This window comes from Streptomyces sp. 1222.5, assembly GCF_900105245.1.
GTDB classification, from domain to species: Bacteria; Actinomycetota; Actinomycetes; order Streptomycetales; family Streptomycetaceae; genus Streptomyces; species Streptomyces albidocamelliae.
Window position 1 is genome coordinate 2737016 of record NZ_FNSZ01000001.1, and the last position, 114141, is coordinate 2851156.

General features: G+C 71.5%; 103 protein-coding genes and 5 tRNA genes (1 of these 108 running past the window's edge). 31 read left to right on the top strand and 77 right to left on the bottom strand.

The window, feature by feature from the left end; translation table 11 throughout:
• Positions 1-143: 143 nt before the first annotated feature.
• The 5 genes from BLW57_RS12135 to rpsB form a co-directional block, all read right to left on the bottom strand.
• Positions 144-1277, bottom strand: a complete 1134-nt coding sequence (locus BLW57_RS12135; RefSeq protein ID WP_093474327.1) for a phosphatidate cytidylyltransferase — start codon at positions 1275-1277, stop codon at positions 144-146.
• Positions 1277-1834, bottom strand: a complete 558-nt coding sequence (frr, locus tag BLW57_RS12140; RefSeq protein WP_073890041.1) for a ribosome recycling factor — start codon at positions 1832-1834, stop codon at positions 1277-1279. Before frr ends, BLW57_RS12135 begins: the two co-directional genes overlap by 1 nt.
• 184 nt (positions 1835-2018) lie before the next feature.
• Complete coding sequence (gene pyrH, locus BLW57_RS12145) at positions 2019-2777, bottom strand: UMP kinase (protein ID WP_093474328.1); 759 nt, start codon at positions 2775-2777, stop codon at positions 2019-2021.
• A 203-nt stretch (positions 2778-2980) separates the two neighbouring features.
• Complete coding sequence (gene tsf / locus BLW57_RS12150; protein WP_093480668.1) at positions 2981-3817, bottom strand: translation elongation factor Ts; 837 nt, start codon at positions 3815-3817, stop codon at positions 2981-2983.
• A 151-nt stretch (positions 3818-3968) separates the two neighbouring features.
• Positions 3969-4880: a 30S ribosomal protein S2 gene (gene rpsB / locus BLW57_RS12155; protein WP_093474330.1), complete on the bottom strand. Its 912-nt coding sequence runs from the start codon at positions 4878-4880 to the stop codon at positions 3969-3971.
• Between the two features lie 274 nt (positions 4881-5154).
• Between rpsB and BLW57_RS12160 the strand changes: the two genes are divergently transcribed.
• The gene (locus tag BLW57_RS12160) at positions 5155-5790 is read left to right on the top strand and encodes a M23 family metallopeptidase (protein WP_093474331.1); all 636 of its coding nucleotides are present in this window, start codon (positions 5155-5157) and stop codon (positions 5788-5790) included.
• Positions 5791-5892: 102 nt separating this feature from the next.
• On the opposite strand, the gene BLW57_RS12165 is transcribed toward BLW57_RS12160, so the two are convergent.
• From BLW57_RS12165 to BLW57_RS12245, 17 genes are all read right to left on the bottom strand, one after another.
• Positions 5893-6450, bottom strand: a complete 558-nt coding sequence (locus BLW57_RS12165; RefSeq protein ID WP_093474333.1) for a TetR/AcrR family transcriptional regulator — start codon at positions 6448-6450, stop codon at positions 5893-5895.
• 84 nt (positions 6451-6534) lie between these two features.
• Positions 6535-7377, bottom strand: coding sequence for an RNA polymerase sigma factor WhiG (gene whiG, locus BLW57_RS12170; RefSeq protein WP_093474334.1), 843 nt, complete (start codon positions 7375-7377; stop codon positions 6535-6537).
• Positions 7378-7698: 321 nt separating this feature from the next.
• Positions 7699-8859: a DNA-processing protein DprA gene (gene dprA / locus BLW57_RS12175; RefSeq protein ID WP_093474336.1), complete on the bottom strand. Its 1161-nt coding sequence runs from the start codon at positions 8857-8859 to the stop codon at positions 7699-7701.
• Positions 8856-10481, bottom strand: a complete 1626-nt coding sequence (locus BLW57_RS12180; protein ID WP_093474337.1) for a YifB family Mg chelatase-like AAA ATPase — start codon at positions 10479-10481, stop codon at positions 8856-8858. The genes dprA and BLW57_RS12180 overlap by 4 nt, the downstream gene beginning before the upstream one ends.
• 1 nt (position 10482) lies before the next feature.
• Positions 10483-10848, bottom strand: a complete 366-nt coding sequence (locus BLW57_RS12185; protein WP_176985557.1) for a YraN family protein — start codon at positions 10846-10848, stop codon at positions 10483-10485.
• Positions 10849-10936: 88 nt separating this feature from the next.
• Complete coding sequence (locus tag BLW57_RS12190; RefSeq protein ID WP_003965949.1) at positions 10937-11245, bottom strand: DUF2469 domain-containing protein; 309 nt, start codon at positions 11243-11245, stop codon at positions 10937-10939.
• 56 nt (positions 11246-11301) lie between these two features.
• Positions 11302-11823, bottom strand: a complete 522-nt coding sequence (locus BLW57_RS12195) for an NUDIX hydrolase (RefSeq protein WP_093474340.1) — start codon at positions 11821-11823, stop codon at positions 11302-11304.
• Positions 11813-12595, bottom strand: coding sequence for a signal peptidase I (gene lepB / locus BLW57_RS12200; protein WP_093474342.1), 783 nt, complete (start codon positions 12593-12595; stop codon positions 11813-11815). Before lepB (BLW57_RS12200) ends, BLW57_RS12195 begins: the two co-directional genes overlap by 11 nt.
• Positions 12596-12715: 120 nt before the next feature.
• A complete protein-coding gene (lepB, locus tag BLW57_RS12205) occupies positions 12716-13717 on the bottom strand; it encodes a signal peptidase I (protein ID WP_093474343.1) in 1002 nt (333 codons plus the stop codon).
• Complete coding sequence (lepB, locus tag BLW57_RS12210; protein WP_093474345.1) at positions 13605-14699, bottom strand: signal peptidase I; 1095 nt, start codon at positions 14697-14699, stop codon at positions 13605-13607. Before lepB (BLW57_RS12210) ends, lepB (BLW57_RS12205) begins: the two co-directional genes overlap by 113 nt.
• Positions 14692-15393 (bottom strand): signal peptidase I, encoded by a 702-nt coding sequence (gene lepB / locus BLW57_RS12215; protein ID WP_093474346.1) that lies wholly within the window; start codon positions 15391-15393, stop codon positions 14692-14694. The genes lepB (BLW57_RS12210) and lepB (BLW57_RS12215) overlap by 8 nt, the downstream gene beginning before the upstream one ends.
• A 45-nt stretch (positions 15394-15438) precedes the next feature.
• Entirely contained in the window at positions 15439-15789 is a 351-nt protein-coding gene (rplS, locus tag BLW57_RS12220; RefSeq protein WP_093474348.1) for a 50S ribosomal protein L19, read from the bottom strand.
• A 134-nt stretch (positions 15790-15923) separates the two neighbouring features.
• On the bottom strand, positions 15924-16757 hold the full coding sequence (gene trmD / locus BLW57_RS12225) for a tRNA (guanosine(37)-N1)-methyltransferase TrmD (RefSeq protein ID WP_093474349.1): 834 nt from the start codon (positions 16755-16757) through the stop codon (positions 15924-15926).
• On the bottom strand, positions 16757-17305 hold the full coding sequence (rimM, locus tag BLW57_RS12230) for a ribosome maturation factor RimM (protein WP_093474351.1): 549 nt from the start codon (positions 17303-17305) through the stop codon (positions 16757-16759). The genes trmD and rimM overlap by 1 nt, the downstream gene beginning before the upstream one ends.
• Before the next feature lie 82 nt (positions 17306-17387).
• Positions 17388-17627, bottom strand: coding sequence for an RNA-binding protein (locus tag BLW57_RS12235; RefSeq protein ID WP_003973401.1), 240 nt, complete (start codon positions 17625-17627; stop codon positions 17388-17390).
• Positions 17628-17632: 5 nt separating this feature from the next.
• Entirely contained in the window at positions 17633-18052 is a 420-nt protein-coding gene (rpsP, locus tag BLW57_RS12240) for a 30S ribosomal protein S16 (RefSeq protein ID WP_020942484.1), read from the bottom strand.
• A 330-nt stretch (positions 18053-18382) separates the two neighbouring features.
• Positions 18383-18979: a hypothetical protein gene (locus tag BLW57_RS12245; protein WP_093474352.1), complete on the bottom strand. Its 597-nt coding sequence runs from the start codon at positions 18977-18979 to the stop codon at positions 18383-18385.
• A 522-nt stretch (positions 18980-19501) separates the two neighbouring features.
• Here BLW57_RS12245 and BLW57_RS12250 point away from each other — a divergent pair.
• A complete protein-coding gene (locus BLW57_RS12250; RefSeq protein WP_176985558.1) occupies positions 19502-20389 on the top strand; it encodes an SAM-dependent methyltransferase in 888 nt (295 codons plus the stop codon).
• Positions 20390-21000: 611 nt separating this feature from the next.
• On the opposite strand, the gene ftsH is transcribed toward BLW57_RS12250, so the two are convergent.
• The 6 genes from ftsH to BLW57_RS12285 all read right to left on the bottom strand — a co-directional run bounded on the left by ftsH (position 21001) and on the right by BLW57_RS12285 (position 30655).
• Complete coding sequence (gene ftsH / locus BLW57_RS12260) at positions 21001-22932, bottom strand: ATP-dependent zinc metalloprotease FtsH (RefSeq protein ID WP_093474355.1); 1932 nt, start codon at positions 22930-22932, stop codon at positions 21001-21003.
• 92 nt (positions 22933-23024) lie between these two features.
• On the bottom strand, positions 23025-24572 hold the full coding sequence (ffh, locus tag BLW57_RS12265; protein WP_093474357.1) for a signal recognition particle protein: 1548 nt from the start codon (positions 24570-24572) through the stop codon (positions 23025-23027).
• 84 nt (positions 24573-24656) lie between these two features.
• Positions 24657-27107: a [protein-PII] uridylyltransferase gene (locus BLW57_RS12270; RefSeq protein ID WP_093474358.1), complete on the bottom strand. Its 2451-nt coding sequence runs from the start codon at positions 27105-27107 to the stop codon at positions 24657-24659.
• A 45-nt stretch (positions 27108-27152) separates the two neighbouring features.
• Positions 27153-27491, bottom strand: coding sequence for a P-II family nitrogen regulator (locus tag BLW57_RS12275; protein WP_017947625.1), 339 nt, complete (start codon positions 27489-27491; stop codon positions 27153-27155).
• The gene (locus BLW57_RS12280) at positions 27488-28831 is read right to left on the bottom strand and encodes an ammonium transporter (RefSeq protein WP_093474360.1); all 1344 of its coding nucleotides are present in this window, start codon (positions 28829-28831) and stop codon (positions 27488-27490) included. The genes BLW57_RS12275 and BLW57_RS12280 overlap by 4 nt, the downstream gene beginning before the upstream one ends.
• Before the next feature lie 345 nt (positions 28832-29176).
• Positions 29177-30655: a transcriptional repressor NsdA gene (locus tag BLW57_RS12285; RefSeq protein ID WP_093474361.1), complete on the bottom strand. Its 1479-nt coding sequence runs from the start codon at positions 30653-30655 to the stop codon at positions 29177-29179.
• A 457-nt stretch (positions 30656-31112) separates the two neighbouring features.
• Here BLW57_RS12285 and BLW57_RS12290 point away from each other — a divergent pair, with 457 nt between their 5' ends.
• Entirely contained in the window at positions 31113-31775 is a 663-nt protein-coding gene (locus BLW57_RS12290; RefSeq protein ID WP_093474363.1) for a bifunctional DNA primase/polymerase, read from the top strand.
• Between the two features lie 197 nt (positions 31776-31972).
• Here the strand turns inward: BLW57_RS12290 and ftsY are convergent, their stop codons facing one another.
• Positions 31973-33184 carry a signal recognition particle-docking protein FtsY gene (ftsY, locus tag BLW57_RS12295; protein WP_093474364.1) on the bottom strand — a complete coding sequence of 404 codons (1212 nt, stop codon included), beginning with the start codon at positions 33182-33184 and terminating at the stop codon, positions 31973-31975.
• Positions 33185-33354: 170 nt separating this feature from the next.
• Between ftsY and BLW57_RS12300 the strand changes: the two genes are divergently transcribed.
• Entirely contained in the window at positions 33355-34806 is a 1452-nt protein-coding gene (locus tag BLW57_RS12300; protein ID WP_093474366.1) for a cytosine permease, read from the top strand.
• A gap of 133 nt (positions 34807-34939) precedes the next feature.
• Positions 34940-35911, top strand: coding sequence for an LLM class flavin-dependent oxidoreductase (locus tag BLW57_RS12305; protein WP_093474367.1), 972 nt, complete (start codon positions 34940-34942; stop codon positions 35909-35911).
• Between the two features lie 606 nt (positions 35912-36517).
• On the opposite strand, the gene BLW57_RS12310 is transcribed toward BLW57_RS12305, so the two are convergent.
• The 4 genes from BLW57_RS12310 to BLW57_RS12330 all read right to left on the bottom strand — a co-directional run bounded on the left by BLW57_RS12310 (position 36518) and on the right by BLW57_RS12330 (position 42888).
• Positions 36518-37936 (bottom strand): sugar porter family MFS transporter, encoded by a 1419-nt coding sequence (locus BLW57_RS12310; RefSeq protein ID WP_093474369.1) that lies wholly within the window; start codon positions 37934-37936, stop codon positions 36518-36520.
• 229 nt (positions 37937-38165) lie between these two features.
• The gene (gene smc, locus BLW57_RS12315) at positions 38166-41762 is read right to left on the bottom strand and encodes a chromosome segregation protein SMC (RefSeq protein ID WP_093474370.1); all 3597 of its coding nucleotides are present in this window, start codon (positions 41760-41762) and stop codon (positions 38166-38168) included.
• Positions 41763-42008: 246 nt separating this feature from the next.
• Positions 42009-42212 (bottom strand): hypothetical protein, encoded by a 204-nt coding sequence (locus tag BLW57_RS12325; RefSeq protein ID WP_031167290.1) that lies wholly within the window; start codon positions 42210-42212, stop codon positions 42009-42011.
• 394 nt (positions 42213-42606) lie between these two features.
• Positions 42607-42888 carry an acylphosphatase gene (locus tag BLW57_RS12330; protein WP_093474372.1) on the bottom strand — a complete coding sequence of 94 codons (282 nt, stop codon included), beginning with the start codon at positions 42886-42888 and terminating at the stop codon, positions 42607-42609.
• Between the two features lie 179 nt (positions 42889-43067).
• On the opposite strand from BLW57_RS12330, the gene BLW57_RS12335 reads away from it, so the two are divergent.
• The 3 genes from BLW57_RS12335 to BLW57_RS12345 all read left to right on the top strand — a co-directional run bounded on the left by BLW57_RS12335 (position 43068) and on the right by BLW57_RS12345 (position 45480).
• On the top strand, positions 43068-44219 hold the full coding sequence (locus BLW57_RS12335; protein WP_093474373.1) for a CAP domain-containing protein: 1152 nt from the start codon (positions 43068-43070) through the stop codon (positions 44217-44219).
• Between the two features lie 609 nt (positions 44220-44828).
• Positions 44829-45041 (top strand): hypothetical protein, encoded by a 213-nt coding sequence (locus BLW57_RS12340; RefSeq protein WP_093474375.1) that lies wholly within the window; start codon positions 44829-44831, stop codon positions 45039-45041.
• Positions 45042-45201: 160 nt separating this feature from the next.
• Positions 45202-45480, top strand: a complete 279-nt coding sequence (locus tag BLW57_RS12345) for a hypothetical protein (RefSeq protein ID WP_093474376.1) — start codon at positions 45202-45204, stop codon at positions 45478-45480.
• A gap of 188 nt (positions 45481-45668) precedes the next feature.
• Here the strand turns inward: BLW57_RS12345 and BLW57_RS12350 are convergent, their stop codons facing one another.
• Complete coding sequence (locus BLW57_RS12350) at positions 45669-45950, bottom strand: hypothetical protein (protein ID WP_093474377.1); 282 nt, start codon at positions 45948-45950, stop codon at positions 45669-45671.
• Positions 45951-46123: 173 nt separating this feature from the next.
• Entirely contained in the window at positions 46124-46708 is a 585-nt protein-coding gene (locus BLW57_RS12355) for a flavodoxin family protein (RefSeq protein WP_093474378.1), read from the bottom strand.
• Positions 46709-46814: 106 nt separating this feature from the next.
• On the opposite strand from BLW57_RS12355, the gene BLW57_RS12360 reads away from it, so the two are divergent.
• Positions 46815-47210, top strand: coding sequence for a winged helix-turn-helix transcriptional regulator (locus tag BLW57_RS12360; protein ID WP_093474380.1), 396 nt, complete (start codon positions 46815-46817; stop codon positions 47208-47210).
• Here BLW57_RS12360 and mutM read toward each other — a convergent pair.
• From mutM to recG, 8 genes are all read right to left on the bottom strand, one after another.
• Complete coding sequence (mutM, locus tag BLW57_RS12365) at positions 47183-48043, bottom strand: bifunctional DNA-formamidopyrimidine glycosylase/DNA-(apurinic or apyrimidinic site) lyase (protein ID WP_093474381.1); 861 nt, start codon at positions 48041-48043, stop codon at positions 47183-47185. The genes BLW57_RS12360 and mutM overlap by 28 nt on opposite strands.
• A gap of 86 nt (positions 48044-48129) precedes the next feature.
• The gene (gene rnc / locus BLW57_RS12370; protein ID WP_176985559.1) at positions 48130-48960 is read right to left on the bottom strand and encodes a ribonuclease III; all 831 of its coding nucleotides are present in this window, start codon (positions 48958-48960) and stop codon (positions 48130-48132) included.
• Positions 48961-48968: 8 nt separating this feature from the next.
• The gene (gene rpmF / locus BLW57_RS12375) at positions 48969-49142 is read right to left on the bottom strand and encodes a 50S ribosomal protein L32 (RefSeq protein ID WP_003951102.1); all 174 of its coding nucleotides are present in this window, start codon (positions 49140-49142) and stop codon (positions 48969-48971) included.
• A 2-nt stretch (positions 49143-49144) separates the two neighbouring features.
• Complete coding sequence (locus BLW57_RS12380) at positions 49145-49795, bottom strand: YceD family protein (protein ID WP_093474384.1); 651 nt, start codon at positions 49793-49795, stop codon at positions 49145-49147.
• Between the two features lie 139 nt (positions 49796-49934).
• Positions 49935-51026: an ATP synthase F0 subunit B gene (locus BLW57_RS12385; protein WP_093474385.1), complete on the bottom strand. Its 1092-nt coding sequence runs from the start codon at positions 51024-51026 to the stop codon at positions 49935-49937.
• A 57-nt stretch (positions 51027-51083) separates the two neighbouring features.
• Positions 51084-51563, bottom strand: a complete 480-nt coding sequence (coaD, locus tag BLW57_RS12390; protein WP_180361926.1) for a pantetheine-phosphate adenylyltransferase — start codon at positions 51561-51563, stop codon at positions 51084-51086.
• Between the two features lie 26 nt (positions 51564-51589).
• Positions 51590-52177 carry a 16S rRNA (guanine(966)-N(2))-methyltransferase RsmD gene (gene rsmD / locus BLW57_RS12395; RefSeq protein ID WP_093474388.1) on the bottom strand — a complete coding sequence of 196 codons (588 nt, stop codon included), beginning with the start codon at positions 52175-52177 and terminating at the stop codon, positions 51590-51592.
• Between the two features lie 156 nt (positions 52178-52333).
• The gene (gene recG, locus BLW57_RS12400) at positions 52334-54553 is read right to left on the bottom strand and encodes an ATP-dependent DNA helicase RecG (RefSeq protein WP_093474389.1); all 2220 of its coding nucleotides are present in this window, start codon (positions 54551-54553) and stop codon (positions 52334-52336) included.
• Between the two features lie 210 nt (positions 54554-54763).
• Between recG and BLW57_RS12405 the strand changes: the two genes are divergently transcribed.
• Both BLW57_RS12405 and BLW57_RS12410 read left to right on the top strand, forming a co-directional pair.
• Positions 54764-56599, top strand: a complete 1836-nt coding sequence (locus BLW57_RS12405) for an HSP90 family protein (RefSeq protein ID WP_093474390.1) — start codon at positions 54764-54766, stop codon at positions 56597-56599.
• Positions 56599-59535, top strand: coding sequence for a hypothetical protein (locus BLW57_RS12410; protein ID WP_093474392.1), 2937 nt, complete (start codon positions 56599-56601; stop codon positions 59533-59535). The genes BLW57_RS12405 and BLW57_RS12410 overlap by 1 nt, the downstream gene beginning before the upstream one ends.
• Before the next feature lie 24 nt (positions 59536-59559).
• Here BLW57_RS12410 and BLW57_RS12415 read toward each other — a convergent pair whose 3' ends face one another.
• A complete protein-coding gene (locus BLW57_RS12415; RefSeq protein ID WP_093474393.1) occupies positions 59560-61353 on the bottom strand; it encodes a DAK2 domain-containing protein in 1794 nt (597 codons plus the stop codon).
• Positions 61354-61612: 259 nt separating this feature from the next.
• Here BLW57_RS12415 and rpmB point away from each other — a divergent pair, with 259 nt between their 5' ends.
• Positions 61613-61798 (top strand): 50S ribosomal protein L28, encoded by a 186-nt coding sequence (gene rpmB / locus BLW57_RS12420; protein ID WP_004924906.1) that lies wholly within the window; start codon positions 61613-61615, stop codon positions 61796-61798.
• A gap of 160 nt (positions 61799-61958) precedes the next feature.
• Here the strand turns inward: rpmB and thiD are convergent, their stop codons facing one another.
• Together thiD and BLW57_RS12430 are read right to left on the bottom strand one after the other, a co-directional pair.
• Positions 61959-62747 (bottom strand): bifunctional hydroxymethylpyrimidine kinase/phosphomethylpyrimidine kinase, encoded by a 789-nt coding sequence (gene thiD, locus BLW57_RS12425; RefSeq protein ID WP_093474395.1) that lies wholly within the window; start codon positions 62745-62747, stop codon positions 61959-61961.
• The gene (locus BLW57_RS12430) at positions 62744-63709 is read right to left on the bottom strand and encodes a thiamine-phosphate kinase (RefSeq protein WP_093474396.1); all 966 of its coding nucleotides are present in this window, start codon (positions 63707-63709) and stop codon (positions 62744-62746) included. Before BLW57_RS12430 ends, thiD begins: the two co-directional genes overlap by 4 nt.
• A gap of 249 nt (positions 63710-63958) precedes the next feature.
• Here BLW57_RS12430 and BLW57_RS12435 point away from each other — a divergent pair, with 249 nt between their 5' ends.
• Positions 63959-64192, top strand: coding sequence for an Lrp/AsnC family transcriptional regulator (locus BLW57_RS12435; RefSeq protein WP_030040983.1), 234 nt, complete (start codon positions 63959-63961; stop codon positions 64190-64192).
• Between the two features lie 20 nt (positions 64193-64212).
• Entirely contained in the window at positions 64213-64731 is a 519-nt protein-coding gene (locus BLW57_RS12440) for a DUF3515 domain-containing protein (RefSeq protein ID WP_093474398.1), read from the top strand.
• Between the two features lie 9 nt (positions 64732-64740).
• On the opposite strand, the gene BLW57_RS12445 is transcribed toward BLW57_RS12440, so the two are convergent.
• From BLW57_RS12445 to BLW57_RS12455, 3 genes are all read right to left on the bottom strand, one after another.
• The gene (locus tag BLW57_RS12445; protein ID WP_093474399.1) at positions 64741-65898 is read right to left on the bottom strand and encodes a D-alanine--D-alanine ligase family protein; all 1158 of its coding nucleotides are present in this window, start codon (positions 65896-65898) and stop codon (positions 64741-64743) included.
• Positions 65899-65979: 81 nt separating this feature from the next.
• Positions 65980-66990: an NAD(P)H-dependent glycerol-3-phosphate dehydrogenase gene (locus tag BLW57_RS12450; RefSeq protein ID WP_093474401.1), complete on the bottom strand. Its 1011-nt coding sequence runs from the start codon at positions 66988-66990 to the stop codon at positions 65980-65982.
• Positions 66987-67784 carry a lysophospholipid acyltransferase family protein gene (locus BLW57_RS12455; protein ID WP_093474402.1) on the bottom strand — a complete coding sequence of 266 codons (798 nt, stop codon included), beginning with the start codon at positions 67782-67784 and terminating at the stop codon, positions 66987-66989. The genes BLW57_RS12450 and BLW57_RS12455 overlap by 4 nt, the downstream gene beginning before the upstream one ends.
• A gap of 153 nt (positions 67785-67937) precedes the next feature.
• Between BLW57_RS12455 and cofC the strand changes: the two genes are divergently transcribed.
• Together cofC and BLW57_RS12465 are read left to right on the top strand one after the other, a co-directional pair.
• Complete coding sequence (gene cofC / locus BLW57_RS12460; RefSeq protein ID WP_093474404.1) at positions 67938-68576, top strand: 2-phospho-L-lactate guanylyltransferase; 639 nt, start codon at positions 67938-67940, stop codon at positions 68574-68576.
• Between the two features lie 181 nt (positions 68577-68757).
• Complete coding sequence (locus BLW57_RS12465; RefSeq protein WP_093474405.1) at positions 68758-68961, top strand: hypothetical protein; 204 nt, start codon at positions 68758-68760, stop codon at positions 68959-68961.
• Positions 68962-69032: 71 nt separating this feature from the next.
• Here BLW57_RS12465 and BLW57_RS12470 read toward each other — a convergent pair whose 3' ends face one another.
• The 4 genes from BLW57_RS12470 to leuC form a co-directional block, all read right to left on the bottom strand.
• Complete coding sequence (locus BLW57_RS12470) at positions 69033-69689, bottom strand: HU family DNA-binding protein (RefSeq protein ID WP_073889878.1); 657 nt, start codon at positions 69687-69689, stop codon at positions 69033-69035.
• A gap of 136 nt (positions 69690-69825) precedes the next feature.
• Positions 69826-70056: an SCO5555 family protein gene (locus tag BLW57_RS12475; RefSeq protein WP_093474407.1), complete on the bottom strand. Its 231-nt coding sequence runs from the start codon at positions 70054-70056 to the stop codon at positions 69826-69828.
• Between the two features lie 264 nt (positions 70057-70320).
• Positions 70321-70914 carry a 3-isopropylmalate dehydratase small subunit gene (gene leuD / locus BLW57_RS12480; protein ID WP_093474408.1) on the bottom strand — a complete coding sequence of 198 codons (594 nt, stop codon included), beginning with the start codon at positions 70912-70914 and terminating at the stop codon, positions 70321-70323.
• Positions 70915-70920: 6 nt separating this feature from the next.
• On the bottom strand, positions 70921-72339 hold the full coding sequence (gene leuC / locus BLW57_RS12485; RefSeq protein WP_093474410.1) for a 3-isopropylmalate dehydratase large subunit: 1419 nt from the start codon (positions 72337-72339) through the stop codon (positions 70921-70923).
• Between the two features lie 209 nt (positions 72340-72548).
• On the opposite strand from leuC, the gene ndgR reads away from it, so the two are divergent.
• Positions 72549-73265 carry an IclR family transcriptional regulator NdgR gene (ndgR, locus tag BLW57_RS12490; protein WP_009320373.1) on the top strand — a complete coding sequence of 239 codons (717 nt, stop codon included), beginning with the start codon at positions 72549-72551 and terminating at the stop codon, positions 73263-73265.
• A gap of 371 nt (positions 73266-73636) precedes the next feature.
• Here ndgR and BLW57_RS12495 read toward each other — a convergent pair.
• The 9 genes from BLW57_RS12495 to BLW57_RS12535 form a co-directional block, all read right to left on the bottom strand.
• Positions 73637-73709: transfer RNA gene (locus tag BLW57_RS12495), tRNA-Glu, on the bottom strand.
• Positions 73710-73737: 28 nt separating this feature from the next.
• Positions 73738-73809 (bottom strand) — tRNA-Gln (locus tag BLW57_RS12500).
• Between the two features lie 21 nt (positions 73810-73830).
• Positions 73831-73903 (bottom strand) — tRNA-Glu (locus tag BLW57_RS12505).
• 29 nt (positions 73904-73932) lie between these two features.
• Positions 73933-74005: transfer RNA gene (locus BLW57_RS12510), tRNA-Glu, on the bottom strand.
• 21 nt (positions 74006-74026) lie between these two features.
• Positions 74027-74098 (bottom strand) — tRNA-Gln (locus BLW57_RS12515).
• Positions 74099-74188: 90 nt separating this feature from the next.
• On the bottom strand, positions 74189-74920 hold the full coding sequence (locus tag BLW57_RS12520) for an HAD family hydrolase (protein WP_093474411.1): 732 nt from the start codon (positions 74918-74920) through the stop codon (positions 74189-74191).
• A gap of 156 nt (positions 74921-75076) precedes the next feature.
• Positions 75077-76561, bottom strand: coding sequence for a glutamate--tRNA ligase (gene gltX / locus BLW57_RS12525; protein WP_093474413.1), 1485 nt, complete (start codon positions 76559-76561; stop codon positions 75077-75079).
• Positions 76554-77339: a fumarylacetoacetate hydrolase family protein gene (locus BLW57_RS12530; protein ID WP_093474414.1), complete on the bottom strand. Its 786-nt coding sequence runs from the start codon at positions 77337-77339 to the stop codon at positions 76554-76556. Before BLW57_RS12530 ends, gltX begins: the two co-directional genes overlap by 8 nt.
• Positions 77340-78025: 686 nt before the next feature.
• Positions 78026-78220 (bottom strand): hypothetical protein, encoded by a 195-nt coding sequence (locus tag BLW57_RS12535; protein WP_073889868.1) that lies wholly within the window; start codon positions 78218-78220, stop codon positions 78026-78028.
• Positions 78221-78788: 568 nt separating this feature from the next.
• On the opposite strand from BLW57_RS12535, the gene BLW57_RS12540 reads away from it, so the two are divergent.
• The 8 genes from BLW57_RS12540 to BLW57_RS12575 all read left to right on the top strand — a co-directional run bounded on the left by BLW57_RS12540 (position 78789) and on the right by BLW57_RS12575 (position 89316).
• Positions 78789-82526, top strand: coding sequence for a sensor histidine kinase (locus BLW57_RS12540; RefSeq protein WP_093474416.1), 3738 nt, complete (start codon positions 78789-78791; stop codon positions 82524-82526).
• A gap of 9 nt (positions 82527-82535) precedes the next feature.
• Positions 82536-82949, top strand: coding sequence for a roadblock/LC7 domain-containing protein (locus BLW57_RS12545; RefSeq protein WP_055624380.1), 414 nt, complete (start codon positions 82536-82538; stop codon positions 82947-82949).
• A gap of 112 nt (positions 82950-83061) precedes the next feature.
• Positions 83062-83460: a DUF742 domain-containing protein gene (locus BLW57_RS12550; protein ID WP_073889866.1), complete on the top strand. Its 399-nt coding sequence runs from the start codon at positions 83062-83064 to the stop codon at positions 83458-83460.
• Positions 83441-84016, top strand: coding sequence for a GTP-binding protein (locus tag BLW57_RS12555; protein ID WP_093474419.1), 576 nt, complete (start codon positions 83441-83443; stop codon positions 84014-84016). Before BLW57_RS12550 ends, BLW57_RS12555 begins: the two co-directional genes overlap by 20 nt.
• Before the next feature lie 377 nt (positions 84017-84393).
• A complete protein-coding gene (locus BLW57_RS12560) occupies positions 84394-87666 on the top strand; it encodes a sensor histidine kinase (protein ID WP_176985560.1) in 3273 nt (1090 codons plus the stop codon).
• Positions 87667-87676: 10 nt separating this feature from the next.
• Positions 87677-88090: a roadblock/LC7 domain-containing protein gene (locus BLW57_RS12565; RefSeq protein ID WP_005479603.1), complete on the top strand. Its 414-nt coding sequence runs from the start codon at positions 87677-87679 to the stop codon at positions 88088-88090.
• A gap of 94 nt (positions 88091-88184) precedes the next feature.
• Positions 88185-88754, top strand: coding sequence for a DUF742 domain-containing protein (locus BLW57_RS12570; RefSeq protein ID WP_093474422.1), 570 nt, complete (start codon positions 88185-88187; stop codon positions 88752-88754).
• Positions 88735-89316 (top strand): GTP-binding protein, encoded by a 582-nt coding sequence (locus BLW57_RS12575; RefSeq protein WP_071369867.1) that lies wholly within the window; start codon positions 88735-88737, stop codon positions 89314-89316. The genes BLW57_RS12570 and BLW57_RS12575 overlap by 20 nt, the downstream gene beginning before the upstream one ends.
• Positions 89317-89447: 131 nt before the next feature.
• Here the strand turns inward: BLW57_RS12575 and BLW57_RS12580 are convergent, their stop codons facing one another.
• The 4 genes from BLW57_RS12580 to BLW57_RS12595 all read right to left on the bottom strand — a co-directional run bounded on the left by BLW57_RS12580 (position 89448) and on the right by BLW57_RS12595 (position 94287).
• Positions 89448-89642 (bottom strand): acyl-CoA carboxylase subunit epsilon, encoded by a 195-nt coding sequence (locus tag BLW57_RS12580; protein ID WP_073889858.1) that lies wholly within the window; start codon positions 89640-89642, stop codon positions 89448-89450.
• A 57-nt stretch (positions 89643-89699) separates the two neighbouring features.
• A complete protein-coding gene (locus tag BLW57_RS12585) occupies positions 89700-91295 on the bottom strand; it encodes an acyl-CoA carboxylase subunit beta (protein ID WP_093474423.1) in 1596 nt (531 codons plus the stop codon).
• A gap of 154 nt (positions 91296-91449) precedes the next feature.
• The gene (locus BLW57_RS12590) at positions 91450-93753 is read right to left on the bottom strand and encodes a polysaccharide lyase 8 family protein (RefSeq protein ID WP_093474425.1); all 2304 of its coding nucleotides are present in this window, start codon (positions 93751-93753) and stop codon (positions 91450-91452) included.
• A 27-nt stretch (positions 93754-93780) separates the two neighbouring features.
• Positions 93781-94287, bottom strand: coding sequence for a hypothetical protein (locus tag BLW57_RS12595; protein ID WP_093474426.1), 507 nt, complete (start codon positions 94285-94287; stop codon positions 93781-93783).
• Positions 94288-94511: 224 nt separating this feature from the next.
• On the opposite strand from BLW57_RS12595, the gene BLW57_RS12600 reads away from it, so the two are divergent.
• Positions 94512-95120: a YceI family protein gene (locus BLW57_RS12600; RefSeq protein ID WP_093474428.1), complete on the top strand. Its 609-nt coding sequence runs from the start codon at positions 94512-94514 to the stop codon at positions 95118-95120.
• 85 nt (positions 95121-95205) lie between these two features.
• Here the strand turns inward: BLW57_RS12600 and BLW57_RS41365 are convergent, their stop codons facing one another.
• A complete protein-coding gene (locus tag BLW57_RS41365) occupies positions 95206-96597 on the bottom strand; it encodes a hypothetical protein (RefSeq protein WP_093474429.1) in 1392 nt (463 codons plus the stop codon).
• A 59-nt stretch (positions 96598-96656) separates the two neighbouring features.
• On the bottom strand, positions 96657-99668 hold the full coding sequence (locus tag BLW57_RS12610; RefSeq protein WP_093474431.1) for a glycoside hydrolase family 3 protein: 3012 nt from the start codon (positions 99666-99668) through the stop codon (positions 96657-96659).
• 158 nt (positions 99669-99826) lie between these two features.
• On the opposite strand from BLW57_RS12610, the gene BLW57_RS12615 reads away from it, so the two are divergent.
• From BLW57_RS12615 to BLW57_RS12630, 4 genes are all read left to right on the top strand, one after another.
• Positions 99827-101695 carry a ricin-type beta-trefoil lectin domain protein gene (locus BLW57_RS12615; RefSeq protein WP_093474432.1) on the top strand — a complete coding sequence of 623 codons (1869 nt, stop codon included), beginning with the start codon at positions 99827-99829 and terminating at the stop codon, positions 101693-101695.
• A gap of 34 nt (positions 101696-101729) precedes the next feature.
• Positions 101730-102266, top strand: a complete 537-nt coding sequence (locus BLW57_RS12620) for a hypothetical protein (protein ID WP_256339470.1) — start codon at positions 101730-101732, stop codon at positions 102264-102266.
• Positions 102267-102345: 79 nt separating this feature from the next.
• Positions 102346-102636 carry a muconolactone Delta-isomerase family protein gene (locus BLW57_RS12625; protein ID WP_093474434.1) on the top strand — a complete coding sequence of 97 codons (291 nt, stop codon included), beginning with the start codon at positions 102346-102348 and terminating at the stop codon, positions 102634-102636.
• Between the two features lie 34 nt (positions 102637-102670).
• The gene (locus BLW57_RS12630; RefSeq protein WP_093474435.1) at positions 102671-103273 is read left to right on the top strand and encodes a GOLPH3/VPS74 family protein; all 603 of its coding nucleotides are present in this window, start codon (positions 102671-102673) and stop codon (positions 103271-103273) included.
• Here BLW57_RS12630 and BLW57_RS12635 read toward each other — a convergent pair whose 3' ends face one another.
• The 7 genes from BLW57_RS12635 to ureA all read right to left on the bottom strand — a co-directional run bounded on the left by BLW57_RS12635 (position 103274) and on the right by ureA (position 111160).
• Entirely contained in the window at positions 103274-103702 is a 429-nt protein-coding gene (locus BLW57_RS12635; protein WP_093474437.1) for a VOC family protein, read from the bottom strand.
• 43 nt (positions 103703-103745) lie between these two features.
• Entirely contained in the window at positions 103746-105356 is a 1611-nt protein-coding gene (gene cimA, locus BLW57_RS12640; protein WP_093474438.1) for a citramalate synthase, read from the bottom strand.
• Between the two features lie 286 nt (positions 105357-105642).
• Complete coding sequence (locus tag BLW57_RS12650; protein ID WP_093474441.1) at positions 105643-106953, bottom strand: MFS transporter; 1311 nt, start codon at positions 106951-106953, stop codon at positions 105643-105645.
• Between the two features lie 38 nt (positions 106954-106991).
• Positions 106992-107630 (bottom strand): TetR/AcrR family transcriptional regulator, encoded by a 639-nt coding sequence (locus tag BLW57_RS12655; RefSeq protein WP_093474443.1) that lies wholly within the window; start codon positions 107628-107630, stop codon positions 106992-106994.
• 16 nt (positions 107631-107646) lie between these two features.
• On the bottom strand, positions 107647-108687 hold the full coding sequence (locus tag BLW57_RS12660; RefSeq protein WP_093474444.1) for an agmatine deiminase family protein: 1041 nt from the start codon (positions 108685-108687) through the stop codon (positions 107647-107649).
• Between the two features lie 26 nt (positions 108688-108713).
• Positions 108714-110438: an urease subunit alpha gene (locus BLW57_RS12665; protein ID WP_093474446.1), complete on the bottom strand. Its 1725-nt coding sequence runs from the start codon at positions 110436-110438 to the stop codon at positions 108714-108716.
• Complete coding sequence (gene ureA / locus BLW57_RS12670) at positions 110435-111160, bottom strand: urease subunit gamma (protein WP_093474447.1); 726 nt, start codon at positions 111158-111160, stop codon at positions 110435-110437. Before ureA ends, BLW57_RS12665 begins: the two co-directional genes overlap by 4 nt.
• A gap of 166 nt (positions 111161-111326) precedes the next feature.
• Between ureA and BLW57_RS12675 the strand changes: the two genes are divergently transcribed.
• Positions 111327-112760, top strand: a complete 1434-nt coding sequence (locus BLW57_RS12675) for a cytosine permease (protein WP_093474449.1) — start codon at positions 111327-111329, stop codon at positions 112758-112760.
• 33 nt (positions 112761-112793) lie between these two features.
• On the opposite strand, the gene BLW57_RS12680 is transcribed toward BLW57_RS12675, so the two are convergent.
• Positions 112794-113882 carry a branched-chain amino acid aminotransferase gene (locus BLW57_RS12680; RefSeq protein WP_093474450.1) on the bottom strand — a complete coding sequence of 363 codons (1089 nt, stop codon included), beginning with the start codon at positions 113880-113882 and terminating at the stop codon, positions 112794-112796.
• A gap of 242 nt (positions 113883-114124) precedes the next feature.
• Positions 114125-114141, bottom strand: the 3' portion of a protein-coding gene (locus BLW57_RS12685) for a 3-isopropylmalate dehydrogenase (RefSeq protein ID WP_093474452.1). 1027 nt of this gene lie beyond the right edge of the window; 17 of the gene's 1044 nt are visible here — the last part of the coding sequence; its start codon lies beyond the right edge, outside the window; its stop codon occupies positions 114125-114127.

Consider the following 114141-nt stretch of genomic DNA (forward strand, 5'->3'; position numbering starts at 1 on the left):
GTGGCGGGCGCCCGAAGCCCGGAGTGCGGCAGCGGATCACACGGCGGCCGACCAGCGGGGCCCCGGACACGACAACGGGCCACCGCCCTGTTCTGGACGGGGGCCCGGAAGCCGTACGACGTGCGGGTCGGCTGCCTGCGTGCTCAGGCGGAACCGACGAAGAGGACCAGCAGCAGCCACACCACGGGCGCGGTCGGCAGCAGGGAGTCCAGCCGGTCCATGATGCCGCCGTGGCCGGGGAGCAGGGTGCCCATGTCCTTGATGCCCAGGTAACGCTTGATCATGGACTCGCCCAGGTCACCCAGGGTGGCACTGGCCGCGACCGCGAGCCCCAGCAGCAGGCCCTGCCACCAGGTGCCGTCGTCGATCAGGAACTGCATGCACAGCGCGCCCGCGACCATGGCGAAGGTCACCGCGCCGAGCAGCCCCTCGCGGGTCTTGCCGGGGCTGATGCGCGGGGCGAGCTTGTGCTTGCCGAAACGCCAGCCGACCGCGTACGCGCCCGTGTCGCTGACGACCGTCAGCAGCAAGAAGGTGAGGACCCGCCAGGGGCCGTCGTCGGCGGTGAGCATCATCGCGACGAAGGTGGCCAGGAACGGCACGTAGAACGCGGCGAAGACGCCGGCCGTGACGTCCTTGAGGTAGCCCTCCGGTGGTTCGGTCATGCGCCAGACCAGAACCGCGAGGGCGGTCAGGGCCATGGCGACCCACGCCCCCTCGGCACCGCGCACATAGCCGGCGACCACCATCGCCGCACCACCGACCGCGAGCGGCACGAGCGGCGCCTTGATGCCCTTGCGCTCCTGCAGTCTGCTGGTCAGCTCCCACAGACCGACGACGACGGCGATCGCCACGACACCGACGAACACGGCCTTGACGACGAACAGGGACGCGACGATCACCACACCGAGCCCGACGCCGACGCCTATGGCCGCGCTCAGGTCACGGCCCGCGCTCTTCTTCTGCGGCGCTGGCGCCGGCTGCGGGGCGTCGGGCATGGGCTCCGGATTCTGGGTCTCGGCCGGGACGGGCCGGTCCTGGAAGGTCTCGTCTCGGAACAAGGGACCGCCCAGCCGAGCGGCCCCCCGGTCGTCGTCCTGGGCCCCGCCGAACGCGGGGGCCTCGGGCACGATGGGCATGGGGCGAGTCTGGTGCGCCTCAGGCGCATCGTACGGGGGACCCGCCGGGGCGGCCCCCTGGACAGGTCCACCGTCGGTGGACCCCCAGTACCCGGCCTGCCCCGCGTACGACGGTGCCCCCCAGGAAGAGTCGCTCATCAGACTTCGAGCAGCTCCGATTCCTTGTGCTTGAGGAGCTCGTCCACCTGGGCGACGTACTTCGCCGTCAGGTCGTCGAGTTCCTTCTCCGCACGGCGGCCCTCGTCCTCGCCGACCTCGCCGTCCTTGATCAGCTTGTCGATGGCGTCCTTGGCCTTGCGGCGCACGGAGCGGATGGAGACCTTCGCGTCCTCACCCTTGCCCTTGGCGACCTTGATGTACTCGCGGCGGCGCTCCTCGGTCAGCTCGGGGAACACCACTCGGATGATGTTGCCGTCGTTGCTGGGGTTGACGCCCAGGTCGGAGTCGCGGATCGCCTGCTCGATGTTGCGCAGCGCGCTCTTGTCGAACGGGGTCACGACCGCCATGCGCGGCTCCGGCACGGAGAACGAGGCCAGCTGGTTGATCGGCGTCGGGGCGCCGTAGTAGTCGGCCACGATCTTGTTGAACATCGCCGGGTGCGCACGGCCGGTGCGGATCGCGGCGAAGTCCTCCTTGGCGACCACGACGGCCTTCTCCATCTTCTCCTCGGCCTCGAGGAGGGTCTCTTCGATCACCACTTGCTCCTGCGTGTCTTGAGTAAGGCCCGGCCGCGGTTCCGCGATCGGAGCGGCGGCCGGCTGCGTCGCGTCTTCTTCCTGCACGGTTCCCGACCGGCAGGACATTGTCCATCCCCCGGCCAGGGTGCGTCCCGTCCGTCCCTCGGACAGGTGGCGCTCCCGGGTGGCGGGGTCGTGCCGGTCAGTCCCGGCCGCCCTGCTCACCCACCAGCGTGCCGATCTTCTCACCCTTGACGGCGCGGGCGATATTGCCCTCCGCAAGAAGCTCGAACACGAGGATCGGGAGCTTGTTGTCGCGGCACAGGGTGATGGCCGTGGCGTCGGCGACCTTGAGGTCCCGGGTGATGACCTCGCCGTAGCCGAGGGCGTCGAACTTGACGGCGTCGGGGTTGGTCTTGGGGTCGGAGTCGTAGACCCCGTCCACGCCGTTCTTGCCCATGAGCAGCGCCTCGGCGTCGATCTCCAGGGCGCGCTGGGCGGCGGTGGTGTCGGTGGAGAAGTACGGCATGCCCATGCCGGCGCCGAAGATGACCACGCGGCCCTTCTCCAGGTGGCGCACGGCGCGCAGCGGGATGTACGGCTCGGCGACCTGCCCCATGGTGATGGCGGTCTGCACCCGGCTGTCGATGCCCTCCTTCTCCAGGAAGTCCTGGAGGGCGAGGCAGTTCATCACGGTGCCGAGCATGCCCATGTAGTCGGAGCGCGCACGGTCCATGCCGCGCTGCTGGAGTTCGGCGCCGCGGAAGAAGTTGCCGCCGCCGATGACGACCGCGACCTCCGCTCCGTCGCGGACGACGGCGGCGATCTCGCGGGCGATCTTGTGCACCACGTCGGGGTCGACGCCCAGGCCCCCGCCACCGGAGAAGGCCTCTCCGGACAGCTTCAGCAGAAACCGGCCGCGTACTTTGCCGTCGTCGCTCTTCTGGGCCTTCGTGGTCATGGAGATCCCGCCTCTTTCACGTGTTGCACATACGAAGAAGGCCATTGCCGATGGGTTCGCTTTTCGCTCCCATGCGCGGCAATGGCCTCCTCGTCAGATCTGCTGCCGTCCGCCGCACGCCCGGGTGTGGCGGTGTGCGCGGACGACTGCTGTCGACCCTATCGGGATTTCTCCGTGGGTCGCGCGTCGATCGCGGTACGGACTCAGATGCCGACCTTGATGCGCGAGAAGCGCTTCAGGGTGACACCGGCCTCGTCCAGAACCTTCTGGACCGACTTCTTGTTGTCGAGCGCGTACGGCTGGCCGAGCAGCGTGGCGTCCTTGAAGAAGCCGTTGACACGACCCTCGACGATCTTGGCGATCGCGGCCTCGGGCTTGCCCTCGGCGCGGGTGGTCTCCTCGGCGACGCGGCGCTCGGTCTCGACGACCTCGGCCGGCACGTCCTCCTTGGAGAGGTACTTCGGCGCGAAGGCGGCGATGTGCTGGGCGATGCCCTTGGCGACCTCGGCGTTGGGCTTGTCGAGCTCGACCAGGACACCGATCTGCGGGGGCAGGTCGGGCATGGTGCGGTGCATGTAGGCCAGGACGTAGCCGTCGGAGAACTGCGCGAAGCGGTCCAGGACGATCTTCTCGCCGAGGTTGGCGTTGGCCTCGTCCACGAACGCCTGGACGGTCTTGCCGGCCTCGATCTCGGAGGCGAGGAGCGCCTCGAGGTCGGCCGGGTTCGTCTTGGCGACGTGCTCGGCGATGGCCTGGGCCACGGCCTGGAACTTCTCGCCCTTGGCGACGAAGTCCGTCTCGCACTTCAGCTCGACGAGGACGCCGGAGGAGTTGTCGTCGGCGATGATGGAGACCACGGCGCCGTTCTCGGCGGAGCGGCCCTCGCGCTTGGCGACGCCCTTCTGGCCCTTGATGCGCAGCGCCTCGACGGCCTTGTCGACGTTGCCCTCGGCCTCGTCCAGCGCCTTCTTGCAGTCCATCATGCCGGCGCCCGTGAGCTCACGGAGCTTCTTGACGTCGGCGGCGGTGTAGTTCGCCATGAGTCTGTGAGTCTTTCTCGAAGTCTGGGAGATCTTCAGGTCCGCACGGTCCGGGATCCACAGGGAGCCGCGGATCCCGTACACGGTGCCGTCCTACGGGTGAACAGCGGGGGCGGACTTCATGTCACCGCCCCCGCCGTCAACGCTGACGTCAGGCCTGCTCGCCCTCGGCGGCCTTCTCGCCCTCGGCCGGAGCGGCCTCGGCGGCGGGGGCAGCCTCGGTGGCCTCGGCGGCCGGAGCAGCCTCAGCGGCCGGAGCAGCCTCGGCGGCCGGAGCCTCGTCCTTCTTCTCGCCCTCGAGCAGGTCGCGCTCCCACTCGGCCAGCGGCTCGGCGGCGGCGGCCTTCTCGCCCTTGTCGCCGGTGGCGACGCGGGAGCGGGAGATGAGACCCTCGGCGACGGCGTCGGCGATCACGCGGGTGAGCAGGGTGACGGAGCGGATCGCGTCGTCGTTGCCCGGGATCTTGTAGTCGACCTCGTCGGGGTCGCAGTTGGTGTCGAGGATCGCGACGACCGGGATGTTGAGCTTCCGGGCCTCACCGACCGCGATGTGCTCCTTCTTGGTGTCCACGATCCAGACGGCGCTGGGAACCTTGGACATCTCGCGGATACCGCCGAGGGTCTTCTCCAGCTTGGCCTTCTCGCGCGAGAGCACGAGAAGCTCCTTCTTGGTCAGACCGGAGGCCGCGACGTCCTCGAAGTCGATCTGCTCGAGCTCCTTGAGGCGCTGCAGACGCTTGTAGACGGTCGAGAAGTTGGTGAGCATGCCGCCCAGCCAACGCTGGTTGACGAAGGGCATGCCGACGCGGGTGGCCTGCTCCGCGATGGCCTCCTGCGCCTGCTTCTTCGTGCCGACGAACATGACCGTGCCGCCGTGGGCGACGGTCTCCTTGACGAACTCGTAGGCGCGGTCGATGTACGACAGCGACTGGAGCAGGTCGATGATGTAGATGCCGTTGCGCTCGGTGAAGATGAAGCGCTTCATCTTCGGGTTCCAGCGACGGGTCTGGTGACCGAAGTGGACGCCGCTCTCCAGCAGCTCCCGCATCGTGACGACGGCCATGGCCGTATCTCCTTGAATTTCTCGGTTGTGCCGCGTCCGCCGGACGGCGGCCGCGCCTGACGCCCGCGATGCGCCGTGCCGCGAAGGACCGAGAGGCGCTTGGTACGAACCCTTGCCGGGTGCCGTACCGGGGCGTGCGAAGTCGACCCGGTGACCCGGATCGCCAGAAGAAGTGTACGGGACCGGGAAGGCGCCGGGTGACGCCGCTCTCCACAAGCGGGGGGTTCTCCACAGGCTCCGGACATGATCGGCGCCGTGCGGGACGGTGAGCCGCATGCGACGAGCGATGCGATGGGTCCTGATGGGGGCGGCTGTGCTGCTGAGCCCGGCCGTGGGCGCCCTCACCCCTCCGGCCCGGGCGGACCCCCCGGTGCCGGGGCCGTCTTCCGCCCCCGCGGACCCGGTGCCGGCCGTGGGCCGCGCCTGGCCGGTGGGCGTGCGCCCCTCGGTGCTGCGGGGCTGGGAGCCCCCGGCGACGGTGTACGGCGCCGGCCACCGCGGCGTCGACCTGGCGGCGCCGGCCGGTTCGGCGGTGCGCGCGGTCGCGGCGGGCCGGGTGTCCTTCGCGGGCCGGGTGGCCGGCCGGGGCGTGGTTGCCGTGGAGCTGGCCGGAACGGATCTCCGCACCACGTACGAGCCGGTGACCGCGGCGGTGCGGAAGGGGGACGAGGTGGTGGCGGGCGGCGTGGTGGGGACGGTCCAGGCGGGAGGCTCGCACTGCGGACCGGCGACCTGCGTGCACTGGGGCCTGCTGCGGGGCGAGACCTACCTGGACCCGCTCTCCCTGCTGCCGCCCTGGCTGCTGGCGAGGGGGCCGTCGAGGCTGCTCCCGGTACCGCCGGGGCAGCCACCGCCGGGTCTCCGGCCTGTAGCGCGGCAGTGTCTCCGGTGGCGCGGGGAACCGTGCTGACCGCCGCCCACGGCCCGCCACACGAACCGACTCGGGGCGGCACGGGGGCGCGGCGGCACCAGGTCGGCGCCGGCCGGCGGAATCCGCCGCCGCCCGGCCGCCTCAGCCCCGTACGCCCCGCAGGGCCATGGCCACGGCGGCGTCGGTGATGACGGTGGGGTCCTCGGCCGCGCCGAGTTCGATGCGGCGGACCGCCGCGTCCACGACGCCCTGGAGCAGCATCGCCGCCAGCCGGGGCTGCGCGTGGCCCATCTCCCCGAGCGCCTCGACGATCATCGCGACCAGGCCGCCGTGGGCCGCCCGGATCTTCTCGCGGGCCCCCGCGTCCAGCTCGCTCGCGGAGATCGCGACGACCGCCCGGTGGCGCCGGTCCCCGACCAGCGCCAGCTGCTGCCGTACGTACGCCTCGACCTTGCCCTCGGGTGAGTCCACCCGCTCCATGGCGGAGGCCACCTCCGCCGCCCACAGCGGGAAGTCGGCCTCGCACAGCTCCTCGACCACGGCCGCGCGCGACCGGAAGTACTCGTAGACGGACGACCGCGCCAGCCCCGTCCGCTCGGCCAGCGCGGGAAAGGTCAGCGCCTCCGTCCCGCCCTCGGACAGCAGGGACCGAGCCGCGTCCAGCAGGGCGGCTCGCTGCATCGACCGGTGCTCGGCCACGGAGGCCGCTCGAATCCTTGGCACGGCACCACTTTACGGACGCGCCCGGGACAACGGGAGCCGACGCAGCGTGGCCGGGACGAGTCAGCGCCCGAAGCTCGCGAGCTTCGCCCGCAGCTGCAGCACCGACTTGGTGTGGATCTGGCTGACCCGGCTCTCGGTGACGCCGAGCACATTGCCGATCTCGGCGAGGGTGAGTCCCTCGTAGTAGTACAGCGTGACGACGGTCTTCTCCCGCTCGGGCAGTGTGTTGATCGCCCGCGCGAGGAACCGCCGCAGCTCCCGGTCCTCGGCCACCTCCACCGGGTTGTCGGCGGCGGTGTCCTCGAGGGTGTCCATCAGGCTGAGCCGGTCCCCGCCCTCGCCGCCGACGTGCAGCAGCTCCTCCAGGGCGACCACGTTGGCCAGCGACAACTGGCTGAAAACTGCGTGGAGTTCGTCGACCTCCATGCCCAGCTCGTCGGCGACCTCGATCTCGGACGGGGTGCGGCGCAGCCGGGCCTCCAGGGTGGCGTAGGCACGCTCGACGTTGCGCGCCTTCTGCCGGACCGAACGGGGGATCCAGTCCAGCGCCCGCAGCTCGTCGATCATCGCGCCGCGGATCCGGGTGATCGCGTACGTCTCGAACTTGATCTCCCGGTCGATGTCGAACTTCTCGATCGCGTCGATCAGCCCGAACACGCCGGAGGACACGAAGTCCGCCTGCTCCACGTTGGGCGGCAGCCCCACGCTCACCCGGCCGGCCACGTACTTGACCAGCGGCGAGTAGTGCAGGATCAGCTGCTCACGCAGCCGGTCGTCCCCCGTCGCCTTGTACGACCGCCACAGTTCGTCGAGCGTCGAGGGAGCGGGCGGCCGCACGCTGCCACCGTCGCGGGCGGCTGGGGGGATCGCCGCCCGGTCGGACCCGGAGGTGTGCTGGGGCATTCGTCGCCTTGTGCCGTTCTGCCGTGAAGTGCCGTGAAGTGCCGTTAAGTGGGCCGGTACGGGTTCGTTCGGGTGAAGTGGGCTGCCTGGGTGAGCTGTCGGTCTGGTGTCGCGTTGGCGCAGTCTGTGTCGACCCTTCGTGAGCGTAGCGTGACTGAGGTGTCGCGGTGTGCGAACACCGGGGCACCACTCGTGCGCGGGGCTCCTCGGCCGCCCCCGTGACCCCGCCGCCGGGCTCGCTCTGCGTGACCGGCCGGGGTCGCCAACTCCGCGCATTCGCAAGGGCGTCGGGGATTCCCCCGGACGGCCGAACCTCGTCGGTCAACACGGTCGGTGACCGTCCCGGAGCGAGATCATCGCCTGGCGTGTCAACTTCCAGCCATCGCCGTGTCGTTCGACGTAGCCAAGTGCTCGGAGTTCGTACAGTCTCGCGATCGCCTCGTCCCTGGTGGTCCGCGCGCCGAGCGCGATCTCGTCGGTGGGGGCCGCCCGGTCGCCGGGCAGGGCGGCGAGGACGGCGCGGGCGGCCGGTTCCAGCAGGTCGCGCGGCAGCACCGGGCCGCGCCGCGGCGGTGCCAGCTCTCCCATGTCGCCGACGAGTTCCACCACTTCCGCCGCGTCGGTGACCAGGGCGGCCTCACCTCGCAGCAGTTCGTGCACACCGGCCGAGAGGGCGCTGGTGACCGGGCCGGGCACGCCCATGGTGAAGCGGCCGAGCCGCTGGGCGGCCCGCGCGGTGGCCAGTGACCCGCTGCGGCAGGCGGCCTCGACGACGACGGTTCCCCTGGTCAGCGCGGCGATGACCCGGTTGCGGAGGATGAACCGGCTCGGTGTCGGGTGGTCGCCCGGCGGCAACTCGCCGACGACGAGTCCCTGTTCCGCGATCCTGTCGATCAGCGCGGCGTGGCCGCGGGGGTAGGACCGGTCGACACCGCAGGCGAGGACGGCGACAGTGGCTCCGCGGGCGGCGAGGGCACCGCGGTGGGCGGCACCGTCGATGCCGTAGGCGCCGCCGGACACGACGACCCACCCCCGCTCGGCCAGCCCCGCGGCGAGCGTGGCCGCCGCATGGGTGCCGTACTCGGTGCAGGCCCGGGCCCCCACCACGGCGACGGATCTGAGCGCCCACATCCGCAGGCCGGCGCGGCCGCGCACCCACAGCCCGACGGGCCGCGCGTCCGCGAGGTCGTCGAGCTGCCCGGGCCACTCGGCGTCCCCGGGGCACACGAACCGCGCCCCGGCGGCCCGGGCCGTCGCGAGATCCCGCTCCGGCTCGGCCCGCCTGGCCCGCGCGACAAGCCCGGCCCAGCGTGTCGCACTCATCCCGGGCAGCGGTTCCTCGCCCTTGCGGAGCCGCCGCACCACCGCCCGCACGCCGAACTCGCGCACCCACCGCCCGACGGTCTCGTCCCCCGGCTCGGCCACCCGGCAGAGGAACACCCTGCCGAGCCGGTCGCCGTCGGAGTCCTCTTCCGCGGTCACGTCAGCGCCCCGATGGCCATCGGCACCCCTCGGGGCACGCCGGTGCGCAGTTGCAGGGCGAGCGCCACGTCGGTGGCGTCCGGGCGTTCGTGCCCGACGAGGTCGGCGACCGTCCAGGCGACACGCAGCACCCGGTCGATCCCCCGGGCGGTGAGCACGCCCCGCTCCAGGTTGCGTTCCGCCTCGTCCATGGCGCCGGTGACGGCCTGGTACCGGCCGCGCAGCTCCCGGCCGGGGACCTCGCTGTTGGTGCGCCAGGGGGTTTTGGCGAGGCGGGCGGCGGCCCGCTCACGGGCCTGGCGCACCCGGGCGGCGACGGTCGCGGTGGACTCGCCCCGGGCGCCGGGCACGGTGAGCTGGGCCCGGCTGACGGGATCCACCTCCACCCGCAGGTCCACCCGGTCCAGCAGCGGGCCGGACAGCCTGGACTGGTAGCGGCGGATCGCCGACGGGGGGCACTCGCACAGCGAGTCGCGCTGCGAGAAGCGTCCGCACGGGCACGGGTTGGCGGCCAGGACCATGAGGAAGCGCGCCGGGAAGCGGACCACGCCGGCGCTGCGGGCGATCACCACGTGTCCCGACTCCAGGGGCTGCCGCAGGGCGTCGAGGGTCTGGCCGTGGAACTCGGGTGCCTCGTCCAGGAAGAGCACGCCGCGATGGGCGAGGGACACGGCCCCGGGGCGCGCGATGCCGGGTCCGCCGCCGACGAGGGACTGCATCGTCGCCGAGTGGTGCGGGGCGCAGTAGGGCGCGACGTCGATGAGGGGCTTGCCCGGCGGCAGCAGTCCGGCCACCGAGTGCACGGCGGTGACCTCCAGCGACTCCTCCCTGGTGAGCCGGGGAAGCACGGCGGGCAGGCGCTCGGCGAGCATGGTCTTGCCCGCACCGGGCGGGCCTTCCAGGAACAGGTGGTGTCCGCCGGCGGCGGCGACCTCCACCGCCGTGCGGGCGGAGGTCTGGCCCACGACGTCGGCCAGGTCGTGATCGTGGTCGTGCTGTGCGGCGCCGAGGCTGTGCATACCGGTGGCGGCGCCGGTGCCGGGCACGCGCAGTCCGGCCAGGAGGGGGTCGGGCCGCCCCTGCTCGTCGGGCTGCTCCTCGGGGACGGGCTCGTCGGTCAGCACGGCGATCAGCTGGCGCAGGCTGCGCACCCCCAGCACCGACACACCGGGGACCAGCGAGGCCTCGGCGGCGGCGCACTCCGGCACGACGACCTGCTCGTAGCCCGCGTCGGCCGCGGCTAGGACGGCCGGCAGGATGCCCCGGACCGGTCGCACGCGGCCGTCCAGGCCCAGTTCGCCGATCATGACGATGTCGGCGAGGACCCGGGGGTCGATCCGTTCGGCGGCGCCGAGCACGGCGCAGGCGACGGCCAGGTCGAAGCCGGAACCGGCCTTGGGCACCGACGCCGGGCTGAGTCCGACGGTGAGCTTCTTCTGCGGCCACTCGCCGCCCGAGTTCACCACCGCCGCCCGGACCCGGTCGCGGCTCTCCGTCAGGCTCTTGTCCGGCAGGCCGACCAGGGTGAAGGCGGCGACGCCGGGTTCGAGGTCGGCCTGGACCTCGACGACGACCCCTTCGACTCCGACCAGGGCCACCGAGCACGTACGGGCGAATCCCATCTCAGGCCACCCCCCGAGCGTGCTCGACGAGCGGGGCGCCCCGGCGGGGCAGGAGCACGCCGATCAGGTCGATGCGGACGCCGCCCGGCGGTGCTCCGCCGTGGGCGTGGATCCAGCGTTCGGCCAGGCCCCGGAGCCGTTCGGCCTTCCGCGGGGTGACCGCGGCCATCGGATGCTCGTAGGAACCGCTCCTGCGGGTCTTCACCTCGCAGATGACGAGCGCGTCGCCGTCCCGCGCCACGATGTCGATCTCGCCGGATCTGCCCGAGCGCCAGTTGCGCTCCAGGACCGTCATCCCGGACCGGACCAGCCGCCGCGCGGCCAGGTCCTCGCCGTATTTGCCGAGTGCACTGCGTGCCCTGCTCATGTCGGCACCACCTCCGGCACCAACGGTCACGCAGCGGGCCCACCCGTGTTGATCTTGGTGGACGGCTCAGCGGTTGTGGAAAACCCCGTCACCCGCCCGGAAGCTCCAGGTCGCTCTTGTTCAGCTCCTCGATGTTCACGTCCTTGAACGTGAGGACGCGGACCTGCTTGACGAAGCGTGCCGGCCGGTACATGTCCCAGACCCAGGCGTCGGCCATGGACACCTCGAAGAACACCTCACCCTGGACCGAGTGCACCTGCATCTCGTAGTCGTTGGTGAGGTAGAAGCGCCGCTCGGTCTCGATCACGTATTTGAACAGACCGACGACGTCTCGGTACTCCCGGTAGAGCTTCAGCTCCATCTCGGTCTCGTACTTCTCGAGGTCCTCGGCGCTCATGGCATGTTCCCCTTCAGCCGTGCGATCCCCCCATTGTGCGCCAGTCCCGGGAGCCCTCAGACGATTTCCGTGTCGAGGGTCACGGGCCTGGCCGGGGGACCTTCGTCGAGCAGCCGCTGCAGCAGCCCGGCGAGTCTGGTCGGATACACCGTCTCATGTGCCCGGGTCAGTTCCCGACACGTCCACCAGCGCGCTCCGGCGACACTGCGCCGCTCCAGCTCCGTCAGCCCCGTCGCCACGCCGACCGTCTGGGTCGTACGGGCCAGGTAGTACCACTCGTCCTGGTCCCAGCGGCGTCCCGCGAAGGGGAAGGAGCACCGCCTGCGCCACAGCACGGGACCGAGTTCCACATCGGTGATGCCGGTCTCCTCGGCGAGTTCCCGCAGCGCGGCCTCCTCGCGCGTCTCGGCGCCCTCCAGACCGCCGCCGGGGGTGAACCACCAGTCGTCGGCCGGATCGTCCGGCTCGTGACCGTGCAGCAGCAGGATGCGGTCCGCGGGGTCGAGGAGGACAACCCGGGCGACCTTGCGCAGCCCTCCCTCGCGGGAGTCGTCCGCCGGCGTGGTCTCAGCGGGCACCGACGGGCTCCGGGCCGGTGCGGGCGCGGGAGCGGCCCAGGCGCTTGGCGATCGGGCCGTACGCGCCGCCGCCGAGGACCAGGACGGCTCCGGCGACGATCATCAGCTCGATGGTGCGCAGCGGACCGGGCCGGGAGAGGGCGCCGAGCGACTCGAAGCCGGTGGGGCTCTTGAGCGAACCCTTCCAGGGCCACACGACGGCTTCCACGCGGGCGGAGACGGCGTCGCGGGAGACGGTGCCCTTGGCGGTGTCGGTGAGGTGCGCGCTGGAGTCCAATGAGCCCTGGCGCTCGTCGCCGAGGAGGAAGAGCCGGCCCTTCGGGACGGTGACGGTCGGGATGTTCTTGATCTCGGCCAGGCTGCCCTCGGGCAGGTAGGGCTCGTCTACCTGCTTGCCGTTGACGGTCAGCTTGCCGTCGGTGCAGCAGGAGACGGTGTCACCGCCGACGGCTACGACACGCTTGACCACCTTCGCGTTGGTGACCCAGCTCTTGTCCTCGAAGACGACGACGTCACCGCGCCGCACCTCGTCGCCGTCGACCCGCTGGGCGAGCACCCGGTCACCGGCGTCGATGGTGGGGGTCATGGAGCTGGTCGGCACGGTGTACGGGCGGTAGGTGACCGCCGCCCACGCGAATCCGCCGAGGAACAGCACCAGGCCGAGCGCCACGGCCAGCCCGGACAGTCTCTGCCCGATTCTGCCGCCGCCGGCCCGTGCCGTGCCTGTGCCGCCGCCGTGCGGGGCCGTACGCGTCGTGCTCTCGCCACCCATGGACCCGCACCCTACCCGGCGGTACCGGGCGAGGTCAGCCCCCTGTTTCCCCCGCCCAGGCAGGCCGGGCGTGAGGACGGAGGGAGGACCGGCCGGGCGGGTCCGCCCGGCCGGGTGGGGTCAGCGCCGCCCGGCGGACCTCGTCGGTACGGCCTTGGACTCCGGCCGGTCCGAGCGCCGGCGCCGCCACACCGCCACCGGCAGCACCGCGACGAGGGCCACGCCCTGGGGGGCCACCGTCAGGGAGGCGGAGGCGGAGGACTGCTCGTCGAGCCCGGGCTGGTCGAAGGTGTCCGGGATCGGCAGGGTGCCCCAGCGATTGATCGGCCAGGCCTTGACGATGGCACGGCCGACGACCTCGTCGACGGGGACCATGCCGTGGTGCTTGTCGGACTGGTTGTAGCGGGAGTCGCGGGAGTTCTGGCGGTGGTCGCCCATCACCCAGAGGTAGCCCTTGGGCACCTTCACCTTGAACTGGCCGCCCAGGTCGTCGTCGGTGCACGGCGTGTTGCCGGGGTAGACGTACGGCTCGTTCAGCGCCTTGCCGTTGACCACCAGCGGGCCGGTGCCCTTGCACTGGACCGTGTCGCCGCCGACGCCGATCACGCGCTTGATCAGGTCCTTCTCCTCGGCGGACGGCATCAGGCCGATCCAGCTGAGCACCTTCTGCACGGCGTTCGGGTTGGGCGCCGGCTCGCCGGCCAGCCAGTTGTCCGGGTCGTGGAAGACGACGACCTCGCCGCGCTCGGGCTCGGAACCGAACCAGGGGGTGAGCTTGTCGACCAGGACGCGGTCACCCTGCTGGAGGGTGTTCTGCATCGAGTCGGACGGGATCGAGAACGCCTGCACCAGGAACGTCTTGATCAGCAGTGCCAGCACCAGCGCGATGACCACCAGGATCGGCAGCTCCTTCCAGAAGGAGCGCTGCTTCGCCGGCCGGTGCGTGGTCTCACCCGTGCCCGCGTCCTGGGTGCGGGGCTCGTCCGCCGGCGCGCCGTCGTCGGCCGGGTCATTCCTGGGGGTCATGGTGCCGTCCGGGACGGGACCGTTCGCCTCCACGGGGTGCCCGCGGTGCTCTTCGCCGTCGTGTCCCGAACGTGCGCCAACCGCCACATCCCCCACGCCAACTCCTCACTCTGTGCCGCCGCCCGCGCCGGATACGGTGCAGGCCCACCACTCCCATAACGAGCGGGAGTTCCGCAGGGCTCGGGAGCCGGGTCGATCCGTTCTGGTTCTCTGAGGCAACCCTATGCGACTGCCGGGTACCGGCGGTCGCCCCCGACACGGAGTCGGCGACGCTTGCGAAGGTTTTAGGTTCCTGAAGGCGCGTCCAGTGGCCGATCGGCCAGCCGATGGCCATGGCCCGGCCGACCACCGAGTCCTCGGAGACCGTGCCGCCGTACGGCGTGTCCTGGTGGAAGCGGGAGTCAGCGGAGTTGCCCCGGTGGTCACCCATCACCCACAGCCGGCCCTTGGGCACGGTGATGTCGAAGGGGGTGGCGGAGGGGGCGTCCCCCGGATAGATGTAGTCGCCCTCGGTCAGCGGTACGCCGTTGACGGTGAGGCGGCCCTGGGCGTCGCAGCACTTGACGTGGTCGCCACCGACCCCGATGACCCGCTTGATCAGGTCCTTCTCGTTGTCGGAGGGCAGCAGGCCGATGAAGGTGAGGCCTTCCTTGAACTGCTTGACGACGATGGGGTCGTTCTTCTTGGTGGTCTGTTCGTCCGCGAGCCAGCCGCCCGGGTCGTGGAAGACGACGACGTCCCCACGCTGCGGCTTGGAGCCGAACCAGGGGGTGAACTTGTCGACCAGCACACGGTCGCCGATCCGGATCGTCTGCTCCATGGAGCCGGACGGGATCACGAACGCCTGGACGAGGAAGGTCTTCAGGACGAGCGCGATGAGGACCGCGACACCGACCAGAAGGGGGATCTCCCGAACGGCTGAACGACGGCGCTTGCGTTTGACCTTGCGCTGCAGTTTGCGGCGCTCCGCGCGCGTGCGGCCACCGCCCCCGGACGAGCCGGTGCGGCGGATCCCGGTGGGCAGCAGGTTCTCGGCGGGCGTCGCGGGCACCCCGCGCGGTTTGCCGCGGTTACCCATGGGCCCCCTCCGCCGGGGTCGCGGGCACGCGCGCGTAGGCCGGCGGGCGCCTCAGGTGCGCCCAGTGGCCGTACGGCCAGACGATCCAGTCGGCGCGGCCGATGACGTCGTCCACGGGGATCATGCCGCCGCCGGGCGAGCCCAGGTGGTCGCGGGAGTCGCTGGAGTGGCTGCGGTGGTCGCCGAGGACGAAGAGGCGGCCCGCGGGCACGGCGACGTCGAAGGGAACGCTGGAGGCGCTGTTCCCTGGATAGAGGAACGACGACTCGTCGACCGACCGGCCGTTCACCTCGATCCTGCCCTCCTTGTCGCAGCAGACCACGTGGTCTCCCCCCACCCCGACAACGCGTTTGACGTAGTCCGCGTCTCCGAAATACCCGGTGCCGTCGAACACAATCACGTCGCCGCGGCGCGGCTGGGCACCGAAACGGTACGCCAACTTGTTTACGAGAACGCGGTCCCCGATCCTCAAACCCCGCTCCATGGATCCGCTGGGAATCTCGAACGGCTGCGCCACGAAGGTGTTCAGCAGCAGGACGAACGCCAGGCAGGCGAAGACGGTGACGGTGATCCGTCCCCCCGGCAGCCACACGGTGATCCGCGACGGCAACGCGAAACGCGACCGGCCCTCCGGCCCCGGAGTACCGGGGTGGGAGGAGCGGTCGCGTTCCGTCTGCTGAGCTTCGGTGTCCATCGGAGCCAGATGTTATCCGGCCCCGCTGTGACGCCGGGGAAGCGCTCAGTTCTCGCGCTTCTCCTTGATCTTCGCGGCCTTGCCGCGCAGGTCACGGAGGTAGTACAGCTTGGCGCGGCGCACGTCACCACGGGTGACGAGCTCGATCTTCTCGACGATCGGGGTGTGCACCGGGAAGGTGCGCTCGACGCCGACGGAGAACGAGACCTTGCGGACCGTGAAGGTCTCGCGGACACCGGCGCCCTGGCGGCGGATGACAACGCCCTTGAACTGCTGCACACGGGAGCGGTTGCCCTCGATGACGCGCACGTGGACGTTGACGGTGTCACCCGGACGGAAGGCCGGGATGTCGCTGCGCAGCGACGACGCGTCGACGGAGTCGAGCAGGTGAGACATTTCGTCTGCTTTCTTCGCTGATGCCACAGGTCATCAACGGGAGATAGATGTACAGGAGACTGCCGTGCGGGTCGGGGCGGGCGTCGTGTCCCCCTGTGGCAGGGGCGCACACCGGACGGACGCACAACAGCGGTCTATTCTTCCACGCCCCCGGCCCGGCGCCAAAATCGGCCGTACCGCTCGCCCTCGGGGTCCGGTTCCCAGCCGAGGATGGAGAGCATCTCGCGGTCCTTCTTGTCGAAGGCCTTGGGCTCGCAGTGCTCGATCAGGTCGGGCCGGTTGGCCGTGGTGCGCCGCAGTGCCTCGTCCCTGCGCCAGCGGGCGATCTTCCCGTGGTGGCCGCTGAGCAGCACGTCGGGGATGCCGCGGCCGCGCCAGACGGGCGGCTTGGTGTGGACGGGGCCCTCCAGGAGGTTCGCCATCGCGCCGGGCGCGAAGGAGTCGTCCCGGTGGGACTCGGCGTTGCCGAGGACGCCGGGCAGCAACCGGGCGACGGCCTCGGTGACGACCAGGACGGCCGCCTCACCGCCGGCGAGGACGTAGTCGCCGATGGAGACCTCGTGGACGGGCATGCGGGTCGCGTACTCGTCCATCACGCGCCGGTCGATGCCCTCGTAGCGGGCCGGGGTGAAGATCAGCCAGGGGCGCTCGGAGAGTTCCACGGCCAGTTCCTGGGTGAAGGGACGGCCGCTCGGGGTGGGGACGATCAGCGCGGGGGCCCGGCCGCCGGCCTCGTAGCCGTCGGCGAGGACCGTGTCCAGGGCGTCGCCCCAGGGCTCGGTCTTCATGACCATGCCGGGGCCGCCGCCGTAGGGCGTGTCGTCGACGGTGTTGTGCCGGTCGTACGTCCAGGACCGCAGGTCGTGCACGTGCACGTCGAGCCGGCCGCGCGCGCGGGCCTTGCCGACGAGGGAGACGTTCAGGGGCTCCAGGTACTCGGGGAAGATCGTGACGACGTCGAGGCGCATCAGGACTCGTCCTCGTCCCGGGAGGAGTCGATCTCGGCGCGGTCGTCGATCAGGCCTGGCGGAGGGGTGATGACGGCCCTCTGCGCCTCCAGGTCGATCTCGGCGACGATCTCCTCCACGAACGGGATCATCACCTCGGTGCCGTCCGGGCGCTCCACGATGAACAGGTCCTGGGACGGCAGGTGCGAGATCTCGGTGATCCGGCCGATCTCGGTGCCGTCCTCGGTGACCACGTCGAGATCCATCAGCTGGTGGTCGTAGTACTCGTCCTCGCCCTCGGGGAGTTCCTCGGGGTCGATCTCGGCGATCAGGAGGGTGTTGCGCAGGGCCTCGGCGCCGTTGCGGTCGTGTACGCCCTCGAAGCGCAGGAGCAGCCGGCCGCTGTGCACCCGGCCCGTCTCGATGGTGAGCGGCCCCGTGGATGCGGGGTCGGTGGCGAGTACGGCGCCGGGCGCGAGCCTGAGTTCGGGCTCGTCGGTACGCACCTCGACGGTGACCTCGCCCTTGATGCCATGGGCACGGCCGATCCGTGCGACTACCAGCTGCACTGTGCTTGCTCTCCTGTCATACGACTGCGGGCCGGGGACGGCTCAGTGGCCCTCCCCGGCCCGAGCCGGTTGCGATGAAGCGTCAGCGGACGTGGTCCACGTCGACGAGGTCGACGCGGACACCGCGACCGCCGATGGCGCCCACGACGGTACGCAGAGCACGCGCGGTGCGGCCGTTGCGGCCGATCACCTTGCCGAGGTCGTCGGGGTGCACCCGGACCTCCAGCACGCGCCCGCGGCGCAGGTTGCGCGAGGCGACCTGCACATCGTCAGGGTTGTCGACGATGCCCTTCACGAGGTGCTCAAGCGCCTCTTCGAGCATGCTGCTCAGGCCTCGGTCGACTCGGACTCGGCAGCGGCCTCGTCCTTCTTCTCAGCCTTCTTCTTCTGGGTGATCGCCTCACCCTTGCCCTCGTCGTCACCGCCGAGAGCCTCGAACGACGGACGCGTGGCCTTCGGCTCGGCGACGAGCAGCGGCGCCGGGGCGGGCTCGCCCTTGAACTTCTGCCAGTCGCCGGTCTTCTTCAGGATGGCGAGGACGGGCTCGGTCGGCTGCGCGCCGACACCCAGCCAGTACGCCACACGGTCGGCGTCCACCTCGATGACCGACGGGTTGTAGGTCGGGTGGTACTTGCCGATCTCCTCGATCGCACGACCATCACGGCGGGTGCGGGAGTCGGCGACGACGATGCGGTAGTGAGGCGAACGGATCTTGCCCAGACGCTTCAGCTTGATCTTGACTGCCACGGGAGTGGACTCTCCTGATTTTGACGTGGTTGGGCACGGCAGGTTGCCGCGTGGGGTTGCGGTACCCGAGTGCCCGATGGACGCGTCAGCCGGAGGAGAGAGGGGTCCTGTGCGGCTGTCGAGTACAGCTAGCCATTGTGCCACACCCCGCGGACCGCTCTCGGCCGAGATGGTTCCGGGCGCCCGGGCATGCCGGAGGAGCACCCGGCGCGGAGGTGAGGTACGTCGGGTGCGCCGCTCGGCGCCACGAGGTGCGGCTGTCTGCGCAGCAGCACCCCGATCGCTCGGCCCCACCGGCACCCACGAGATGCCGGTACACGCGGCCGGCGGTTACGCCGCTCCCGCGACCTCCGGGATCCGGAACGGCTTACCACAGCCGCCACAGACGATCGGGGCCTGGGCCAGGACCGACGGGACCACCCGGACGTTGCGCCCGCAGTCGCAGACCGCCTTGACGCGGACGCCGCCCCCGGAGGAGCCGTGCCGGGCGGCCGGACCGCGGAACGTGCGGGAGGTGTCGGAGGAGGTGGCCGCCGTGTGGGCCCTCAGCGCGCGCTGGAGCCGCTCCATCGTCGGGCGGTAGCGCCGCTTCGCCTCGGGGTTGAGCGTGACCAGGGAGAAGCCGCTGCTGGGGTGCGGCTCCTCGGGGTGGTCGAGGCCCAGCTCCTCGGCGATCGCGAGGAAACGGCGGTTGTGGTAGCGGCCGGCCCGGGAGGTGTCGCGGATCCCGCGGGCTGCGGCGATGCCGTGGACTGCCTCGTGGAGCAGTCGCTCGAAGGAGAGCTCGTGACCGCACGCGGACGACGACTCCCCGATCAGGGACTCTGGCGCGGCAAGGTCCGGCAACTCGGGGTGGTACCGCTGAATGTCGGCCCACGCCTGCGCCAGCTCTGCGGCGAGAACAGGTGGTGTCTGTGTCGTGCTCACGTAATGACAACGAGCGGGGGTACCGCTGTGTTCCGATTCCGGGCCATCCCAAATAATTTGCACGTACCCGTCAGTTGCCGCTGATGCGTGCTGACGAGGGCGGGTGCGCTGATCTGCGGAGAAGCCTCACAGCTCGTACCAAGCTGGTGCGTAGTGAGTGATACGACCGGCGTGTAGTACGCGAGTGCGACGCCGGCCGGCGGCTGCGCAAGACGTGTTTCGGCCGCTCTGCCGGCGGTGCCTCGTCCTGTTCAGCGTCTGTGACGGCCGTGACGTTACCGCGCGCGTCCGGACCCCCCGGCACCGGCCCGTACCTCGGGGCGGACACCGTACGGTCACCCGGGTTGCCGGGATGTGAAATCTCGCCACACTCGCCCCCGGACGGCAAGCCGGGCCCCACGACCCCTGGACGGGGCCGCGAGCCGGGAGTTACCTGGCATACGTGGGAAGTGCGCGCGCACGGCACGGGGGCCACGCAACCGGGCACAGCGGCGACTTGTCGGCGGATTGGGGCGCTTACCTATGACACCTACGCTCGTGCGGCAGCACCGGTCACACGCGGATTCCACATCCCGCGTGGACCCGTGGGCACGCGCGCGTGACTGGTCGGAGATCCAGGAACGGATGCTGGTCCCGCTCTACGAGGCGGTCCACGAGCGGCTCGAAGTGGGCCCGGCGACCCGGCTGCTGGGCCTGCGCTGCGGCGCCGGGCTCGCGCTGCTGATGGCGGCCTCCCGAGGGGCGGCGGTGACCGGCGTGGACACCTCGCCGGAGCGGCTCGCCCTCGCCCGCGAACGCCTGCTGCCGGAGGCGGCCCGCGGCGGGGACGCGGGGCACGGCGAGAACGGCGGCACGCGCGCGCGTACGGCTCCGGGACTGCTCGCCGCCGTGGGCGAGGACGCGGCAGGCGCGGAGGCGGCCGGGTTCGACGTGGTGACCGTCTTCGAGCCGATCGGCTGTCTGGCGGGTGACTCCGAGGGGCTCGGCGAGCAGCTGGCGGACGCGCTGCCGGCGGCCCGCCGGGGTGCCGCGGTGGTGCTGGTGGGCTGGGGTCCGCCGGAGCGCTGCGCCACCACCTCCGTGCTGCGGGTGGCGACGAAACTGGCGGATCCGCTGCGCGGCGCGCGCAGCTGGCGGCCGGCCTGCCGGGACGACCTGGAGGAGGTCGCCCAGCGGGCGGGGCTGAAGCCGGACGGCTCGGGGCGGGTCTCCTGCCCGTTCGGGTACGCCGGCCTGGACAGCGCCGTACGCGGGCTGCTGTCGACCGGCCTGTTCGACGCGGCGATCGCGGCGACGGACGCCAAGCAGGTCGACAAGGAGCTGACGGAGACGCTGCATCCGTACCGGCGGCAGGACGGGACCGTGTGGATGCCGAACGTCTTCCGCTACCTCGTGGCCCGGGTGCCCTAGGCCGCGGGCGCGTCCTCGGCCGGGCGGCCCGCCCCCGCCATGAACCGCCAGACCGGGTCCCAGGACGGCGAGGACGATCAGCATGAGGGCCTCGGCCTGGACGGGGGTCAGCCCCAGCGGCCGGGCCAGTTCCGGGAAGGCGCCGACGACGGCGATCAGGGCGTACATCAGGGCGGCACCGGCCTGCTGCCAGGTGACGAAGCGGTTCGCCGCGGTCGCGGGCCAGCAGCCGCAGGGTGCAGCCGACCACGGCGAGGGCGATGAACGCCACCGCCAGACCTGCGGCTGCCGGGCGCCGCCGACCTGGGCGAACAGGCCCATCAGGGCGGGCAGCAGGAACGACAGGTGGATCCCGCCGACGACGCGGCGCAGGGCCGGTTCGCGCATCCAGTGGGTGTGGCTCTGGACGACGTTCCACCAGAGGCCGACCAGGGTGAAGCAGGTGGCGGAGAACAGGGCGCAGAAGGTGCTGACGTCCATGGACGACGAGGATGGCAGCGCTTCCCGCACCGGAGCACCGCCACACGCCCTGCACCCACCCCGCCCCGCCGGTGCGGACTGTCGACCGCCCCCCGTCCCGGAAGGGCGCCGGGTGCCGGGGGGACTGCGTGCTACGTCTCGCCGTTCTTGGTCAGGCGGGTGATTCCGGCGATCCGGTACGCGTCCGCCTCCTCCAGCGTCTCGTTCTCCAGGAGTGCCTGGGCTAGGGCGTCCAACTGGCCGCGGTGGTCGCGGAGCTTGTGCAGCGCCTCCTCGTAGCAGGCGTCCACGATGCGCCGCATCTCCGCGTCGATCACGTCCAGGGTCTGCGGCGCGGCCGACAGTCCGTACGCCTGCTGGGCGTCGCTGGGGAGGGCGGAGAGCCGGCCGACGCGTTCGCTCATGCCCCAGCGGGCCACCATTCCGCGCGCGATGTTGGTGACCTGTTCGAGGTCGTTCTCCGCGCCGGTGGTGACGACTCCGTAGACGACCTCCTCGGCCGCCATGCCGCCCAGGGCGCCGATGATGCGGCCGCGCAGGTACTCCTCCGAGTGCGCGTACCGCTCGACCTCGGGCGTGGACATGGTCACGCCGAGCGCCCGCCCGCGCGGCACGATGGTGATCTTGCGGACGGGGTCCGCGCCGGGCTGGAGCATGCCGAGGAGGGCGTGGCCGCTCTCGTGGTAGGCGGTCCGCCGACGGTCCTCCTCGGGCATGACGAGGGTCCGCTCGGCGCCGAGCTGGACCTTCTCCAGGGCCTCGGACAGGTCCGCCCGGGTCACCCGCTCCTGCTTGCGCTTGACCGCGAGCAGTGCGGCCTCGTTGGCGAGATTGGCCAGATCCGCACCCGTCATGCCGGGGGTCACGCGCGCCAGGTGGGTGAGGTCCACATCGGGGTCGAGCGGCATCTCCCGGGTGTGGATCGCGAGGATCGCCTCGCGCCCCCCGCGGTCCGGCGGGGCCACGCTGACCACCCGGTCGAAGCGGCCGGGCCGGGTCAGCGCCGGGTCCAGGATGTCGGCCCGGTTGGTCGCGGCGATGACGATGACGCCCTCCCACCCCGAGAAGCCGTCCATCTCGGTGAGGATCTGGTTCAGCGTCTGCTCGCGCTCGTCGTGGCCGCTCACCGAGGCACCGCCGCCGCGCACCCGTCCGATGGTGTCGATCTCGTCGATGAAGATGATGGAGGGTGCCACCTTGCGCGCCTCGCCGAACAGTTCGCGGACCCGGGAGGCGCCGACGCCGACGATCATCTCGATGAATTCGGACGCCGAGGCGGAGAAGAACGGCACCCCCGCCTCCCCCGCGACCGCCCGGGCCAGGAGGGTCTTGCCGGTTCCGGGCGAACCCGCGAGCAGGACGCCGCGCGGCAGCTTCGCGCCCATCCGGCGGTAGGTGTCCGGGTACTTGAGGAAGTCGACGACGTCGTCCAGTTCGCCCTTGACCTCGTCGATGCCCGCCACGTCCGCGAACGTCGTACGCCCGCTGCCGGGCCGCAGCTCGACCGGCTTCGGCGGTGGCTTGCGGCCGAACATGCCGCCCGCCCCGCCCATGCCCGCGCGGATCCGCCGGGCGAAGAAGATCCACACCGCGGCCAGGATCACGATGGGGATGAGCGACAGCAGCAGGTTGGACAGGTAGCTGCGTTCCTGCACGACCGGTCGCGCGGTCACCGTGACGCCGTGGCTGCTCAGGCTCTGCCACAGCTTGTCGTCCGCGAAGGCGGGCCGCTGGGTCCGGAACTCCTTGTAGTCGCCGCCACCCTCGGGGTTGGCGCGGGGGCTCCTGAGCCGGCCCTGGATCGCGTCGCCCTTGGAGTAGATCTCGGCGACGTTTCCGGCGCCGACCTCCTTGCTGAACTCCGTGTAGGAGATCGTCGGCTCATTGCCCTGGCCCAGGTAGTTCAGTCCGACGTAGGCCAGTACGAACACCATCACCGCGGTGGCGAAGAGTCCCCACCATCGGCCGCCCCGCCATCCGCCGCGCCGAGGCGGCTCGTCCGGTGTGCCCTCGGCTCGCCACGGCTGGTCAGGGGCTTTGCGGGGTGGCGCCGCATTGCTCATATCTGGACGTTACGACACGCGGCGGGCCTCGGCATGCGCTGAGGGCGCCCCCTTCCGGAAGGGAGCGCCCTCGGCGGACGTACGCGCGGGACTCAGCCCATGAACTTCTTGAACTCGTCCGGCAGCTCGAAGTCCTGGGCGCCCTGCTGCGGCAGGCCGAGGGCTCCGCCCTGCGCGGCGGCCTCGCGGCGCTGGGCCTCCTCCAGCTCCTGCTGCTTACGCTTCATCGGGTTGCCGGAGCGCTGCTTGCCCTTGGCCTTCTTCGGCTGCTTCTTGCTGCGGCCGGGGCCGCCGCCCATGCCCGGCATCCCGGGCATGCCCGGCATGCCGCCGCCCTGGGCCATGCGGGACATCATCTTGCGGGCCTCGAAGAACCGCTCGACGAGGCCCTTGACGGCGCTGACGTCGACGCCGGAACCCTTGGCGATACGGGCGCGGCGCGAACCGTTGATGATCGTCGGGTCCTGGCGCTCGCCCGGGGTCATCGACTTGATGATCGCGCCCACGCGGTCGACTTCCCGCTCGTCCAGGTTGTTGATCTGGTCCTTGATCTGACCCATGCCGGGAAGCATGCCGAGCAGCTTGCTGATGCTGCCCATCTTGCGGACCTGCTCCATCTGGGACAGGAAGTCGTCGAGGGTGAAGTCCTGGCCCTTCTTGGACGCCAGCTTGGAGGCCATCTTCTGGGCCTCTTCCTGGCTGAAGGTCTTCTCCGCCTGCTCGATCAGGGTGAGCAGGTCACCCATGTCGAGGATGCGGGAGGCCATCCGGTCCGGGTGGAACGCGTCGAACTCGTCGAGCTTCTCGCCGTTGGAGGCGAACATGATCGGCTTGCCGGTGATCTGCCGGATGGACAGGGCCGCGCCACCGCGGGCGTCACCGTCGAGCTTGGAGAGGACCACGCCGTCGAAGCCGACGCCGTCGCGGAAGGCCTCGGCGGTGTTGACCGCGTCCTGGCCGATCATCGCGTCGACGACGAAGAGGATCTCGTCCGGGGAGACGGCGTCGCGGATGTCCGCGGCCTGCTGCATCATCTCCTGGTCGATGCCGAGCCGGCCGGCGGTGTCCACGATCACGATGTCGTGGACCTTGGACCGCGCGTGGTCGATGGAGTCCTTGGCGACCTTCACCGGGTCGCCCACGCCGTTGCCCGGCTCCGGGGCGTAGACGGAGACGCCGGCGCGCTCGGCGACGACACTCAGCTGGTTGACGGCGTTCGGACGCTGGAGGTCGGCGGCGACCAGCAGGGGCGAGTGGCCCTGCTCCTTCAGCCAGCGGCCGAGCTTGCCCGCGAGGGTGGTCTTACCGGCACCCTGCAGACCCGCGAGCATGATCACGGTGGGCGGCTGCTTGGCGAACCGCAGCCGGCGGGTCTCCCCGCCGAGGATCGTGACGAGCTCGTCGTTGACGATCTTGAGGACCTGCTGGGCCGGGTTCAGGGCCCGGGAGACCTCGGCGCCGAGCGCGCGCTCCTTGACGTTCTTGATGAACGTGCGGACGACCGGCAGGGCCACGTCCGCCTCGAGGAGCGCGATGCGGATCTCGCGTGCCGTGGCGTCGATGTCCGCCTCGGAAAGCCGTCCCTTGCCGCGCAGGTTCTTGAAAGTCGCTGACAGGCGGTCGGAGAGAGTGTCGAACACGGCGCTCGCGGTCCTCGGGGTCGGTGACGGTCTTCAGGGAATCGCCCTCCAGGGTATCCCGGAGCCGGAGCCACCGGAGCAGGGTCACCCGCGCAGGGCCTCCTCCAGCACTCCGGCCGTGGCCGCGGCGTCCTGCGCGGGCAGCGGAGCACCCGTGCCGGACGTGACGTAGAAGGCGTCGACGGCGTTCGAGCCGAGCGTGCTGACGTGCATGCTGCGCACCCGCACCCCGGCCTTCTCCAGGGCTGAGCCGATCCGGTGCAGCAGTCCGGGGGCGTCCTGGGCGCGGACCTCGATCACGGTGGCGAGGTGGGAGGCCGCCGGGGCCACCGTCACCCTCGGTGGCGGGGCGCTCCAGCCGCGCCGGCGAGGGTAGGCGGCGTCCCGTTCGGCGAGGCGCCCGGCGATGTCCAGGGAGCCGTCCAGCGCACGGACCAGGTCGGCGCGCAGCCGGGCCGCCTGGGGCAGCGAGCCGTACTCGGCCGCCACCCGCCAGTTGAGCAGCAGCACCGAGCCGTCGTCGACGCCGTCCGGCAGGCTCAGGGTGCGCAGCTCCGCCGTGCGGACGGTGAGGCGGTGCACGGCGAGGACGCCGGCGACCCCGGGCAGCACCCCGGGCTGGTCGGGCACGGCGATGAGCAGTTCGACGCCGAGGGGTTCCGGCTCACCGGAGGGCTCCTCGCCGGTGACGGGTTCGGGCTGCGCGCGCAGGGCGAGGACCGGGCCGCCGGTGCGGTGGGCCTCGACGGCGAGGCGTTCCTGCTCGGCCGTGGGCGCGGCGGGCTCGGGTTCCTCCGCGGCGTCCCCGGCGAGGACGGCCGCGACGCGTCCGACCAGGTCGGCGACGAGCGAGCCGCGCCAGGACGACCAGGCGGCCGGTCCGGTCGCGAGCGCGTCGGCCTCCGTCAGGGCGTGCAGCAGTTCCAGGGTGCTCTGGGTACCGACCGCGTCGGCGACCGAGCGGAGGGTGGCCGGGTCGTCCAGGTCGCGCCGGGTGGCGGTCTCGATCAGCAGGAGGTGGTGGCGTACGAGGGTGGCGAGGACGCCCACGTCGGCGCGGTCGAAGCCGATCCGGGCGGCCACGTCCCTGGCGATGATCTCGCCCGCCAGCGAGTGGTCGCCGGGCCAGCCCTTGCCGATGTCGTGCAGCAGGGCGGCGACCAGGAGCAGGTCGGGGCGGCTGACCCGGCGGGTCAGCTCGGAGGCGCGGACCGCCGTCTCGATCAGGTGCCGGTCGACCGTCCAGACGTGGACGGCGTTGCGCTGCGGGCGGCAGCGGACCCGCTCCCAGTCCGGCAGGATGCGCGTGATCAGCCCTTCGGCCTCCAGTGCCTCCCAGACCTCGACCGTCGGACGGCCGGACCCCAGGAGGGTCACCAGCTGCTCGCGGGCCTCGGCGGGCCAGGGCGTGGGCAGGGGTCGTGCGGTGGCGGCCATGCGCCGTACGGCGTGCAGGGACAGCGGGAGCCCGGCCTGGGCCGCCGCGGCCGCGGCGCGCAAGGGCAGCACTGGGTCGCGCTCGGGCCGGGCGGCGCGGGCGAGCACCACCTCGCCGTCCTGCTCGACCACGCCCTCGGCGAGCGGGGAGCGCTCGGCGACCGGCTTGCCGCCGCCGAGCATGGCGCGCAGGCGCGGCCGGACGGCACGCGAGCGCAGGACGCGCCCCACCTCGCGCCAGGTGACGTCGCTGGCGTACGACACGATCCGCGCCGCCTCGTAGACCTGCCGCAGCAGCGTGTCGGCGTCCAGCAGGCTCAGCTCGGCCGCGACCTGGTCCTGCTCCTGGAGGGCGAGCCGGTCGGTGGCGCGGCCGGTGGCCAGGTGGAGGGCGTCGCGCACGTCGAGCAGCCGCCGACGGGCGTCCGCGAGCCCTTCGCGGGGCGCGTCGGCGAGCCAGGAGGCGGCCACGGCGCGCAGCGCGGTGGCGTCGCGGAGTCCGCCGCGGGCCTCCTTGAGGTCGGGCTCCAGCAGGTACTGCAGCTCGCCCTGGCGCTCGGCCCGCTCGGCGCAGAGCGCCTGGAGTTCGGGGAGGCGCTTGGGGGCCTGGTTCCGCCAGTCGGCGAGGACGGCGGTGCGCAGACCCGCGGTGAGCCCGAGGTCGCCCGCGAGATGGCGGGCGTCCAGCAGGCCCAGCTGGACCTTCAGGTCGTCCGCGGCCGTCTTCCGGGCCTCCGCCGGGGTGCGCACGGAGTGGTCCAGGGCGAGGCCGAGGTCCCAGACGGGGTACCAGAGGCGGTCGGCGAGGGCGGCGACCGCGACCGGGTCGGAGCCGTCGTGGAGCAGCAGCAGGTCGAGGTCGCTGCGCGGGGACAGCTCACCGCGCCCGTAGCCGCCCACGGCGACGAGGGAGGCGCCCCGGAAGCCGCCGGCCGCCGCCGTGAACAGGCCGCTGAGCCAGTCGTCGGTCAGTTCCGCGAGGGCGGCACGGCGCGGCGGCCCGGACCGCGCCCCCTCGGTGAGGAGGCGCAGCCGGGCCGCCGCGTAGCCGCCGGGTCCCGAGTCTTCCGCTTCTGTCCGCACATCCGTACCCGTCACCCGGCGACTCCCGTCCTTGTGCTGTGTCAGAGCCCTACCGCCGTGTCAGAGGGCGTCCGGGCCGCGCTCACCCGTGCGGACCCGTACGGCCGTGTCGACCGGCACGGACCAGACCTTGCCGTCACCGATCTTGCCGGTGCGGGCGGCCTTGACGACGACCTCGATCAGCTGGTCGGCGTCGTCGTCCTCGGCCAGCACCTCGATGCGGATCTTGGGGACCAGGTCGACGGTGTACTCGGCACCGCGGTAGACCTCGGTGTGGCCCCGCTGCCGACCGTAGCCGCTGGCCTCGGTGACCGTCAGCCCCTGGACGCCGAACGCCTGGAGGGCCTCCTTGATCTCGTCCAGCCGGTGGGGCTTGACCACGGCGGTGATGAGCTTCATGCGTCCACCTTCTTGTTCTGCGTGGCGGCGAGGGCCGAAACGGCTGCGGCGGAGCCGAGGACACCGCCGCCGGCGCCGCTGAAGTCGTACGCGGTCTCGGCGTGCTCGGCCTGGTCGATGCCGGAGACCTCCTCGTCCTCGGAGACCCGCATCCCGATGGTCCGGTCGAGCAGGAAGGCGAGGACGGCGGAGACGATCAGGGAGTAGGCGAGGACCGCGAAGACACCGGCGCACTGCTTCCACAGCTGGGTGAAGGAGTGGTCGCCGTAGAAGACACCGGTGGCGGCGGACTGACCCTTGCCGGTGGCGAAGAAGCCGATGAGCAGGGAGCCGATGATGCCGCCGACCATGTGGACGCCGACAACGTCGAGGGAGTCGTCGTAGCCGAACCGGAACTTCAGGCCGACGGCGGCGGCGCAGGCGACACCGGCGATGGCGCCGACGGCGATCGCGCCGAGCGGGGAGACCGCGCCGCCGGACGGGGTGATCGCGACCAGGCCGGCGACCGCGCCGGAGGCGGCGCCCAGCGTGGTGAACGCGCCGTGCCGGATCTTCTCGTAGGCGAGCCAGGCCAGCATGGCCGCGGCCGTCGCGACCTGCGTGTTCACGAACATCAGCGCGCCCACGCCGTCGTCGTTGCCGAGCCAGGAGCCCGCATTGAAGCCGAACCAGCCGAACCACAGCAGGCCCGCGCCGAGCATGACCAGCGGAAGGCTGTGCGGGCGCATCGGGTCCTTCTTGAAGCCGACGCGCTTGCCGATCACCAGAATCACTCCGAGCGCCGCGGCGCCCGCGTTGATGTGGACCGCCGTACCACCGGCGAAGTCGATCACACCGAGCTTGTAGGCCCAGCCGTCGGCGCCCCAGACCCAGTGGGCGACCGGGACGTAGACGATCGTGACCCACAGGGCGATGAACAGTGCCCACGCCGAGAACTTCACGCGGTCCGCGAGGGCACCGCTTATCAGGGCCGGCGTGATGATGGCGAACATCAGCTGGAAGACCATGAAAACGAAGATCGGGATGGTGTAGCCGTCCCACAGCTCCGTCAGCCCGATGTTGCTCAGGCCGAGCCAGTCGGAGTTCCACCCGATGAGGCCGTTGCTCGTGCCGAAGGCGAGGGAGAAGCCGTAGAGCACCCAGAGAATGGTGACGATGCCCATGCTGATGAAGCTCATCATCAGCATGTTGAGAGTGCTCTTGACGCGGACCATGCCTCCGTAGAAGAAGGCCAGGCCCGGTGTCATGAGCAGCACCAGGGCGGAACAGATGAGCATGAAGCCTGTGTTCGCGGAGGAAAGCTTGGGTGCCTCCGCGGCAAGCGTGATGGCTGGTGCCATCGGCGTCTCCTCGTCGGTTGGTACGGCCCCGTGCGGGCGGTGCCTGAGCGGTCCGGTCGGGGTGAGGGGTGGGCCGGTTATGCGCCATGAGACTGGCGCAGCGCGGTTTCGGTGGAGGCCCCTCGTTGTTTCGCCGGGGTGACGAAGACGCCGTGCGTGTTACGCGTCGGTGAAGTGCGGGAGACCCGGCCGCGCCATCGTTATCGTGACGCAACCTTCTCCGGCAGGCATGCGGGAGGAGACAGACCGGCCGCGGGCGGCCTCTCGATGACCTGGCATGGGGGAGCCGAGTCGGGCAGTTCGGGAGGACCGGCCGCGGCCGGGGCTCGGGGGATCCGGGGTGGGTCAGACCGCCTCGGCGGTCTCGGGCAGATCCACGGCGAGCTGGTCGCCGAGGTCGACGACGGCGGTGAGGTCGCCGTGGTCGCGCACGGCCGTGTCGACCGTCTTGCGGATGCGTGTGTTCACCCGCTCCGAGCGGACCTTCTTGGCGATCGCCATGGCCCGCGAGGCATAGTCCGTGCTGCGCTCGGGCTCCCGCTGGAGCAGGTGCACGGTCGCCATGCCGATCAGGTTGAGCGCGTACGACCGCTGGTGCTCGCTGTCCTTGGCGAACAGGTCCACCGCGCGCTGCATGAGCGGCTCGGCGAGGGACGCGTAGGTGGGGCTGCGGCCGGCGACATAGGCGAGGTCGCGGAAGGAGTGGGAGTTCTCGCCGTACAGCTCGGCCTCGGAGAAGAAGCGGATCCAGTCGGGGTCCGGCTCGTCCCACTCGTCGGCCTCGGCGAAGGTGTCCTCGGCCATGCGGACGGCGCGCTTGGTCTTGCCGGGCTGGCCCATGTTGGCGTAGGCGCGGGCCTCCATCGCATACAGCATCGACTGGGTGCGCGGACTGGCGCAGTCGCGGCTGCCGTACTGGGCGAGGTGGATGAGCTCCAGGGCGTCGTCGGGCCGGCCGAGGTGGATCATCTGGCGGCTCATGCTGGACAGGACGTACGAGCCGAGCGGCTTGTCGCCGGCCTCCTTGGCCGCGTGCAGGGCGAGGACGAAGTACTTCTGCGCGGTGGGCTGGAGACCCACGTCGTACGACATCCAGCCGGCGAGTTCGGCGAGTTCGGCGGCGACCTTGAAGAGCTTGCGGGTGGTGGCCTCGGGCTGGGGTTCCTGGAGGAGGTCGGTGACCTCGTGCAGCTGACCGACGACCGCCTTGCGGCGCAGGCCGCCACCGCACTGGGCGTCCCACTGGCGGAACATCCGCGTCGTGGACTCCAGCAGGTCCAGCTCGGGCTTGGACAGCCGGCCCGGCCTGCGGGCATCGAGGCCGCTCTCCGGCTCGGGCGGGGTCGCGGAACCCGGGGTGGGCACGAGCCAGCGCTGCATGGGCTCGATGAGCGAGGGGCCCGCGGACAGCGCCAGCGAGGTGCCGAGGAAGCCCCGGCGGGCCAGCATCAGGTCGCTGCGCGAGAACTCGCTGAGCAGGGCGACGGTCTGCGGGCCGGTCCACGGCAGATCGACGCCGGACGCGGAGGGTGACTGGCGGGCGGCACGCAGGCCGAGGTCCTCGATGGAGACCACGCAGCCGAAGCGCTCCGAGAACAGCTCCGAGAGGATCCGCGGGATCGGCTCGCGCGGATTCTCCCCGTCCAGCCAGCGCCGTACGCGCGAGGTGTCGGTGGAGATGTGGTTGGCACCCAACTGGCGTGCCCGGCGGTTCACTTGGCGGGCCAGCTCGCCCTTGGACCAGCCGCTGCGCACGAACCACGAGCCGAGCAGCTCATTGGGGCGCTTGTCAGCGTTCGCGCCGCTACCGCCGTTGCCGCCCACTGGAACGCCCCCATCCCTGAGACCACTTGTCGCCGAGTGCGCCAAGCCCTATCAGAATGCCGGTAAATACGGCTTCCCGTCCGCCGGTTCTCACCCTTCGAACGAGTTGACGACTCGCCTCCGGCATACCCACTGATGCATATGCCTCCTGGACTCGCACACTCACCGTAGTCCTACGATCACCGGCTCAGCCACGTGGATCCCTGAAACGCCACCATTCGCCACCCCTTCGAATGAACTCACGGTCGCCCAGGCGCGATTCACTTGACATAGGACGACTGGAAGTCGGCGGAGTGATGCACCCGGGGGCGCATGGTCACCGGCGCGCCACCCGAAGCGCTCCGATGCGCCGCCTTGGCCTCACGGGACCGAGGGCAGGCGGAGCCGTAGCGTTACGTTCCGCTTCCGTCTCGTTCCGTGTCGTAACCACCGGCGCGCAGGACCCGTTGGAGGGGGCATGGGCTTCACGATCGGCGGCATTCGCGAGATCCGTTCCGGCACACGTCGGCGCGGCCGTTCGTCGGAGTGCACCGCCGTCGCCGAGTTCACCGGGCTGTGGGGCTGGGACGCGGTCCCCGGCGCACGCGCCGCGGCGGGCGTCTGCTCGTGCGGGCGCACCGGCTGCCCGGCGCCCGGCGCGCATCCGCTGGACTTCGCCCCGCAAGTGCCGGCCGGGGCCACGCTGGACGAGGTGATCAAGACATGGTCCGAGTTCCCGGGCGCCGCGGTGATGCTGCCGGTCGGCCAGGCGTTCGACGTCATCGAGGTCTCCGAGGCCGCCGGGCGCCGCGCCCTGGTCCGCCTGGAACGCATGGGCCTACCCCTCGGCCCGGTGACCGCGACCCCCGACGGCCGCGCCCACTTCTTCGTGGCCCCCGGCGCCGCCGCCGGGCTCCCCCGGCTGCTGTACCGCATGGGCTGGGACGATCCTTCAGCGCTGGATTTGCGCGGTCTCGGCCCGGGCTCCCACATCACCGCGCCGCCCTCCGACCGCGGGGGCCTGGGCCCGGTGCGCTGGCTGCGGCCGCCCGCGCTGGACTCGGCGACCCGGCCGCCGGCGGCCCGGCTGCTGCTGGGCACCCTGGCGTACGTGGCGCACCGGTCGCGCACACGGGCGTAGCGCCCCGGACAGAGCGAAGCGCCCGTCCCCGACTGCACCTTGGGGGCGGGCGCTTCTTGCGGTGTCCGGGGCCGCGTCCGGAACCCGCGTCCCGGCCGTGTCCGGCCGGTCGTCCCCGGCGACCCGGAGGTGGCCCGGAGCGAACCGGGGCGCCCCAGAGCGACCCGGAGTGCTCCGCAGGCGATCGGCGGCCGGTGTCAGTCGCCGATCAGGGCGTCCACGAACGCCTCCGGCTCGAACGGCGCGAGGTCGTCCGCGCCCTCGCCGAGCCCGATCAGCTTGACCGGGACGCCCAGCTCGCGCTGGACGGCGACGACGATGCCGCCCTTGGCCGTACCGTCCAGCTTGGTCAGCACGATGCCGGTGATGTCCACGACCTCGGCGAAGACCCGCGCCTGCACCAGGCCGTTCTGGCCGGTGGTGGCGTCGAGGACCAGCAGCACCTCGTCCAGCGGCGCGTGCTTCTCCACGACGCGCTTGACCTTGCCCAGCTCGTCCATGAGACCGGTCTTGGTGTGCAGCCGGCCGGCGGTGTCGATGAGGACCACGTCGACCCCCATCTCCTTGCCCTCCTTCACCGCGTCGAAGGCGACGGAGGCGGGGTCGCCCGCCTCCGGCCCGCGCACGGTGTGGGCGCCGACGCGCTCGCCCCAGGTCTGGAGCTGGTCGGCGGCGGCGGCGCGGAAGGTGTCGGCGGCGCCGAGCACGACCGTGCGGCCGTCGGCCACGAGCACGCGGGCGAGCTTGCCGGTGGTGGTGGTCTTGCCGGTGCCGTTGACACCGACGACCATCACGATGCCCGGCTTGCGGTCCTCGGGCTCGGTCCTCACCGTGCGGTCGACGTCGGTGCCGACCAGCTTGAGCAGCTCCTCGCGGAGCAGGCCGCGCAGCTCCACCGGGGTGCGGGTGCCGAGCACCTTCACCCGCTCGCGCAGGCTGTCGACCAGTTCCTGGGTGGGCTGCACACCGACGTCGGCGGTGAGCAGGGTGTCCTCGATCTCCTCCCAGGTGTCGTCGTCCAGGTGCTCGCGCGAGAGCAGCGTGAGCAGACCCTTGCCGAGGGCGGTCTGGGAACGGGACAGGCGGGCGCGCAGCCGGACCAGCCGACCGGCGGTGGGCTCCGGGATCTCGAGCTGCGGGACCTCGAGTTCGGGGCCGGCGGGAGGCTCCTCTACGACGACCGGTGCGGGGCCGCCGGGGAGATCCACCTCCTCGATCGTCCGGCGCGGTTCGTCGCGCGGCGTCTCGGCCTCGTCGCCGACGTGCGGCTCGGCCGGGGGCGCGGTGATGTCGGGCGTCTTCGGGGGCGGCGGTGGCAGCGGCTTCCGGCGCCGGCTGCCCACGATCAGCCCGCCGAGCGCGCCGAGCACGACCACGGCGATGACTACAGCAAGGATGATGGTTTCCATAACCCGTCCAGTATCAGCCATGGGTAACCGCAGGCCCTCGTTTGTGGCTTCCTCCGAGAGACAAACGCCACGTATGGCGAGGAGTGGGATCAAAGTACGATGGTGGCGGCGCTGTTGACGCGCGTAGAGTCCCCTCGTCCCTGTCCCCCCACGTCTGGGCACCCTCTTTCATGAGCAAAACAGTCGAGACCGAAGGCGCTCTCGAGACCCGAGGCATCGAACAGGTCCCCGACCACGAGCGCACCGCGAAGACCCGTGAGCTGTTCCCCACCTGGGTCGGTGCGAACATCAGCGTGCTGCTGCTGACGATGGGCGCGAGCCTCGTCGTCGCGTACCACCTGAACATCTGGCAGGCCCTCGTCGTCGCGGTGTCCGCGCCGATCGTGTCGTACGGCCTGGTCGGGCTGATCGGCATCGCGGGCAAGCGGGGCGGAGCGCCCGGCATGGCGCTCTCGCGCGCCGTCTTCGGACAGCGCGGCAACCTGCTGCCGGGTTCGCTGATCTGGGTGGCCCGCTGGGGCTGGGAGACGATCAACGCGGTGACCGGCGCCTACGCGATGCTCACCATCCTGGACATCCTGTTCGGCATCCGGGCGAACAGCGTGCTGGACATGGTCACGCTGCTGGTGTTCGTCGTCGCGACCTTCGCGATCTCGGGGCTCGGCATCAACGCCGTGCAGAAGTGCAACAAGTACGCCACCTATCTGTTCGGCGTGTTCTCGGTGCTCGTCCTCGGCTACCTGGTGGCGAACACCGACTGGTCGAAGGTCATGGACCACAGCGCCGGCTCGACGGCCGCGGTGATCACCGGCATCGGCATGATCGCCGCCGGCGGTGTCAGCTGGATCCCGTCCGCGCCGGACTTCACCCGCTACCTGCCGCGCACGGCCTCGTCGAAGGCGATCGTGGGCACGGCGGTGGGCGGCGCGGGTGTCGTCGTCCTGCCGATGGTGCTGATGGGCGCGGTCATGGCGGTGTCCACGCCGGATCTGGCGTCGGCGAGCGACCCGGTGTCCTTCCTCGGCGAGATCCTGCCGACGTGGATCGCGGTGCCGTACCTGTGCATCGCGCTGATCGGCATGCTGCTGATCAACTCGATGTCGATGTACTCGGCCGGGTTCACCGCGCAGACCCTCGGCTTCAAGGTGCCGCGCCACTGGGCGGTCTCGGTCAACGCCGTGATCTCGCTGATCTTCGGCGGGGTGCTGATGCTGGTGGCGACGAGCTTCATGGGCTCGTTCATCGCCTTCCTGTCCCTGCTGGCGGTCGCCTTCTCCGCCTGGGTGGGCGTCTTCGGCGCGGACATGCTGCGCCGCACGGAGTACGACGCCCGCGCGATGGCCGACACCACCCGCACCAGCGCCTACTGGTACCGGGGCGGCTTCTCCCCCGCGGCCGTGGCCGCGTGGGCGATCGGCCTGGTCTCGGGTCTGATGTTCACCACCTCGGACTGGTTCACCGGCCCGCTCGCGAAGAACAACGTCATCGGCGAGTACGGCCTCGGCTGGGTCGCCACGATCGTGATCTCGGGCCTGCTGTACCTCGCCCTGCCGAAGCCGGCCGTGACCACCCCGGCACGGACCGAGGAGCCGGCCGAGGAGCCCGTGACCGCGGGCGTCTGACCGGGGCCGGCCGGAGCGGCCGCCCTGTGCCCGCGCGGGTCGTCCACGAGTCCGCCTTCCTCGTCATAGCAATCTGACGCTTCGTCAGCTACCGTCCCCCTCCACCGCTCTTCGCACCGGAGGGGGACTTCGCATGCCCGTCACGGTCGTACGTTTCAATCTCGTCGAGCCCGGCGCCACGCCCGCCTCCCTCGCCGCCCGGTACCGGACCGCCCTGGAGATGGCCGCGTACGCGGACGAGCACGGGATCACCACCGTGCAGACCGAGGAGCACCACGGCGCGGGCAACAACTGGCTGCCGTCGCCGTTCACCTTCGCTGGCGCGGTGTTCGGGGCCACCCGCCGGATCGCGGTGACGGTGTCGGCGGTGATCGGCCCGCTGCACGACCCGCTGCGGCTGGCCGAGGACATCGCCGTACTGGACCTGCTCAGCGGCGGCCGCCTGGTGACCGTGGCCGGGATCGGCTACCGGCCCGAGGAGTACGAGCTGTTCGGCGTCGACTGGAAACGGCGCGGCCGGCTCCAGGACGAGCTGCTGGAGACGCTGCTGAAGGCGTGGTCGGGCGCGGAGTTCGCGTACCGGGGCCGCCGGGTGCGGGTCACTCCGCGTCCGTTCACCGATCCGCATCCGCTGCTGCTGGTCGGCGGCTCCTCCAGGGCTGCCGCCCGCCGGGCCGCCCGGCTGGGCCTGCCGTTCTTCCCGAGCGCGCACCTGCCGGAGCTGGAGGCGTACTACAAGGAGCAGCTCACCGCGTACGGCACCGAGGGCTGGACGATGATGCCGGCCGCCGAGACCCCTCTCCTCCACCTCGCCGAGGACCCGGACCGGACCTGGGCCGAGTACGGCGAGCACTTCCTGCACGAGGCCCGGACGTACGCCTCCTGGCAGTCGGACCAGATCCGCTCGGCGGTGAGGTCCGCGGCGACCTCGGTCGCGGAACTGCGCGCGGAGGGTGTGTACCGGATCCTCACCCCGCAGGAGTGCGTCGCCCAGCGGCTGGACAGCCTGGTCCTCCATCCGCTTGCGGGCGGCATGCCCCTGGAGGAGGGCTGGCGAAGCCTGCGTCTGCTCGCGGAGCGGGTGATCCCGGCGCTGGAGGGGTGAGGCGTGCGGGGCGGAGGCGGCCGCCGCGTCCCGGGTCCCGGCTCGGCTGCCGGCAGGGGGACCGGGCCGAAGCGGGCGAGAGGTACGGCCGGACGATCCGTGAAGCTCCGTGATCGGTGAAGCTTCGTGATCGGTGAAGCCTGGGTGATCGGTGGAGGAGAGGCTGCGGCCGTTCCGGAACAAGGCGGGTCCGGCGCACGGTGCGGGCGGACGACCGTGTGCGCGGCGCTCGCCGGCGCCCTGAACGGCTTGGGTGCGCTGGCGCCCGACCACGCCACGAAGACCCGGCCGGAGCGTCGCGGCTCCGCGTCCGTGGCGTTGGAGGCGCCGCCACCGGACCGGGCGCGGGCAGGGCAGGTGTCGCGGCCCCTTGCGGGCGGCCCGTGGGCGGCGGCACCGCTCTTCCGTTCGCGAGCAGGGGCTCGGGCGGTCGCGTCCCCGGTGGGAGCGTCGGCACGCGGGAGGCGGTCCGGGCGGCCCCGGCACGCGCCAGTGATGCGACACCGCCGCCCCCGATCCGGGCGGTGGCCGGGATCGGGGGCGGCGGACGGTACGAGGAGAGGGGCAGCGGGGACTTGGCCCTTCTCCCCGAGTACGGGGGGCCGGTCAGCCCATCTCCTCCAGCGCCTTGCCCTTCGTCTCCTTGACGAACTTGAGGACGAACGGGATGGAGAGCGCGGCGAAGATCGTGTAGATCACGTACGTGCCGGAGAGGTTCCAGTCGGCCAGCGACGGGAAGCTCGCGGTGATGGCCCAGTTGGCGATCCACTGCGCGGAGGCGGCGACGCCGAGGGCGGCGGCGCGGATCCGGTTCGGGAACATCTCGCCGAGGAAGACCCAGACCACCACGCCCCAGGACAGGGCGAAGAAGAGGACGAAGATGTGGGCGGCGATCAGGGCGACCCAGCCCTGCGTGGCCGGGAGCTTGCCGTCGACCAGGTTGTAGGAGAACGCCCAGGCCTCGAGGCCGAGACCGATGACCATGCCGACCGAGCCGATGAGGGCGAGCGGCTTGCGGCCGATGCGGTCCACGAAGATCATCGCGATCACGGTGCCGACGATGTTGATGATCGACGTCGTGAAGGAGTAGAAGAACGACTCCGTCGGGTCGACGCCGACCGACTGCCACAGCGTCGAGGAGTAGTAGAACGCGACGTTGATGCCGACGAACTGCTGGAAGACCGACAGGCCGATACCGACCCAGACGATCGGCTTGAAGAAGAAGGAGCCGCCGAGCAGGTCCTTGAAGGTCGACTTGTGCTCGCGCTTCATGGCGCGCTCGATCTCGGTGACGCGGGCGTCCAGGTCGATCTTGTCGCCCTCGACCTCCTTGAGCACCTCACGGGCGCGCTCGTTGCGGCCGACCTCGATCAGGAAGCGCGGCGACTCGGGGATCGCGAAGGAGAGCAGACCGTACAGGACCGCCGGGACCACCATGACGCCGAGCATGACCTGCCAGGCCTCGAGGCCCATCAGCTTGCCGCGCTGGTTGCCGCCCGCCGCGTTCAGGATGGCCCAGTTGACGAGCTGGGAGACGGCGATGCCGACCACGATCGCGGCCTGCTGGAAGGAACCGAGACGGCCGCGGTACGCGGGCGGGGCGACCTCGGCGATGTAGGCGGGGCCGATGACCGAGGCCATGCCGATGGCGAAGCCGCCGATGATGCGCCAGAAGGCGAGGTCCCACAGGGCGAACGGCAGCGCGGAGCCGACGGCGCTGATCGTGAAGAGGACCGCGGCGATCTGCATGCAGCGGATGCGGCCGATGCGGTCGGCTATGCGGCCGGCCGTGGCGGCGCCGATGGCACAGCCGATCAGGGCGATCGCGATGACCTGCGCGAGGGCCGCCGAGCCGACGTCGTAGCGGTCCCGGATGGCCTCGACGGCGCCGTTGATGACGGAGCTGTCGTAGCCGAACAGGAAACCGCCCATGGCGGCAGCCGCCGCGATGAAGATGACGTGCCCGAGATGTTCGGGATGAGCCGTGTTGGCTCCTGGCTGTGGTGCCTGCGCAGTGCTGGTCACGAAAGACTCCTCGGGCCGCGGCAACGCTGCCGGGGTGGGGTGATCCCTCTCTGGTATCCAGTGGGGCACAACTTCACACCACTGACACCTGAAGGTAAAAGCAACGCTGCAGAGACTATGCCTTCAAGTTTCGAAGTCAATAGTCGGGTTGCTGTGAGCTTCGAGACGCGCCCGAGGGTTTCGTGTTCAATTAGTGAACATAGGGTGAGTGGATCTTGAAAAGGGCGGCTCAGCGCAGCCGCTGGGAGATCACCTTGGACACGCCGTCGCCCTGCATCGAGACGCCGTAGAGCGCGTCGGCGACCTCCATCGTGCGTTTCTGGTGCGTGATCACGATGAGCTGCGAGGCCTCCTGCAGCTCCTGCATGATCCGGATCAGCCGCTGCAGGTTGGTGTCGTCGAGCGCGGCCTCGACCTCGTCCATGACGTAGAAGGGGCTGGGCCGGGCCTTGAAGATCGACACCAGCAGCGCCACGGCCGTCAGCGAGCGTTCACCACCCGAAAGCAGGGAGAGCCGCTTGACCTTCTTGCCCGGCGGGCGCGCCTCGACGTCCACGCCCGTGGTGAGCATGTTGTCGGGGTCGGTCAGGACGAGCCGTCCCTCGCCGCCCGGGAACAGCCGGCCGAAGACGCCCTCGAACTCGCGGGCCGTGTCCCGGTAGGCCTCCGTGAACACCTGCTCGACGCGCTCGTCGACCTCCTTCACCACCTGGAGCAGGTCGGCGCGGGTCTTCTTCAGGTCCTCCAGCTGCTCGCTGAGGAACTTGTGCCGCTCCTCCAGCGCCGCGAACTCCTCCAGCGCCAGCGGATTGACCTTGCCCAGCTGCTGGTACGCGCGCTCCGCGGCCTTCAGCCGCTTCTCCTGCTCGGCGCGTACGAAGGGCCGGGGCTGGTTGCGGGGGTGCTCGGGATCGTCGGGCAGCTGCTCGCCGTCGGCGGGGGGTGAGGGCGGCACGGGCTGGTCCGGCCCGTACTCCGACACCAGGCCGGCCGGTTCGACACCCAGTTCCTCCAGCGCCTTGGTCTCCAGCTGCTCCATGCGCAGCCGCTTCTCGGCGCCGAGGACCTCCCCGCGGTGCACCGAGTCCGTCAGTTTGTCGAGCTCGGACTTCAGTTCGCGGCCGGTCGTGCGGGCGACGGCCAGCTCCTGCTCCCGCCGCGCCTTGGCGGCCTCGGCCACGGCGCGTTCCCGCTCGGCACGGGCGAGCGACACCTCGACGTGCGCCAGCAGCTGCCGGGCGCCGGAGGCGACGGCCTCCGCCACGGCCGCCTCGTGCCGCAGCCGGGCCCGGCGCTGCTCGGCACGCGCGCGTGCCTCGCGTTCGGCGCGGGCGGCCCGGTCGAGCGAGTCGGCCCGGCCCGAGAGCCCCTTGACCCGCTCCTCGTGGGTACGGACCTGGAGACGGGCCTCCATCTCGGTCTGCCGGGCGTTGGCACCGTCGGCGGCGAGCCGGTCCCGCGCCGAGGTGTCCGGCTCGTCGTCGACCGGCATCTCCTCGGCCACGGCCAGCCGCTCGGCCAGTTCCTCGGCGTCCCGCACGGCCTTGTCCAGCGCCTCCTGCGCCCGCGCGGCCGCAGCCGCGGACCGCTCGGCCTCACCGGCCGCGCCACGCGCCTGTCCGGCGAGCCTGCCGAGCTGCTGGGCCACGGCCGACTTCTCCCGGTCGGCGGCCCGGCGCCGCTCCCCCACCTCGTCGACGAGGGCCGCCGCCCGCGTCCGCCGCTCGGCCGCCGCCTCCTGCTCCTCGGCCAGCGCCTCGCACCGCACCGCCAGCTCCGCGAGCTCGGCGGCGGCCTCGTCCACGGAGGCCTGCACCTCCAGCAGGCTGGGCGCGCCGGCCGAGCCGCCGTGCGCGAAGTGGGCGCCGAGCAGATCGCCCTCGGCGGTCACCGCGGTCAGCTCCGGGTGGGCGTAGACCAGCTCCTCGGCGTCCTCCAGAGTGGCGACGACGACGATGCCGCGCAGCAGACGGCGGACGGCGGGCAGCAGTTCGGCGGGGCCCCGCACGAGCTGCGCGGCGGGGGTCGCCGAGCCGGGCGGCCGGCCGGCCGCTCCGTCGTCGTGGCCGGCCGCGCCGTTCCCCGCGTCCCCGTGGGGCATCTCCGGGTCGCCCGCCAGCAGCAGGGCCGCCCGGCCGCCGTCCTGTTTGCGGAGCAGACGGATCGCGTCCGCCGCCGAGGCCGGGGTCGTCACGGCGACGGCGTCGGCCGCGGCGCCGAAGGCGGCGGCGAGGGCCACCTCGTGGCCGGGGGTCACGGTCAGCAGTTCGGCGGCCGGACCGAGGACGCCGGTGAGGCGATCGCGTGCGCCGAGCAGTATGCCGGTGCCGTCCTTGCGGCGCAGGCCCAGCGCCAGCGCCTCGTGGCGGGCCCGGGTCGCGGCGCGTTCTCGTTCCGCCGCGGTGGCCGCCTCCCGTGCCGCGCCGAGCGCCGCCTCGGCCTCGGCGAGCTGCCTCCTGGCCGCCTCGTGCCGCTCGGCGAGGTCCGCGTCGTCGGCGTCCAGGCCGTCGACCTCGGTCTGCAGGGCCTCGTACTCCTCCTGGGCCCGTACGGCCCGCTCCTGGGCCTCGTCCCGGGCCGTGGCCAGCCGGTCGATCTCGGCCTGGGCGGAGGCGGCGCGCGAGCGGGCCGCGTTGACCTGCCCGGACAGCCGGGCCAGTCCCTCACGGCGGTCGGCGATGGCGCGGGCCGCGTCCTTGAGCCGGCGCTCCTCGACGGCCAGCTCCCGTTCCAGTTCGGCGCGGTGGGCGACCGTGTCGTCCAGGGCGTGCTGGGCCGCCTCAAGGGCGGCTTCCAGTTCCGCCTCCTGCTCGCGGACGCGGGCGGCCTCGCGCTCCAGGTCCTCGGGGTCGCGGCCGCGCCGCTCCTCGGGGGGCGCGGAGGTGGCGCTCTTCACCCGGGCGTCGGCCAGGGAGACGGTGCCGCGGACCCGTTCGGCCAGCTGGGACAGCTCGTACCAGGTCTGCTGGCCGCGCTGGAGCCGGGGCGTGAGCTGCCGTACCTCGTCCTCGAGCAGGGACTCGCGGTGCACAGCCTTCCTCAGCTCGTGTTCGGCGCTCTCCTTGCGCTCCTTCAGGGCGGCCTCGTCGGCGATCTCGGCCTTGAGCGCTCGGCGCAGCCGTACGAGGTCGTCGGCGAGCAGGCGCAGCCGGGCGTCGCGGAGGTCCGCCTGGATGACGGCGGCCCTTCTCGCCACCGCCGCCTGACGTCCGAGGGGTTTGAGCTGACGGCGCAGTTCGTCCGTGAGGTCCTGCACGCGCGCGAGGTTGGCCTGCATCGCGTCGAGCTTCCGGAGCGCCTTCTCCTTGCGCTTGCGGTGCTTGAGGACGCCGGCGGCCTCCTCGATGAAGGCGCGGCGGCCCATGGGGTCGGCGTGCAGCACGGAGTCGAGCTGGCCCTGGCCGACGATGACGTGCATCTCGCGGCCGATGCCGGAGTCGGAGAGGAGTTCCTGGATGTCGAGCAGCCGGCAGGTGTCACCGTTGATCTGGTACTCGCTGCCGCCGTTGCGGAACATGATCCGCGTGATGGTGACCTCGGCGTACTCGATGGGCAGCGCCCCGTCGGAGTTGTCGATGGTCAGGGACACCTCGGCGCGACCCAGCGGCGGGCGGCCGGTGGTGCCGGCGAAGATGACGTCCTCCATCTTGCCGCCGCGCAGGGACTTGGCGCCCTGTTCGCCCATGACCCAGCTGAGCGCGTCCACGACGTTGGACTTGCCCGAGCCGTTCGGGCCGACGACACACGTGATCCCCGGCTCGAACCGGAGGGTGGTCGCCGAGGCGAACGACTTGAACCCGCGGAGGGTCAGGGCCTTGAGGTGCACGCCGCCGGACTCTACCGGGCGCCGCTATCTCACTCCATGAACCCTCGCAACCGCGCGGTTTCGCCCATGAACATGCAGGGCAGACCGTACGTTAAAGAAGGTGAAAGGATGCGCGGGGGAAAGAAAGAAGGGACGCCGAAGCGTCCCTTGCAACTCTGACGGCCGGGTTGCGGTCGTCGGATCAACTGAGCGGTTGATACGGGCAGCCCGATCTTCTGCGACTGCTGTCGTGGAGCGATGCAGTGATCAGGTGAGCGCAGGCTCCGCCTGGTGTGCGTCGATGCTCTCCATGATCCTGTCCTGAGAGGCGGCAGCCGACAGCGCTTCGTTCTCCGCCTGGATCCGTACGAGCTCGGACTCCAGGTCCTGAACGCGCTGCTGCAGCCGTCGCATCTCGGCGAGGAGTCGAGGGTCGGAGCCGCCGACGTAACCGAGAAGCGCCTTTGCCATGATGGATGGTCCTCCACACTGAGTGACCGACCGATGCGGTGTGGGTCGTGAGGGAATCGCACCCGCGGTGCTTGGCACATCGTGGTGTTGCTCTGCTGTTGCTTCATGCCAAACAGCTAAGGTGCGCGGGGCTTTCAGCGTCTCACCAAAAAGTTTGACGGTCAACACGATCACACCCTGTATTGGCGGGCTGACCGGGGCGCGCGGCCGGGAAAACGGCGGCGCTGCGTCTCTTCCGGTGCCCTCAGGGCGTGGTGACCAGCCGACGATCAGCTGTACCAGCGGAGCCTGCCACGCCACGTCGCATCTGGCAACCACCAGGTCGTTTCTGCTCCGCGCATGTGCCGTTGGCAGCTCACCCCGCCTCGGCCTGCGGGTCTGTACAGAAATCGGCTCAGCGGATGGCGAAGCCGTCGTAGCCGCCGCGGGGTGTGTCCCAGATCTCGGTGACTCCTTCTACGCGTCCGGGCGTGTCGTCACCCTGGAGCCAGGCGAGCAGACCCTCGCAGCCGTTCCTCGATCCCTCGGCGACCACCTGGACCCGGCCGTCGGCCAAATTGAGAGCAAAACCACTCAGGCCGCCGATCTCCAGTGCCTTGGCGCGCGTGAACCAGCGGAAACCCACACCCTGCACGCGTCCGCGAACCCAGGCGACCAGTCGTACATCCTCGCTCATGGGTGCAACCTAACCGGCCGATGTCGCTCGGCACACGTCGCGCCCCAACGGCATGCGGTAGCGTCCGCACCCACTACATCTCATATGAAACTCACTCGATCGAGTGGGTTTGGTCGGCCAGGGGGTCACTCGGCACGCCGGCACCGGTCGACCGCGGGCACGAGGAAGAGGGCAAGGACATGGGACGCCACCGACGCTCAGCCGCCGGCCGCGCATCCGAGGGCCGCGCCCCGGGAGCCGCGTACACGCACTCCGCCCCGGGGGGCGACGATCCCCGGCACGCGTCCGCGGGCGGACGGGTGCCGATGGGCATTGCTCCCTATCTCAACCCGGAGGCCTACGCCGAGACGAACGCCCGGGCTCACGCCTACCTGTTCTCGGCCGACGGCAACGGCCACGGCCCGGCCGGATCCGCCCCCGCGGGCGGCGGGTTCACCCCCGCCGGTGTCCCCGCGCCGGGTCACCGGCACCGGAAGAAGGCCGCGCGGCCGGTGCGCACCGGGCTGCTCGGGGTGTCCGCGGCCGTCGCCCTCGGCACGGTCGCCGTGGCCACCGGAGTGGTGCCGGGTCTGCAGGACTACCGGCTCGGCGGCGGTACGCACACCACGGGCGGTGACCGAATACAGGCGGCCGACTCCCCCAGCAACACCGCCAGCGAGCAGGGGGGCACCTCGGGCAGCGCCGACAGCCCCGACGGCCCGGCCGCGGGCGGGAACAACGGGCGATCGCAGCCCGGCACCCCCGCCGCCCCCGCTTCCTCGTCCCCCTCTTCCTCCCCTTCCTCCCCTTCGTCTCCTTCTCCGTCGTCGCCCTCCGCCTCGAAGCCGGCGCGCGAGACCTCCCCGTCGCGCACGACTCCCGGAAAGCCCGCACCGTCGAGGCCGAAGACCACCCCGTCGCGTACGGCGACCAAGGCGCCCAGTGCCTCCACCGCCCCGGGCCCGGTGTCGACGGAGGCCGCCGCCGAGGCGGAGGTGCTGAAGCTGGTCAACGAGGAGCGGGCGAAGGTCGGGTGCAGCGCCCTGGCGGCGAACTCCTCGCTGGCGCGACTGGCCGGCGCCTTCAGTGACGACATGGCCGCGCGGGACTTCTTCGACCACACCGACCCGGACGGCGCCACCCCGTGGGACCGGGCCGCGAAGGCGGGCATCACCGACCTCGGCGGCGAGAACATAGCCCGCGGCCAGGCGTCGGCGGCGGCCGTGATGGAGGCCTGGATGAACAGCCCGGGCCACCGCGCCAACATCCTGAACTGCGACTACAAGACCCTCGGCGTCGGCGTCCACGTGGGCCAGGGCGGCCCCTGGTGGACGCAGGACTTCGGCTACTGAGATTCTCGCAGGTCAGCGCTCTATGAGGTCTCCTGGGCCGTCTCAGGACCGTCAGCGGTAGCCGAGTCAGCCCCGAAGACCGCATCGACGGCGGCCCGGGTCCGGGGCGCGCTGGGTGGCCCTGTCCGGAGTACGTCCAGTGGGCGAGCACCAGCGTGGAGCCCTCACCGCGGTAGTGCCCCGTCGATCGAACTCACAAGTCGCTGATCGAGAAGGCAACCGAGGTCGCGCAACTTGTGGGGGGATCCTGGCCTTGCTCGTCCTCCTGTGCACCCCGTTGGCACCTCGCGCCTTCTCATAGGCGTGCCCCACGCGTTCCCTGAGAGGCGGTGGCCGAGGGGGAACAACGGGGACGACGGGCCGGCAGGTCAGCAGAAGGCCAGCTCAGCAGCGCTCACGTACGTGATCCCTCCAGCTAGACGGGGGCTCACCGGGACTGCTGGTTCACGACGTCTGCTGCACATCCAGGGCCTGTCCGACGGGGCGCATCACCGCCCCCGCACCCGCCGGCACTGTCACCCGATTGGCTCAACACGACGTGCCACCCACATGGGTGAAGATCAAGCTGAATAGTGTTCCAACAGAGGCAATCCGTGAAAGGCGAACCAAATGCGCATTCGACGAAGCCTCGCCGCCGTCATCACCACGGCAGCCCTCGCCGGACTCGGCCTGACAGGCGCCGCCACCGCCACCGCCGCCACCCACGCCGCCCCCACCGGCGCCGCCCCGACCGTGGGTGAGTGCGAGAAGGGCGGCGGAACAGTTGATTGGGCGACCTGGACCTGCAAGGGCGGAACGTACGACGGGCAAAAGATCGACTGACCCTCGCAAAGCGCCCCGCAGCCACGCGCCGCGGGGCGCTCCCACGCGAGCGTAGCCGGGAGAGTCGCAGGGACTGTGCCGACCCGTCGGGCACGCTCAAAGAGGCGCGAGAGGTCGCGGCCGGCACGCGGCCGGCACGTCGGACTCCGAGTGCGCACACATGGCGGACTCGTACTTCGAGGCCTTCCTGAGCGACACGGATGGTGTGCCGGCAGGGTCCGAGCGGGACGTCAGCGCACTCACGGAGTCGCCCTCGGACGAACGGGTGCTCCACATCGTGGAGCGGGTCGTTCTGGCCCTCAACGAGGTCTACGAACGGCACGAAAGCAGCGGCTGGCGCTCGTCGCTGCCGCGCTCCGCGCTCGCGAGCGGAGCGATCCGTGCGGACAGGAACCGCTCGATCGCCCGCACATCGCCGAGATCGACGTCCGCCGCGTAGACCAGAGCGGGTCGCCGCCGCGCACGCCCTTGCGAGGGTTCCACGTCCGGAGCGTAGCCACCGGCCGGCACCACCGATGTCGCCCGGGCCGCCTCACGGCTCGCCCCCGGCCGGCGAGAAAGGGCCGCCGCATGGGGTGCGGCGGCCCTTTCTCCGGGTCCGGCCCGGTGGTTCGCCGGCGCGCCGCGTCAGCGGATGATGATCACCACGGGGACGGAGCTGTAGGGATAGCCGGCGAACGGATAGAACCCCGTGGCTCCGAGTGTGCCGAAGCCGCAGTTGTTGAAGCCGCGGTTGAAGCCCGCACCGAAGCGGCATCCGCCGTGCGTCTGGACGCTTGGTGACAGCGACCGGACGCTGTCCGTGGTCACCGCGGCTGACGCCGGGTTCGCGACCGCGACCGTTCCGGCGACGGCACCGCCCGCGAGGACGGCGGCGGCCAGGGTTCGCATGACCGGGTTGCTGCGCATATGTCGGCCTCCTTCACCCCGAGATATCCACACCCCTCCGGTATCTCCGCTCACACCAGGTAACACCCGTTCGACGGAACGTACCACCCAGGCGATCCCGAGCCCCGGGATTCCGGGCCCGGGGCCGGGGTGCCGGATCCGTCGCCGGGCCCGTCACCGCGCCCGGAGCCGCCCTACGCGGCGGCGCGCCCGCGCGCGAACAGCAGCGCGGTCTCCGCCACGCGGCGGCCGAGGTGCTCGGCCGTGGCGATGTCGGCCTTGTGGACGCCCTCGGGACCCTGGTCGTTGTTGCTCTGCGCGGCGGCGCCGGCGAAGAAGCCGAGGCGGTTGAGGTCGTTCTCCGAGGCGGTGCTGCTGTTCCAGCCGGGCAGCAGGCCGAGGTTGACCCAGTGCATACCGTGCTGGGCGGCGAGCGTCTGGAAGAACTGCAGGGTGTGCAGCTTGTCGCCGCTCTTCGAGGCCGAGTTCGTGAAGCCGGCCGCCAGCTTGTCCTTCCAGTCCTGGCCGAACCAGCGCCGCGAGCTCGCCTCGGCGAAGACGTGGAAGGCACCGGAGGCGGTGCCCATGTAGGTGGGCGAACCGAAGACGATCGCGTCCGAGCGGTCCAGCGTCTCCCACTGCTCGTCGGTGATGTCGTCGACCTTGATCAGGTGCACCTCGGCACCCGCGTCCGCCGCGCCCGCACGGACGGCCTCGGCGAGGACGGCGGTGTGGCCGTAACCGGAGTGGTAGGCGATGGAAACGACAGGGTAGGACATGACACTCCTTGGAAGGGGCAGCTCAAAAGCAATAACCAAAGGAAAGCACTAGCTAGAAGTTAGTGCAACCTGGCAGGTGGCGCTGCGCGCGCGTACCCTTTCCGATATGACCGCCATCGCCCCGGACCACGACGACCTCGCCTACAACGTCTTCGCCAAGGCCTGCCCGTCACGCGGCACGCTGGAGCACGTCACGGGCCGCTGGGGCGGACTGACGCTCGGCGCGCTGCACGAGGGCTCGCTGCGCTTCAACGAGCTGCGCCGCCGGGTCGACGGTGTGAGCGAGAAGATGCTGTCCCAGACACTGCACGCGCTGGAGCGCGACGGACTGGTGCACCGCGAGGCGCAGCCGACGAACCCGCCCCGCGTGGACTACGAACTCACCCCCCTGGGCCGCCAGGTCGCCGAGCGCCTGCTGGCGCTCATCCACTGCGTGGAGGGTGCGATGGACGACGTGCTCGCGTCCCGTGCGCGTTACGACGAGACGCGCGGCGGCCTCTGACACTTCGGGCAGAAGTAGCTGGAGCGGTTCATCCAGGGCCGGCGGCGGATGGGGGTGCCGCACCGCTTGCAGGGCAGGCCCTCACGGCCGTACGCGTCCAGGGAGCGATCGAAGTAGCCCGACTCGCCGTTGACGTTGACGTACAGGCTGTCGAAGCTGGTGCCGCCGACGGCGAGGGCCGCGTTCATCACGTCCCGTACGTGGCCCAGGAGTTCGGTGACGACCGGGCCGGTGAGGTTCGCCGTCGGCCGCTCGTAGTGGAGGCGGGCGCGCCAGAGGGCCTCGTCCGCGTAGATGTTGCCGACCCCGCTGATCAACGACTGGTCAAGCAGGGCCCGTTTGACGGTCGTGCGCTTGCGGCGCAGGGCCTGCCGGAACGCTTCCTCGTCGAACAGCTCGTCGAGGGGGTCGCGGGCGATGTGCGCGATGACGTCGGGCAGCCCGTCGGGGGTGTTCTCGTGCAACGACAGTCCGCCGAAAGTGCGTTGGTCGACGAAGCGCAGTTCCGTGCCGAGGGAGTCGGCGAACCGGATCCGGATGCGCAGGTGCTTCTCGTCGGGCACCTCGTGCGGCTGCACCAGCAGCTGGCCGCTCATGCCGAGGTGCGCGAGGACGGACTCGTTCGTCTCCTCCAGCGGCAGCCACAGGTACTTGCCGCGACGGCTGGGGGTGCCGATGTGCTTGCCCTTGAGCCGGTGCGCGAAGTCGTCGGCGCCCGCCACGTGCCGGCGGACGGCGCGCGGGTGCAGCACCTCGACCTCGGCGACGGTGCGATGGGCGGCCCATCGCTCCAGACCGCGCCGGACCACCTCGACCTCGGGCAACTCGGGCATCGGGACCCCCGTACACAGCGGTGGATGAGCCGAACGCCCGCCCCGTCGGGAACGGTGGGGCGGGCGTCCGGATACTGCTCTCTTCGTCAGGCGGAGGCGGACGACGGGTTGCCGTCCTTCGCAGCGGCCTCTTCGACCGCCTTGGCGCGCTCGTCCGCGGCTGCCCGGATGGACCGCCAGGCGGACTCGGCGGCCTGCTGCTCCGCCTCCTTCTTGCTGCGGCCGGTGCCGGTGCCGTACGAGACGCCTCCGACGCGGGCAGCAGCAGTAAAGGTCTTCTCGTGATCGGGACCGGTCTCCGAGACCAGGTACTCGGGCACGCCGAGCCCCTCGATCGCGGTGAGCTCCTGGAGACTGGTCTTCCAGTCCAGGCCGGCTCCGAGGTTCGAGGACTTCTCGATCAGCGGGTCGAAGAGCCGGTGCACCAGCTCCGAGGCCGCGTCGAGGCCCTGGTCGAGATAGACCGCGCCGATCACCGCTTCCAGGGTGTCGGCGAGAATGGACGCCTTGTCCCGGCCGCCCGTGCCCTCTTCACCACGGCCGAGCCGGATGAAGGAGCCCAGGTCGAGGCCACGACTGACCTCCGCCAGCGCACGCGAGTTGACCACCGCGGCCCGCAGCTTGGCCAGCTGGCCCTCGGGCAGGTCGGGGTGGGTGCGGTACAGCGTGTCCGTGACGACGAGGCCGAGCACGGAGTCCCCGAGGAACTCCAGTCGCTCGTTCGTCGGCAGACCGCCGTTCTCGTACGCGTACGAACGGTGGGTCAGCGCACGCACCAGAAGGGCGGACTCGAGCTGATAGCCGAGCCGCCCTTCCAGAAGCGTGTGGGACGAGGCCTGGTTGTCCACCTTCTTCTTGGCGGGTACGTCCGCCTTGGCGTCTTCCGCCCTCTTGGGACTGGACACAGTGCCTCTCACCAGCCCGCTCAGACTTCGAGGACCTGGCGCTTGTTGTAGGTGCCGCAAGACGGGCACGCGATGTGCTGCTGCTTGGGCTCGTGGCAGCGCTCGCACGCAACCAGGGTGGGGACCGCAGCCTTCCACTGCGACCGGCGGTGGCGCGTGTTGCTGCGCGACATCTTCCGCTTCGGAACAGCCACGGCTACTTCTCCTGCTTCTCGTCGACGCCCGCTTCCGCGTCAGCGCCGCTCATCTCGTCCTTCTCGCCGTCTTCAGGTGAACCGGCGAGTCCCTGCAAAGCCGCCCAACGGATGTCGACGGCGTCGTGGTGGTGGTCCGGGTCGTCCGCGAGCCGCACTCCGCACTCGGAGCACAGGCCCGGGCAGTCTTCCTGGCACACCGGCTGCATCGGCAGTGCGAGCACCACCGCATCGCGCAGCAGAGGTTCGAGGTCGAACAAGCCGTCCTCGAGGTAGAACCTGTCCTCGTCGTCCTCGGCGTCGTCGCCCGGTTCCGCGATCACGCGGCCCCGGTCGTCGGCGTCAGGGTACGAGAACAGCTCCTGGAAGTCCGTTTCGAGCTCCAGCCCGACCGGCTCCAGACACCTTACGCACTCCCCCTCGGCCTGTGCACGGGCGGTGCCTGTGACGAGCACACCTTCCATGACCGACTCGAGTCGGAGTTCGAGCTCCACCGGGGCGCCCTGCGGCACTCCGATGACACCCGGGATGCCGAGATCGGCCGGGGCGTCGATCGTGCGGGTCAGGCGCTGCAGCGCGCCAGGACGCCGACCCAGCTCGTGCGTGTCGAACACGAAGGGGTTGCGGTGGTCGAGGCGGGCGTTGGAGGCCATTCCTGCTTTCGATCTTCTGAACTCGAGGGGACGCCACCCGACGGTGTTCCGGGCAGCGGTGATCGCGGACATACGCGCGACCGAAGAGCCAGGATACTGGACCTTTCGCTCAGGGCCCAATCCGGTACGGCTCCGGCTGCTACTGCAGGCCCCGGCCCTGCTCGTACGCCCTCAGCTGCTCCGCGCTGATCATGCTCGTGTCGAAGAGGCTGGCCTCGTCGAGGTCGTAGCCCTGCTGGGAGTGCTGATGGGCCTGCTGCTGCGCCTGGTGGGGGTCGTAGGCGGGCTGCTGGGCGTCGTACCCCTGGTAGGCGTAGGGGTCGGCCTGCTGGTAGCCGTACGGGTCCTGCTGCTGGGCATAGTCCGGCTGCTGCGGGAAGCCCGCGTACGGGTCCGGCTGCTGCGGGACGGGATCGCCTCCCGCCGGACCGTAGCCGGGGGCGGGGGCGTAGGCCGGCTGCGGCTCGTACGACGGCTCCGGCTGCCGCGGCGCGGGGCGCTCGGCCGGGGTGTCGGCGAAGTCCGCGAGGTCGGCGAGGTAGTCGGCGTCACTGGAGTGCTGGAAGGTCGTGGTGTCGTCGGCGAGGGCGCCGAGGTCGTCCGTGGCGATCCGGCCGTGCAGCTTCTGCCGGCCCCGCCCGACGGCCTCCAGGGTCTTGGCGAGGACCGCCTCGAAGGCGCCGAGCTTGACGTCGACGTACGCGTCGGCGTTGTGCCGCAGGGTCTCGGGGTCCTGGCTGCGCTCGGGGGCGTCCTCGTCCTCGTAGCCGTTCTCGTCCAGGCCGGGGCCGGTGCCGAGCAGCTTCTCGCGGCCGCGGCCGACCGAGCCGAGCGTCTTGGTGAGGACGACCTCGAAGTTGGCGAGCTTGGAGTCGACGTAGTCGTCGGCCTCGGCGCGGACCTCGTCGGCCTCCTTGCGGGCTTCCTCGAGGATCCGGTCGCCCTCGGCCTTGGAGCGGCGGGCGATCTCCGTGTCGGAGATCAGCGAGCCGCGGTGGGCGTGCGCGTCGGAGATGATCCGGTCGGCCTCGGCGCGGGCCTGCTCGACCATCTGCTCACGGTCGCCGATCAGTTCCTGCGCCTGTGCGAGGGAGCCGGGCAGGGCCTGGCGCACCTCGTCCAGCATCGCGAGCAGCTCGGCACGGTTGATCACGCAGGACGCCGACATGGGCATGCCCCGGGCGCCTTCCACCGCGGAGACGATCTCGTCGAGCTTCTTCTGCACGTCCACCTGTGCTCGCCACTCTCTACAGCCGGGTTGGAGACGGACGGGACGACTGTAGCCCCATCAGTCCTTGCGCAGGCGCGTGTTCAGGGCGTCCAGGATCTGGGCGGGCACCAGGTGGGAGACGTCCCCGCCCCAGGCCGCGACCTCCTTGACCAGGGAGGAGGAGAGGAAGCTGTAGGTGGGGTTGGTGGGCACGAACAGCGTTTCGACGCCCGTGAGGCCGTTGTTCATCTGGGCCATCTGCAGCTCGTAGTCGAAGTCGCTGACCGCGCGCAGGCCCTTGACGATGGCCGGGATGTCGCGCTGCTTGCAGAAGTCGACGAGGAGGCCGTGGAAGGCCTCGACCCGGACGTTGCCGTACTCGGCGGTGACCTCGCGGATCAGCTCGATCCGCTCCTCGATCGCGAACAGGCCCTTCTTGGACTGGTTGATCATCACCGCCACGTAGACCTCGTCGTACAGACGGGAGGCTCGGGCAATGATGTCGAGGTGTCCGTTGGTGATCGGGTCGAACGACCCGGGACAGACGGCGCGGCGCACTTGTGATCCCTCGCTCTCCGGTCCGGTCATCGTGCGTCTTCGCACGTAGAGGCGGCGCGACCGTACCAAAACGTTCCCTCGCCGTAGCGACGGGACCGGATCGCCTCGAAGCCGTCCGGCCAGTGGAATTCGCCGCCTCTGGTGCTGCGCTCCACGGTGACGAGGGCTTCCCCGGCGAGCCAGCCTTCCGTGCGGAGTGTGAGCAGAATCTCCCGAAGATCGTCGTCGGTGACGGCGTACGGAGGATCGAGGAAGACGAGGTCGTACGGATCGGCCGGGGGTGCGGTTCTGATGATCTGTTCCGCTTTGCCCGCCCGTACCTCCGCGCCCGGCAGACCGAGGGCGCGGACGTTCTCCCGGACGATGCGGGCCGCGCGTGCGTCCGCCTCCACCAGGAGGGTGTGGCCGGCGCCCCGGGACAGGGCCTCCAGGCCCACGGCTCCGGAACCGGCGTAGAGGTCCAGGACCCGCTCGCCGTCCAAGGGACCGCCCAGCAGGGACTGCCAGGTGGAGAAGAGGCCCTCGCGCGCTCGGTCCGAGGTCGGCCGGGTGCCGGTGCCTGGCGGAACGGCCAGCCGGCGTCCACCGGCTGCGCCGGCGATCACGCGGGTCATTTCGGGTCCTTCGTCATGGGCGGCTTCAGCGGCTGTACGGGGTAAGTCTGGCAGGCGGACGTACGGCACGCGTCTCGCCGGGCTCCGTACGCGAGGGCGGCACCCTCGTGGTCCGGCTCGCGTGCCACTGCCCGGGTGCCGCCGCCGGCTGCGGCGTCAGCCCTTCTCCAGGTACTGCTCCCGCTCCTCGTCCAGGAGGGCGGCCAGGGCCGTGCGCAGGCCGGGGAGGCGCTCCAGTTCGGGGTCCGCCGCCACGAGGGACGCCGCCTCCTCCCGCGCCTGGGCGATGACCTCCTCGTCCTCGATGACCGCGAGGACCCGGAGGCTGGAGCGGGCGCCGGACTGGGCCTGGCCGAGGACGTCGCCCTCGCGGCGCTGTTCCAGGTCGATGCGGGAGAGCTCGAAGCCGTCGAGGGTGGAGGCGACGGCGTTCAGGCGCTGGCGGGCCGCGCTCGCCTCGGGCATCTCGCTGACCAGGAGGCACAGGCCGGGCGCCGCGCCACGGCCGACCCGGCCGCGCAGCTGGTGGAGCTGGGAGACGCCGAAACGGTCGGCGTCCATGATCACCATGGCGGTGGCGTTGGGGACGTTGACGCCCACCTCGATGACGGTCGTGGCGACCAGGACGTCGGTCTCGCCCGCGGCGAAGCGGCGCATCACCGCGTCCTTGTCGTCGGGGTGCATACGGCCGTGCAGCACCTCGACCCGCAGGCCCTGGAGGGGGCCGCTGTTCAGCTGGCCGGCGACGTCCAGGACGGCGAGCGGGGGCCGCTTCTCCGCCTCGTCCTCGGCGGACTTCTTCCGCCCGGCCTTCTTGGGGTCGTCCTCCTCGTCCCCGATGCGGGGGCAGACGACGTACGCCTGGTGGCCGTTCGTGACCTCCTCGCGGACCCGCTCCCAGGCGCGGGCAAGGAAGTGCGGCTTGTCGGCGGCGGGCACGACGTGGCTGGCGATCGGGGACCGGCCGGCCGGGAGCTGGTCGAGGACGGAGGTCTCCAGGTCCCCGAAGACCGTCATGGCGACCGTGCGCGGGATGGGCGTGGCCGTCATGACGAGCAGGTGCGGGGGCTGCTTGCCTTTGCCCCGGAGGGCGTCGCGCTGTTCGACGCCGAAGCGGTGCTGTTCGTCGACGACGACCAGGCCGAGGTCGTGGAACTGGATCTTGTCCTCGATGAGGGCGTGTGTGCCGATGACCAGGCCGGCCTCGCCGGTGGCCAGGTCGAGCAGGGCGCGGCGGCGGGCGGCGGCGCCCATGGAGCCGGTGAGCAGGACCACCTTGGTGGCGTGCTCGGCGCCGCCCAGCATGCCTCCCTCGGCGAGCTCGCCCATCATCTCGGTGATCGAGCGGTGGTGCTGCTGGGCGAGCACCTCGGTGGGCGCGAGCATGGCCGCCTGGCCACCGGCGTCGACCACGGCGAGCATGGCCCGCAGGGCGACCATCGTTTTCCCGCTTCCCACCTCCCCCTGGAGCAGCCGGTGCATCGGGTGGTCGGTGGCCAGGTCGTCGAAGATCTCCTTGGAGACCTTCCGCTGGCCCTCGGTGAGAGTGAAGGGGAGGCGGTCGTCGAAGGCCGCGAGGATGCCGTCCGGCCGGGGGGTGCGGGGTACGGCGGGGAGCTGGGTGTCGGCGTGGCGGCGGCGGGCCAGGGCGACCTGGAGGACGAAGGCCTCGTCCCACTTGAGGCGGTCGCGGGCACCGGCGATGTCCGCCTTGGTGTGCGGCCGGTGGATCTTGAGCAGGGCTTCGGGCAGCGGGAGCAGGCCACGGCCCTCGCGGAGGGTGTCCGGGAGCGGGTCCAGGGCCTCCTGGGCGCTGGGCAGCACGGTCTGGACCGCCTTGCCGATCTTCCAGGACTCCAGCTTGGCGGTGGCCGGGTAGATCGGGATGAGGGCGCCGGCCCAGGTCTCGACCGTCTCCTCGCTGTCGCCGTGCAGCAACTCGTAAGCGGGATGGGCGAGTTGGAGACGGCGGTTGAAGACGGAGACCTTGCCGGCGAACATCGCGCGGGTGCCCGGCAGCAGCTCCTTGTGGGGCTTGTGCACGCCGTGGCCGAAGAACACCAACTGGAGCCGGCCGCTGCCGTCGGTGATCGTGACCTCCAGGCGCTGGCCCTTGCCCCGGGGGGCCTTGGCGGAGGCGAAGGTGTGCAGACGGGCGTCGGCGACCTGGGCGACCACCGTGACGTGCTCGTCCATCGGGAGGTCGGCGAGGTGGGTGAGCTGCCCCCGCTCCTCGTATCTGCGCGGGTAGTGGTGCAGGAGGTCGCCGACGCTGTGCAGGCCGAGGTGCTCGGCCATCACCTTCGCGGTGGCGGGGCCGAGCACTGACTTCAGGGGTTGTTTCAGTGGTTCTTCCAGTGCGGGCACGAGATCCATTGCACACCACCGCACTGACAATGCCGTAGACGCTGCCCTGCGATTTCGTCCCGCGGGGCCTCCACTTCGTCGGAGAGATCCGGGAAAGCCCTGGTCAGGGGGGCTGTTGCGGGCCTAGGATGACGTGCTCCGGCCATCCTTCGCGGTCACCGCCCACCCGGGACCGCCCGACCCCGCGCCGAACGCGCTCCCCCCTCCGGCGCAGTGACGATGGACTCCCAGACCTCACAGTCATCCCAGGCATCCCAGTCACCCCACCAACCTCATACGTTTCAGGTCGACCTGCGCGGCCTGGTGGACCTGCTCTCGCACCACCTCTACTCCAGCCCCAAGGTCTACCTGCGGGAGCTGCTGCAGAACGCCGTGGACGCCGTCACCGCCCGGCGGGCCGAGGAGCCGGACGCCCCGGCGCTGGTCCGGCTGCACGCGGCGGACGGCGGCCTGCGCGTGGAGGACAGCGGCGTCGGGCTCAGCGAGTCGGACGTGCACGCCCTCCTGGCGACCATCGGCCGCAGCTCCAAACGGGCCGAGGGACTGCAGGCGGCCCGGTCCGACTTCCTCGGCCAGTTCGGCATCGGGCTGCTCGCCTGCTTCGTGGTCGCCGAGCGGATCCGCGTGGTCAGCCGCAGCGCCAGGGCGCCCGAGGCGCCGCCGGTGGAGTGGACGGCCCGCGACGACGGGTCGTACACCGTGCGCACGCTGCCGCACACGGAACGGCCCGAGCCCGGCACGACCGTGTACCTGACCCCGCGCGCGGGGGCCGCCGAGTGGCTGTCGCCCGAGCGGGTCCTCACCCTGGCCCGGGACTTCGGCGCGCTGCTGCCGTACGACGTCCGGGTGGGCGGGGAGCGGATCACCGATCTGCCCGCGCCCTGGGACCGCCCGTACCCGAGCCCCGCCGCGAGACGGGTGGCGCTGGCCCGGCACTGCCACGAGCTGTTCGGGTTCACCCCGCTGGACTCGATCGGCCTGGACGTGCCGCTGGCCGGTGTCCGCGGGGTGGCGTACGTGCTGCCGTCGGCGGTCAGCCCGGCCCAGCGGGCGACGCACCGGGTGCACCTGAAGGGCATGCTGCTCACCGAGCGGGCCGAACAGCTGCTGCCGGACTGGGCGTTCTTCGTGCGCTGCGTGCTGGACACCGACAGCCTGCGGCCGACCGCCTCGCGCGAGTCGCTGTACGAGGACGAGACCCTCGCCGCCGTGCGGGACGCGCTCGGCGAGCGGATCCGGTCCTGGCTGACCGGGCTCGCCGCGGGTGATCCGGAGCGGCTCGCGGCCTTCCTCGCCGTGCACCACCTGGGGGTGAAGTCCCTCGCGAGGCACGACGCCGACATGCTGCGCACGATGCTGCCGTGGCTGCCGTTCGAGACGACCGACGGACAGCTGTCCCTGGAGGAGTTCGCGCAGCGGCACCCGGTGGTGCACTTCACGCGGACCGTCGAGGAGTACCGGCAGGTCGCGCCGATCGCCTCCGCGCAGGGCGTCGGGGTCGTCAACGGCGGCTACACCTACGACAGCGAGCTGGTCGAGGCGCTGCCGCGGGTGCGGCCGGGGACGGTCGTCGCCGAGCTGGACGCGGACACCGTGACCGCGCACCTGGACGCCGTGGACCCGGCCGGGGAACTGGCCCTGTCGGGCTTCCTGGCGGCCGCGCGCGCGAAGCTCGATCCGCTCGGCTGCGACGTGGTCCTGCGCGCCTTCCACCCGCTGTCCGTGCCCGCCCTGCACCTGGACGACCGGGCGGCACGGCACGAGCAGGCGCGGGCGGAGGCCGAGGAGCGGGCCGACGACCTGTGGGCAGGCATCCTGGGCTCGCTGCGCGGCGGCGCCCCGCGCGCGCGTCTGGTGCTGAACCATCTCAACCCGCTGGTCCGGCGGATCAGTTCGATCAAGGACCCGGAGCTGATCGGCACCGCCACCGAGTCGCTGTACGGGCAGGCGCTGCTGATGGCGCAGCGTCCGCTGCGGCCGGCCGACTCGGCGCTGCTCAACCGGGCGTTCATCGGCCTGCTGGAGTGGGCCACGCACGGGGAGAGCGACCGCTGATGGATGAGATCGCGGACTTCGACGCACTGCGCCGGGCACTGGCGGAGAACTCCGAGCAGCCGGAGGGTCCGGCCCGCAACGCGCGCGCGGAGCTGCTGCTGGCCGAGGCGGAGCGGCTGGAGGTGCCGCTCGCCGTGATCGAGGCGCTCGGGCACCAGCTGAAGGTCTACAACTACAGCTCCGAGAAGGACAAGATGTTCGTCCCGTTCGCGCGGCTGCTGCGGATGTGGGACGAACGGCCGGAGGACTTCGACGCGTACGAGGCGCACTCGCTGCACTGGGTGTTCAAGTGGATGTCGGCGGGCATGCTGGACCAGCCGCACGTCCCGCTCACGTCGGTCGAGAAGTGGCTCGGCGAGATGGAGCACCGCTACCGGCTCGCCGGGCACTCCGAACGGGCCGTGCGCAGCGCCGAGTTCAGCGTGGCCGCGCACGTCGGGGACCTGGCGCGGGCGGAGCGGGCGTACACCGCGTGGCTGGCCGCGGACCGCGACGCGATGGCCGACTGCCACGCGTGCGAGCTGCACGGGCAGGGTGTCTGGCAGGCGGAGTCCGGCCGGGACGCGGAGGCCCTCGGCCTGTGGCGGCCGGTGCTGGAGGGCGAGTACAGCTGCGCGCACGAGCCGCACACGGTCCTGGCCTCGTCGCTGAAGCCGTTGCTGCGGCTCGGCCGGGTGGAGGAGGCCCGGGCGAACCATCTGCGGGGCTTCCGGCTGGTGCGCCCCATGGAGAGCATGCGCGGCGCCTACGCGGACCACGTGGAGTTCTGCGCGCTGACCGGCAACGAGGCACGCGGTCTCGAACTGCTCGCCGAGCGGCCGGCGTACTTCACGGACACCGGTCATCCGCGCAGCCGGCTCGACTTCATGGCCGTGGTGGCGCTGCTCGCGGACCGGCTGGCCGAGCTGGGGCTGGGCGGGCAGCGGGTGCCGGGGCCCGCCGGGCGGACGTGGACCGCGCGGGAGCTGGCCGTGCACGCGCGCGCGGAGGCGACGGAGCTGGCCGAGCGGTTCGATCGCAGGAACGGCACCTCGTACGTCGGCGAGCGGACACGCGCGCGCATGGCGCAGCGCCCGCTGGTGGAGCGGCTCCCGCTGGGTGTGCGTACGGTGCGCCCGGCGCCGGCGTCGGCAGCGGCGGCCCCGGTGCCCGGGAACGCCGACGGGCCGGCCGACCTGACCGTGCTGCTCGCCGAGGCGCGGCGGATGTCGGACACCCTGCGGCCGCACGCGCTGAGGGCCTGGGCGGCGGTGGCGGAAGCGGCGCGGGACGCGGAGCTGGAGCCGCGCGACCGCGCGGAGATCGCCGACCACGAGGCGATGGCGGGCGGGCCCGAGGGCGTCGAGTTGTTCGAGCGGGCGGCCTCGCTTTACGCGGAGGCGGGCGATCCCGGCGAGGCGCTGGCGGCACGCGCGCGCGGGGCCTACGTCCGGGCGCTGCACGGCGAGGTCGACGCGGCCCTGGCCGTCGTGGCGGGCCTGTACGACGAGGTGCTCGCGCTCTACGCCGACGGGGCCACCGGGGTGCGGCAGACGGCCGCGGTGGTGATGAGCCGGGCCCGGATCCTGATGCGGCGTATGCGCGAGGAGCCCGCCGGACCGGCCGCCGGGACGGCGCTCACGGCCGCCGAGCGGGCGGTGCGCGAGGTGCTGGCGCTCGTCGACGGGCGGGAGGGGGACGAGGTGCGGCTGGCGGCGCGGGCCGCCGAGGCCCGGGCGATGCTCGCCGAACTGGCCGGGCACGCCGGGGACGCCGGCCGGGCGGCCGAGCTGTTCCGGCGGGCCGTCGACGAGTACGTGGCCGCGGGGCTGCCCTGGTTCGCGGTCGAGTACGAGGTACAGGTCGCCGCCCTGGCCCACCAGGCCGGTGACCTGGCCGGGGCCGAGCGGGCCCTGCGCGGGGCCCTGGAGCACGGCGGGCCGTACGTGGAGGCGGTCGGGCGGGCGCAGCTGCACCTGCAGCTCGCGGAGGTGATCGGCGGCCGGGGTGAGGCCGTGGAGGCCGCGGAGCACGCCCTGGAGGCCGCGCACTGGGCCGACGAGGCGGGCGAGAGCGGAACGCTCGGCGCCTGGGCGCGGCAGCAGCTGGGCGGCTTCCTGCTGCGCCAGGGGCGGTACGCGGAGGCCGCCGAGGTGCTGGAGTCCGCGCTGGCCGACCTGGACCCGGGGACGCACGGTGACGGGGTGGTCGTGCAGGCGCGCTGGTGGCTCGGCGACTGCCTGGGCGAGCTGGGCGAGCACCGGGAGGCCGCCGAGCACCGGCTGCGGGCCGCCGACATCGCCCGGCACTGGCCCGAGCAGCAGGACCACGCCACCCTCGCGCATCTGGCCGCCGAATCCCTGGGCAGCGCCGGTCTGCTGGACGAGGCGGACGAGGCCTACACGCGCGCGGGAGAGCTGTGGCGCGCCCTGGACAACCCGTACTTCCTGGTGCGGTCGCTGCGCGCCCGCGGCTGGCTGGCGCTGCGCGGTGCGTCCGGGGTGGAGGGCGCGCGGGATCTGATGGCGGAGGCGGTAAGGGAGTGCGAGGAGGCGCTGGCGGCCGCCGCCGACCCGGTGGCCCGGGAACAGCTGACGGACGAACTGGGCCACACCCACCGCCAGTTCGGTGACCTGCTGGCCCGCTGGGCGGCCGAGCAGGCCGAGGAGGAGGCGGCGGACGGCGTGGTCCGGGCCGCGCTGGAGGCGGCGCTGGCACGGACGGAGGAGGCGGTCGCGGTGTTCGGCACGCTCGGCGCGGGCGGGCTGCACGGCCGTACCGGGGCGGAGCTCGCCGCGGGGCGGCTGGAGGCCGACCTGGGCCGGCCCGCCGGGGCGGCGGCACGCGCGCGTGGTGTGCTCGCGGCCTACGAGGGCGCCGGTGACGAGGACGAGACGGTCCTGGCCCGGCGGGCGGAGGCGGACCGGATACTCCGGGCGGCGCGGGCCGGGGCGTGAGCGGGGCGCGGGCGGCCGGGCCGCTCACTCCACGCCGATGAGCAGCAGCGCGCCCTGCCGGCCGCCCGGGTACACGACGGTGTCCACGGCGAGGTAGGACTCGCGCACCCGGGTCTGGAGGCGGCCCGCGACGGTTGGCGGGGCCTCGTCGCCGACGACGAGGGTGACGAGTTCACCGCCGGCCTGGAGCATGCGGTCCAGGAGGGTCTCGGCGGTGGCGGTGACGTCCGGTCCGATCACCGCCACGTCGCCGTCGATCAGGCCGAGGACGTCTCCGGCCTGGCAGATCCCGGCCGTCGTCCAGGACTGGCGTTCGGCGACGACGACCTCGGCGTACCGGGTGGCGCCCGCCGCCGAGGTCATCTGGACGACGTCCTCGTCGAACCGACGCTCCGGCTCGTGCACGGCGAGCGCGGCGATGCCCTGGACCGCGGACCTGGTGGGGATCAGGGCCACCCGGATGCCCTCGGTGCGGGCCTGCTCGGCCGCGGCGGCGGCCGTGTGGCGCAGTTCGGCGTCGTTGGGCAGCAGGACCACCTCGCGCGCGTGGGCGCGCCGCAGGGCCTGCACCAGCTCCCCGCTGGCGGGCGGTTCCCCGGGGCGGGCGAGGACGGTGGTCGCGCCGGCCTCGGCGTACAGCCCGGCCAGGCCCTCGCCCGGTACGACGGCGACGACGGCCCGCTGGACGCGCTCGCGCGGCGGCCGTTCCCCGCCGGTGTGGACATCGCCGAGCCCGAAGTGCGTGATCCGGATCCGGTACGGCCGCCCTGCCTCGACGCCCGCCTCCACGGCGGCGCCCGCGTCGTCGACGTGCACATGGACGTTCCACAGTCCGTCGCCGCCGACGACGACCAGGGAGTCGCCGAGGGCGTCGAGCCGCGCGCGCAGCCGGGCCACGGCCGCGTCGTCGGCCTCCAGCAGGTAGATCACCTCGAAGGCGGGACCGCCCGGCTCGGCGCCGTCGGCGCAGCCAGCGGGTCCGGAGACGGCCGCGCAGGCCCGCGTGCCCTCCCCGGGGACGGCGGAGGCGGCGTCCGCGGTTTCGGAGGCGGCCCCTTCCGCACGGGTCCACGGTCCGGCCGCGGTGCCCCCGGGCACACCCGTCACGCGCGCGTGCGCGTCCGAGGCGGCCTGGGCGGCGTGCAGGGACTCGCGCACCGCCTCCCCGGTGAACGCCTCCACGAGCGCCCCCAGCACGGTCACCAGTCCGCGTCCGCCCGCGTCGACCACTCCGGCCCGGCGCAGCACGGCCAGCTGGCCGGGAGTGGCGGCCAGGGCCGCCCGCGCACCCTCGTACGCCGCCCGCGCGACGGTTCCGCAGTCGCCCTCGGCGCCCTCGGCGGCGTCGGCCGCGGCCGAGGCGACCGTCAGCACGGTGCCCTCGACCGGATGGGCCACGGCCTCCCGGGCGGAGTCGGCGGCCCGCCGCAGGGCCAGCCTGAGCCCCGTACCGTCGGGGTCGGCGGATCCGGGCCGGGAGTCGTCGGCGAGCACCTGGGCCATGCCCCGCAGCAGCTGCGCGAGGATCGTCCCGGAGTTGCCGCGGGCCCCGATGAGCGCCCCGTGGGCCATCGCGCGCACCGCGTCCGCGAGGGACGGCTCCTCGGCACCCGTCCCGTGGCCGGCGAAGACGGCCTCCACGGCGGTCGTCGCGGACTCCAGGGTCAGATAGAGGTTGGTCCCGGTGTCGCCGTCCGCCACGGGATAGACGTTGATCGCGTCGATCTCCTCACGGGCCCGCCCGAGTGCCCGGAGCGCCAGACCGCACCAGGTGCGCACCGCGAGAGCATCGAAGAATGTCTGCGGCACCTGCGGCACCTGCGCCTCCCTGAGCCGGCCGTACGTGGGACGCAGCGTAGACCCCGGGCCGGTCCTCACCGGAAGAGGGCCGGGGGCGGGGCCCTGAGCTGCCATGGTAGTTTCGTTGTACGGACGCAGTCGTTGTATGCTGCTCCGGTTGCCCGATCCGATCGGGCCATTCCCCCTGGCAACGCCATTCAAGGTCTCAAGTCTGATGATCTCGATCCCGGCATGCCGGGATCAACCGTAAGTGCATCTGAAGTCTTTGGAGTGACCCGTGGCTGCCAACTGCGACGTCTGCGGCAAGGGGCCGGGCTTCGGCAACAACATCTCGCACTCGCACCGCCGTACGCCCCGCCGCTGGAACCCGAACATCCAGCGTGTGCGTACCGTGGTCGGCGGGACGCCGAAGCGCGTGAACGCTTGCACCTCGTGCATCAAGGCCGGCAAGGTCTCGCGCTGACGCTACAGCTGAGCGCGCGGCCACTGCTTGGTTCGCTGCACGAAGCCGGTCCACCTGCGGGTGGGCCGGCTTTTTGCCGTTCCCGGTGATGTCACCGGGCCCCTTCCCTTCCTCCTCGACGAACCGAGTCCCGACCCCTGCCGGGGGCCGGGAACCGTCGTCACGCGCGGAACCGCCAGCCGTGGTCAACCGGTCCGATGCCCGCCCCGAGGGCGAATCCGGCGGCGATCGCTCCGGTGACGTACTCCTTGGCGGCGTGGGCGGCCTCCGGGACCGGCAGTCCCTTCGCCAGTCCGGACGCGATCGCGGAGGCCAGCGTGCAGCCCGTGCCGTGCGTGTGCCGGTTGTCGTGGCGCGGGGACCGCAGCCAGTGCTCCGCCGAGCCGTCCGTCAGGAGATCCACGGCGTCCCCGGGCAGGTGCCCGCCCTTGATCAGTACCCAGCGCGGGCCGTACTCCAGGACGGCCGCCGCGGCCCGGCGCAGACCGTCCTCCGACTCGACGCGGACTCCGGTGAGTTGGATCACCTCGTCCAGGTTCGGGGTCGCCACGGTCGCCACCGGCAGCAGCTTGGTGCGCACCGAGTCCAGCGCGGAGGCGGCCAGCAGCGAATCGCCGTGCTTGGAGACGCCCACCGGGTCGACCACGGCCGGCGCGTCCGTGCCGGAGATCAACTCGGCGACCGCCTCGACCAGTTCCGCGGAGGCCAGCATGCCGGTCTTCACGGCCTGGACGCCGATGTCGTCGACGACGCTGCGGTACTGGGCCCGTACGGCGGCGACGGGCAGTTCCCAGGCGCCCTGCACGCCGACGGAGTTCTGCGCGGTCACCGCGGTGATCACGCTCATCCCGTGCACGCCGAGCGCCAGCATGGTCTTCAGGTCGGCCTGGATCCCGGCGCCGCCGCCGGAGTCCGAGCCGGCCACCGTGAGAACCCTGGGGATGCTCATGACTCCATGTCTCCGAAGTGGTCCCAGCCGCCCTTGCTGGTCCAGGGCGCCCCGTCGACCGTCACCTGGGGCAGCGCCGAGGGGTTGAGGACCTCGCCGATGACCTTCCAGCGCGCGGGCAGCTTCGCGTCCGACGGGAAGGTCGCCACGATCGCGTGGTCCTCTCCCCCGGTCAGCACCCACTGCAGCGGGTCCACGCCGACGGCCTGCCCGATGTCGTTCATCTGCGTCGGGATGTCGATCGCGCCGGACCGGATGTCGATACGGACCTTGCTGGCCTCGGCGATGTGTCCGAGGTCGGCGATGAGACCGTCGCTCACGTCGCACATCGCGGTCGCGCCGAGCGCGGCGGCGGCCGGGCCCGCGTGGTACGGCGGTTCGGGGCGCCGGTGGGCCTCCACGAAGGCGCGCGGCGAGCGGAAGCCGCGGGAGAGCACCGCGTAGCCCGCCGCGGACCAGCCCAGCCAGCCCGTGACGGCCACGAGGTCGCCGGGCTGGGCACCGGCGCGGGTCACCGGCTCCTGGTTGCGCAGATCACCGAGCGCGGTGATCGACACCGTGATCGTGTCGCCGCGTACGACGTCCCCGCCCACCACGGAGGCGCCCGCGACCTGGCACTCGTCGCGCAGCCCGTCCATCAGCTCGCTCGGCCAGGTGACCGGGAGTTCGGCCGGGACGACCAGGCCGAGCAGCAGCGCGGTCGGCACGGCGCCCATCGCGGCGATGTCCGCGAGGTTCTGCGCCGCCGCCTTGCGGCCGACGTCGTAGGCCGTGGACCAGTCGCGGCGGAAGTGCCGCCCCTCCAGCAGGATGTCGGTGCTCGCCACGACCCGGCGGTCGGGCGCGGCGACCACCGCGGCGTCGTCGCCGGGGCCGACCCGGACCGCCGGGGTGGTGGTGAGACGGGAGGTGAGCTCCCTGATGAGCCCGAACTCCCCGAGCTCACCAACAGTGCCCTTCATTTCCCTTGGCTCCCCTTCTCTGCCGTGCCGTGCCCGGTCGCGCGTCACCAGTGTCCCCGATACCGTCGAGGTGACCGTCGGCGCGGTCGGAAATGGCCGTCGCCGCGGTCGAGGTGACCGTCAACTTCCGTCGTGCCTGCACCCTGGCGCGCAAGCCCGGTTCCCGCAGGTCTCCCCGCGGGGAGCGGCAACGCGATACCGTGGCGTTCCTTTTCCCCACATGATCCTCGTGGCCGCCCTGGAGGTTCCGTGGTACAGGCGTACATCCTGATCCAGACGGAGGTCGGCAAGGCGTCGACCGTCGCTGAGACCATCAACAAGATCCCTGGAGTGATCCAGGCCGAGGACGTCACCGGGCCCTACGACGTCATCGTGCGCGCGCAGGCCGACACAGTCGACGACCTGGGTCGCATGGTGGTCGCGAAGGTCCAGCAAGTGGACGGCATCACCCGCACCCTGACCTGTCCGGTCGTGCATCTGTAGCCCCCGTCTACCCTTGGCCGGTGAACTTCTTCCGTCACCGGCCCCTCGGCCTGCTCGCGCCGGCTCTGCTGATCGCGGCAGCGGGCTGCTCCACAACGGACGACAGCGCCGCGGTGGCGGTTCCCCGTCCCGACGCGAAGACGGCCGGGGTGTGCCGGGAGCTGCACCGTGTGCTGCCGCAGAAGCTCGACGGACGGAGCCGCAACGACCCCGAGCCCCGGTCCGCCTACACAGCGGGCTGGGGAAACCCGGCGATCATACTGCGCTGCGGGGTGGTGCGGCCGCCGAAGATGATCGATCCCAAGGTGGCCGAGGGGGGCGACCCGGACGCGGTCGCCGGCGGTGTGAACGGCGTCGACTGGCTGATGGAGAAGCAGGACGACGGCACCTGGCGGTTCACCACGGCAGGCCGGGAGGCGTATGTGCAGGTGAGCCTGGTCGACGGGATGTCCGCGCAGGACGAGGGGACGTCGGTCCTCACGGAGCTCGCCGCTCCCGTCAGGAAGGCGATCCCCGAGGGGATCGCCTCCATGCGGTGAGGACGCGGGTCAGCGCAGTCCGGTCGGGCGGTTCAGCGCCGCCTGCACCAGCCGGTCGATCAGCTCGGGGTAGCTCACGCCGGTGGCCTGCCACATCTGCGGGTACATCGAGATCGGCGTGAAGCCGGGCATGGTGTTGATCTCGTTGATGACGAACTCGCCGTCCTCGGTGAGGAAGAAGTCCGCGCGGACCAGGCCCTCGCAGGAGGCCGCGTCGAACGCCTCGACCGCGAGCCTGCGCACCTCGGCGGTCTCCTCGTCGGTGAGCGGCGCCGGGACGATGCCGGGCGTGGAGTCGATGTACTTCGCCTCGAAGTCGTAGTACGCGTGCGCGTCCGGTGCCGGGATCTCGGCGGGCACGGAGGCACGGGGGCCGTCCTCGAACTCCAGGACGCCGCACTCGATCTCGCGGCCGCGGACGGCCGCCTCGATCAGGATCTTCGGGTCGTGCGACTGGGCCTCGGCGATCGCCTCGTCCAGGCCGGACAGGTCGTCGACCTTGGTGATGCCGATCGAGGAACCCGCGCGGGCGGGCTTCACGAACAGCGGCCAGCCGTGCTCCCCGGCGAAGTCGACGATCTTCTTGCGGGCGGCGGACTCGTCCTGGGCCCACTCGCGGGGGCGGATCACCACGTACGGGCCGACCTTGAGCCCGAAGGAGGTGAACACCCGCTTCATGTACTCCTTGTCCTGGCCGACGGCCGAGGCGAGCACACCGGCGCCCACGTAGGGCACCCCGGACAGCTCCAGGAGGCCCTGCAGGGTGCCGTCCTCGCCGTAGGGGCCGTGCAGCACCGGGAAGACCACGTCGACCTCGCCGAGCGCCTTGGGCACGGAGCCGGGCTCGCTGTAGACGACCTCGCGGTTGCCGGGGTCGACGGGCAGCACCACGCCGCCCTCGTGCGACTCCGCCAGGTCCGCGACCTCGGGGGTGCGGCGGTCGGAGATGGCCATGCGTTCCGGCTCGTCGGCCGTCAGCACCCAGCGGCCCTCCCGGGTGATGCCGATCGGCAGGACGTCGTACTTCGACCGGTCGATGGCGCTCAGGACGGCGCCCGCGGTGACCGCGGAGATCCCGTGTTCGGAGCTGCGACCGCCGAACACGACGGCCACGCGCGGCTTGCGCGACGGCTGCTCAGGGCTCTGGGGGAGGTTCTCGGTGCTCATATCGCGTTGAGAGTACCCGTTGGTATCCCCCGAGTCAGCGCCCGCCGTGCCCCCGTGGCCCCGCGTCGCCCGGGCGGTCGCTCAGCGTCGCTCGGGCTTCGCGCTGCGCGACATCAGCTCCTTGAGGGCGACCACCGGAGGCTTGCCCTCGTGCACGATGTCCACGACCGTCTCCGTGATGGGCATCTCCACCCCGTGCCGGCGGGCCAGATCCGCCACCGACTCGCAGGACTTGACGCCCTCGGCGGTCTGCCTGGTGACCGCGATGGTCTCCTGCAGGGTCATGCCCTTGCCGAGGTTGGTGCCGAAGGTGTGGTTGCGGGACAGCGGCGAGGAGCAGGTGGCCACCAGGTCGCCGAGGCCCGCGAGCCCGGAGAAGGTCAGCGGGTCGGCGCCGAGGGCCATGCCGAGCCGGGTGGTTTCGGCGAGCCCGCGGGTGATGAGCGAGCCCTTGGCGTTGTCGCCAAGGCCCATGCCGTCGGCGATGCCGACCGCGAGGCCGATGACGTTCTTCACCGCGCCGCCGAGTTCGCAGCCCACCACGTCGGTGTTGGTGTAGGGCCGGAAGTACGGCGTGTGGCAGGCGGCCTGGAGGCGCTGGGCGACCGTCTCGTCGGTGCAGGCGACCACGGCGGCGGCCGGCATGCGGGCGGCGATCTCCCGGGCCAGGTTGGGGCCGGTGACCACCGCGATGCGGTCGGCGCCGACCTTGGCGACGTCGTCGATCACCTCGCTCATCCGCATGGTGGAACCGAGTTCGACGCCCTTCATTAGGGACACGAGGACGGTGCCGGGCGCGAGCAGCGGGACCCACTCGGCGAGGTTGGCGCGCAGGGTCTGGGACGGCACGGCGAGGACGGTGAAGTCCGCGCCGCCGAGGGCCTCGGCGGCGTCCGCGGTGGCGCGCAGGTTCCGCGGGAGTTCGACACCGGGCAGGTAGTCGGGGTTGGTCCGCGTGGAGTTGACCGCCTCGGCCAGCTCGGGGCGGCGGGCCCACAGGGTGACCTCGCAGCCCGCGTCGGCGAGGACCATGCCGAAGGCGGTGCCCCATGAGCCGGTGCCCATGACGGCCGCCCGGACAGGCTTGCTCACGAACTGGTCTCCTGTTCCTCGCCGCTCTGCACCTCGGTGCGTTCCCTGCCCCTGCCGGCCTGTACCTGGGTCCGGCGCCGCTGCTCGATCCGTTCCCGGCGCGGGTCGTAGGGCGTCTCGGGGGCCTGCTCGCCGCGGATCTCCTCCAGCAGGCGGGTGACGGCCGCCATGAGGACCTCGGTCGCCTCCTTCAGCAGCTCCGGGGTCATCTCCCGGTCGTAGAAGCGCGACAGGTCGACCGGCGGGCCCGCCAGCACGCGATGGGTCTTGCGCGGGAAGAGGTGCGGCTTCTTGGCATACGGCGGCAGCAGTTCGTTGGCGCCCCACTGGGCGACGGGAACGACCGGGCACTTGGTCTGCAGCGCCACCCGGGCCGCGCCGGTCTTGCCCGTCATGGGCCAGCCGTTCGGGTCGCGGGTGAGGGTGCCCTCGGGGTAGAAGGCGACGCACTCACCGCGCTCCACGGCGTCGATGGCGGCGCGGAACGCGCTCAGCGCGTCCGTGCTCTCGCGGTAGACGGGGATCTGCCCGGTGCCCCGCATGGCGGCACCGACGAATCCCTTCTTGAAAAGACCGCTCTTCGCGAGGAATCGCGGAACCCGTCCGGTGTTGTACTGATAGTGCGCGTACGCGAAGGGGTCCACGTGGGAATTGTGGTTCACCACGGTGATAAATCCGCCCTCGGCCGGAATGTGCTCCATTCCGCGCCAGTCCCGCTTGATCAGAACCACCAGCGGCGGTTTGCAGAGCACCGCTGCGAAGCGGTACCAGAAGCCGATTCTGCGGCGGGGCACAAGGACACCTTCCTCTAGGGCTGCCACCCCGGCTGGGGGCCGCACAAGTGTGGCCCCGGGGCGCCGGTCTGTCGAGAACACCGTACGCCCGACACGCTGGGCGTCCGCCGCCGCGGGTGACAATGAGCGCGACAAGAGAGGGACGGTACGCCGGTGCAGTGGACCTTGGTCATTCCCCTGAAGCCCCTGACGCGGGCCAAGAGCAGGCTCGCGGACACCGCGGCGGACGGGGTGCGCCCGGGACTGGCCCTCGCGTTCGCCCAGGACACCGTGGCCGCGGCGCTGGCCTGCGGGGCTGTGGCGGATGTGGCGGTCGTCACGGACGACGAACTGGCCGGGCGCGCGCTGGCGGCGCTGGGCGCGCGGATCGTCCCGGATGCCCCCGCGGACGGCCTGAACGCCGCTCTGGCGTACGGCGCGGCCGTCGTACGGGACATGCGCCCCCGCACACCGGTCGCGACCCTCAACGCCGATCTGCCGGCGCTGCGGCCGCCGGAACTGGCGCGGGTGCTCCGGGCCGCTGGGGAATTCCCGCGCGCTTTTCTCGCGGATGCAGCGGCACTCGGCACGACTTTGCTCACCGCGGCACCGGGTCTCGAATTGCGGCCGGCGTTCGGCACGGATTCCCGTACCCGGCACCGGGCCTCGGGAGCGGCGGAACTCGACCTCGCGGACGTCGACTCGGTACGGCAGGACGTGGACACCGGGGACGATCTGCGGGCGGCACTGGCACTGGGAGTGGGCCCGCACACGGCGGCGGTCTCGGCGGGGCTTCTCATTCCGGAAGCGTGACGATCATCCACGGGTGCGCCCCGAAGGGGCGCGGGGAGCTGCGCGACCAGCCACCGCACACCCGCACCCGACCACCCACGGCCGGGACGAACAGACCACCGGCGCCGGCGGGCAACTCACGGCGAACCGGCGACGGACACGGTCCCGGGCGGCGAACCGCCGGAGGCACTACGCTGCTGCCATGCAGGCCACCGCGTACACGTACGACGTCGAGACCCGCAGCGGACAGGTGCTGCTCGACGACGGGACCCCCGTACCCTTCGACGCCCCGGCGTTCGACGCGGGCGGTCTGCGGCTGTTGCGGCCCGGCCAGCGCGTGCGGATCGAGACCGAGGGCGCCGGGGACGCCCTGCGGATCACCCTCGTGACCCTGCAGACCCTGTAACTGCCCTTGCACACGCCGCGGGCCGGGCTCCCGAGGGGAGCCCGGCCCGGCGCGTGAATGCCCAGTCGGCCTTACGACGTCGCCTTGCGGGCGGAGGCCTTCTTCGCAGTGGTCTTGCGGGCCGTCGACTTCTTGGCCGGGGCCTTCTTCGCGGTGACCTTCTTCGCCGGAGCCTTCTTCGCCGCGGTCTTCTTGGCGGTGGTCTTCGACGCGGTGGTCTTGGCGGTCGCCGTGGTCTTCTTGGCGGGCGCCTTCTTCGCCGTGGTCTTCTTCGCGGTGGCCGTCGTCTTCTTGGCCGTCGTCTTCTTCGCCGTCGCCTTCTTCGCCGCGGCGGCCGTGGTCTTCTTGGCGGCGGCCTTCTTGCCGGCGGCCTTGGCGATGGTGGGAGGCGGGCCGGACAGGCTGCCCTTGGGCGCCTTCTTCACCGAGACCTCGCCACCGCGCGGCAGCTTCTTCGAGCCGCTGACCAGGTCCTTGAAGCCCTGACCGGCGCGGAAGCGCGGCACGGACGTCTTCTTGACCCGAACACGCTCGCCGGTCTGGGGGTTACGGGCGTAGCGGGCGGGACGGTCCACCTTCTCGAAGGACCCGAAGCCGGTGACCGAGACCCGCTCGCCCGCGACGACCGCGCGGACGATGGCGTCCAGGACATGATCGACAGCCTCGGCGGCCTGCTGGCGGCCACCCACCTTGTCGGCAATCGCTTCTACGAGCTGCGCCTTGTTCACGTCTTCCCCTTCGGAGACATCGCCAGAACGAAAGTGTTCAAGCTTTTTCGCACGTTAGGCAGATATATACCGCAAATCAAACACGAAACGGGCTTATCACCCTTGTGCCGCAACGGATTCGGTTGTCTCGAACCGCTCAGCAGTCCTCGTCGGGGATCCGTCCCGCGTCGAGGTCCGCGGTGAACCGCTCGAGTCGCCTTGCCGCACCGGCGAGATCGTGCTTGGCCGCGGCCGTAATGACCAGCAGCTTCCGGGTCAGCGCCATCCGTACGCCCTCCGGGACTTGCAGTGCGCGCACTCTTGCGTGCGCTTCCTTGAGTTGGTTCGCGACCGCCGTGTAGAGCTGGAGTTGGCCGTCGTGTTCCATGCACAGATTGTGCCATCTGGGGCGAGTTGTCGCCTGCGCAGGGGGCAACTGCCGCCTCAAATGGCCTTCCAGGCACTTGCGGAGGACGCGAACACAGCACTCACCTACCCGGGCAACAGCCTTCGTAACGTGGGAAGTTGGGCTGACCGGCGCGGACGCGCAGGGCCGTTCGGGTGCAGACATGGCTGTACCCCCAATCGTGGCGATCGGGGGTACAGACGGGGTGTTGCGGTGGCCGAAACCGGCCCGTCGGGGCCGTGTGGATCAGGCCTGCAGCGTCCGCGGCTTGTAGGCGGGCCGCTCGCTCTCGAAGGAGGCGATGTCGCCCTCGTTCCGGAGCGTGATGGAGATGTCGTCCAGGCCGTTCAGCAGCCGCCAGCGGGAGTTCTCGTCCAGCTCGAAGGAGGCGGTGATGCCCTCGGCGCGCACCTCACGCGCCTCCAGGTCCACCGTGACCTCGGCGGTGGGGTCCTGCTCGGTCAGCTCCCACAGCGCGTCCACGACCTTCTGGTCCAGGACCACCGTGAGCAGGCCGTTCTTCAGCGAGTTGCCGCGGAAGATGTCGGCGAAGCGGGAGGAGATCACGGCCTTGAAGCCGTAGTTCTGCAGCGCCCAGACGGCGTGCTCGCGGGAGGAGCCGGTGCCGAAGTCGGGGCCGGCGACCAGGACCGTGCCGCCCTGCCGCTCGGGGCGGTTGAGGACGAACTCCGGGTCCTTGCGCCAGGCCTCGAACAGCCCGTCCTCGAAGCCGTCCCGGGTCACCTTCTTGAGCCAGTGAGCAGGGATGATCTGGTCGGTGTCGACGTTGCTGCGGCGCAGCGGGACGGCCCGGCCGGTGTGGGTGGTGAAGGCTTCCATGGCTGATCAGACTCCAGCGGGGACGTCGGACAGGTCGGCGGGCGAGGCGAGGTGGCCCAGGACGGCGGTGGCCGCCGCGACCTGCGGCGACACCAGGTGGGTGCGGCCGCCCTTGCCCTGCCGGCCCTCGAAGTTGCGGTTGGAGGTGGAGGCGGAGCGCTCGCCCGGGGCCAGCTGGTCGGGGTTCATGCCGAGGCACATCGAGCAACCCGCGTGCCGCCATTCGGCGCCGGCCTCCTTGAAGACCACGTCCAGGCCCTCGGAGACGGCCTGGAGACCGACCCGCGCGGAGCCCGGGACGACCAGCATCCGTACGCCGTCGGCGACTTTGCGGCCCCGCAGCAGATCCGCGGCCGCCCGCAGGTCCTCGATGCGGCCGTTGGTGCACGAGCCTACGAAGACGGTGTCCACGTCGATGGAGCGCAGCGGCTGCCCGGCCTCCAACCCCATGTACTCCAGGGCCTTTTCGGCGGCCAGGCGCTCCGAAGCGTCTTCGTACGAAGCGGGATCGGGGACGGAGGCCGAAAGCGGCGCGCCCTGGCCGGGGTTGGTACCCCAGGTGACGAACGGCGACAGCTCGTCGGCGGCGATGACGACCTCGGCGTCGAAGACCGCGTCCTCGTCCGTGCGCAGGGTCTTCCAGTACTCGACGGCCGCGTCCCAGTCGGCGCCCTCGGGGGCGTGCGGGCGCCCCTTCAGGTAGGCGAAGGTCGTCTCGTCCGGGGCGATCATGCCCGCGCGGGCGCCGGCCTCGATCGACATGTTGCAGATGGTCATCCGGGCCTCCATCGAGAGCTTCTCGATGGCGGAACCGCGGTACTCCAGGATGTAGCCCTGGCCGCCACCCGTACCGATCCTGGCGATGATCGCCAGGATCAGGTCCTTGGCGGTGACGCCGTCGGGCAGATCGCCCTCGACGGTGATGGCCATGGTCCTGGGGCGGGCCAGCGGCAGCGTCTGGGTGGCCAGCACGTGCTCGACCTGGGAGGTGCCGATGCCGAACGCCAGCGCGCCGAAGGCGCCGTGCGTGGAGGTGTGCGAGTCGCCGCAGACGACGGTGGTGCCGGGCTGGGTCAGGCCCAGCTGGGGGCCGACGACGTGCACGACGCCCTGCTCGACGTCGCCCAGCGGGTGCAGGCGCACCCCGAACTCGGCGCAGTTCTTGCGCAGCGTCTCCAGCTGGGCGCGGGAGACCGGGTCGGCGATGGGCTTGTCGATGTCGAGGGTCGGGGTGTTGTGGTCCTCGGTCGCGATGGTGAGGTCGAGGCGACGCACCTGGCGGCCGTTCTTGCGCAGTCCGTCGAAGGCCTGCGGGCTGGTCACCTCGTGCAGCAGGTGCAGATCGATGTAGAGGAGGTCGGGCTCGCCCTCGGCGCGCCGGACGACATGGTCGTCCCAGACCTTCTCCGCGAGTGTCCTACCCATCGCTTTCCCTCCGGCCGGCGAACGTCCACCGGCCCAACTAGAGATCTTGAGGATGCGACGGCTGCCCCTCCGGGGCCCCTGAAAGTCGTGATTCCGGGCGTCCGCCGCACGGCCCTTGTGGTTCTCGGGCCGGGTGTGTGATTCCAGGGTGGCGCGTTCCACGGAAAATTGAACTTGCGTTTCACAGAGTGAGACGCGAGTATCGTTGCATGGACAACAGTAGCGGCGTCGGCGTTCTGGACAAGGCGGCCCTCGTCCTGAGCGCTCTGGAGTCCGGTCCGGCGACCCTCGCGGGTCTGGTCGGAGCCACCGGACTGGCACGACCCACGGCCCACCGCCTGGCCGTGGCCCTGGAACACCACCGCATGGTGGCACGCGACATGCAGGGGCGGTTCATCCTCGGACCGCGCCTCGCCGAGCTCGCGGCGGCGGCCGGTGAGGACCGCCTGCTGGCGACGGCCGGCCCCGTGCTCACGCATCTCCGCGATGTCACCGGCGAGAGCGCGCAGCTCTACCGTCGCCAGGGTGACATGCGTATCTGCGTGGCCGCGGCGGAACGGCTGTCCGGTCTGCGGGACACGGTCCCGGTCGGCTCGACGCTGACCATGAAGGCCGGCTCCTCGGCGCAGATCCTCATGGCCTGGGAGGAGCCGGAGCGGCTGCACCGCGGCCTCCAGGGCGCCCGCTTCACGGCGACGGCGCTGTCGGGTGTACGCCGGCGCGGCTGGGCCCAGTCCATCGGCGAGCGCGAGCCGGGGGTCGCCTCGGTCTCGGCGCCCGTGCGCGGCCCGTCGAACCGCGTGGTGGCGGCCGTGTCCGTCTCCGGCCCCATCGAGCGCCTGACCCGCCACCCGGGCCGTATGCACGCCCAGGCGGTCATCGACGCCGCGGCCCGTCTCTCCGAGGCCCTGCGCCGCTCGGGCTGAGAGCCGGCCGACGGGAACAGAGAGGGAGGGCCTGCCTCAACGCCGCGGCAGGCCCTTCTCGCTCCCCCCACCCCGCGCCCGAGCCCGTTCGGCCCGCCTCTTCCGCTCACCGGGTCCTGCTGCGAGCGTCGCGCAGGCGTGCGACGTCCCCTCGCCCCCAGTACTGCACGAGGTAGTACATCAGCGGCGCGGCGGTCGGCAGAACCCGGCCTCGCAGCACCCGCGCGGGCCTGCGCAGCGGCTGGTGCGACGCTTCCCACGGGGCGGAACTGCTCGCGCCGTACGCCGAGTTGATCGCGACGGTACGGCCTCGCACAGCCGCCGCCGAGCACGACGAAGGCCCTCCGCCGAAGCGAAGGGCCTTCTTCCTGTACCCCCGACCGGATTCGAACCGGCGCTACCGCCTTGAGAGGGCGGCGTGCTAGGCCGCTACACAACGGGGGCCTGGACTCTGCGTTTCCGCAGGTCCGAGCTGGTCTACCTGGACTCGAACCAAGACTAACTGAACCAGAATCAGTCGTGCTGCCAATTACACCATAGACCAATGATGGTTTAGACCAGTCAGTACCCCCGACCGGATTCGAACCGGCGCTACCGCCTTGAGAGGGCGGCGTGCTAGGCCGCTACACAACGGGGGCCCTAGCGATCCCGACAAGATCAGGATCAGTACCCCCGACCGGATTCGAACCGGCGCTACTGCCTTGAGAGGGCAGCGTGCTAGGCCGCTACACAACGGGGGCTTTGCAGATGAGCTCTGCGAGCTGGCCTACCTGGACTCGAACCAAGACTAACTGAACCAGAATCAGTCGTGCTGCCAATTACACCATAGGCCACTGGAACTCAAGCCCCTGCGGGGGTCTCGTTCTAGTTTGCTCCTCGGGGCTCCGGCCTTTCGGCCCGCTCCCCTCGGCGCAGGAAGAACATTACCCGAAGGTGGACGGGGCTCCAAAACGAGTATCCGAGCGGACCAGCGCGGGGAGTTCGGAGAGGGTCGAGATCCGGTGCGCCACGACCTCCCCGGCGGCCTGCGCGTACGCCGCCCCCCGGTCGATCCACACGGAGAGCAACCCGGCCTGGGCCGCCCCGCGTCCGTCGATCTCCGGGTGGTCACCGACGTACGCCACCTCGTGCGGCGGCAGGTCCAGCGCCTCGCACGCCGCCAGGAAGGCGCCGGCCTCCGGCTTGGAGACGCCCAGCTCCGCGGCGCACAGCACGGTTTCGAAGCGGTCCAGGACACCGAGGGTGCGCAGCTTGTGCTCCTGGACGGTGAGGCTCGAGTTGGACAGCACCGCCTGGCGGTGGCTGCGGGCGAGGGCCTCCAGAACGGGCAGGACGTCCGGGAAGAGACTCCAGGCGGACTCGTAGTGCCCGAGGTAGCGCTGGAACCAGGCATCGGCCTCGGCGTCGGTCAGAGTCGTGTCGAGGAACGCACGGACCCGGTCCCTGCGCTGCCCCTCGAAGGTGTTCTCCCCGGCCGCGTAGAGGGCCCACTGCTGGGCGGTGACCCGCCGCCACCGGGCCACGGCCTCCTCCGCACCGCCGTACCGGGCGAGGAGCCCTTCGGCCGCGAGGTGCGCCCGCATGCCGCGCCGGTCCGCGGCCGTGTAGTCGAACAGGGTGTCGTCCACGTCCCAGACCACGGCTCTGATGCTCATGACCCGACGGTAGCCCTGGCGCCCGGGGGCCGTCCGGGGAACCGGGACGACGGTGCCCGTCGCGGTGCGTGAGGGTCGTCACACGGACCGTGGCCGCACAGGGGTGACAAAGGGGCGGCACCCGGTCGCCCGGATGCCGCCCCGGCCGTGCTCGGATCAGGCGGCGAGCTTCGCCAGCGCCGCGTCGATCCTGGCCAGCGTCGTCTCCTTGCCCAGGACCTCGAGGGACTCGAAGAGGGGCAGGCCGACCGTGCGGCCGGTCACGGCGACCCGGACCGGGGCCTGGGCCTTGCCGAGCTTGAGACCGTGGGCCTCGCCGGCGGCCAGGACGGCCTCCTTGAGCGACTCGGCGGAGGTCCAGTCGGCGGCGTCGAGCTTCTCGCGGGCCGTGCGCAGGAGGGCGTCGCTGCCCTCCTTCATGGCCTTGGTCCAGGAGGCCTCGTCGAAGACCGGCTCCGCCAGGAACAGGAAGTCGACGTTCTCCGTGATCTCGGAGAGGACCTTCAGACGGGTCTGGGCGTGCGGGGCGATCGCCTGCCACTTGGCCTCGTCGAAGTCCTCCGGCGCCCAGGGGGCGAAGGGGGCCTTCAGCCACGTCCGGCAGCGCTCGGTGAACTCCTTCACCTCCAGCATGCGGATGTGGTCGGCGTTGATCGCCTCGCACTTCTTCAGGTCGAAGCGCGCCGGGTTGGGGTTCACGTCGGCGATGTCGAAGGCGGCGACCATCTCGTCGATCGAGAAGACGTCCTGGTCGGCGGAGAGCGACCAGCCGAGCAGTGAGAGGTAGTTGAGCAGGCCCTCGGGCAGGAAGCCCTTCTCGCGGTAGAGGTTGAGGGAGGCCTGCGGGTCGCGCTTGGACAGCTTCTTGTTGCCCTCGCCCATCACGTACGGCAGGTGGCCGAAGGCCGGGGTCTGCTTGGCGATGCCCAGCTCGGTGAGCGCCTTGTAGAGGGCGACCTGGCGCGGGGTGGAGGAGAGCAGGTCCTCGCCGCGCAGGACGTGGGTGATGTCCATCAGGGCGTCGTCGACCGGGTTGACCAGCGTGTACAGCGGGGCGCCGTTGGCTCGGACGATGCCGTAGTCCGGCACGTTCTCCGGCGTGAAGGTCAGCTCGCCGCGGACCAGGTCGTCGAACGTGATCGCCTCGTCCGGCATGCGGAAGCGGACGATCGGGGCGCGGCCCTGGGCCTTGTACTCCTCGACCTGCTCGGCGGTCAGGTCGCGGCAGTGACCGTCGTAGCCGGAGGGCTTGCCGGCGGCGCGGGCGGCCTCGCGGCGGCTGTCCAGCTCCTCCTGGGAGCAGTAGCAGTGGTACGCGTACCCGCCGTCGAGCAGCTTCCGGGCGACGTCGGCGTAGATGTCCATGCGCTGCGACTGGCGGTACGGCGCGTGCGGGCCGCCGACCTCGGGGCCCTCGTCCCAGTCGAAACCGAGCCAGCGCATCGCGTCGAGCAGCTGGTTGTACGACTCCTCGGAGTCGCGGGCCGCGTCGGTGTCCTCGATGCGGAAGACCAGGGTGCCCTGGTGGTGCCGGGCGAACGCCCAGTTGAACAGGGCGGTGCGCACCAGGCCCACGTGGGGGTTACCGGTGGGCGAGGGGCAGAAACGGACGCGTACGGGTGAGCCGGGTGCGCTAGCCACGCTTGACAACCTTGTTGGTGAGAGTGCCGATGCCTTCGATGGTGACGGCGACCTCGTCGCCGACGTTGAGGGGGCCGACCCCCGCGGGGGTGCCGGTGAGGATGACGTCGCCCGGGAGCAGGGTCATGGCCTCGGAGATGTTGACGACCAGGTCCTCGATGGGGTGGGTCATCTGGCTCGTGCGGCCCAGCTGGCGTTGTTCGCCGTTGACCGTGAGCTGGACGGTGAGGTCGTTCGCGCGGTCGAGGTCCAGGTCCGTCTCCACCCAGGGGCCGAGCGGGCACGAGGTGTCGAAGCCCTTCGCCCGGGCCCACTGCTTCTCGCGCTTCTGCACGTCGCGGGCGGTGACGTCGTTGGCGCAGGTGTAGCCGAGGATCACGTCCTTGACCCGCTCGCGCGGGACCTCGCGGCACATGCGGCCGATGACGACGGCCAGCTCGGCCTCGTGGTGCAGTTCCTCGGAGAACGGCGGGTACTGGATGTCGTCGCCGGGGCCGATCACCGAGGTGGAGGGCTTGAAGAAGGCGAACGGCGCCTCGGGCACCTCGTTGCCCAGCTCGCGCGCGTGCTCGGCGTAGTTCCGGCCGAACGCCACGACCTTGTTGGGGAGGACCGGCGGAAGCAGCCTGACCTTGCTCAGCGGCACCTTCGTGCCGGACAGCTCGTAGTCCGCGAACGGGATGCCCTTGACGATGTCGAGGACGAGTTCGTCCTCCTTGCCGCCCTCGACCGCGCCGAAGGCAACGTTCCCGTCGATGGAGAACCTGGCGATGCGCACGGGATCCTTGCGCCCCTCAACTAGACCGGCGTACTGACGCCCCAGGTTAACCGGTCGGGCGACCCGGTGTTCGGTCGGTACGGCCGCCGGTCAGGTGTTTTACGGGGTCCGTGAGCAGTGCGACGGAATTCCGAATTCCAGGGCTTTGCGGATGACCTCCGGCAGGAATGCCTGTCTACACGGCCGCGATCCGGCTTTGCGATCATCCCGGGAAGAGCTCCCGCTCCCCTCTCACTCCTCCGGCTTCCCCGTCGCGGCGTACGGCGCGACGGCGCCGCTCACGCGGTCGTCACGTGCGTGCGGCGGAATCCGGCCCGGGCAGCGCATGAGGGGTTTCGGCGCCTCTTGCCGCCCGATGCGGCCGGCCCGGGATTTCCCGTGCGGCCGGTGCGAAACGCCATGGAATTCATCCGCTGCCGGAGCCGTCCGGGGCGCAACCGTAAGCCGGCCCGGACGAGCGCGCGGTCTTCGGAAAGCCCCCCGGAAGCGACGCGGAAAAGCACGGAAAGCCGGAGTCGCGGGACGGGGCGGCGCCCGGTGGGAGTGCCTCGCACCTGGGGGCGGTGCGGCGGCTCAGGGCACGGCGTACGGAAAAACCGAGCGCGGCCCGGAGGATCGTCGCGGATGCGTGATCCTCCGGGCCGCGCTCGGCGGGCCGGTGCCCGAATGGCGTAGCGTCCGGTCGGCTACTCGCCGGCCGCGACTCCCGCGCCGACCGGCACGTCCATCAGGACGGTGCGCCGGGGGTTGGCCGTCTGCGTGGGCAGGTCGACGGAGTGTTCCGGCAGCTCGGGCGTCTGCATGGCACCGGCGTCGTCGAGGTGCGCCAGGGTCGTGCGTCGCGGGTTGGCTATGTTGCGGAACATCGTCGTCGTCCTCACCGTTGTGGTCCTGTGCCCTCTGATCGAGTCGGTTGTCAGAGTCGTCCCTCTTGTAAAGCGTCAGGCTAAACATCGAATTCCCCGCCCGGACGGGCAACTGCCCATGATCGGCATGTGAGTTTGCTCACGACCTCACGGGCAAATCGGTCAATTCCGACCGACAACTCGGGCCTGCGAAACGGACATTGCGCCCCTGAAGCCATCATTCCGCTCCTGATCATGTCGACTGGGACACGTGACACCGAGCGACGACTCGCAGGTGTACGTCCGGTTCGTACCGAATCACCCTCCACGCCTCGTAGTGCGTCACTCACACGCCGTCACGGAGGTCACAGCTCGGGACACGGCTCTTGTTGGAGATCCTGCACTGTGCTGGAATTCCACGGACCGCCGCGGGATCGAGCCGGCGCACGGGGCGCGACGCAGCGCCGGGTGGCGGTGGGACAGGGGGGAACCAGCGCCGGTCACTCAAGACCACCGGAGTGCGTATTCAGGGCGCTCTCCAAACGCCGACACCGTGTCCCTCCGTTCGCGCGGAGGGGTGCCTGGTCCAGAGGTTGCGACGCTAGTGCAGGGACGTTTCAAGAGGGATGGCAGCGCTTCGGCGGAGCCGGAGCCGCGCGACGGGACTGGCCCCATGAAGGGCAGCGCCTCGCCCCAGCACGCCCAGAACCCGGGTCCGGGTCCGTCCGGCGACGGCGGTGAGCGCTCCGGGCGTCCCGGCGCGTCGACCGCGTCGGCCTCGGCCAAGCCGGCGGGTCCCGGGAACAACACGCCGAAGGCGAAGCCCGCTCAGGGCCCGACCGGCCCCGGCACGCGGGTGGCGCTGCGCAACTGGCGCATCTCGACGCGTCTGGTGTCGCTGCTCGCGCTGCCCGTGGTCGCGGCGACCTCGCTGGGCGCGCTGCGCATCAACCAGTCCATGGACGACATCCAGCAGCTCGACAACATGAAGCTGCTGACGGAGATGACCAAGCAGGCCACCGAGCTGGCCATGCAGCTCCAGGACGAGCGCGACCAGTCGGCCGGCCCCCTGGCCCACGGCGGCGCGAACGACTTCACGGTCAAGGGCCTCCAGGAGAAGACCGACCGGGCCCGCGAGAACTTCCTCAACGCTTCTGAGGAGATCGACGCGGCGAGCAAGGACGGCAACCTCCAGGGCGTCCGCGACACGCTGGTCGGTCTCGCCAACCAGCTGGACGACCTCTCCAAGATCCGCCAGCACGCCTACCAGTCGAAGGACAACGCGACCCAGACGGTCGAGTCCTACCACCGGCTCATCACCCAGCTGATCGGCCTGTCCCAGGACATGGCCGAGGCGTCCAGCAACCCCGAGATGATCTCGCGCACCCGCGCCCTGGCGGCCTTCTCGACCGCCAAGGAGTACGCCTCGATCCAGCGCGCCACGATCGCCGCGGCACTGCCCGCGACGACCGACAGCAAGGGCCACCTCTCCGAGAACGACCGCCTCTACGGCCAGTCGGCCTACGAGAGCGAGGGCTCCGAGCTCCAGATCTTCCGCAAGATCTACTCGGACGAAAACGCCGAGGAGCTCCTCAAGCCGATCGACGAGGGCAACCCGACGATCAAGACGGCCGACACCTACGCCAAGCGCTCCTTCGAGTCGCGCGACGGCCTGGAGTCGCTGCCCGCCCGTTCGTACCGCGACTGGGTGGACACCAGCTCGACCAAGATCGAGCAGATGAAGAAGATCGAGCACACGCTGCTCGAGGACATGGAGCAGAAGGCCCGCGAGCTGCGCAACGCCTCCGAGCGCGAGGCGATCATCTCCGGTGCGCTGATCCTCATCGTCCTCGGCGTGTCACTCGTCGGCGCGTTCGTCGTGGCCCGCTCCATGATCCGCTCGCTGCGCCGCCTGCAGGAGACCGCCACCAAGGTCGCCCAGGACCGTCTGCCCGAGCTGGTCAAGCAGCTCTCCGAGTCCGACCCGCAGGACGTCGACACGTCCGTGGAGTCGGTCGGTGTGCACTCCCGGGACGAGATCGGCCAGGTGGCCGCGGCCTTCGACGACGTGCACCGCGAGGCGGTCCGACTCGCCGCCGAGCAGGCCCTGCTGCGGGGCAACGTCAACGCGATGTTCACCAACCTCTCGCGCCGCTCCCAGGGCCTCATCCAGCGCCAGCTGTCGCTGATCTCCGAACTCGAGTCCCGCGAGGCCGACCCGGACCAGCTGTCCTCGCTGTTCAAGCTCGACCACCTCGCGACCCGCATGCGCCGTAACGGTGAGAACCTCCTCGTCCTCGCGGGTGAGGAGCCCGGCCGGCGCTGGACCCGCCCGGTCCCGCTGGTCGACGTGCTCCGCGCCGCCGCGTCCGAGGTGGAGCAGTACGAGCGCATCGAACTGGCCGCCGTGCCGACGACCGAGGTCGCCGGCCGCGTGGTCAACGACCTCGTGCACCTGCTCGCCGAGCTGCTGGAGAACGCCACCTCGTTCTCCTCCCCGCAGACCAAGGTCAAGGTCACCGGTCACGCGCTGCCCGACGGCCGCGTGCTGATCGAGATCCACGACACCGGTATCGGCCTCTCCCCCGAGGACCTCGCGGCGATCAACGAGCGGCTCGCCTCGCCGCCCACCGTGGACGTCTCCGTCTCCCGCCGCATGGGCCTCTTCGTGGTCGGTCGTCTGTCCCAGCGCCACGGCATCCGCATCCAGCTGCGCCCGTCCGACTCGGGTGGTACGACCGCGCTGGTCATGCTCCCCGTCGACGTCGCCCAGGGCGGCAAGAAGCCCGCGGGCGGCAAGCCCGGCGCTCCCATCGGCTCCGGTGGCCCCGCCGCCGCGCAGGCCGCCGCCGGTGTGGCCGCGGCCCGACGGCAGAACGGCGGCAACGGCGGCGGCCCGGCCGGTGGCGGTCTGCTCGGTGCCGGTTCCGGCCCGCGCGGCCAGGTCGGCGCGGGCCAGGGTCCCCGGGCCGCGCTGCCCGGCACGGGCCAGGGCGGCCGTCCCGGTGCGCCGGGCGGAGCCCGTGGTCCGCAGGGTGGCCCCGGTGGCCCGCAGCAGGGCGGCCGACCGATGCCCGCGGGTTCCGGTGCGGGCGCCTTCGGCGGCCAGGCACCCGGTGTCCCGCAGGGTCTGCAGTCCCCGAACCAGGGCGGATCGCAGCAGGACCTCTTCGGCGGCCGTGGCCAGCAGCGTCCCACCGCCTCGGACCAGGGCCGTCAGCCCCAGCTGCCGCCGCGTGGCGGCCCGCGGGCCGAACTGCCCGGCGGCGAACCGCAGTCGCGCACCCCGGACTGGGGCGGCACCCACGCCCCGCCGTCCCGCGCCTCGCTGGACGCCCCGCGCGGCCACGACGAGCAGGACTCGGCGCAGACCTCGCGCATGCCGCGCGTGGACGACCGGCAGGGCCCCGGCTCGACCTCGGAGATGCCGCGCATCGACGCGGGGCCGGCCGCCACGGGCGAGTTCCCGCGCGCCGAGCTGAACGGCATGAACGGCATGAACGGCCCGCAGAACACGGGGCAGTTCGCCCGTCCGGACAACCCGCAGAACACGGGCCGGTACGCGCGTCCCGACGCCGGTGGCCAGGACCCGTTCGCACCGCGGCCCGCCGACGGTCAGGGCTCCGGTTCGTTCGTCCGCCCCGACGTGTTCGGCACATCGGCGCCCGGGCAGCAGAACAACGGCGCTCAGAACACGGGGCAGTTCGCGGCCCCGCAGGCTTACAACGGCGGTTACGACAACGGCTCCACCGGGCAGCACGCCCTGCCGGGCCGTCAGAACCCGCAGAACACGGGTCAGTTCGAGCGTCCGCAGCCGACCGGCCGGGACGACTACGCCGCCCCGCGTCCGCCGGCCCAGCAGCGTCCGGTCCGCCACGAGCCGGAGGCCCTGCCCCCGGCCAGCGGTCCGGGTGACGGCCGTACCCCGCTGTACGACACGCTGGAGACCAACTGGTTCCACGGTCAGCAGCAGGGTGGCGCGCCGGCGCCGGCACCGCAGCAGTCGCAGGCACCCGCCCCGGCTCCGCAGCGCCCGGCTCCCAGCACCGGCTCCTGGCGCACCTCGCCGAACGACGAACTCGTCCGGCAGGCAGAGCGCGTCCGGCAGCCCGCCGCGGGCGGGATCACCACCTCCGGTCTGCCGCGCAGGGTCCCCCGGGCGAACCTGGTCCCGGGTACGGCCCAGCAGCAGCAGAACCAAACCGGTCCGCAGGTCTCGCGTGCGCCTGACGACGTGCGCGGACGGCTGACCAATCTTCGTCGGGGCATCGCTCAGGGCCGTCAGGCCGGCAGCGGCCAGACCGGCAGCTTCCCGAGCCCCACTCACCAGCAGGAGCGTTAGTTGAGTCCGATGAGCCAGGCGGCACAGAACCTGAACTGGTTGATCACCAACTTCGTGGACAACACCCCTGGGGTGTCCCACACGGTGGTGGTCTCCGCCGACGGCCTTCTGCTGGCGATGTCCGAAGGTTTCCCGCGGGACCGCGCCGACCAGCTGGCGGCCGTCGCGTCCGGGTTGACCTCCCTGACGGCCGGGGCGTCCCGGATCTTCGAGGGCGGCGACGTGGCACAGACGGTCGTCGAGATGGAACGCGGCTTCCTCTTCCTGATGTCCATCTCGGACGGGTCGTCCCTCGCGGTCCTGGCCCATCCCGAGGCGGACATCGGCCTCGTCGGCTACGAGATGGCACTGCTCGTCGACCGCGCGGGTGCGGTACTCACTCCGGATCTGCGCGCCGAACTTCAGGGAAGTCTGCTTCACTGACCTCCCGCGGCACCACCCACCTCACAAAAACACCGTCCGGCCGCCACAATCCCCCCACCGGCCCCGCTCAGACGGCTTGACTGACCGACTTGCTGTCCCGCCCGGAGGATTCATGACCCCGCCCACCGCCCATCATGATCCGTACGCGGAGTCGTACGGGGACGAGGGCGACCAGCCGCTGGTGCGGCCGTACGCGATGACGGGCGGCCGGACCCGGCCGCGCTACCAGCTCGCCATCGAGGCACTGATCAGCACCACGGCCGACCCGGCCGCGCTCATGGGCCTGCTCCCGGAGCACCAGCGCATCTGCCACCTGTGCCGGGAGGTCAAGTCGGTCGCGGAGGTCTCCGCGCTGCTGGCCATGCCGCTCGGCGTGGCCCGGATCCTGGTGGCCGACCTCGCCGAGGCCGGCCTGGTCGCCATCCACCAGCCGGGTGGCGACGAGAACAACGGCGGCGCTCCGGATGTGACGCTGCTCGAAAGGGTGCTCAGTGGACTTCGCAAGCTCTGACACGGGCCGGGCCACCACCTCGGCGAAGATCGTGGTGGCGGGCGGCTTCGGCGTGGGCAAGACCACGTTCGTCGGCGCCGTCTCGGAGATCAACCCGCTGCGCACAGAGGCCGTCATGACGTCCGCGTCCGCCGGCATCGACGATCTCACCCACACCGGGGACAAGACCACCACGACGGTGGCCATGGACTTCGGCCGTATCACCCTCGACCAGGACCTGATCCTGTACCTCTTCGGTACCCCGGGCCAGGACCGCTTCTGGTTCATGTGGGACGACCTGGTCCGCGGCGCCATCGGCGCGGTGGTGCTCGTGGACACCCGGCGCCTGGCCGACTGCTTCCCCGCGGTCGACTACTTCGAGAACTCGGGTCTGCCGTTCGTCGTCGCCCTCAACGGCTTCGACGGCCAGCAGCCCTACCAGCCGGAGGAGGTGCGCGAGGCGCTGCAGATCGGGCCGGACACCCCGATCATCTCGACCGACGCCCGTCACCGCTCCGACGCGAAGAGCGCGCTGATCACGCTGGTGGAGCACGCCCTGATGGCGCGCCTGCGCTAGCACTCAAGTACGACGCGCGCTACGGCAGTTGCCGTAAGGAAACCGGAGCCGGCTGTGGCCTTTGACACGGCCGGCTCCGGTGTTCATAACAGTTCGGCAGAGGAATCGCCCGGTATCGCCACGCGACGCGTTCGGGCGGTGCCGCTGCGCTCACAAACGCCCCGTCTTTTGGCGGGGCTCGTTCTTTATGACCGTTTTATCTGGGACTTACAAGAGCGTGCTCCACGGGTTTCCACTGTTTGGAAGTGCACTGGTCCACGTGCTGGAATGCCTGAACTGCCCAATGGTCAACGACGTACTGCGTGGTCGATGACGAAACGGGCTCTGAGAGACTGCGGCACGACGAAGGTGCCGACCGCCGAGAGGTTGTTGGTCGAGTGAGGCGAAGCAAGAACGGTCCCGAGCCGTCGGCGCGGGGCAACTTCACCCCGCCGCCGCGCGCTGCGGCGCCCACCCCTGTGCAGGGTGCGGAGCCGGCGGCCACTCCCGCGTCGAGCGGCGGCCGCTTCTCACCGCGCAACTGGCGGGTGCCTACCCGTCTGAACGCGATTCTGCTCATACCCGTGGCGGTCGGTCTCGTCATGGGCGGCTTCCAGGTGAAGGCCTCGATCGACACCTGGCAGCAGGCCCGCGACGCCGAGAGCACCGCCCGCCTGGTGCGCGCCTCGCTCGCCTACGCCGACGCCCTCGAGAACGAGCGTGACGTCACCGCGGCTCCCCTGCTGAAGGCCAAGAAGACCGGCACCGACAAGGCGACCATCGACGCGGCCCGCAAGGCCACGGACCAGGCCGCCGACGGTTTCGACCAGGCCGCGCAGAGCATGCCCGACGACTCGGGTCTGCAGCGCCGGCTGAAGCTGTTCCGCGAGGTCGAGCCGAAACTGGCGCAGCTGCGGGCCGCCGCGTACACCTCCAAGATGATCGGTGTCGACACCGAAGAGGGTTACGTCGGGATCAGCCACCCCCTGATGGAGTTCGCCAACGAGCTCGGTCTGGGCACCGGCAACATCACCTCCTACGGCCGTACCGTCTACGCCATCTCGCTGACCAAGGCCGCCCTGTCGCTGGAGCGGTCGATCGGTACGCACCTGCTGGTCAAGCCGGGCCCGGACGCCGGCAACCTGGCCACGCAGCGGACCTCCCTGTCCTCGTACGCCTACCTGGAGCGCATCGCCCGGGAGGAGTACCTCGGCGGTGGTACCGAGGCCGACGCGCAGAAGCTGAGCGACGCCGAGAACAAGGTCAAGTCCGACGCCGCCGAACTGGCCAAGAAGGCCGCTACGGGCAACGACAGCTACGTTCCGCCGCCGTCCGGCGCGACCGACATGGTCGTCCGCCTCGCCTCCATGAGGGACACCACCACGCTCACCCGTGAGGCGCTGGCGACCAAGGGCATCACCCTGGACAACTGGTGGGCGGTCAACACGCTGAAGTACAAGGCCTACCGCCAGATCGAGTCGGACATGGCCGACACCGCGGTGAACGAGGCCTCGTCCATCGCCGACGACGCCAAGACCTCGGCGTTCATCACCGGTGCCGTCGTCGTGATCGCTCTGCTGTTGGCCTTCATCCTGGCCGGTCTGGTGGCCCGCCAGATGAGCCGCTCGATGCGCCAGCTGCGCAACGCCGCCTTCGGCATCGCCGAGCAGCGTCTGCCGATGCTCGTCGACCAGCTCTCCCGTACCGACCCCGGCCGGGTCGACACCCGGGTCGCCCCGATCCCGATCCACACCAAGGACGAGATCGGCGAGGTCGCCCGCGCCTTCGACCAGGTCCACCGCGAGGCGGTCCGGCTCGCCTCCGAGCAGGCCCTGCTGCGGGGCAACATCAACGCGATCTTCACCAACCTGTCGCGCCGCAACCAGTCGCTGATCGAGGGCCAGCTGACCCTGATCACCGACCTGGAGAACAACGAGGCCGACCCGGACCAGCTGGAGAACCTCTTCAAGCTGGACCACCTGGCCACCCGTATGCGCCGCAACGGCGAGAACCTCCTGGTCCTCGCCGGCGAGGAGCCCGGCCGCCGCTGGGACCAGCCGGTCCCGCTGGTCGACGTCCTGCGTGCCGCCTCCTCCGAGGTGGAGCAGTACGAGCGCATCGAGCTGTCGGGCGTGCCGGAGGCCGAGATCCACGGCCGCGCGGTCACCGACCTCGTGCACCTGCTCGCCGAGCTGCTGGAGAACGCCACCACGTTCTCCTCCCCGCAGACCAAGGTCCGCGTGACGGCGACCCGACTCCCCGACGGCCGCGTCATGATCGAGATCCACGACAAGGGCATCGGTCTGACGGCCGAGGACTTCGCGGACATCAACCACAAGCTGGCCAACCCGCCGACCGTGGACGCCGCGATCTCCCAGCGCATGGGCCTGTTCGTGGTCGGCCGGCTGTCCGACCGGCACGGCATCCGGGTCCAGCTGCGCCCCTCGGGCGAGCAGGCCGGTACGACCTCCCTGGTCATGCTGCCGGACGCGATCACGCACGGCGGTGGCGGCGAGACCCTGGAGCGCGAGGAGTTCACGGTCTCGCAGATCATCCCGGAGCAGCAGTTCCAGGCCGAGAACTTCAGCCAGGTGCAGCCGATGCGCACCGCCGCCGAACTCGGCTTCGACGACACCCAGTACACGGACGTCCCCGACGACATCCGCGATCTGAACCCCGTCGGCCGCTCGCTGATGCGTGAGGAGCGCCGCGCGGCGCTGGAGGCGCAGACGCACGGCATGCCGGGCCAGCCGCAGCAGGAGAGCGGGGAGTCCCCCGCCGAGTACCGCGACGGGTTCCAGGCGCAGCAGCCCTACGACGGCAGCAGCACCGGCTACCCGGAGCAGTCGTACCAGGAGCAGCAGCAGGCTTCGTACGAGGAGCAGCAGCACACCGCGTACCAGGAGTCCTACGAGCAGCCGTACGACGAGCAGTACTACGCGCCGAACGGCGGTCTGCCGCAGGACAACGGCTACTCCGCGAACGGCGGTTACCCGGACCCGGCGTACGCCGAGCCCCCTCAGGAGGAGCAGCGGTCCGCGCGCGGCCAGGAGGCCGACGGGTTCGGCTCCTACGAGGCCCCGTCCTACCAGGACGACTGGCCGCAGCAGGACGCTTACCGCAACGGCCGGCCGGCCCAGTACGCTCCGGAGCCGGAGTCCCCGCAGGCCGGTGACGCGAGTGAGCGGAACCGCGTAGGCTTCGACCGTCCGGGAACGGCCTCTCCCGCCTCCCACGAGCTGACCGACGCCGGGCTGCCCCGCCGCGGTTCCGCGGCGAGCGGCTCCAACGGTGCGGCCGGTGCGAACGGCCAGGCGCAAGTGCGGCAGGAGACGCCGTCTCCCGCGCCGGGCAACGTCCCGGCGACCAACGGCGACAACGGCTGGCGTTCGGCGAACGACACGCGGTGGCAGCAGGCCTCGCAGCTCCGCAAGCCGAAGGCGGGCGGGGTCACCGCCTCCGGTCTGCCGCGGCGGGTGCCCAAGGCCAATCTGGTCGAGGGCGCCGCTGAGACCACCCCCCAGGGAGGCCCTCAGGTCTCCCGCGCCCCGGAGGACGTCCGGGGCAGGCTGAGCAACCTGCGCAGGGGCGTCCAGCGCGGACGCAGCGCAGGCAGTGATACGAACGGCCAGGGCTTCGGTCCTGACAGCACCTACAACCAGGAGCGTTAGTGTGAGCCCGATGAGCCAGGCGGCACAGAACCTGAACTGGTTGATCACCAACTTCGTGGACAACACCCCGGGGGTGTCCCACACGGTGGTGGTCTCCGCCGACGGACTCCTTCTGGCGATGTCCGAAGGCTTCCCCCGCGACCGCGCCGACCAGCTCGCCGCCGTCGCCTCCGGTCTGACCTCGCTGACCGCCGGTGCCTCGCGCATCTTCGAGGGCGGCAGCGTGAACCAGACGGTTGTGGAGATGGAGCGGGGATTCCTCTTCATCATGTCCGTTTCCGACGGGTCGTCCCTCGCGGTTCTGGCCCATCCAGAGGCGGACATCGGTCTCATCGGGTACGAGATGGCACTTCTGGTGGACCGGGCGGGCACGGTTCTCACCCCGGATCTCCGCGCGGAGCTCCAGGGAAGCCTTCTCAACTAGTAATCGGACGGTGCGTATTCGCGTCCCGGGGCCGTAAGGTTTCGGGACGCGGCTCCACAGGTTTGGGCGCCCGGCGCAGTCGGAGGAGGAGAAAGTGGCAACACCCCCAGGCGGTTCGTCTTCGGGCAATTGGTCGTACGGCCCTGCCCAGGGCCAGGGCGACGGTTCGGCGAACCGGTACAACTTCCCCTCCGCACCCAGCCACCGGCAGCCGTACGCCCCGCAGGGCCCAGGTCCGTCGCCGTACGACCAGCCGCCTACGCCGCGGATCCAGCCGGTGCAGCCGCAGCGCCGCCCCGAGCCGGCGCCGGCCTCGGCGTCCCACAATCCCCTGGTGCGTCCGTACGCCATGACCGGCGGCCGGACCCGCCCGCGCTACCAGCTCGCCATCGAGGCACTGGTGCACACCACCGCCGCTCCGCACCAGATGCAGGGCCAGCTGCCCGAGCATCAGCGGATCTGCAACCTGTGCCGGGAGATCAAGTCGGTGGCCGAGGTCTCGGCCCTCCTCACGATTCCCCTCGGCGTGGCCAGGATCCTCGTCGCCGACTTGGCGGAGGCGGGCCTGGTCGCCATCCATCAGCCCGGCGGCGACGAGAACGCCGGTGGCCAGCCAGACGTGACACTGCTCGAAAGGGTGCTCAGTGGACTTCGCAAGCTCTAGCGGCGGTCCTTCCCGCTCCACCACCTCCGCGAAGATCGTGGTTGCGGGCGGCTTCGGCGTGGGCAAGACCACGTTCGTCGGCGCCGTCTCGGAGATCAACCCGCTGCGCACAGAGGCCGTCATGACGTCCGCGTCCGCCGGCATCGACGACCTCACCCACACCGGGGACAAGACCACCACGACGGTGGCCATGGACTTCGGCCGTATCACCCTCGACCAGGACCTGATCCTGTACCTCTTCGGTACCCCGGGCCAGGACCGCTTCTGGTTCATGTGGGACGACCTGGTCCGCGGCGCCATCGGCGCGATCGTCCTGGTCGACACCCGGCGCCTGGCCGACTGCTTCCCCGCGGTCGACTACTTCGAGAACTCGGGCCTGCCCTTCGTCATCGCCCTCAACGGCTTCGACGGCAACCAGCCCTACCAGCCGGACGAGGTGCGCGAGGCGCTGCAGATCGGCCCCGACACCCCGATCATCACGACCGACGCCCGTCACCGCGCGGACGCCAAGTCGGCGCTGATCACGCTGGTCGAGCACGCCCTGATGGCCCGCCTGCGCTAGGCCGCCGCGCTGTCGAAGGGGCCCTTCCCGATGGGAAGGGCCCCTTTGTCGTACGCCGTTGGCCCATTCGGTGGACACGGCGCGGCCCCGCCCTCCCGAAGGAGTGGCGGGGCCGGGTCACGCGGGAGGGGTCAGCGCCAGCTGTGCGGGGCGCGGAAGCCGGGCTCGCGCTCCAGGCGGCGCCAGCCGGCCTTGGGCCGGCCGCGGTGGGTCTGGGCCGAGGGCTCGGTGCGGGCGGCGGCGCGGGCCAGGAGGACGGCCGTGATGGCGGCGACTTCCTCGGGCTCGGCGTGGCCCTTCTCGACGCGGATGTCAGCAGTGCTCATGGGTGTCAGTCTCCGTGAGAGAGAGGTCCGCGGGGTTGCCGCGGCGGGTCCGCTCGGTTACTGCGGGGGGTTGCCGTGCTTGCGGGAGGGCAGGTCGGCGTGCTTGGTCTGGAGCATGGCCAGGGACTTGGCCAGGACCTCACGCGTCTCGGCGGGGTCGATGACGTCGTCGACCAGGCCGCGTTCGGCCGCGTAGTAGGGGTGCATCAGCTCGGCCTTGTACTCCTTGACCATCTTCTGACGCATGGCCTCGGGGTCCTCGGCATCGGCGATCTGCCGCCGGAAGATGACGTTGGCGGCGCCTTCCGCGCCCATCACGGCGATCTCGTTCGTCGGCCAGGCGTAGGTCAGGTCGGCGCCGATCGACTGGGAGTCCATGACGATGTAGGCACCTCCGTACGCCTTCCGCAGGATCAGCGAAATCCTCGGCACGGTCGCGTTGCAGTAGGCGTACAGCAGCTTCGCACCGTGGCGGATGATTCCGCCGTGCTCCTGGTCGACGCCGGGGAGGAACCCCGGCACGTCCAGGAAGGTGACGATCGGGATATTGAAAGCGTCACACATCTGGACAAAGCGCGCAGCTTTTTCACTCGCCTCGATGTCCAGGACACCGGCGAGGACCTGCGGCTGGTTGGCGATGATGCCCACCACCTGGCCGTCCAGCCGGGCGAGGGCGCAGATGATGTTGCGCGCCCAGCGCTCGTGGACCTCCAGGTACTCGCCGTCGTCGACGATCTCCTCGATGACCTTGGCCATGTCGTACGGCCGGTTGCCGTCGGCCGGGACCAGGTCGAGCAGCACGTCGCCGCGGCGGTCGACGGCGTCGGACGTCTCCACCCGCGGCGGGTTCTCGCGGTTGTTCTGCGGGAGCAGCGAGAGGAGGTAGCGCACCTCGGCGATGCAGGTCTCCTCGTCGTCGTACGCGAAGTGGCAGACGCCGGAGGTCTCCGCGTGGACGTCGGCGCCGCCCAGGCCGTTCTGGGTGATCTCCTCGCCCGTGACCGCCTTGACGACGTCCGGGCCGGTGATGAACATCTGGGACGTCTCACGGACCATGAAGACGAAGTCCGTCAGGGCGGGGCTGTAGGCCGCGCCGCCCGCGCACGGACCGAGCATCACGGAGATCTGCGGGATGACACCCGAGGCCTTGGTGTTGCGCTGGAAGATGCCGCCGTAGCCGGCGAGCGCGCTGACGCCCTCCTGGATGCGGGCGCCCGCACCGTCGTTGAGGGAGACCAGGGGCGCGCCGGCCGCGATGGCCATGTCCATGATCTTGTGGATCTTGGTGGCGTGGGCCTCGCCCAGCGCGCCGCCGAAGATCCGGAAGTCGTGGGCGTAGACGAAGACCGTGCGGCCCTCGACCGTGCCCCAGCCGGTGATGACACCGTCGCTGTAGGGCTTCTTCGCCTCCAGGCCGAATCCGGTCGCCCGGTGCCGGCGCAGCTGCTCGACCTCCTGGAAGGACCCCGCGTCGAGGAGCAGCTCGATCCGCTCCCGCGCCGTCAGCTTGCCCTTGGCGTGCTGCGCCTCGGTCGCCTTCTCGCTGGGGCCCGCCACTGCGTGGGCACGAATCTCGTGCAGCTCGGCGACCCGTCCGCGCGCGTCCGTCGGCTCGCCGGTCGGCTCACCCGTCGTCTCTTCCAAAACGGTCATGTAGCGACCTTACGAAGGACACCAAGGAAAGCGAGCCGTCGACTCCGTACAGTCTCCAGCCCGTTTTCCTGGTACCAGTGAACAGAACCACAGCGCCGTGCAGCCGTTCCGACTGCTCAGAGGGCACCGGCGTTGTAGATGTGCCACAAAGTCGTCACCTGAGAGCCACCTCACATTCGTGGGTGGAACATGCCATCCCCGGAGTGACACGGACCCTCAGACGGCGGTCCGCCGACAGAACCACCACGCTGTCGTCGGCGCGGACGACGGCACGCACCGGACGGTCCCAGACGAGCTCCAGCGGTTCGCCCGTCCGGGGCGGTTCGCTCACGTGCAGGGTGGCCGTCCGGCCCCGGCGCACGACGAGCACGCCCGCTCCCGCCGAGACGGTCAGCCGCCCCACCGTACCCGCCCGCCAGAAGGTGGCCGCGGTCAGGCCCTGGCGGGGTACGGCGACGGCCTGGCAGGTGTCGTCGTCGGCAAGGACGTACAGCCAGTGCGGATCGGCGGCCCGGGCGGCGGTCCCGGCCCGGGAGGCGCCGGGCAGCAGGACGTAGAGGTAGCCGGCGGCGGCCGGGGCGGTGCCGTGGTCGAGCCAGAGGGTCTGCCAGCGCCGGGTCCGCCGTTCGTCCGTGGCGGCGGCGTTGATGTCGCCCCAGGCGCCGGTGCGGTCCTCGCGCAGGGTGCGCAGCTCTCCCCCGCGCGGCAGGATCCAGCCGCCGTGCTCCTCCAGATGGGCCCAGTTCCGGCCGCGTACGAACGCCTGGGTGCCGTTCTCGCCGAGGTTGCGGTTGTCCACCACCGTCTCCACCGGGACACCGTCGGCGCAGCTGATCCCGGCGCCGAGGCAGACCACCGCGTCGGGGAGGAAGAACCAGGACTTGCGGGCCTCCAGGGTGGAGCCGAGCCCCTTCAGGTGCTGCCCCACGGCCGCGTACCGGCCGTCCGTGGTCCCGCCGACCCAGCGGACGTCCGGCCGGGGCGCGCCCCACTCGCCGCCGGCGCGGTCGGCGAGCCGCTTGGTGGACACCGTGGTGCCGGGCAGCCGGTACCAGTCGACGGTCGGCCAGTACCAGTCGGTGTACTGGTCGCTGCGTCCCCGCGGCCACCAGGAGAGCATGCCGGAGCCGGTGTGCCAGCCGCGCGGGTTCTCACCGTTGCCGCACTCGTAGTGGGCGATGCGGTCGCTGGCCATGGAGAGGGCGGCGGTGAACCGGTGTCCGCGGTGGACGGCGCGGTCCATCGCCGGGAAGAGCCGGTGCCCGACGGGCTCCCGGGCCGCCGGGACGGCGGTGCGGGCGACGGCGTCCAGACGGGCGAGGTCGGCGACCCCGAGCTGCCGGGCGGCGGCGATCGGGGTCACCGTGTCCCGCTCCGTCCATCCCTTGATCAGGCCGTGCCACCTGGTGCGTTCCGGCTCGTCCGCGACGCCCGCGAGCAGGGCGACGGAGGCGATGAGGTTCTGCCCGTGGAAGTGGTCGCCGCGCATGACCCGCAGGTCGTCGTCGCGCAGGCAACCCCGGCTGATGGCACGGCCGTTGACGCAGTCCATGACCAGCCCGTCGTGGATCAGGGGCGCGTAGGCGTGCTCGACGCTGTCCAGGACGTTCCGCCGCAGCGGGTCGATGACCTGCCAGGGCGATCCGGCGAGCAGCGCCAACAGCCGGGCCAGGCCGTCGAGCAGGACCTGGCCGTACGTGCCCGAGTAGGCGACCCGGGTGTGCTGGACGAAGGAGCCGTCGGCGTACAGGCCGTCGCCGCCGGTGACATGTCGGAAGACCGGCGAAAGCGCGTCCCGCGACAGAAAGACGCGGCCGGCGTCCCGCCCGAGGACGCCGTGCAGGGCGGCGCAGCGGCACAGGTCGACGCGGTTGGCACCGGTGGAGACGCCGGAGTAGTCGGTGAGCAGCGCGTCCGGGACGAAGTGGCCGACGGCCGCGCAGGCCGCCGCGACCCGCGCCGCGCCGAGCTGTTCGTACAGGGCGGCCGTGATGTCCATGAGCAGGCGGGGGCTGCCGATCCGCCACTCCCACCAGTTGCCGTAGGGGACGGTCCCGGGGTGGTAGACGGTGGCCAGGAGGTGGTCGAGGCCGCGCAGTACGGCGGCGAGGAGGCCGGGGTCGCCGGTGCTGCCGGTGCCGGGCTGGACGTGGGCCTGGGCCATGGTCCACAGCCGGCCGAGGGCGAAGGTGATGCCGGCCGGCGGGTCGAAGGGGTGACCGGGCCAGAGCGAGGCGGGCGCCGGGGCCATGGTGGCGCCGAAGTCCCGTGCCAGGGAGCCGAGTCGGGCCAGCTGAGAGGCGTACGGCTCGGCGGCCGGGTCGTATCCCGTCCCCAGGGTGAGAGCCAGCCAGCGGCGGCGCAGCAGGTCGTGGGGATCGTCGGCCGCGCGGGCGCCGGGTGCGGTGACCGGGAGCAGGGCGGCGGCCAGCAGCAGCGCACGACGGGTCATGCCCATGGACCGGCCACCGCCCTCTCGTACGGCTCAGCAGCCGCCGCAGTTGTAGTAGAGGACGTCCCAGTGGTTGCCCTCGTCGGCGTAGATGTTGCCGGAACCGGACTGGTACTGCGGGGCGCCGTCGCCGCGCAGGCCGATGTAGGTGAAGTTGTTCTTGATGTACGAGGTCACGCAGGTGTTCTTGCCGTAGTCGAGCTTGTAGCCGTTCCAGTGGGAGTACGTGCCGGAGGCGTGGCCGGTCTCCGTGCCGCCGGTGATGTTCAGGGCGCAGCCGCTCGCCCGCTTGAGGGTCTGGGCGCCCTGCGCGGTGGCGAGATTGAGCTGGTCGAAGGACGTGCAGGTGGAGTTGTTCCGGTTGGTGCAGTTGCCGGAGGACGACCAGGTGATGCCGACCTGCCGGAACATCGACTCGGCGGTGGCCTGGCTGATCTTCGTGACGGCGAAGGCGTCGGTGGCGGTGCCGACGACGGCGACGCCCGGGGCGACGACCAGGGCTAGCGTGGTCAGGAGAGAGCGGACCTTCAAGAGCTTCATGGAGACCTTCCTGCGGTGGGCCGTGCTTCCGGTGGGGTCGGCTGTGCAGGTGGTGCATGCAGATGGTGCCCGAGTTCTACGCGCGTCCGAAAGAGGGCGGACATCATCACTCCGTGCGACCATGAAGACACACTCCGAATGATGTTGAAAACTGAACAGGATGGGTCTATCGTCGGAGACGCAAGTTAGTTGAACGTTAAACAGGACTAGCGAGGAGCACCGTCATGGGCATCTTCAGCCGCAAGGACAGCACCCCGGAGACGACCGTGGCCCCGGCCGCCGCGGGCCCCGACCTCACCGCGCTCACCGGCGACTACACGATCGACCCGGCGCACACCACGATCGGTTTCGTGGCGCGCCACGCCATGGTCACCAACGTCAAGGGCGCGTTCCACGACTTCACCGGCACGCTGCACCTGGACGGCGCCGACCCCACCCGGTCCACCGCCACGCTGGACATCAAGATGGACAGCATCGACACCGGCAACGCCGACCGTGACGGTCACCTGAAGTCGTCCGACTTCTTCAAGATCGACGAGTACCCGGCGATGACCTTCCGCTCCACCAAGGCCGAGTCCCTGGGCGGGGACGACTACCGCATCACCGGCGACCTCTCCCTCCTCGGCGTGACCAAGTCGATCAGCATCGACCTGGAGTTCAACGGCGCCGCGACCGACCCCTTCGGCAACGAGCGCGTCGGCTTCGAGGGCAAGACCGAGATCCTGCGCTCCGAGTGGGGTCTGACCTGGAACGCGGCCCTGGAGACCGGCGGTGTCCTCGTCTCCGACAAGATCAAGCTGAACTTCGACATCTCCGCGATCAAGAACGCGTGACCCCTCCGGCGCCCCGCCGGACGCACCACGAGCGCGCCCGCCCCCCGGAACCGGGGAGGCGGGCGCTCGGCTTCCGGCCCTCCGGTCAGAAGCCGCCGCCGAAGTCGCCGCCGCCTCCGCCGCCCCCGAAGTCGCCGCCTCCCCCGCCGTCGCCGAAGCCGCCGCCGAAGTCACCGGGGTCGAAATCGGTGCCGGACACGTCACCGCCCTCGTAGCCGCCGCCGAAGTCCCCGCCGTAGTCGCCGCCGCCGAAGTCCCCGTACCCGGTGCCGTAGCCGGCCCCGTAGGACGGCGCGGCCATGACGCTGCCGAGCAGGGTGCCGACGAGGAGGCCGGGAAGGATGCCGCCGCCGAAGTAGCCGCCCGCCCAGGGGCCGTAGGCCGGTCCGGCGTCCCAGTAGGGCCGGCGGCCGTAGTCCGTGTCGACCTCGCGGATCACCGGGTCACGGCCGTCGGCCAGCCGGGTCGCGTCGGCCGCGCAGACCGGGACCCGCCGTTCGGCCCCGCCGGGCGGGGTCCAGGTGGCGTCGGCGACCGAGGGCCCGTGCCGGGGGTCGAAGAAGCAGGGCGGCCGGCGCTCCGGAAGCTCGCGGCCCTCGCGGCGGGCGGCCAGCCGGGCCAACGAGAAGCGGCCGTCCTCCAGCGCCTCGGTGACCGTGCGCACGTCCTCCGGCTTGTGCGCCTCGGCCATGCGCTGCTTCGCCGTCTCGTAGGCGTCCAGGGCCCGCGCGTAGTCGTCGCGCATCGCGTCGTCGGCGCCCGGCTCCGAGGGGCTGAAGTCCAGCCGGTCGAGCTCCTCGCCGAAGGCGGTGATGTCCTCGTCCACGACGACCCGCAGACGGTCGAGGGCGGCCTGCTGCTCCTCCTCGCGCCGCCGGCGGTTGCGGCGGACCAGCGCGTACGCGCCCACACCGCCCGCCACCAGCACCGCGCCCGCCGTGATCAGCGCAGCACCGGACGCACCGCCGCCGTCCGAGCCGGACGAGGTGCCCCAGCTCTTCGGAGCGTGGCCGCCCATGTTGGCCAGGGCGCGACCGGTGAAGTCGGCGAGCTGGGCCTTGGCGTCCTCGCCCCGGACACTGGCCACCAGGTTCCGCCGGGCCGTCGCCGACATCACGGAGGAGTCGGCGCGGGCGTCGAAGCGGTCGCCGAGGCGAACGCCGTAGAGGCCGGTGACGCCGGTCGCGGCCCGCAGGTCGGTGAAGAGGTCCGCCGTGGGGTAGCCGGCCGGCAGGACCGCGAGGAACAGGGGTTTGTCCGCGCCCTTGATCTGCTTCGCCAGCGCGTCGGCGTCCGCCTTCGGCAACTGGGCCGACGCCGCCGGGTCCACGTAGACCGGACTCTGGCGCAGCGCCCGGGCGATCGCCGAGACGCTGGTATCCGCGCTCGCGCGGGGCGCGAACGTGCTCGCCAGCAGCAGGACGAGGGCGGCGAGGAGCAGGGCCGGGAGGCTTCGGGTCCGCGGGACGGCCTTCATGCTTCGAACTTACCCGAAGCCTCCCAGAACTGGTCATACAAGCGGAACGGCCGAGCGGGCTATGCGGCCCGGTAGGCCTCCGCCAGCTTCTCCACCGCCTTTCCGTACCGGCCGGTCAGCAGCAGGTGGTCGGCGTCGGCGAACGGCTTCGCCACCGCCTCGGTCAGCTGGCCGTCCGCCTTCTCCTGGACGAGCAGCCGTGCCCTGGTCACCAGCTCGCGTCCGGTCCGGCCGGCGTGCGCCCGCTCGGCCGTCGCCGCCGCGGCGGCGAGCACCCGGAGCGTCGCCGCACCGCCCTTCGGGACCGAAGTGCGGGTGGTCAGACCCCAGCCGTAGGGGAACTGCGGGTCGTACGAGGCGTCGCCGACGTTGATCGGGAGCTGCGCCCCGGACCGGGGCCAGGTGACGGGGAGCTGTCCGGTGAAGGGGCGCGCGCCGTAGAGGACGTCGGCGACGCCGTCGCCCTCGGTACCGGGCAGCCAGGAGGCCACCAGTGCGTCGACGCCGGCCAGCCGGTCGCCGACGAGCTGCGGGCGGCCGGAGACGATGAGCACCGCGCACTTCATGGCCGCGCACACCGTGTCCACGGCGGCCTTGTCGGCCGCGGACAGCTCCAGGTCGTGGCCGTTGCCGACGTCTCCGACGCCCTCGGCGTACGGGGTCTCGCCGACGACGACCACACCGACGTCGTAGCCGCCGGTCGGGGCCGAGGCGTCCCTGGAGTAGGTGACGTCGCCGCCGGCCCGGCGCAGGCCCTGGAGGATGGTGGTGCCGGAGGTGCCGTTCCCGGAGGAGCCCTGCCAGGTGAGCGTCCAGCCGCCGGTCTGGTTGCCGAGGTCGTCGGCGTTGGAGCCGGCGACGTAGACCTTCTGGCTCTTCCTCAACGGCAGGACGTTCCCGTCGTTCTTCAGCAGCACCTGCGACTCGGCGGCGGCCTTGCGGGCGACCGCCCGGTGGGCCGGGGAGCCGATGGCGGCGGCACCGGAGGTGTCGGCGTAGGGGTGCTCGAAGAGGCCCAGCGCGAACTTCTCGGTGAGGATGCGGGAGACGGCGTCGTCGATCCGCCGCTCGCTCACCCGGCCCGCCTCCACCTCGTCGACGAGCGCGCCGGCGAAGTCCTTGTAGCCGTAGGGCACCATCATCATGTCGACGCCCGCGTTCACGGCCGTGCGCACGTGGGCGGCGTAGTCGCCGGGGAGCTGGTCGATGGCGTTCCAGTCGCTGATGACGAAGCCGTCGAAGCCCATCCGGCCCTTCAGCTCGCCGTTGATCATGTCGCCGCGGGCGTGCATCTTCACCGCGCCTCTGCCGTCGCCGGTGATGTCGAGGGAGGAGTACGACGGCATGACCGTGCCGATCCCGCGCCGGACGGCGGTCCGGTACGGCGCCAGGTGGATGTCCGCCAGCTGCTGCCGGGTGACCGTGGTGACGCCCTGGTCGATGGTGTAGGTGCCGGTGGTGGAGGAGCCGTAGGCGGTGCCGCCGTCGCCGACGAAGTGCTTGGCGGTGGCGAGCACCTTGTCGTCGCGATTCAGGTCCCGGCCGTCGGCCCGGCCCTGGAGGCCCTGGATCATGGTCTCCATGGACTCCACGAGGGCGGGATCCTCGCCGAAGGACTCGTAGGAACGGCCCCAGCGTTCGTCGCGGGTGACGCACAGACAGGGTGCGAAGTCCCAGGGGATACCGGTGGCGCGGACCTCGGCCGCCGTCACCGACCCGGTGTCCTCGGCGAGTTGTGGGTCGCGGCTCGCACCGATGCCGATGTTGTGCGGCATGATCGTGGCGCCGGCCAGGTTGTTGTGGCCGTGGACCGCGTCGACGCCGTAGACCAGCGGGATCTGGAAGCGGGTCGCCTGCGCGCGGAGCTGGAAGCCGTCGATCATCTTCGCCCAGGCCGCCGGGGTGTTGGGCGTGGGGGTGGAGCCGCCGCCGGAGAGCAGCGAGCCCAGGCCGTAGACGGCGATGTCACTCCCGGCGCCCACCGCGCCCCGCTCGGCCTGGGTCATCTGCCCGGCCTTCTCCGCCAGGTTCATGCGTGAGAGCAGGTCCGCGACGCGCTTGCGCACCGGCAACTTCGTGTCCAGGTACGGCAGTCCGTGCGCGTCGATGACGACCTGCGGGGTCTCGGCGGGGGCCTTGGCGCCGGTCACCGTCAGCTTCAGCGGTACCGTCTCGGCGGGTTCGGCGGCCTTGTCCCGGCGGGTGGGAACCGCGACGGTCCGCGCGGTACCGGAGGCCGAGCCGGCCGGGAAGGTCAGGGTGCCGGAGACGGGCGTGTAGTCCGTACCGGGCTCGGCGGTGCCGTCGCCCGTCTCGTAGTGCACGGTCACCGGCTCCTCGACGGGTGCGGAGCCGGTGGTGGCCAGGACGACCTTCACCTGTGCCGTGGCGCCCTCCCGGACCGGGTGGACGGCCGCGTCGGTGGTGACGGAGGCGCGCAGCGACTGGTCGGCCCGGCCGTACAGCTCCACGCCGTCCATGGCGAAGTCGCCCTTGACCCCGACCGGGAGCGTGACGGCGTAACCCCACATCTCCTTGAGGCCGAGGACGTGGTCGATGCCGCCGACGGGCTGGTAGTCGGTGCGGTAGGCGAAGTCGGCGAACGGGATCCGGATCTGCTTCCAGCCGGTGAAGTCGTCGGTGAAGGCGGCCGTCCAGAGTTCGGAGGCCTCGCCGTTCGCGCCGCCGTCCTTGATCTCGAAGGCGATCTTCCTGCCGCTGTCGTGGCCGTCCCACCAGAAGCGGACGCCCTCGTGGACCGACCAGTCGTGGGCGGGTTCGCCGGCGGCGAAGTCGTGGGTGAAGCCGCCGTAGCCGCTGATGTCGTAGGTGCCGCCGAGGACCTTGCCGCCCTCGGGGGCGTCGGCGCGGGCGGCGAACCGCAGGGCCGGCGGGTCGTCGGCGTCGCTCCCCCAGGTGAAGATGCCCTCGGCGGGCTGGGAGGCGAAGGGGACCTCTCCCTCGAAGCGGTCGACGGGCGTGGGTGGGGGGTCGTCCGCGGCTCGCGCGGTCGCCCAGGGGAGCAGACCGGTGAGGAGTGCGGCGGAGGCGAGCAGGGCGGTTCTTCGCATGGACCTTCCCTCGGCTCTCGTGGTTCACTCATGACTTAGCTCACGTCATGAGTTAACTGGGGGCCCACAGGCCCGTCAAGACGGCACGTCAGGACGCCTGGGGCACGAACTCTCTGCCACACCAGGCACGTTGGCTCTCCCCAGAAGGGCGACGCACCATGAGAAGACGCTTGCGCACGGCCCGGCTGCTCCTCGCCGGCCTGCTGACCACCGCCGGGCTCACGACCCTCGGCACCGGCTCCGCGCACGCCGCCGACGAGCAGGTCACGGCCTGGCTCACCACGACCGACGACTCCGCGGGCCGGCACGTGGTCCGCGGGCTCCAGGCGCAGACGCCGTTCGCCTTCCAGTCCGGGACGGGTGGCGGCGGCGAGAACATCACCGTCGACGAGAACACCCGCTACCAGACCTTCACCGGCGGCGGCGCCTCCTTCACGGACACCGCGGCCTGGCTGATGAACGGCAGCGGGGCGCTGTCCCCGGCGACGCGGGACGCGACCATGCGCAAGCTGTTCTCGCCGACCGACGGGATCGGGCTGTCGTTCCTGCGCAACCCCATGGGTGCCTCGGACCTGGCCCGGTACGGCTACACGTACGACGACGTGCCGGCCGGACAGACGGATCCGGGCCTGGCGAAGTTCTCGATCACCCACGACCTGGCGGACGTCGTGCCGCTGACCCGGCAGGCGCTCCAGCTGAATCCGTCCCTCACCGTGATGGCCTCGCCGTGGACGGCACCGGCCTGGATGAAGGACAGCGGCTCGCTCAACGGCGGCTGGCTGAAGGCGGAGGACTACGGGGCGTACGCCGCCTACTTCGTGAAGTACCTCCAGGCCTACAAGGCCCAGGGGATCGGCGTCTCCTACGTGACCGCGCAGAACGAGCCGACCTGCTGTTCCGGGTACCCGTCCATGAGCTGGAACGCGAGCGGCCTCGCGTACTTCACCAAGAGCGAGCTGCTGCCCAGGCTCCAGGCGGCCGGCCTGACGACGAAGGTGCTGGCGCACGACTGGAACTGGGACGTCTACGACTCCTACGCCGCCCCGACCGTGGACGACGCGGCCGTGCGCGACCACCCGAACTTCGGCGGGATCGCCTGGCACGGGTACGGCGGCGACATCGGCAAGCAGACCTCGGTGCACAACCAGTACCCCACACTGGACGCCTTCGGCACCGAGCACTCCGGCGGCACCTGGATCGCCAACCAGCAGCGCGAGGACATGGCCGACATCATCGACTACACCCGCAACTGGGCGAAGTCGGTGACCAAGTGGTCGCTCGCGGTGGACCAGAACATGGGCCCGCACAACGGAGGCTGCGGCACCTGCACCGGCCTGATCACCGTGCACAACGGGGACGGGGCGAGCGGGACGGTCGACTACACGGTCGAGTACTACACCATGGGCCACCTGACGAAGTTCGTCCGGCCGGGCGCCCAGCGGATCGCCTCGACGGCGTCCACGGCGGTGCCGAACGTGGCGTGGCGCAACCCGGACGGCAGCAAGGCGCTGATCGCCTACAACGACGCCTCGACGGCGCGGACGGTCACCGTCAACTGGGGCGGCCGGCACGCCACCTACTCCCTGCCGGGCAGGACCTCGGCCACGTTCACCTGGTCCGGGACGCAGTCCGGCGGGGGCGGCCGCAGCGGCTCGTTCACCGGACTCGCGGGCAAGTGCCTGGACGTGGCGGGCGGTTCGGACGCCAACGGCACGGCCGTGCAGCTCTACGACTGCAACGGGAGCGCGGCCCAGAAGTGGACGGTGCAGGCCGACGGTTCGGTCCAGGCGCTCGGCAAGTGCCTGGACGTGGCGTCCGGTTCGACTGCGAACGGGGCCAGGACACAGTTGTACGACTGCAACGGAACCGGTGCGCAACGGTGGTCGTACGACTCCGCCACGGGTGATGTGGTGAACACGGCGGCCGGCAAGTGCCTCGACGTCACGGACAACTCGTCGGCGAACGGTGCCCGGGCACAGATCTGGTCCTGCACCGGGGCGGCCAACCAGAAGTGGCATCTGCAGTAGGGCGGGCACGTCCCGCCCTCCAGGGGGGCGGGACGTGATCGGTCGTACGAGCGCGGGGGCGGGTGGACCGCGCCGCGCCGCCGCGCGACGGCGGGCGGCGGGGCTGCTCGGTGGCGTTTGCGGGCTGTTGCTGCTCAGCGGCTGCGCGGCCGTCGATCTGCCGCTCGCCGGGGTCGGGCTCGGGTCGGACGGGGTGCCGTACGCCCTGGTCCGGCCCTGCGGCGACGACGGGTACCAGGGGCCGCACCTCGACGGGCGAGCGCGCGGGGCCGGTGACGGCCCCGCCACCACCGGCTGGGACGCGCGGGCGGAGGGACTGCACGGGGACGCCCGCTTCCCGCTCTTCACCCCGCCCGGCAGCTGGCACGCCCGGCACCGGGGGAAGCAGGAGCTGCTGCCCCGGCACACGTACGTCCTCGGGTTCGGGCACTACGTCACCGGCGACTCCTACAACGGCATCGTGGAGTTCACCGCCGAACGGATCGGGCGGCTGCGGCCGGGCCAGGTCTGGGCGGACGGCCGGCCGATGAGCCGCGACGCGTTCGAGAGGCTCGCCGAGGACTCCTGCTGAGCGGCGTCCGCCCGATCACTGGGGGACGATTGGGGGAGACCGGCGGCCCCGCCGGACGTCTCACCGAGGGAGCGGGACCATGCGCGAGTTCCTGGTCGAGATCACCACGTCGGTACCCGAGGGCACCAGTGAGGAAGAGGTCGCCCAGCGGCGCGCCGCCGAAGCCGTCCGGGCCCGGGAACTGGCCGCCGCCGGTCATCTGGCGCGGCTGTGGCGCCCGGTCGGCGAGGCACGCAGCATCGGCATCTGGCGCGCCGAGGACGGCGAGGAACTCGAGTCGAAGGTCCTGGGCACCCTTCCGCTGCGCCCCTGGATGACGTTCCGGGTCACCCCGCTGGAACCCCACCCGAACGACCCCGGCCCGTCCTGACCCGTCCGTGTGCCCGTCCGTCCTGGAGTCCCGTATGACCACACCGCAGGATCTGTTCCTCGTCAGCCTGGACGTCCCGGGCGAGCGTCCCGTCGAGCAGGGCGACCTGTCGCTGGCGCTCGCGGGCGCCGAGCTGATCGACCTGCTCGGCACCCGCGCGCTGACCCTGGACGGCGAGCGCATCGTGCCCGGCGCGCCGCTGGCCACCGGCGAGCGGCTGCTGGACGAGGCGCAGTCGGCGCTCGTCCGGCAGGAGCCGTACGAAAAGGTCGAGGACTGGCTGTGGCGGCGCGGCGAGGGACTGGCCGTGGCCTACGGCGACGCTCTGGAGTCCGCGGGGCAGCTGTCCGGGAAGCGCCGGCACTGGCTGTCGTTGCGGAGCGCGGACGAGCTGCACGCCGACACCCCGGCGCGGCGGCATGCGGCCGACCGCTGGTGGTCCCACGAACCCGTCCTGACCGGCCTCGCCGCCACCCTGCGCATCCAGACCGACCGGCCCGCCGAGGAGGAGCCGGACGACGAGTCGGTCGTCACCGTGCTGCTGGCGGTCGGCGACGCGGTGACCGAGCTGGAGGCCGTGCGCGAGCGGCGGCGCATCGAGAACGTGGCCTTCGACAACATCTGGCGGGCGCCCTGATCACCGCGTGGGCCGGCCGATGCCCAGCAGATTGCCCTCGCTGTCGCGGAACCAGGCCGCCCGCTCCCCGCGCGCGCCCTTGCTCGGGTAGTTGCCCTCGATCTCGGCGATGCCGTCCCGGGTGCTGAACCCGGGCACGTCCACGTCCTCGAACACCACGCCGCGCCGCCGGAGTTCCGCGACGGCCGACTCGATGTCCTCGTCGATCTCGAACCCCATCTGGGTGAACGTGCCGGGCGAGGCCCCGGTGGAGCGGAACACCACGAAGTCCGTCCCGCCGCAGCGGTACAGCAGCCCGCCGGGGCGCTCGTCCACGGGGTGCAGGCCCAGTTTCTCGGCGTAGAAGCGCCGGGCCCGCTCCAGGTCCCCGGCCGGGAGCCGGGTCGCCACGCGGGCCCGGGACAGCACGCCATCGTCGTCTGTGGTCATGCCTCCACTGTGCGGCGGGAGGGGGGTACGGCGCCTCGTCCGGTTACTCCGCCGGCTCCACGCCGGCCCGCAGCAGGCCGTAGGTGTACGCGTCCTCCAGCGCCTGCCAGGAGGCGGCGATGACGTTCTCCGCCACGCCGACCGTGGACCACTCGCCCGTGCCGTCGGAGGTGGAGATCAGGACCCGGGTGGTGGAGGAGGTGCCGTGCACGCCCTCCAGGATGCGGACCTTGTAGTCCACCAGGTCGAGCTTGGCGAGCTGCGGGTAGATCTTCTCCAGCGCCACGCGCAGGGCCCGGTCCAGGGCGTTGACCGGGCCGTTGCCTTCGGCGGTGGCGACGATGCGCTCGCTCTTGGCCCACAGCTTGACCGTGGCCTCGTTGGCGTGGCTGCCGTCGGGGCGGTCCTCGACGATGGCCCGCCAGGACTCGACCTCGAAGTACTTCAGGGGCCTGCCCTCGACCTCGGCGCGCAGCAGCAGCTCGAAGGAGGCGTCGGCGGCCTCGTAGGTGTAGCCCTTGAGCTCCCGCTCCTTCACCCGCTCGACGACCCGGCCGACCAGCTCGCGGTCGCCGCCGAGGTCGACGCCGAGTTCCTTGCCCTTGAGCTCGATCGAGGCGCGGCCGGCCATGTCGGAGACCAGCATGCGCATGGTGTTGCCGACCAGCTCGGGGTCGATGTGCTGGTACAGGTCCGGGTCGACCTTGATCGCGGAGGCGTGCAGGCCGGCCTTGTGCGCGAAGGCGGAGACCCCGACATAGGGCTGGTGGGTGGAGGGGGTGAGGTTCACGACCTCGGCGACGGCGTGCGAGATGCGGGTCGTCTCCCGCAGCCGGCCCTCGGGCAGGACCTGCTTGCCGTACTTCAGTTCCAGGGCGGCGACGACCGGGAAGAGGTTGGCGTTGCCGACGCGCTCGCCGTAGCCGTTGGCCGTGCACTGGACGTGGGTGGCTCCCGCGTCGACGGCCGCGAGGCTGTTGGCGACGGCGCAGCCGGTGTCGTCCTGCGCGTGGATGCCGAGCCGGGCTCCGGTGTCGGCGAGGACGGTGGAGACGACCGCGTGGACCTGGGCGGGCAGCATGCCGCCGTTGGTGTCGCAGAGGATGACGACGTCCGCTCCCGCCTCCGAGGCCGTGCGCACGACGTTCTTCGCGTACTCGGGATTCGCCCGGTAGCCGTCGAAGAAGTGCTCGCAGTCGACGAACACCCGGCGGCCCTGCTCGCGCAGGTAGGAGACGGTGTCGCGGACCATCTCCAGGTTCTCGTCGAGGGTGGTGCGCAGCGCGAGTTCCACGTGCCGGTCGTGCGACTTGGCGACCAGGGTGATCACCGGGGCGCCGGACGCCAGCAGGGCCTTGACCTGCGGGTCGTCGGCGGCCCTGGCGCCCGCGCGGCGGGTGGCGCCGAAGGCGACCAGCTGCGCGTGCTTGAACGCGATCTCCTGCTGGGCGCGGGCGAAGAACTCGGTGTCCCGCGGGTTCGCGCCGGGCCAGCCGCCCTCGATGAAGCCGACGCCGAAGTCGTCCAGGTGCCGGGCGATGGCGAGCTTGTCCGCGACGGTGAGGTTGATGCCCTCGCGCTGCGCGCCGTCGCGGAGCGTGGTGTCGAAGACGTGGAACGAGTCGTCGAGCTCGCTGGTTGCCGTCTCGGTCATGGTCTCAAGGCTCCTGATTGTGAATCTTCGGTCGTACCGGAATGACCGGCTCCACCGTCCCCGCAATACTCCCTCGCGCTCCGCTCCCGGCCGTGGGTGGGCCGGAAAACGAAAAAACCCCTCGCGGGTGCGAGAGGTCTGCGCGCGGGTCGAGAACGACGGTGGCCACCCGCACCTGGTCGTACGAGGTGGTCACTGCGGACCGGCGCGCCTGCTGCCAATAATCATGGCGAACGAGAGCACGGGGGAAGTCTGGCACAGCACCGCCCCCGGCTCACCGGTCGTCTCAGGATGCGGGCGTCAAACTGGACTCCCCCGACCCCTCGGCGGCCCGCACCCTGGCCAGATCCAGATCCTTGGTCTCCCGCATGGTGACGTACACCACGAGGGATACGGCGGCACAGCCCGCCACGTACCAGGAGAAGCCGGACTCGATGCCGGCGTTCTTGAACCACAGGGCGACGTATTCCGCCGTGCCGCCGAACAGGGCGTTGGCCACGGCGTACGGCAGGGCCACGCCCAGCGCGCGGACGCCGGTCGGGAACAGTTCGGCCTTCACGCAGGCGTTGATCGAGGTGTAGCCGGTGACCACGGTCAGCGCGAGCAGGGCGAGGCCGAGGGCGGGCCAGTAGCCGTCCGCGTGCCGGAGCAGCGTCATGATCGGGACCGTGAGGACGGTGGAGCCGACGGCGAAGGTGATCAGCAGCGGACGCCGGCCGACGCGGTCGGAGAGGCGCCCGGCGAGCGGCTGGAGACACGCGAAGACGATCAGCGCGGTGAAGGAGACGAGGGTCGCGGTCTCCTTGGACAGGCCCGCCGAGTTGGACAGGTACTTCGTCAGGTAGGTGGTGTACGTGTAGTAGGCCACCGTGCCGCCCATGGTGAGGGCGACGACCAGCAGCGCCTCCCGCTTGTGCCGCCACAGGGCGCGCAGGGTGCCGCGCTCTGCGGTGCGCGAGGTGTCCTCCGCGTAGACCTCGGTCTCCAGCATGCTGCGGCGCAGGTAGAAGACGACGGCCGCGCCCGCCGCGCCGACCACGAAGGGGATGCGCCAGCCGTAGCTGTGCAGGGCGGCGTCGGACAGGGTGCGCTGCAGGACGATCTGGAGTCCGAGGCCGGCGATCTGGCCGGCGGTCATGGACACGTACTGGAAGCTGGAGGCGAAACCGCGGCTGCCGGGGTCGGACGCCTCCGTCAGATAGGTGGCGCTGGCCGCGTACTCGCCGCCGACCGACAGGCCCTGCAGCAGGCGGGCGACGAGCAGCACGAGCGCGCCGCCGTAGCCGGCGGCCGTGTAGGTCGGCGCGACCGCGATCAGGACCGCCGACGCCGACATGAGGCTGACGGTGAGGGTCAGTGCCGCCTTGCGGCCTCTGCGGTCGGCGACCCGGCCCAGCAGCCAGCCGCCGACGGGGCGCATGAAGAAGCCGACGGCGAAGATGCCGGCGGTGTTCATCAGCTGGGCCGTCGGGTTGCCGCTCGGGAAGAACGCGCCCGCGAAGTAGGTGGCGAAGCTGGCGTACACGAACCAGTCGAACCACTCGACCATGTTGCCCGCCGAGCCGACCCAGATGCGCTTCCAGTGTTGTCGTCCCATGCGCCGTTACCTGCCCGGCGGCGGAGCGAAGGATTCCTCTACCGCGGCAGGGGGTCCCGGCCGCGCGCCTCGGGATCCGCCAGGAGCGCGTCGGCGATGAACTCCCGCACGTGCGCCAGCACTTGCGCCCGGTCGGTGCCGCGCAGCCCGATGGCGACGTGGATGGAGAACCCGTCGAGCAGCGCGCGCAGCCGCGCCGCGAAGCGGTCCGCGTCCACCGGCCGGAACTCCCCGCGCGAGATGCCTTCGGCGAGCAGTGCCACCAGGTCGCGGTGCCAGGCGCCCTCGATGGCCGCCTGCCGGACGCGGGCCTCGTCGTCGGCGTTCTGCGACCGGTTCCAGACCTCCAGCCAGAGCGTCCAGTGCGGGTCGCGGTGGCCGTCGGGCACGTACAGGTCGACGTAGGCGGCCAGCCGCTCGCGGGCGGTTCCGCCGCCGGTGAGCAGCCGGCCCCGCTCCGCGCCGAGGCGGCCCTCGCTCCACTCCAGGGCCTGCAGCAGCAGTTCGTCCTTGGAGCGGAAGTAGTAGAGCAGATGGCCGCTGCTCATCCCGACCTCGCGGCCGAGCCCCGCCATGGTCAGCTTCTCCAGACCGCGCTCGGCGATCATGTCCATGGCCGCGGCGAGGACGGTCTCGCGGGGGGGCGCGTTCCTCCGCGCCCGGGGCTCACCGGCCATCCCGACTCCTACCCGCTCATGCCTTCGGCTGCTGCTGGGTGATGCAGTGGATGCCGCCCCCACCCGCGAAGATCGTACGTGCATCCACCAGGGTCACCGTCCGCTCCGGGAAGAGCCTGCGGAAGATGCCCGCCGCGATCTCGTCGCGGGGGTCGTCGAAGCCGCACAGCACGACGCCGCCGTTGCAGAGGTAGTGGTTGATGTAGGAGTAGTCGGCCCAGTGGCCGTCGGCCTCCAGCACGGTCGGGGCGGGCACCTCGACGACCTCCAGGGGCCGGCCGCGCGCGTCGGTCGCCGACCGGAGGATGCCGATGACCTCCTTGCTGACCTCGTGGTCGGGGTGGGCGGGGTCCGGCTGGTGGTGCGCGACCACGACGCCGGGACGGGCGAAGGCGGCGACGATGTCGACGTGGCCGAGGGTGCCGAAGCCGTAGGGCGGGTAGTCGCCGGTCAGGCCGCGCGGCAGCCAGATCGCCTTGCTGGTGCCGAGGTGGGCGTGGATCTCCGCCTCGACCTCCTCCCGGGACCAGTGCGGGTTGCGCTCGGGGCCGAGCTGCACGGTCTCGGTGAGCAGGACCGTGCCCTCGCCGTCGACGTGGATCGCGCCGCCCTCGTTGACCAGCTTCGAGGCGTACGTCTTCGCGCCCGCGAGGTCGGAGACGTGCGCGGCGACCTTGGAATCGTGCTCCCAGCGGGCCCAGTCCTGGGCGCCCCAGCCGTTGAACGTCCAGTCCACGGCGGCGAGGGAGCCCTTGCCGTCGGTGAGGAAGGTGGGGCCTATGTCGCGCATCCAGGCGTCGTCGAGGTCCCGCTCGACGGTGTCGATGCCCGGGCCGAGCAGCGTCCGGGCGTGCGCCGACTGGCCGGGTCCGCACACGACCGTCACCGGCTCGAAGCGCAGGACGGCACGGGCCACCGACGCCCAGGCCGTACGGGAGAGGCGCAGGTCGTCCGGATCGTCGAAGGTGGGGTTGGGGCCCGGCCACGCCATCCAGGTGCGCTCGTGCGGGGTCCACTCGGCGGGCATGCGGAAGCCGTCGGCGGCGGGAGTGGTCATGTGTCGGGTTCCTTGCGTCCGGTGCATCAGAGGAAGTAGAGGCGGTTGAGGGAGACGGAGTCGGCGGGCGCGGAGCGCAGCGGGTCGCCGTCGAGGCTGACGAGGCCGGTGCGCCGGTCGACGTCGACCGCTCCGATGCGGGCGTTCAGCCGCAGGTCGGCGGGCCCGATGCCACGGGTGCCCCGCACGGCGACCCGGCGGCGCCGGGTCGGCATCGTGTCGTTGCCCTGGTCGACGGCGGCCCGGGCGACGAAGGCGACGGAGATGTCCGCGGCCGTGGCGCCGTAGGAGCCGAACTGCGGCCCGAGCACCAGGGGTTCACAGGTGTCGGTGGCCGCGTTGGGGTCGCCGACCACGCCGTACGCCGGGAAGCCGGCCTTGAGGACGAGCTGCGGTTTGGCGCCGAAGTACTCCGGGCGCCACAGCACGATGTCGGCGAGCTTGCCGGTCTCGATCGAGCCGATCTCGTGGGAGAGGCCGTGCGCGATGGCCGGGTTGATGGTCAGCTTGGCCATGTAGCGCAGGACGCGGGCGTTGTCGTCGCCCTCGCCGTCGCCCTCCATCGGGCCCAGCTCGGCCTTCATCTTGCCGGCCATGGCGAAGGTGCGGCGGACGGTCTCCCCGGCTCGGCCCATGCCCTGGGCGTCGGAGGAGGTGATGCCGATCGCGCCCAGGTCGTGCAGTACGTCCTCGGCGCCCATCGTCCCGGCGCGGATCCGGTCGCGGGCCATGGCGGCGTCGCCGGGCAGGTCGGGCTTGAGGTCGTGGACGGAGACGATCATGCCGTAGTGCTCGGCGACCGCGTCCCGGCCGAAGGGCAGGGTGGGGTTGGTGGAGGAACCGATGACGTTCGGCACGCCGGCCATCTTCAGCACGTTGGGCACGTGCCCGCCGCCGCAGCCCTCGATGTGGAAGGCGTGGATCGTCCGCCCCTCCAGCACCTTCAGGGTGTCCTCCACCGACAGGCACTCGTTCAGCCCGTCGCTGTGCAGGGCGACCTGGACGTCGTGTTCCTCGGCCACTCGCAGTGCCGTGTCCAGCGCACGGGTGTGCGCGCCCATGTCCTCGTGCACCTTGAAGCCGGACGCACCACCCTCGGCCAGCGCCTCGATCAACGGCGCGTCGTGCGAGGACGAGCCCCGGCCCAGAAAGCCGATGTTGACCGGCCAGGCGTCGAACGCGTTGAAGGCGTGCCGCAGCGCCCACGGCGAGTTGACGCCGACGCCCCACACCGGGCCGAACTCCTGCCCGATGATCGTGGTCACGCCGGAGGCGAGGGAGGCCTCCATGATGCGCGGCGACAGCAGGTGGACGTGGGTGTCGACGGCACCGGCGGTGGCGATGAGCCCCTCGCCGGAGACGATCGAGGTGCCCGTGCCGACCACGACGTCGACACCGTCGAGGGTGTCGGGGTTGCCGGCCCGCCCGACGGCGCAGATGCGGCCTTCCCGGATGCCGATGGAGACCTTCCGGATGCCCTGCACCGCGTCGATCACGAGGACGTTGCTGATGACGACGTCGCAGGTGTCGCGGACGGCGGCGGCCTTCAGGTGCAGTCCGTCGCGGGCGGTCTTGCCGAAGCCGGCGAGGAACTCGTCGCCGTACCGCTGGGAGTCGGACTCGACGCGGACGGTGAGTCCCGAGTCGCCGAGGCGGACGCGGTCGCCGGCGCGTGGGCCGTGGGTGGCGGCGTAGGCCCGCGGGTCGACATGGATCGCCCGGCTGACCTCGCGTCCCTTGGAGCGGCTCATCGCGTCTCGCCTCCTTCGCCCGTGGCTTCCGTGCCGTCCGTGGCCTCGGTGATTCCCAGGTATCCGCAGGCGGCAGCCCTGCGGAGGGCCTCCTGCCGCGCTCCGGGCGCGTCCAGCGGCCCGTCGACCAGCCCGGCGAAGCCGATCGCGATCCGCTCTCCGCCGATCGGGACGAGCCCGACCTCCTCGCTCTCCCCCGGGCCGAAGCGGACCGAGGACCCGGCGGGTACGGCGAGCCGCATGCCGTAGGCGGCGGCGCGCTCGAAGTCGAGGCGCGGGTTGGCCTCGAAGAAGTGGAAGTGGGAGGTGACGGAGACCGGCACGGTCGCGGTGTTGGTGACGCCGAGCCGGATCACCGGCTCGGGGTCGGCGTGCTGGGGGCCGGGCAGCAGGGCACCCGGCGCGTCCTCGCCGAGGCCGCCGCCGATGGGGTCCGAGACCACCGCGAGGCGGGAGCCGTCGTCGAAGACGGCCTCGACCATCACCTCGGTGACGACGTCGGCGACACCCGGCAGCACGTCCTCGGGGCCGAGCACGGACCGGGCCGCATCGATCGCCTCCGCGAGCCGCCGGCCGTCCCGGGCCGCCTCGCAGACGGTGTCCGCGATCAGCGCGGTCGCCTCCGGCACGTTCAGCCTCAGGCCGCGTGCGCGGCGGGCCCGGGCCAGCTCGGCGGCTCCGAAGAGCAGCAGCCGGTCACGTTCCGTCGGGGTCAGTCTCACGACGCGGCACCTCCTTGCCTTCCGTAGGTTAGAACATCACTCTAAACACAGAATTCATGAAACAGAAGCATTGACCGGCGACCGCAGTTCACGCCACATTGAACGTCGCTCAAACCACCGCCCAGCGAGCCCGGACCATCAGGCGGCCGTCGAAGGAGATGCAGCCATGCCGATCGAACAGCGCGGAGTCGACACCATCCCGGACGAGGAGCGGACCAGCGGTCCGCGCGACCTCGTCTCGATCCTGCTCGGCTCCAACCTCTGCCTCGGGGTGATCATCTTCGGCTGGCTGCCCCCGTCCTTCGGGCTGGGCTGGTGGGCGTCGGTCGGGGCCATCGTCGCGGGCACGGTGGTCGGCACGCTGTTCACCGCACCGCTGGCGCTCGTCTCGCTGCGCACCGCGACCAACCTCTCCACCTCCTCCGGCGCCCAGTTCGGTGTGCGGGGCCGGCTGGTCGGCTCGGTGGTCGGTCTGCTGCTGGCCCTCGGCTACACCGCCCTGACGGTGTGGATCGGCGGCGACGTGATGCTCGGCGTGCTCGGCCGGCTGTTCGGAGTACCGGCGGACGGGCTGTCCTACGCCCTGGTGTACGCGGTGCTCGCGGGGGCCACCGTCGCGGGTGCCGTCTACGGCTACCGGGTGCTGCTGGCCATGTCCCGGGTGCTGGCCGTCGGCATGACCGCCCTGCTGGTCCTCGGAGTCCTCGCCTACGCCCCGCACTTCACGACGTCGGCGCTGCCGGACGCCGGCGGCTATCTGCTGGGCTCGTTCTGGCCGACCTGGCTCCTGGCCACGGTGGCGGCGGGCCTGTCCGGACCGATCGCCTTCATCACGCTGCTCGGCGACTACACCCGCTACATCTCCCCCGCCCGCCACTCCGGCCGCACGGTGCTGCGCTCCACCTGGCTCGGCCTGATCCTCGGGCTGCTGGTGCCGCAGCTGTTCGGCACCTTCACGGCGTACGCGGCGCACGCGGCCACCGACTACGCGGGCCCGCTGGTCGCCGCCTCCCCCGCCTGGTACCTGGTGCCGCTGCTGCTGTCCGCCTCGGCGGGCTCGGTCGGCAACGCGGGCCTGATGCTGTACTCCATGGGCCTGGACCTGGACGCCATCCTGCCGCGCGCCTCCCGGGCCCGCGCCACCTGCACGGTCGCCGTCGTCGCCACGGCATGCGTCTTCGCCGGCCACTACGCCTGGGACGCGCAGTCGGCGATGACCTCCTTCGTGCTCCTGCTCACCGCCGTCGGCACGCCCTGGGCGGTCATCACCCTCATCGGCTTCGTCCGCTGCCGCGGCGTGTACGACGCCGACGCCCTCCAGGTCTTCAACCGCCGCGCCCGGGGCGGGATCTACTGGTACCGGGCGGGCTGGAACGTCCGGGCCACCGTCTCCTGGGCGGCCGGCGCGCTGGTCGGCCTGCTGGCGGTCTCCCTGCCGTCGTACGAGGGCCCGCTGCTGGCGCTGACCGGCGGGGTGGACTGCAGTTTCCTGCTGTCGGGGGCGGTCGGCGGGCTGGCGTACCTGCTGCTGGGATCCGGCCCGGAGCGGCCGAGGGCCGCCGCGGACGTCGAGGAGTCCGAGGCGGCCCTGAGCCGCTAGGCCCTGGCGCCCACGAGGGGGCGCGGGGAGCGGTCAGCCGATGCGGTGCATCCAGCCGTGCTTGTCCTCCGTCATGCCGCGCTGGACGCCGAGCAGCGCCTCGCGAAGACGGAGGGTGACCGGGCCGGGGTTGCCGTCGCCGTGGGTCCAGGCGTCCGTCCGGGTCTTGACGTGGCCGATCGGGGTGACCACGGCCGCGGTGCCGCAGGCGAAGACCTCGGTGAGGGCGCCGGACGCGGCGTCCGCCCGCCACTGCTCCAGGGTGACGACGCCCTCCTCGGCGGTGTAGCCGAGGTCGCGGGCGACCTGGAGCAGCGAGTCGCGGGTGATGCCCTCCAGGATCGAGCCGGTCAGGGACGGGGTGACGATCCGGTCGCCGTAGACGAAGGCGACGTTCATGCTGCCGCTCTCCTCGACCTTGGTGCGGGTGACCGCGTCGAGGTAGACGACCTGGTCGCAGCCGTTCGCCGCGGCCTCGGCCTGCGGGAGGAGGGAGGCCGCGTAGTTGCCGCCCGTCTTCGCGTCGCCGGTGCCGCCCGGGACCGCGCGGACGTGGTCCTCGGAGACCCAGATGGTGACCGGCTTGACGCCACCGGCGAAGTAGGCGCCGGACGGGGAGGCGATCAGCATGAACAGGTACTCGTTGGCCGGGTGCACGCCGAGCGCGGCCTCGGTGGCGAACATGAACGGACGCAGGTACAGCGACGCCTCGCCGCCGTGCGCCGGGACCCAGTCCGCGTCCTGGCCGAGCAGCGCGTCGAGCGCCGCGATGAACAGCTCCTCGGGCAGCTCCGCCATGGCCATGCGGCGGGCGGAGTTGCGGAAGCGGCGGGCGTTGGCCTCGGGACGGAACAGCGCGATCGAGCCGTCGGGCTGCCGGTACGCCTTCAGCCCCTCGAAGATCTCCTGGCCGTAGTGCAGGACGTGGGTCGAGGGGTCGATCGAGATGGGGCCGTACGGAACGAGCTGGGCGTCGTGCCAGCCGCGGCCCTCGGTCCACTTGATCGTCACCATGTGGTCGGTGAAGTGGCGGCCGAATCCCGGGCTGGCCAGGATCGCCTCGCGCTCCGCGGCGGCCAGGGGGTGGGCGGACGGCTTGAGCTCGATCGTGGGCGTCGTCATGAGTGGTTGTCCTTCACCGGTCGTAGTGACGGGCCGCGCTCACGCCCATACTGCCAGTCGTCAGTGCTAGGACGTCCGAGCTTTCCCTCATACCGCGGCTCCGCGTTCGATTATCGCGCGGGGCACCACGGCCGACGGAGTCGGGGTGAGAGCGGCCCAGGGGTCGATGGTGGCACCCGGCGGGGACACGTGGAAGCCGCCGGGTGTGGTGACCCGGCGGCTTCTGATGGTCGAGCGCCGGGTCAGCCGGCTACTCGGG

Bases quoted from the DNA above. Each gene is read 5' to 3' on its own strand.
- leuD (WP_093474408.1), bottom strand. From the start codon at position 70,914: ATGGAAGCCTTCACCACCCACACCGGCCGGGCCGTCCCGCTGCGCCGC.
- ndgR (WP_009320373.1), top strand. From the start codon at position 72,549: ATGGACAACAGTAGCGGCGTCGGCGTTCTGGACAAGGCGGCCCTCGTC.
- BLW57_RS12650 (WP_093474441.1), bottom strand. From the start codon at position 106,953: ATGGGACGACAACACTGGAAGCGCATCTGGGTCGGCTCGGCGGGCAAC.
- BLW57_RS12360 (WP_093474380.1), top strand. From the start codon at position 46,815: ATGACCGCCATCGCCCCGGACCACGACGACCTCGCCTACAACGTCTTC.
- BLW57_RS12585 (WP_093474423.1), bottom strand. From the start codon at position 91,295: ATGACCGTTTTGGAAGAGACGACGGGTGAGCCGACCGGCGAGCCGACG.
- BLW57_RS12330 (WP_093474372.1), bottom strand. From the start codon at position 42,888: ATGAGCGAGGATGTACGACTGGTCGCCTGGGTTCGCGGACGCGTGCAG.
- rplS (WP_093474348.1), bottom strand. From the start codon at position 15,789: ATGTCTCACCTGCTCGACTCCGTCGACGCGTCGTCGCTGCGCAGCGAC.
- BLW57_RS12280 (WP_093474360.1), bottom strand. From the start codon at position 28,831: ATGGCACCAGCCATCACGCTTGCCGCGGAGGCACCCAAGCTTTCCTCC.
- BLW57_RS12160 (WP_093474331.1), top strand. From the start codon at position 5,155: ATGCGACGAGCGATGCGATGGGTCCTGATGGGGGCGGCTGTGCTGCTG.
- BLW57_RS12580 (WP_073889858.1), bottom strand. From the start codon at position 89,642: ATGAGCACTGCTGACATCCGCGTCGAGAAGGGCCACGCCGAGCCCGAG.
- BLW57_RS12290 (WP_093474363.1), top strand. From the start codon at position 31,113: ATGGGCTTCACGATCGGCGGCATTCGCGAGATCCGTTCCGGCACACGT.
- leuC (WP_093474410.1), bottom strand. From the start codon at position 72,339: ATGGGTAGGACACTCGCGGAGAAGGTCTGGGACGACCATGTCGTCCGG.
- BLW57_RS12250 (WP_176985558.1), top strand. From the start codon at position 19,502: ATGACACCTACGCTCGTGCGGCAGCACCGGTCACACGCGGATTCCACA.
- BLW57_RS12430 (WP_093474396.1), bottom strand. From the start codon at position 63,709: ATGAAGGGCACTGTTGGTGAGCTCGGGGAGTTCGGGCTCATCAGGGAG.
- BLW57_RS12325 (WP_031167290.1), bottom strand. From the start codon at position 42,212: ATGGCAAAGGCGCTTCTCGGTTACGTCGGCGGCTCCGACCCTCGACTC.
- BLW57_RS12675 (WP_093474449.1), top strand. From the start codon at position 111,327: ATGCCGATCGAACAGCGCGGAGTCGACACCATCCCGGACGAGGAGCGG.
- rsmD (WP_093474388.1), bottom strand. From the start codon at position 52,177: ATGACCCGCGTGATCGCCGGCGCAGCCGGTGGACGCCGGCTGGCCGTT.
- BLW57_RS12590 (WP_093474425.1), bottom strand. From the start codon at position 93,753: ATGGGCATGACCCGTCGTGCGCTGCTGCTGGCCGCCGCCCTGCTCCCG.
- tsf (WP_093480668.1), bottom strand. From the start codon at position 3,817: ATGGCGAACTACACCGCCGCCGACGTCAAGAAGCTCCGTGAGCTCACG.
- BLW57_RS12405 (WP_093474390.1), top strand. From the start codon at position 54,764: ATGGACTCCCAGACCTCACAGTCATCCCAGGCATCCCAGTCACCCCAC.
- BLW57_RS41365 (WP_093474429.1), bottom strand. From the start codon at position 96,597: ATGAAGGCCGTCCCGCGGACCCGAAGCCTCCCGGCCCTGCTCCTCGCC.
- thiD (WP_093474395.1), bottom strand. From the start codon at position 62,747: ATGAGCATCCCCAGGGTTCTCACGGTGGCCGGCTCGGACTCCGGCGGC.
- BLW57_RS12475 (WP_093474407.1), bottom strand. From the start codon at position 70,056: ATGGAACACGACGGCCAACTCCAGCTCTACACGGCGGTCGCGAACCAA.
- BLW57_RS12345 (WP_093474376.1), top strand. From the start codon at position 45,202: ATGGCGGACTCGTACTTCGAGGCCTTCCTGAGCGACACGGATGGTGTG.
- BLW57_RS12350 (WP_093474377.1), bottom strand. From the start codon at position 45,950: ATGCGCAGCAACCCGGTCATGCGAACCCTGGCCGCCGCCGTCCTCGCG.
- lepB (WP_093474345.1), bottom strand. From the start codon at position 14,699: ATGGGTAACCGCGGCAAACCGCGCGGGGTGCCCGCGACGCCCGCCGAG.
- BLW57_RS12665 (WP_093474446.1), bottom strand. From the start codon at position 110,438: ATGAGCCGCTCCAAGGGACGCGAGGTCAGCCGGGCGATCCATGTCGAC.
- BLW57_RS12410 (WP_093474392.1), top strand. From the start codon at position 56,599: ATGGATGAGATCGCGGACTTCGACGCACTGCGCCGGGCACTGGCGGAG.
- BLW57_RS12610 (WP_093474431.1), bottom strand. From the start codon at position 99,668: ATGCGAAGAACCGCCCTGCTCGCCTCCGCCGCACTCCTCACCGGTCTG.
- lepB (WP_093474346.1), bottom strand. From the start codon at position 15,393: ATGGACACCGAAGCTCAGCAGACGGAACGCGACCGCTCCTCCCACCCC.
- BLW57_RS12660 (WP_093474444.1), bottom strand. From the start codon at position 108,687: ATGACCACTCCCGCCGCCGACGGCTTCCGCATGCCCGCCGAGTGGACC.
- BLW57_RS12520 (WP_093474411.1), bottom strand. From the start codon at position 74,920: ATGAGCATCAGAGCCGTGGTCTGGGACGTGGACGACACCCTGTTCGAC.
- BLW57_RS12180 (WP_093474337.1), bottom strand. From the start codon at position 10,481: ATGGGATTCGCCCGTACGTGCTCGGTGGCCCTGGTCGGAGTCGAAGGG.
- pyrH (WP_093474328.1), bottom strand. From the start codon at position 2,777: ATGACCACGAAGGCCCAGAAGAGCGACGACGGCAAAGTACGCGGCCGG.
- BLW57_RS12625 (WP_093474434.1), top strand. From the start codon at position 102,346: ATGCGCGAGTTCCTGGTCGAGATCACCACGTCGGTACCCGAGGGCACC.
- cimA (WP_093474438.1), bottom strand. From the start codon at position 105,356: ATGACCGAGACGGCAACCAGCGAGCTCGACGACTCGTTCCACGTCTTC.
- mutM (WP_093474381.1), bottom strand. From the start codon at position 48,043: ATGCCCGAGTTGCCCGAGGTCGAGGTGGTCCGGCGCGGTCTGGAGCGA.
- BLW57_RS12275 (WP_017947625.1), bottom strand. From the start codon at position 27,491: ATGAAGCTCATCACCGCCGTGGTCAAGCCCCACCGGCTGGACGAGATC.
- rpsB (WP_093474330.1), bottom strand. From the start codon at position 4,880: ATGGCCGTCGTCACGATGCGGGAGCTGCTGGAGAGCGGCGTCCACTTC.
- BLW57_RS12615 (WP_093474432.1), top strand. From the start codon at position 99,827: ATGAGAAGACGCTTGCGCACGGCCCGGCTGCTCCTCGCCGGCCTGCTG.
- recG (WP_093474389.1), bottom strand. From the start codon at position 54,553: ATGGATCTCGTGCCCGCACTGGAAGAACCACTGAAACAACCCCTGAAG.
- BLW57_RS12380 (WP_093474384.1), bottom strand. From the start codon at position 49,795: ATGGCCTCCAACGCCCGCCTCGACCACCGCAACCCCTTCGTGTTCGAC.
- BLW57_RS12465 (WP_093474405.1), top strand. From the start codon at position 68,758: ATGCAGGCCACCGCGTACACGTACGACGTCGAGACCCGCAGCGGACAG.
- whiG (WP_093474334.1), bottom strand. From the start codon at position 7,377: ATGCCCCAGCACACCTCCGGGTCCGACCGGGCGGCGATCCCCCCAGCC.
- BLW57_RS12565 (WP_005479603.1), top strand. From the start codon at position 87,677: ATGAGCCAGGCGGCACAGAACCTGAACTGGTTGATCACCAACTTCGTG.
- BLW57_RS12445 (WP_093474399.1), bottom strand. From the start codon at position 65,898: ATGAGCACCGAGAACCTCCCCCAGAGCCCTGAGCAGCCGTCGCGCAAG.
- BLW57_RS12300 (WP_093474366.1), top strand. From the start codon at position 33,355: ATGAGCAAAACAGTCGAGACCGAAGGCGCTCTCGAGACCCGAGGCATC.
- BLW57_RS12600 (WP_093474428.1), top strand. From the start codon at position 94,512: ATGGGCATCTTCAGCCGCAAGGACAGCACCCCGGAGACGACCGTGGCC.
- BLW57_RS12335 (WP_093474373.1), top strand. From the start codon at position 43,068: ATGGGACGCCACCGACGCTCAGCCGCCGGCCGCGCATCCGAGGGCCGC.
- lepB (WP_093474342.1), bottom strand. From the start codon at position 12,595: ATGGGTGGCGAGAGCACGACGCGTACGGCCCCGCACGGCGGCGGCACA.
- BLW57_RS12355 (WP_093474378.1), bottom strand. From the start codon at position 46,708: ATGTCCTACCCTGTCGTTTCCATCGCCTACCACTCCGGTTACGGCCAC.
- BLW57_RS12305 (WP_093474367.1), top strand. From the start codon at position 34,940: ATGCCCGTCACGGTCGTACGTTTCAATCTCGTCGAGCCCGGCGCCACG.
- ftsY (WP_093474364.1), bottom strand. From the start codon at position 33,184: ATGGAAACCATCATCCTTGCTGTAGTCATCGCCGTGGTCGTGCTCGGC.
- BLW57_RS12190 (WP_003965949.1), bottom strand. From the start codon at position 11,245: ATGAGCGCCGAGGACCTCGAGAAGTACGAGACCGAGATGGAGCTGAAG.
- BLW57_RS12655 (WP_093474443.1), bottom strand. From the start codon at position 107,630: ATGGCCGGTGAGCCCCGGGCGCGGAGGAACGCGCCCCCCCGCGAGACC.
- BLW57_RS12595 (WP_093474426.1), bottom strand. From the start codon at position 94,287: ATGAAGCTCTTGAAGGTCCGCTCTCTCCTGACCACGCTAGCCCTGGTC.
- BLW57_RS12135 (WP_093474327.1), bottom strand. From the start codon at position 1,277: ATGAGCGACTCTTCCTGGGGGGCACCGTCGTACGCGGGGCAGGCCGGG.
- BLW57_RS12550 (WP_073889866.1), top strand. From the start codon at position 83,062: ATGACCCCGCCCACCGCCCATCATGATCCGTACGCGGAGTCGTACGGG.
- BLW57_RS12635 (WP_093474437.1), bottom strand. From the start codon at position 103,702: ATGACCACAGACGACGATGGCGTGCTGTCCCGGGCCCGCGTGGCGACC.
- ftsH (WP_093474355.1), bottom strand. From the start codon at position 22,932: ATGAGCAATGCGGCGCCACCCCGCAAAGCCCCTGACCAGCCGTGGCGA.
- BLW57_RS12235 (WP_003973401.1), bottom strand. From the start codon at position 17,627: ATGCTCGAAGAGGCGCTTGAGCACCTCGTGAAGGGCATCGTCGACAAC.
- BLW57_RS12630 (WP_093474435.1), top strand. From the start codon at position 102,671: ATGACCACACCGCAGGATCTGTTCCTCGTCAGCCTGGACGTCCCGGGC.
- BLW57_RS12545 (WP_055624380.1), top strand. From the start codon at position 82,536: ATGAGCCAGGCGGCACAGAACCTGAACTGGTTGATCACCAACTTCGTG.
- BLW57_RS12185 (WP_176985557.1), bottom strand. From the start codon at position 10,848: ATGAGCAGGGCACGCAGTGCACTCGGCAAATACGGCGAGGACCTGGCC.
- trmD (WP_093474349.1), bottom strand. From the start codon at position 16,757: ATGCGCCTCGACGTCGTCACGATCTTCCCCGAGTACCTGGAGCCCCTG.
- BLW57_RS12680 (WP_093474450.1), bottom strand. From the start codon at position 113,882: ATGACGACGCCCACGATCGAGCTCAAGCCGTCCGCCCACCCCCTGGCC.
- BLW57_RS12340 (WP_093474375.1), top strand. From the start codon at position 44,829: ATGCGCATTCGACGAAGCCTCGCCGCCGTCATCACCACGGCAGCCCTC.